We start from the raw sequence: 113758 nt of genomic DNA, 5'->3' as shown, positions 1-113758 counted from the left end.
AAGCAGCTGGACGGTAAAGAAACCCGCATCAACAAAGATCAGGTTCGTACCGTTAAAGAACTGTGATCCCGGCTTGATCGCGAGGGGTTGATAGCCCGTCGCTGAATGCAAAAGACCCGCCAATCGAGCGGGTCTTTTTTTGTCTGGCGTATAGCGGTGGGACGGCGAAAAATCCGTGCCTCACCAGTCCAGGGTGATCCGGCTTTCGAACACCCGCTCCTGCCCGGTCACCGGGTCAACAAAGCGCAAGCCCTGGGCGAGCAGCTTCAGCGGGTGGGCGTAGTCGTCCACGGCATCCTTGAGCACGTCGGGATAGAACGGGTCGTTGCAGATGCCGGCACCCAGGGCCGCCATGTGCACGCGCAGTTGATGTTTTTTGCCGGTCACCGGATACAGCGCGTAGCGCCAGAGCCCGCCATTTTTCTCGCTGACTTCCACGCGCGTCTCGGTGTTGCTCGGCCCGTCGCCCTCTTGCATGCGAAAGAACGGTTCGCCATCGACCAGACGGCTTTTGTGCACGCGAGGAAATGCCATGTCCGGGAGCGCAGGGGCAATCGCTTCGTAGCGCTTTTCAATCTGCCGGGTAGGAAACAGCGCCTGATACGCCGAGCGCGTCTGCTTGCTGGCCGAGAACAGCACCAACCCCGCCGTGTGCCGGTCAATGCGATGCAAAGGCACCAGATCAGGATTGTCGAGGGTACGGATCAGTCGCCGCAGCAGGGTCTGCTCGACGTACTCGCCGGCGGGGGTGACGGGCAGGAAATGTGGCTTGTCGGCGACCACCAGATGCTCGTCGGCGTACAGGATCGACTCGTGCACCGGGATCGGCGTCTCGTTGGGCACCTCGCGAAAGTAATGGATGCGCAGGCCTTCGCGGTACGCAAGGTCCACGGCGATCGGCCGGCCGTCAGCGTCCAGCACCTTGCCCCGCGCGATCCGGTCGAGCCACTGCTCGCGGCTGATGGCACTGAAGCGCTCGCACAGGCAGTCGAGCACCGTCAACCAGGGTCCGGGCGGCAGATACAACGTGCTGGCTTGACGGTGGGCGGCGGTGAACACAGGTGCGGACATAAATGACTCAGGCTGAAATAACGAAGGCGACAGGGTCGGCATTATCAATGCCGGCGACGCTTTACGCGACAGGGCAAATGACGGTTTCGCGGGAGGGCTCTATTCCGAGCCCCACAGCGGCGCGCGACGTTATGTCGCACGGAAAACCGGCGCCAGTTGTCTGACAACCACAGTGCGGTGCTGGATGCGCAAATTGATTTGTCCTAAAATGTTTCGAAATCGGCACGCAGGCGCGAATCCGAGCGGACACGAACACCCACGTGACTGAAATCGAAAACGCCTGCCAGACCTGAACCCATAAAAAGAAAGCCCGTCATCGACGGGCTTTTTTCGTTTTCAGCGTTTGTATCGCGCGTCGGGCGCCACTGCACGACGTGCTGCCACCACAGATTTCTTTTCGCAACTTTTGAGGTTACGCCCATGCTGGTTCAATTCTTCCAATGGATCAAACGTCTCTCCACCGGTACGTCATCGCAGAACGATGACAACTACTCCCAGTCCTTTTCCAACGAAGACCACGACGTGGGTCGCTGGACGTTCATGTCGGTGTTCATCGTGCTCACCCTGAGCCTGTACATCGTCGCCGGCCTTGGCTACTACGCCAAAGTCCACGTCTGGGACGGCATGACCGACGAGCAGAAAGCCGCTGTCGCTCAAGCCATGGTGGTCGACACGCAATACCTCTGATACGCGACATTTCTGAAGCCAGCGATAACGCGCAGTCCTGTGCCCTGATCGCGTGGGCGTCAGTCGCTCAGAAACAGCACGACCTGATCGGTGTCGAACGGCCAGTCCAGTTCGGCACCGGTGTCCGCCCGCCTCAGCACGGGAATTCGCAGGCTGTAGGTTTCGTGGTCCGCCTCGCTGTCGGCAATGTCGACCAGCTCCACCATCAAGCCGTGCTCAACCAGCGGCATCAGTTCCGCTTCGGCCACCTCGCACAGATGACACCCCAACGTTCCAAATAGCTGACATTCCGATGGCATGGCTCGGCCCCTCTGTGGCTGCGATTGCAAGGGTTTGGATGAGTCAGTCTAGAACTCCCCGGAAACACCGTCGAGCCTGCCCATGCGCCCAGACCTCCCTCCACGCGCCTGCCCACACTGGCGCGCAACCCTCGGCGGGCGCACCGGAACGGCGCAGAAAACGCCATGGCCGAAACGGCAGTGCTGTTCACGCGATTGGAATGAACCTTCAGGAATGCGCCATACTCGAAACCCCATATCGTCATCCCCTAAGGAGAAAACCATGGCTCGACCTACAGCAGAAAAAGCCCAGGACATATTGATGTCTGACTTCCAGACGCTGGTTGCCGATACGGAAAAACTGCTGGCGCACACGGCCTCCCTGGCCGGTGAACAGGCTGACGAACTGCGTGAGCAGATTCGCGAAAGCCTGCTCCGTGCACGCGAAACCCTCAAGCTGACCGAAGAAACCCTGCGCGCACGCGGCAAGGAAGCGGTCATCGTCACTGAGGACTATGTTCAGAACAATCCATGGCAATCGGTAGGCATCGCAGCTGGCGTCGGCTTTCTGCTGGGCCTGCTGGCCACCCGGCGCTAACGGCCATGACGCAGCCGACAGGTCCAACCGGGACCGATCAATCCTCTTCGCCACGACGGCTGGGTGCGGCCTTTCTAGGGCTGCTGCACACCCATGTCGAGCTCTTCGGCATTGAGCTTCAGGAACAGAAAGCCCGTACGGTCAGGCTGTTGCTGTTCGCAGGCCTGGCGCTGGTTTTCGCGTTGCTGCTGCTCATCGGCCTGTCCGCGCTGTTGCTGGTTCTCGTCTGGGACAGCTATCGCCTTTACGGGATCGTCGGCCTGTGCGGGCTATACACCCTGGCGGCATTGTTCTGCGCCATGCGGCTTAAGGCGGCTGTGTTCGATGAGTCTTCACCCTTCCATTCGACCCTGGAAGAACTGGCCAACGACCGCGAGCGACTGATGCCATGAGTGCACCTCAATTGCCCCAGACCCATAACCGTCGCGAGCTGCGCAAGGCGCTGATCCGCCTGCGCATGGAAATGCACCGTCAGGAGATCCGTCAGGAATCCTCGCGATTGATGCACCCTTTGCAACGCATGCGCGGCATGGCCTCCGACCTCCCCGGCTCCCTCGGCATTAAGCATGGGCCGCTGTGGGGCGTCGGTGCCGTCACCCTGCTCGGGTTCCTCACCGGCAAGGGCACGCGCAGCAAAAAGACCGGCAGTGTCACCCGCCTGATCAAGTTCAGCGCAACCGTGTTGCCATTGATCAAGATGGCACTGCAGAACTCGTCCCACCGTCGCTAAAAGCCTTCTGGCTGCATTCTTGCTAAGCAACCCCGCCTTGCCCGATACGCGTATCGGGTGAGGTGACGGTGCTTGTCAGACGAGAACACTCAGCCAATCCGTCGCCAACACCACTCCAATCAACCGCCGCTAAGGAGGCCCCGTGTTCGATGGGCAACCGCTCGCCTGTTTCCAGCCGTTCATCGACACCGCGACCGGGCGCATCGCCGGCGTAGAAGCCCTGGGCCGTCTGCGCCAGGCAGACGGCAGCCTGCAATCGGTCGGCGCGCTGTTCACGGACCCACGGCGCCCGGCGGTACAATTGCGTCGGCTGGACCGTCAGGTTCGCGACAATGCCTTGAGCCGCTTTCACGATGCGCCGAGCGACTGGTTCCTGAGCCTGAACATCTCCCCGCGCTGGATCAGCCGCCTGCGCGCCGACGAATCGCCGCCCAGCCTGAAGCAGCTGCAGACCTACGGCATTCCCGCGGAACGGATCGTTTTCGAAATCACCGAATTGAGCGGCGATGGCCAGCGCCTGAACGAGGTGGTCGCCCGCTACCGCGACGCCGGCGCGCGCATTGCCATCGATGATTTCGGCGCCGGCTATTCGCAGCTGGACCGGGTACTGGCGTTGCAGCCCGACATCCTCAAGCTCGACATGCGCCTGTTTCAGGCCGCAGCGCGGGGCGGCCCGAGCAGCGATGTGGTCAAGGCCCTCGCGCAGATGGCGGAGAAAACCGGGTGCTGGATCATCGCCGAAGGGGTCGAGACCGAAGCCGAGCTGGACTTCGCCCTCGAATGCGGCTCGCGCTACGTCCAGGGCTATCTGTTCGCCCCGGCGCAGCTGGATTTCTTTGACGCCGATGCTTTTGTCGACCGCTTCGCGGCCCTGCGTGATCGTTACGTGATGAAGAAAGTCGGTGAGCGCGAACGGCTGATGACCCTGCGCCGGCAACTCACGCAGTTGATGTCCCGCCTGCAGAGCTGGGCCGAGGGCAACGCGCCGCTGAGTGATTTGCCCCAGGTCACTGACTTTCCGTGGCTGCTGCGCTTTTACCAGTGCGACCGCCATGGCACGCAGCTCACGCCGAATCTGGAATGGCGCAACGGCGCGTGGGCCGCGGACGCCCGGTATCTGGGCCATAACTGGTCGTGGCGTCCCTATTTCTATCACCTGCTGGCCGAGGGCTGGCACGAGCGGCGCCTGACCCTGTCGAGTACCTACCGGGACGCCACCAGCAATCAGTATTGCCTGACGGCCGGACAATTCTTCGACAACGGCGAGCGGCTGTTGCTGATCGATGTCGACGCAGCAGGGTTTTGATGACGCTTTTTGACCCCGCATCGGCGATCTTGTGCTTGCAGCGTGCGGGGCGAACCGGGAAGCTAGCGCGGTAATCACCCGACGGAGTACCGGCCTTGGATTGGCAAACCCTGCTCACCCGCGAGCGCCTTGGCAAAACCCTGCACAGCCCTGAGGAACTGGGCCGCAGTCCGTTCCACAAGGATCACGACCGCATTATTTTCTCCGGTGCCTTTCGCCGTCTTGGCCGCAAGACCCAGGTCCACCCGGTCACCAGCAACGACCACATTCACACGCGCCTGACCCATTCGCTGGAGGTCAGCTGCGTCGGCCGCTCGCTGGGCATGCGCGTCGGCGAAACCCTGCGCAGCGCCCTGCCCGACTGGTGTGACCCCAGCGATCTGGGCATGGTCGTGCAATCGGCCTGTCTGGCCCACGACATCGGTAACCCGCCGTTCGGCCACTCCGGTGAAGACGCCATTCGCAACTGGTTCAAACAGGCCGCCGGCCGCGGCTGGCTCGACGCGATGAGCGAAGTCGAGCGCAATGACTTTCTCAATTTCGAAGGCAACGCCCAAGGCTTCCGCGTGTTGACTCAGCTGGAGTACCACCAGTTCGAAGGCGGCACGCGGCTGACCTACGCCACCCTCGGCACCTACCTGAAATACCCGTGGACGGCGCGTCATGCCGACTCGCTGGGCTACAAGAAACACAAATTCGGCTGCTACCAGAGCGAGCTGCCGATCCTCGAGCAAATCGCCGGCAAGCTCGGTCTGCCGCAGATCGAGGACCAACGCTGGGCCCGGCATCCGCTGGTGTACCTGATGGAGGCGGCCGACGACATCTGCTACGCGCTGATCGATCTCGAAGACGGCCTGGAAATGGAGTTGCTCACCTACGACGAAGTGGAGTCGCTGTTGCTGGGCCTGGTGGGCGATGACCTGCCCGAAACCTATCGTCAGTTGGGCCCCAATGACTCCCGTCGTCGCAAGCTGGCGATTCTGCGCGGCAAGGCCATCGAGCACCTGACCAACGCCGCCGCCCGCGCGTTCGTCGAACAGCAGGACGCACTGCTGGCCGGCACGCTGCAGGGTGATCTGGTCGAACACATGCACGGGCCGGCCAAGCGCTGCGTGCTCAACGCCAAGGACATGGCGCGCAAGAAGATCTTCCAGGACAAGCGCAAGACGCTGCACGAAATCGGCGCCTACACCACGCTTGAGATCCTGCTGAACGCCTTCTGCGGCGCGGCGCTGGAACAGTTCGGCGGGCATGAGCCGTCGTTCAAGAGCCGGCGCATTCTCGATCTGCTGGGCAATAACGCGCCCGACCCGAGCTGGCCGTTGCACACGTCCTTTCTCAGGGTCATCGACTTCATTGCCGGCATGACCGACAGCTACGCCAGCGAAATGGCCCGTGAGATGACCGGCCACTCCAACCCCTCCTAGGGCTGCCCGCCAGCCGTGGCGCCCTTCCGAGGACGCTTGCCAAAGCCCGAATACGAACCGGTATTCGGGCTTTTCTCGTTGGTGCTTCAGTCAATCCAACAGCAACTTCGGACATTTCCTACGCAACCGTCGGAATGCCCTTATCGCTGGTCATACATCGCTGCCGAATAATCCGCGCCATTCCGAGCCTTGGGACAACCCGACCCATTACCTCCCGAAGACACCGCCCGCCCTGCGAGCGCGCCGCCGGCCCGCCTTCAAACGGCGGCGCTCATTTCCCCTACGTCTGGAACCGCCGATGTTCACGAAAGATTTCCGAATCCTGTTGGTTGAGGATCATCCGTTTCAGTTGATTGCCTTGCAGATTCTGCTGAACAACCACGGCCTGTACCGTGTCACGCCAGCGCTCAATGCCAGCGAAGCACTCGGCGCCATGGAGCGCAGCGCCGAGCCCTATGACCTGCTGCTCTGTGACCAGCGTCTGCCAGGCATGTGTGGCCTGGAGCTGATTCAGACGGCGAACCAGCGCGGGTTGGTCCAGCGCGCCGTGCTGCTCAGCGGCCTGGACGCGGATCCGCTGGCGAACCTTGAGTCCGAGGCCAGGGCGCTGGGCCTGCCACTGCTGGGGTGCCTGAGTAAGCCGCTTAACACCCTCGAGCTGATCAGCCTGCTGTCCGCACCCGCTTAAGGTTGCCTGCATGGCAGCCTTTTTTGGATATATCGGGCAAGAATACAGACCGCTGCCCAGCGCCTATTGCCAAAGCGCCGTTGATATCGTTGAACCGACATCTTTAAGCAGGTAGGCAAAGTTTCGGGATTATGTAGGGTTATTCCGATTCGCAATAAACGCGCGCACTTAAATGCATATCGATTGATGGTAAATGCTGTTACGTATTAAACATTCATGACCGCTGCGTGTATCCACGTACGCACATACGCTTATTTCTGTAGGAACATTCCTATATAGCGCTTCGGGCATGATCTCTTCGTGTGCGCCTCTGAACATCTGGGATAAGGTGCGCGCTTTCTTGCCACCCGTTATGGATTGATCATGAACTCTATTTTTATTATCGACGACCACCCGGTCATACGAATGGCCATACGTATGCTTCTGGAAAACGAGAATTACGAGGTGGTCGGAGAGACCGACAACGGTGTCGACGCCATGCAGATGGTCCGTGAATGCATGCCCGATCTCATCATCCTGGACATCAGCATCCCCAAGCTGGACGGGCTCGAAGTCCTCGCCCGCTTCAACGCCATGAACCTGCCCTCGAAAATTCTCGTACTCACTGCTCAGGCGCCGAGCCTGTTCGCCATCCGGTGCATGCAGTCGGGCGCTTCGGGATATGTCTGCAAGCAGGAAGACCTCAGCGAACTTGTCAGCTCGGTCAAAGCGGTATTATCCGGCTACAATTACTTTCCCAGTCAGGCCCTTGCCGCATCAATCAAAAAAGAGGGTGACCCCAACGAGCTTGAGCGCTTCAAACTCGTCAATGACCGTGAACTGATGGTGTTGCAACTGTTTGCCCAAGGGCGGACAAACAAGGAAATCGCCAAAGGCATGTTCCTCAGCAACAAAACGGTCAGCACTTACAAAACCCGATTGATGCAAAAACTCAAGGCCAAGACTCTGGTAGAACTTATCGAGATGGCAAAACGTAATTCGCTAGTGTGAGAGACAGGATGCCAAAGGCGTTAAAGGACTATTGGATAGCAGCCGTGATTGTCTGCCTGAGCTTCGATAGCCAGGCAGATCCCCTGGCGCCGGAACGCTACACGCTGCTGAGCCGCTCCAACCCTGCGCACATGGACGTGACGCTGGAACGCGCCCAGTGGCAATGGGTGCGCAACAAGCGCGAGCTGGTGGTCGGCACCTCCGCGCCGGACTATCCGCCTTTCGACATGACCCTGACCGGGCACGACTACGAAGGCTTTACCGCCGACTACATCGGCATTCTCGGACGCGTGCTCGACCTGCCGGTCAAGGTCCTGCGTTTCGCCAGCCGCGACGAGGCGGTTCAAGCGCTGAGCAAGGGCGAAATCGATCTGCTGGGCAGCGCCAATGGCTACGAAGCGGCGTCGCGCGGGATCGTACTGTCTACGCCCTACGCCGTGGATCAGCCCGTCCTGGTGACCCGCGCCGGCGAGGCCCGGCCCCTGAGCGGCGACCTCAACGGTTTGCGCCTGAGCATGGTTTATCACTACCTGCCGCCCGACGAAATCGCCGCGCTGTATCCCAAGGCGCGCCTGCAGACCTTCCCCTCCTTCCAGAGCGCGATCAACGCCGTGGCCTTCAATCAGGCCGACGTGTTTCTGGGCGACACCATCTCCACCCACTACGTGATCAACAAGGGCTATCTGAACAACGTGCAGATGGCCAATTTCGGCAAGCACGAGGCAAACGGTTTCAGCTTCGCCGTGCAGGCTTCAAACCCGATACTGCTGGACATCGTCAATCGGATCATCAAAGGCATTCCGGTGGAAGAGCGCATCGCCATTTCCAAACGCTGGGGCGCCGGCAGCGATCTGATGCTCACCGACCAGAAGCTGCAGCTCAATCAACGGGAAGAACGCTGGATCGCTCAGCATCCGACCGTTCGCGTAGTGTTCAACGAGGCTTACGCGCCGCTGACGTTTTTTGATGCAGCCGGCAATTTCAGCGGCGTCACCGCCGACCTGCTCGAACTCATACGCCTGCGCACCGGGCTCACCTTCAAGGTCAGCCATGCCGCCAGCATGAACGACATGACCAACCAGTTGAGCCAGGGCCAGGCCGACCTGATTGGCGCGATGATTCCCAGCGAAGAGCGCCAGAACCGCTTCAATTTCAGCCGGCCGTACATGGATAACGTGTTCGTGCTGGTCACCCGCAAGGAAACCTCGGCGCCCTCCAATCTCGATCAACTGGACGGCAAGCGGGTGGCGCTGGCCCTCAGCAGCCCGATCCTGCCTTTCCTGGGCGACCAGCACCCGGGCATTTATCCGGTGGAGGTCGACAACCCGGCGCAAGCCCTGGACCTGCTCGCCCACGGCCGTACCGAGGGCGCCATCACGTCGCTGTTCAGCGCCAGCTATTTCCTCTCCTCCCGGGCGTTGAACGACACGTTGCAGATGCGCGTGACCGTCGGGCAGGAACCGGCGCGCATTGCCATGGCCACGTCACGCAATGCGACCGAACTGACCTCGATTCTCGACAAGGCGCTGTCGAGCATCGCCCCGGAAGACCTGGCCGCGATCAACAATCGCTGGCGCACCTATACGCCGCCGAGCAGCGGCGCGTGGCACGACTATGAGTTGTTGATCTATCAGATCATCGGCGGCGCCAGCCTGTTGCTGCTCGGCTCGCTGGCCTGGAATGCCTGGATGCGCCGGCAGATCAAACAGCGCGAACGCGCCGAGCGGGCGCTCAACGATCAGTTTGAATTCATGAGCGCGCTGCTCAACGGCACGCCTCATCCCATCTATGTCCGCGACCGCGACGGCCTGCTGAAAATGTGCAACGAAAGCTACCTCGCCGCCTTTGCCGAGCGGCGCGAGGACGTGATCGGCAAAAGCATTCTGGACGGCGTACTGAGCAACACCGAAGAGGCCCAGGGTTACGTCGAGGATTACAAGCGCGTCATGGCCGACAACGAGCCCTTGATTCTCGACCGCTCGCTGCACATCGGCGGCCGCGAGCTGACGATCTACCACTGGATCCTGCCGTTCCGCGACTCCCTCGGCAAAGTGCAAGGCATCATCGGCGGCTGGATCGACATCAGCGAACGGCGGCAACTGATCGAGCAACTGCAGACGGCCAAGGACCTGGCGGACGATGCCAACCGCGCCAAAAGCACCTTCCTGGCAACCATGAGCCATGAGATCCGCACGCCCATGAACGCAGAGATCGGTACGGTGTTATCATTCCGCCCTCAGTTTCACCAAAAGGGGGCGTGATGACACGACTGGCGTTTTCATATGTCCGGTTCTCGGCAAGATCACAGCGTCACGGGACGAGTCTCAAGCGGCAGAACGACATGGTCGCAGCATGGCTTGTGCAAAACCCAGACTATGGGCTGTCAAAGCTGAGCTTCGAAGACCTTGGACGGTCTGGCTATTCTGGGGCGCATTTAGAGAACGCATTTGGTCGGCTTCTGGCTGCTGTTGAGACTGGTGCAATTCCGAAGGGGTCAGCGATCCTGATCGAAGCCATAGACCGGGCTGGTCGTCTGGAACCGTTGGACATGCTTCAACTCGTGAAGCAGATAGTTAAGGCTGGCGTCGATTTGGTGACGCTTGATGACGGCGTTCGGTACGACAGGCAGTCAGCGAACAACAACCATCTTTTTCTGCTGGCCGCGAAGTTTCAGCAAGCGCACCAGTATTCAGAGAACCTGAGTCGTCGCGTACTGGCGGCGTACGAGAAGAAACGAGAGGTGGCCCGTGCAGGCGTTGCAGTAGGACGTAGAACGCCGTTGTGGCTGAACTCTGAATGGCCCAACGGGAGGACTTCGCCACCAGTGGTAAGGCTCCGCGAGGACATCGCGCCGTACGTAGCTCAGGCATTTGAGGACTACGCCGCTGGCTTGGGTGAACGTCGCATCCTAACGCGGCTTCGTGCCCAGCATGACGAGTTCAAGAAGGTGAGCTTCAGCACCATCAAGCGATGGTTAAAGAATCCTGTCGCCGTTGGTCGCTGGAACGATATTGAGGACGTCTACCCGCCAGTGGTGAGCAAGGAGCTTTGGTTTCGCGTGCAAAAGAGACTGAACGACGTGGGCAGGCCCAAATCGAGCAGCTCAAAACAGATCATGTCGGGATTGGTGAAGTGCGCAAGGTGCGGCAAAAACTACTGCACTACAGGTGAAAGCAACACCCGCGCACTCAGTATGAAGTGCATGACTCGCCACCATTTTGGTGATGGCCCTGACGGCTGTTCGAATAAGCGAAGTATCCCCTACGCCGTGTTTGATTACATCAGGTCTCAAACTGCCCACGCCGCTTTGGTTCGTGCCGCCCAGAGCAAGACGCTCAGTCAGTCAGAGAAGCGGTTGATTGAGATAGATGGACAGCTCAGCGACTTGCACAAACAGAGTGAGCGAGTTGCTGAGGGGCTATTGGAATACGGTATGTTGCCAGCGATCAAGGCCGTGTTGGACCGCATCAAGGCTGGGATATTGGCGCTGGAGCAAGAACGAGCTTTGCTGAAGGCAACGCCAGTCGAAGCAACCCTCGGCGACATGATCGACGAGGAAGACATGCTGCTGGATGACGACCCCGAGCGGCTCTCGGCGTTACTCAAAAGCGTGGGCTATGTTGTTCTTGTCGATGACCGTACGATCACTGTGAACGAGCCCAGTGTATTCAATGATTACGCTCAACAGACCTACCGCTTTCTTAGAACAGACCGGGTTAAGGGCGTGTACGAGGTTATCGAAAATGAAGTTATGCGGATTGAGATACCAAATCTCGACTCCAAAGTGCAAAAGGCTGAACTTGCTGCGTTCAACGAGCAGGAAGCTCGTTATGAGTCGGGTGAACTTGAACGCACTGTGATGCGTTGGAACCCGGAGACATCTCGGATCGATCATATTTCAGGCCCGCCGCCTAAAGAAGATGTTTAGCAGACCAACTTTTCGTGTTTTCGGCGATGATCCCCGGATATGTAGCAGGGCCGGGGTTAGCATTGGCTCACAGGAAAGAAATAGTTTGCTTTTTATGCAGAAAGTGTGCTTGACATATTGACAAAACGCACTTTCCGTGAGACAATAGTGTACAAAGTAGAGAATAAAAACAGCGATTTCTGCCTCCCGTTTCATTCCCCAGTTTCCCAAAATCATACGTCCGAACCAATCTCGTTCTCCTTCGAGTGACTGTGTTCGGACGTAAGTTAGGTCAGGGCGTTCCAAGCGCCCCCTCGTGGCTAAGCTGTGCCATTTGACCGATACAGTTAGAGAGTCGGAAGCTCTCGATAGCGTGACCCGCGCTATAAGCCTTGGTCAGCAGGGTACAAATTCATCGGCGTCTCCTTGCCAACTTTAGCCGAACTCTCTCGGGTTCGGCTTTTTGTTGAGCGCCGTTCACGCCGTAACGCTGTAACAACCAAAACAAACCCACTTAGCCATCCTACTCACGGAGAGGGATCACCCATGCCCATGATTTATAAATTCTGCGAAACATGCGGAGCAAGATACGGCACTTTCAACAGTCAACAAAAATACTGCTCGAATGCTTGCCGCCAACGTGCCTATCGCGAATCCCAAGCAACTGCTGTACACGATGAAACAACACTCACCCTGAAGTTCGGCAAGTTTACGGTGAAGATCGACCGGCTTGACCCAGCCAGCGACAAGGAGAGTTTACGCCGGGCAGTTATAGAAGCCCTTGGGCCAGAGCTGATTGCCCAAGCATTAGCATCGCCACCGCAATATGTTGGTGAAGCATGAAACTAAAATTTCCGTACGTAAAGTGTGAGGTGTGCAAGCGAAGCTATCCAAGTGATGGTGGTAGCAACACGACATGCTCCCTTGAATGCGCTCGCATTCTTCACCGCATCAAACACAACACTATCCCATTAGGAGAATCGAAATGAAATCGCCAACACCCGTAATGCAAAACGTTTTCAGCCAAGAAACCTTTGATCGCATGTGCGAACAAACCAGAATCTTTTACGAGGCTACCATCGAGAAGCCCCACCTTGTGAACGCCAAGGGCGCTATCATCGAGGTAACCGTCGAAGGCTTACAGAAAGCAGCGGATACCTATCACGAACTATTGTCAGCAGGGTACACGCCGCTTCCTTTTGAATCTCCGTTGCAGAGTTTTCACTTTGTGGGCGATGCACATGCAGTGGTTCTTGTTCAGATCACCGTTAGAAAGCCAATGGAACAGCAGGCAAAAGAACTTGCGGTTATGTTCGACGCTTTGAAGGTTCAATACATTGCCGATCTGGAAAAAGCTCAAGCGCAAGAAATTGAACGTCAGATTGATATTGCCCTGCAAGCTGCTGCCCGTAGAGAGGCCGCTAAAGTTGAAGCAGCGCGAAAAGCAATCGCGGATAAGGTGAGGGCTGAAATGGAAGCCAGCCGCGAAACTCTTCGAGCTGAATTGATCGCCAACGGGAAGTTGAACTCAGCGGGAGAAACCCAGTGATCGACGCCCTAACTCGTGCATTGCTACTGAAATACCAACCCGACAGCCCGTTACTTCTTGAGGCTCCACAAGCGCCTGTAGAGGCCGAAGTAACGAAGGCAGCATATGTGCTGCCTCTTGATACAAGAATCGCTCTTGCACGCCTACAGGGCATCCCGGAGTACGTTATTAAACTTATGGAAGCTACGCGCAAGGATACCGAATGAAAAGACATGTAGTACCGATTCAGTTGCTGGCTCGCATCAGCGATGTAACAAGTAAAGAGTTTCAACGTCACGCCGTCTTCACCATCGCGGCAGACAAGCTGGACCCTCAGAGAGTCTTTAATGCCCTTCGTACAGACATCAAAAAGCTGGGTGATGACGCCGCTTACAAGCTGGCATGGTTTCGTTGTGGCAACTTCATCAGTGTTCTGATATCTGGAACGCCCGCTGTAACAGCCTATGTCTTCGCGTTTATAGCCAAGGGCAAGCAACGCAAGTTGTTCCAATGCGGCGAGGTGGTATATGAAGGGGTTAGTACACTCAAGTTCAAGACTGAAGTGGACGAGCTTCTACATGAGTACGCAGCGCCATCTGTGAAGCATTCTTTTGGTGGTAGCTGCTGCTGATCAATCAAGAAACAATCGCCAAGCTTGTTGGTCAGCTTGCCTTTCACGTTGACCTAAGCGGCCTTGAACGCTTTCAGCGTGGGATTGAGCAGGCTCGCCAGCGCATGATGGCTATGAGTAAACAGGCCGACCAGCTATCTCAGAAGCTCGGGACGAAGATGGGCATCAAGGTTGACACCACGGCCCGCGACAAACTGGACAAGCAAGTTAGAACATCACTGGATCGTGAGCTACGTGGCGAGGTTCTACTACAGAAAGCACGTCGTGCCACATTCACAGCCGAACTTGCTGGGCAAAAGCTACAGTTTGCCGGGCAGCGCGAATCGGCCTTCTTGACCACGCAAACCTTGAAGGATCGCCAGCAAATGGCAGTCCTTGCAGCCAAGGAGCAGCGTGCAGAACAAGCACGGCTCAAGGTGCAAGGGCAGGCAATCAAGAACCAAGATGCTTTGACACAGGCGAAGGCCAGACAGGCCCGCATCGAGGCCATGCACGCGCAGCAAGTACAACGCACGCTAAATCTCCAAGCCCAGCAGCAACGAACGCTAACGACAACCCAGCGTATCGAGCAGGCCATGCAGCAGGCTCGTGAACGTGGCCAGCGTCAGGCTCAGAAGTTCGCCGATTCACAGCAGGCCGCGAAGGTACGTGCCCAGCGTCAGGACGTGGCTCACCAACAGCGTCAAGAACGCTTCCAATGGGCACAGACCCGTCAACAGCAGTGGGAAGCCAACCGTAACAAGCCGGAGCCGTCTGGCGGGTTCCTGGGACTCGGTACAGCGGGTCTGGCCTTAGGTGGTGCTGCCGCTGGCGCCGCTGCAATCGTCGCCGCTATCAACGCTCTCGGCGAACGCATGAGCGCTACACAAGAACGTGTCTCGGGTAGTCAGCAGTTTACAAACGTACTGGCCCAAGCCGGGGGCGATAATCCAGCTAATCAGAAGTTAGTTGCTGATGAGTTTGTTCGTATCGGTCAGAAGTTTGGGACGGCGCTGGATATTGACAGTGCAAAGATGTACCGAACATTCATCATGGCCGAAACCGCGAGGGGGAGTAGCCTAAGCAAAGCCATCGGAACGTTCGAAACCCGTCAGGCAGCGTTCCGTGGTGCTGGTATGACTCGTGAAGAACAAACACGGGCTAACCTTCAACTTCAACAAATCATGGGCAAGAGTCAGGGCGACCGTGAAGACTTGAACACCTTCACAGAAGCGGCACCGCTCCTGATAGAGCCGATTAGACGTGCATGGGCTGAACGTAATAAGCACAAACTCGATGGAAACCTTGAGAAAGACTTCCGTGCAAGTACAACGGCGGGCAATCTCAAGAGCGTAGACTTTACCCGAGGCATCGAGCTATTCGTTAAAGAAAACGCTGCCGCGATCCAACGTCAATCAGATTCCATCGACGCCAACGCTACACGACTAAGCAATCAGCAGTTCCTACAACAGCAAGGCGTAGACAAGAATCCTGAGCTAATCGGGGCAATTAACGAACGAATCCGTTCTGAGATGGAACTGAACGACGCTATGGCACCGCTCAAACAAACGTCCGCTAACTTGGATATTGCTTTGAACAAGTTGATGACTTCAGCCCTTGGCTGGGTATTCAACAAGGATGGGACATCACAAACCAACGCAGCAAAGATTGATGCACTAAGTCCAGACAAGTCCGCAATCGACCTACAAGCTCTCACCGGCGTTGATGTTGATCCAAGTAAGGCCAAGCAACAGGACCCAATAGATCGCCTCTACAACTTCCTTACAGGAGCTTCAGACTACACTGAAGGCCCTGCAACTAAGATGAGGGTAGCACAACTTGATCTTAGCGGTGCTCTGACGTTGCCAAAGCTTGATGTGTCAAAGTTTGAACAACCAGAAATTGACGGTAGGTTTCATCAGATCGTACGTAACATGCAGCCAATGTCAGCACCAGAGCTATCATTCAGGGCTGCACAGCGAATCTTCGGAGAATCTCCTTCACGTGCCCAGTCGTCAACGGTGAACAATAACAACACACCGATCAATGTTACGAATAACGTAACGGTGAATGCTCAAACTGGCGCTACCGCTGAAGAGATTAGTCGTCTTGTTGAGACTGGTGTAACTGACAAAACGAAAGAAGCGCTTAGAGACTTGCTGAACCAGTACGAACTACCGCAGGACACTGAATAGTGCTTAGGTGGTTAAAGGCATTAGTGCTCTGCATGGTGCTTCAGATTGTAGCCAGTCTCGGCGCAATCGCTTATCTGGAAGTTCACAGCAGCGACATGGCGCGGGAATACTCGTTACTTGCTGAACAGAACGCTCGCGCTTTCACCAGTGCGAGTGTTCAGGGCTTGTACAACCAAATTCAGCGTGAAATGCAGCACGACCGAATCCAAACAACCAACGAAATCAAACGTGCCATTGAACTCAACAATGCACGTCATGATTCGCCCATTCTACAGGAGAGGCAATGAACAAGAAGTATACGAATGCAGCGGATGCTATGCATGCCGCATATGAATTATCACAGAAGTTAGGGCGGCCTGTATGGCGTCATATAACGTTTAACGAGCATGGGGCTCCACGCTGGTATGTCTCATTAAGCCAAACGCCCCACAACGCACTACAGGAGCTTGCAGCATGACTCATAGACCACGCAACCAGAGAACTTGCCACTGCAAACAATGCGGCATCGGATTTCTAACATTCAAGGCAACCGCATTTTGCGGCTCTGGATGCAGACACGAGTTCATCGCCATCAACGGCACAACACAATTGATCCAAGGAGCGACCCAAGATGGCGCCAGCAACACCCGCAACAACCAAGGCTAAAAAGCCAGCTCGCAAAACCTGCTCAGTATGCAAAGCCATGTTCTATACGTCGCACCGTTCTACAATGACTTGTAGCGAAGATTGTAAGCGGGCTCGCCGTAACAAGGTTGATCGGAAAGTCACGAAGAAGGTACGCAAGCCAAAAGCGTTCCCCATGAGTAACCCGTTCGTGCAACTGTTGCTGCGCCATGCAAAGCAAGCGGAGAATGTGCAGATTGTTCAGTACATCACTGTTGACCAGTTGCACGAGCTACGGGCAATGCACAAGACTCAACAAGCGGCCAATCGGTGGCGTTCGTTTGGTGAATATCAGTTCAGCCACGTGTACCCAGTCAAAGGCCAGCATCATATCGGCAAGTTCGTTCCCGCCAATCTGGTGATCGGTAATGCCGACCTTAACCGTCAGCACGGCAATCAGTGGTTAGGAGGCGGCGAGTTCATTAGCCCTGCTCACAAGTCCCCACGCTGGGACATCCAGCCATGGATGACAGACGCCGATATCATGTCGCTGATGCTCGATTGCATCGGTCGGGGCGTGTGGGCTGAGTTTGACAAGGTTGCAAAGCTGGCGCCGAGTCAGCGGCATGTGTACGTAGAGAAACTGGCGCTGCTGCTGGACCGGACCAATCCTGATCACGCTGAATGGTTGAAGGTGTTCGACAACCGCAAGAGCAGCACGCGAGACCTGCGAAGGTTGCTCGAAGCGGTGACAGGGAAAGACATATTCGTTATGTCGAACGTTGGTGGTCTGGACGCAATGGGTGTACTGGTAACGGAAACCACTCGGCTCATGGCCTATCGGCCAGAGTTGGCGCCTGTGCTGAAGGCGCTTGAGCAGGTGAAGCAGACTTCATGGTACTTCCGGGAACCGCTGGACCTTGGCGAAGACGAGTATTTCTTCTTCAACATCCTGCACGGACGGAATATCAATCCAGCCGTGCTTGAGAGCATCACAGGCGATCTACTGGAGCGGATCACATGCAAGGTGAAAGACTTCGACAACAACGGTCTACGGTACGTGCTTCCCTCATGGATGCTGCCAATTGCCGCGTAACCAATGCCCTGCCAGTGATGGTGGGGCATCTTTTTGCGCACTGCGAAAGCTGAAACACACGCTCATTGCTCTTACGTTATCCGTTATCAAATTATCCGCCATCCCCGTCTGACCCCCGTAACTGCTGGGCGAAACCACCTTTTACCCTGCTAATAATCCGGGGGGAGATTCACAGTGCAGAGCGCCTGACACTGCGCCATAGCGAAGCTATGCACCTGACTTCTACTTGGGCGAACGCACTCGCCAAGCTGTGCTACAACTCCACTACCAGCAGAGGAGAGGCACCATGGCGAAGAAAAACAAAGGCGAACAAGAATTGCCACGTCAGGAGGGCACCTACGGGCACAGTGCCGATAAGGTCTCAAGCCTCACTGTGACGGTTAATCCGTCAGGCAGCTTCGATATCCACGAGGTTGACCCCTCCACAATTCGTCACCAGATAACAACCGCCAAGCAAAATGGCCCCGGAGATAGGGTCAGGTTTTCCGCACCCGCTGATCATTTTGCCGTTGAGCTGGATTACATCGAACACCTGAAGACCAAGTTCGACTACTTGCTTGCAGCAGACACGAACACCATAGCCGACCGCAACGGTCCCATCCGACACGACGGCTACATCGTCAGTGCGTGCACAGTGGTCTTCATTGCCGAGCCTTTACAGGATTGGACTGTCGAAGCGTTGATACAGCCGCTTACCTCTTACCTAATCCTTGATTCAGGGCCTGATACAAACCCAGAGTTGTTGGGCTGGCACCTGGCATTGACGAAGCATACGGATACCCCGTTCCTGCATACGCAGCGTTTGGGCTTGGTCGTAGACAGTGAGCTGGGCAAGCACATCGACATCAATGCTCGCAGGTTGCCGTATTACGCTGACCATTTGTTGCCGGGCAACACGTCGTTGATCTATGCCAAAAGCGATAGCCTCGACACAATCGCGAACCACATGCTGAGGTACTGCGACACGGTTTCAGATCAAATCCTTGAGCAGTTCAAGCAACACGGCGTAGCTCGCATGCTTGAGCAAAACCATTTTCAAGTCGGGACAGCTCTCTGTTTCGCAACCAATCATCCACAGCAAAGCCGCCCGAAATGATCCGATTTAACCGCGTGGAGTAGGCTGGAAACTGTTGATCAGCCTCTATACCTGTCCAAAATATTTTGGAGGTCTGCCCATGGCTGTTGGTCTTCACCAGTTGCAGCCTTGCATTCAGGCTCATGAGCAAACGGAGTCTCACAGTGTTCCAGCGCCTGACTTTGCATGCATGAAGTGCAAACCATTCTCCCGGCAACAATCGTCCACCGACCATTCCATGCCTCGATTTGCTGTTCAGCGTCCATACGTTGTCCCTCCTGAATTTAATCCAGCATAAACCGCCGAAAACCCTCTGAATACCATCGAAAACGTCTATCCAAACGAGGTTTCCACGATGGGGCAAAAGTTGTAGCACACCTGTAGCCCAGCAACAGCGTGGGTTGTGACGGAAAGTCGTTAAGCTGGAGCCTGTCAAAAGAGTTTATTAGCGAGCTAACGACACAAATCGACTCTGAGATTTCAAAAACGCAAGCTTCGCTCCAGACGCAAGCCAGCCCCGGCAAGCTGACCGCGAGGTCAGAATGTACCTTCAGAGCGGGCATAAAGGGATCGGCAATCCGACCAAACTTGTCCCAAAAACGATCCTCAAAAAACGCTGTACGATGAAATCTCCAACCAAAGAGGAAGACCGTATGAAATTGCTATCTGTCGAAATCAAGCTCTTGCACCTCCTCCATACAGGACAGTCTGTAGTCAGAGGCGAGGACGTGCATACCCTCCGACAATTGATCGCGAAGGGGTACGCAGTAGGTGTGGACGCCTCTGACGGAGACGGAGACGAGTACATAGAAGTGCGTCTGTCGCCATCAGGCCGGGAGATCGCAAGTGACCTTGAGAAGGACGAGTGATCAGAAAACTGTCTATCATTTAGGTCTACTCATATGGTAGTGCGATAACCGTCCGTCAGGCACTATCATAAAGGGCTTGGCGATACCTATATGATCGTATTATCATTAGCCTATCGAAACGGACGCCAAAGGATAGTCGCCATGAACGCTCACCTTTACCTGCGAGCCAGCACCAAAGACCAAGACGCGAACCGTGCCAAAGTGGCGCTGGAAGCGTTTGCGGTTGAGAAAGGCTTGGGTGTAGTTGGCGTGTATGCCGAGAACATCAGCGGCACCAAGCTTCAGCGTCCCGAGCTGATGCGTCTGCTGGATAACGCCAAGTCAGGCGAAATCCTTCTGTGCGAAAGCGTGGACCGGTTATCACGTCTGTCACAGGATGATTGGGAAGTGTTGAAGACCACAATCAAAGCCAAAGGCTTGCGTCTGGTTATCGCTGACCTGCCCACCAGTCATATGCTGGTGCAAGACAAAGGCATCACCGGGCAGATTCTGGAAGTGATCAACAACATGCTGTTGGACCTGATGGCCACCATGGCACGGCTGGACCAAGAAAAGCGTGTTGAGCGGATCAAGCAAGGCATCGAGAACAAGAAGGCTGCCGATCCCGAGTGGAAGCCGACAGGTAAGACGAAGAACATCGACCTCTGGAAGAAGGTGTTTGCGTTGGTAGCCAAGCACCCAGACATGAGCGCCGATGACGTGGCCAAGCTTGCTGAATGCGGCGTTGCTACGGTGTACAGGATCAAACGTGAAGCCAAGACCGCTCAGGATCAAGCCTGATCATCCCTGCTACAGACGACACCCAAGGAGGTGCAACGTATGAACGCTCACCATCTGGCCCTACAGGGCCTTCTGGCGGCATCGCTCTTTAACAACTGAGAAGCTTATTTGTGGTGCCCTTTGAAGCTTTGCCACGAGGCCGGGTCGGCTCGTGTTTGATACCTCTGGCAATGATCCAAGGACCCACGTTATTTTTCCAGCGCTGTGCAAAGCGACCCCCCCACCCTTTGCAAGGTCTGAAAACCGACGGGAGGTGTTTCTGGCTCAAGTTGGACCCGTCCAATAATCAGCCGGGAGTGTACGTAGTCAGCCGCGAGTCGGAGATGGTGCGGTCCCAACGCTCTACGAACACAAGGAATTTTTCATAATTGTCCGCGTACGTGCGTAACCACGTCCCGATTCCGGCAGTGACAGCGGCATAGAGGTCCACAAGGTTGAAGTAATGCGTGTTTTCATGTGGGCTACGTTTTTCAGGCGGGACGTGCCCGACTGAGATTGAAATCCGCCTGACGGTCTTCCTTTGCACTCGCTTGGAATGCAGGTTTGACATGTGCAAAAGACCATTGCGTAACTCCCACAATTCATCAGCGGTGACACCTACCGGGAGCAAATCGACGTAGGTATTCAGCCAGCGGCAGAACACGTTTGCCTCTTTGTCACCTGCCTTCGCCTCCCCAAATTCTACGTAGGCGAGGCTATCGATGCAGGACAGGAACAGCTTGGTGGCTGATGTGTAGTGATGATTGTTGAACAACAGTTTGTACGCTTTCAGGTAATCGTCATTGATCAGGCTGGTCAGGTCGATTGCACCGTTCCGGGTATATTCAACGAGCCAATCATCCATCACGCCCAGTGCTCCAAGCTTCTTATTGACATCAGCCATGTCTGTCGGAGCAAAGTTACCGTGATAGTTAATCGCCGGTTTGCCATTGATGATCAGCGTCACAATAGCGACTGGCGCCGCTGGCTCGTGTTCCTTGAAAGCGTACTCGAACAGGGAGAGAGCGGTCCCAAGACGCCCCATCGCGTTGTACGAGTCCAGAGTCATCCCCACTGGCGGTTTAGTGAGCTTCGCCGTCTTGAAATCCCTCTCTGCCGCGTCGCGAAGAAACGCAAATTTTTCATCGTCGCTTCCATCAGCCTCATAGAAGATGTGCCCCAACCACAAGACACGCTCTTGTTCGTCGATGATCAGGTAAAAGCTATAGACGGTTTCCTTCACGGCATGATCCTGAGGTAATAGAAGCCGACAACGTGGCTACTAACGAGTATATCGCCTCGACGCGTATCGTCGCTAAAAGATGGTCGCTTTTCAAAACAATAATAAATCCATGTAAATCAACGGTTTACGTTGTTGCTTCCCAAGAATGGACTTCTCTCACCAAATCATCATATCGCGTACTATTGCGCCGTTATCGGGATGCTCGAGCTGGCCCTGAAGCGTGCCGACCACGGCCATCTGGACCGCCCGGCCATCGAAGTGGCCTACAGCTCGGCGAAGGATTTGCTCGAACTGATCGGCGATATCCTCGACATCGCGCGCATCGAGTCGGGGCGACTGAGCCTGAGCCCCGAGCGCGCCAACCTGCGCCAGCTGGTCGAATCCGTGGTGCGGGTGTTCGACGGTCTGGCCCGGCAGAAAAGCCTCACCCTGGCCCTGGATCTGGACGCGCGGACCAACACCGATGTGCTGATCGACCCGCTGCGCTTCAAGCAGATCCTCTCCAATCTCATCAGCAACGCCATCAAGTTCACCGAAATGGGTCAGGTCAAGATCACCCTGCAGACCGAAGCCGGCCGCAGCCCCCAGCAAATGCGCGTGCAAGTGGTGATTCACGACAGCGGCATCGGCATCACCGAGCAGGACCAGCAGCGGCTGTTTGCGCCCTTCTCTCAGGTCGATCAATCCGGGCAACTGGCGCGCACCGGCGCCGGCCTGGGTCTGGTGATCTGTCGAAGCCTGTGCGAAATGATGGGCGGAAAGCTGACGCTGAGCAGCCGCCCCGGGGATGGCACGCGCATCGAAATGACCTTCGAGTTCACCACCCTGGAGCCGCTGGAGGCGAAAAGCATCGCCCGTGAAGCGGTCACCCATGCCTCGGGACAGCTGCATATTCTGATCGTCGACGACCACCCGGCGAACCGTCTGCTGCTGTTCGAGCAACTGTGCTTCCTCGGGCACCGCTGCGACATGGCGCTTCAGGGTGCCGAAGCGCTGGAACGCTGGCGTGCAGAGCGTTTCGATCTGGTGATCGCGGACTGCAACATGCCGGTAATGAACGGCTACGACCTCACCCGGGCCATCCGTCAGCTGGAGCAAACCGAGGCGCGTCCGCGCTGCACCGTACTGGGCTACACCGCCAATGCGCAGCCGGAGGAAAAGCAACGCTGCCGTGATGCCGGGATGGATGACTGCCTGTTCAAACCCATCAGCCTGACCGCGCTGAACGACCGCCTGCGCAAGGTCATGCCGCTGCGGCCTTCGTCTGCGCCGGGCACGCTCCCGTCCCTGTCCGCTCTGCCGCCCCAGGCTGTGTTCGACCCGCACACCATCGAAGCGTTGACCGGTGGCAGGGCCGACATGAATGAGCGACTACTGGATCAGCTGATCGCCAGCATGCATCAGGACCGCGCCGAGCTGAACGCGACCACGCTGCCGAGCCAGCTGAAAGACATCGGCCACAAGGTGCGCGGCGCCGCGAACATCATTTCGGCAACCGCGGTCATTCAAGGCTGCGAAGCGCTGGAAGCGGCCTGCGAGGCCGACGCGCCGGAGGCCATTGTCGGCGAGCGGCAGTCTGCACTCAATGCGGCGATGGGCGCGCTGGAGCAGGCGCTGGTGGCTTATCGCGGGAAAGCGCCCGCGTCACAGGCAGGGCCGCAGGTATGAAGCTGATCGCGATGAACGCGGCTGATTTTCAGGGGTTTGCTGCCCGTTCGGTCGCCGGGTACGCCCGGGACATTGCGCGGACCTACGGGCTGCCTGATGCGCTGGCCTGCACAAGCGCAAACGCTGACTTCAATGAACTGTTGGAGGACGGTCTGGACACCGAGGGGCATTACTTCTACCGCGTGTGCAACGCCGATGGCACTGAGGTGGGCAGCCTCTGGATAGGGATTGTGGAGAACCCGCCGTTGCCCACCCGACTGTTCGTCTACGACCTGGAAATTGATCAGGCCTTCAGAGGTCAGGGTCTGGGCAGGCAGGCACTGAGCGCCGTCGAAGCGTGGGCCCTCGAGCGCGGCATTCGGCGTCTGGAGTTGAACGTGTTTTCGGACAACGTTGCCGCGCGGACGCTCTACGAGACCTCGGGGATGGCGGTCTGCGAGATGACCATGGGCAAGGATTTATAGCCCGCCACTGTGTGCGCCCGGATCAGGCCGGCCCGGCAGCAGAATCGACGCTGCCGTACGGCGCCAGATGCTCGCTGAGGTACTTGAGCAGAATGCTGACCTTCGGCAGCGCCTCTCGGGCTTTCAGCCAGACCAGGTTCATCGGCAGTCCATCGGTCGCAAGCTCCGGGAGCACTTCCACCAGCCGACCTTCGTTGAGGTGGGTCTGCACCAGCCAGGTCGGCAACTGAGCGATGCCATGGCCTTCCAGCGTGGCCGACACCTCCCCCTCCCCGTCGCCCACGGCAATGCGCGGATGAATGACCCGACGCTCCTGATCTCCCGGCACGCGCCCGCGAAAATACCAGGGTCCGACCTGCCCGTCGGACTGGCCGTAGGCGATGCAGTGATGATGCTCGAGATCGGCGTCGGTCTGCGGCCGACCGTGCTCGGCGATATAACTCGGCGCGGCACAGAAGACCAGTCGCTGGGCGCCGATGAACCGATGCCCCAGCCCCGCGGCCCAGGCGTCGCGCCCACCGATCCTGACCACAATATCGATGCCTTCATGCACCGGATCGACAAACCGGTCAGAGAACGAAATATGCGGTTGCAGCAGCGGGTACTCTTTGACGAAATTGAGAATCAGCGGCAACACATGGAGACGCCCGTAGGACGCGGGCAAATCAATCCGCACCCGGCCATGGGGTTCATGCCGCTCCGAGGCGAGGGCCAGCTCGGCTTCTTCGAGGTCTGCCAGCACGCCGCTGCAGGTGGCGTAGAACTTCACACCGGCTTCGGTGAGGGACAACCGCCGGGTGGTGCGGTTGAACAAACGCTGGCCCAACCGCTGTTCCAGGCGGGCGATGCCTTTGCTGACCGCCGAGGCTGTCAGGTTCAGCTTGAGTGCGGCATTGGCGAAGCTGCCGAAATCGGCCACTGCCACAAATACGTCAATGCCTTTGAGACGCTCGGAGGAGAACAACGCGAACACCATTACTGAATTGGATTCGCGATAGTAAGTCATTTATGTCACGGATGAGAATACAGATCTCCAATAGGCTATGGCATCGTCTTTTGGAGCTTCACCTATGCAACCCTCACACTCCGCACCGGCGTCAGCGCCGGATGCCACGTCTCGGTCAGGGATACAGATCCTGATCATGGCGATCGCCGCCTTCATCATCGTCACCACTGAGTTCCTGATCGTCGGACTGCTTCCGGCGATGGCACACGACCTCGGTGTCTCCATCGCCGTGGCCGGCCAAGTGGTGACGCTGTTCGCCTTTACCGTGATGCTGTTCGGGCCGTTCCTCACGGCAAAACTGGCCGGCGTGGAACGCAAAAAGCTGTTCACCATCATCCTGCTGGTGTTTGCCGCCTCCAACGTGCTGGCGGCGCTGTCCACCAACATTTGGGTCATGGCCCTCGCGCGCTTTATTCCGGCGCTGGGCCTGCCCGTGTTCTGGGGCACGGCCAGCGAAACCGCCGGACAACTGGCAGCACCCGGCAAGTCGGGTCAGGCGGTGTCGCGGGTTTACCTGGGCATTTCCGCCGCCCTGGTGTTCGGCGTACCGCTGGGCACCGTCGCCGCCGATACCCTCGGCTGGCGCGGCAGCTTCTGGGTGCTGGCCGTTATCTCCCTGGTCATCGCCATCCTGATGCAGCTGTGCATGCCGACCTTGCCCTCCTCGCCGGCCAAGCACGGCGAGAAGCAGACCGACATTCTGATACAGCCGCGCTTTCTCGCCCACGTGTTGCTGTCCGTGCTGGCGTTCACCGCGATGTTCACGGCCTACACCTACCTGGCCGATATCCTCCAGACCCTGGCCGGCGTGCCGACCAATCAAGTGGGCTGGTGGCTGATGGGCTTCGGCGCGGTCGGCATGATCGGCAACCAATGGGGCGGAAAGTTGGTCGACCGCAGCCCGCTGGGCGCGATGGTGCTGTTTCTGGTGATTCTGAGTGTCGGCATGGCCGCCGCCATTCCACTGGCCACTGATCATATCTGGCTGATCGCCGCGCTGGTGCTGTGGGGCGTTGCGTATACCGCACTGTTCCCGGTGTGCCAGGTGCGTGTGATGCAGGCCGGCTCCAAGGCTCAGGCGCTGGCGGCGACCATGAATATCTCGGCGGCTAACGCCGGTATCGGTTTGGGTGCGATCTTTGGTGGCCTGGGCATTGGCCACTTCGGACTTGGGTCGCTCGGCTGGATCGCGACCGGGATCGCCGCCCTGGCGATTGTGGTTGCGCTGTTGATGATGCGTAAGCGTTAAGCGTCTGGTCGGTCTGTAGACCGACTGCACGTTGGTTTGGCTGGCAGTGAAGCGAGGGTGGGCTGCTGCCTGGCCAGGCAGAACGCGCAGAGTCGGGATGCCGCTTTTTGAGCGCGGCATCCCGCCTCTGCAACGAGAAGCACCGCTCACTCCAGCGCCGGTGCTTTCCCTTCCCGCGCCGCCAGAATGCGCGACAGATTTTCCTCGATCCAGGACGTTAACCCGTCCATCTGCAAGGCGACCTCCTCGCCCATCGCGGTCAAACGGTATTCGACGTGGGGCGGCACCACCGGCAGCGCTTTGCGATCGACAAACCCATCTTGTTCCAGGCTCTGCAGCGTCTGCGACAGCATCTTTTCGCTGACCCCGCCGATCTTGCGCCGCAGCTCGCTGAACCGGTGCATGCCGTCCAGCAACACCACCAGCACCAACACCCCCCAGCGGCTGCACACATGATTGAGGATTTCCCGCGACGGGCAATCCCGGGCCAGCACCTCACCGGTACGGATTCGCTCGAGCAACGAGACGCTCCCGGCAGAGGGAGGGGACATATCGTTCATGACACTTACCTTTTCGTACGTACTTACGAAAGGTTAGCACGGTGACTATGCTGATCGCTCAATCACTTCTCTCGGGAATCATCATGATCGTCATCACCGGTGCCTCAGGCCAGCTTGGCCGCCTCGTCATCGCTCAACTGCTCGAAACCGTGCCTGCCTCGCAGATCGTCGCGGCCGTCCGTGACCCGGAAAAAGTGGCCGACCTTGCTGCCCAGGGCGTGCAGGTTCGCCAGGCCGATTATTCGCAGCCGGACACGCTCGACCGCGCCTTCGAAGGCGCCGAGAAGGTCCTGCTGATCTCGTCCAGTGAAGTAGGCCAGCGCGTGGCTCAGCATCGCGCGGTGATCGATGCCGCCCAACGCGCCGGTGTCAAACTGCTGGGCTACACCAGCGTGCTGCATGCCGACTCCTCGGCGCTGGGCCTGGCTGAAGAACATCAGCAGACCGAGGCGGCGCTGGCGCAGTCCGTCGTTCCGGCGGTGGTGTTGCGCAACGGCTGGTACCACGAAAATTACACGGCCGGCGTCGCCCACGCGGTGGCGAACGGCGCGCATTACGGCAGCGCGGGCGAAGGCCGGATCAGCTCCGCCGCGCGGTTGGACTATGCCGCGGCGGCGGCCATGGTGCTGACTTCGCCTGACGATCAGGCCGGCAAGGTGTATGAACTGGCCGGCGACGAGTCTTACACGCTGAAGGAATTCGCCGCTGAAATCGCGCAGCAATCCGGCAAGCCTGTCGTCTACACCGATCTTCCAGAGGCCGATTACAAGGCTGCGCTGCTGCACGCCGGGCTGCCGGCATTCGTCGCCGAGTTGCTCGCCAACTCCGATGCCGCCGCGGCCAAAGGTGCGCTGTTCGACAACGGTCGGCAGTTGAGCCGTCTGATTGGCCGGCCGACCATGCCGTTGTCGGCCAGCGTTGCCGATGCGCTGTCCCTTTGATATTCGTGACCGCCGCCCACCAGAACGGGCGGCACGCCAGCACCTGCACTGAATGATTTGCGCGGCCCACGGTCGGAACTAATGACAGCGCACCACGCGCTGGCCAAGGAGTTTCGAATGAACAGCAAATCGCTCATTGCCGGTCTGGCGATTCTGGGTAGCATTTCCGTTGCGAGTTTCACGGTGCAGGCCGCCAATGCAACGGAGCCGACCATTCAACCTTCCAGAGACAACATGCGGGAGCTCGAAGTCGGCAGCCGATCGCCGCAGGAATTTCAGCGCCCGGATGCAGCGCTGAAGGACTGGAAAGCCAAGGGCCTGGAAGAACCGGCCAAGATGAGTCAATGGGTGCGCATCAACAACAAATACGTTGAAGTGCAGACCACCAATGGCCAGATCACCAAGATTGTCCCGATCGAGAAATAAGTCGGGGCAGCGACCCAGCGCGCCGGGTTTGCGTGGCGCGCACCATCTCTTGAAGAACTTATAAGAACGACCAGAGGAATTCCCATGAACATGAAGAAACTGATGGCCTGCGCGGCCGTGTTTACTTGTTTGGGCGGGGCCAGCTTCGCCGCGGCGGCACAGACCCCTGCGACGAAAAGCGTGCAGGCAGAACACACCAATGAGCAGTACAAGGTGGGCGACACCACCCATGACCTGTACAAAGACGAGCGCGTCGGCGTCAAGGACTGGGAAGGCAAGGGCCTGCACGCACCAAAGGAAGGTACCCAATGGGTGTTGATCAGCGACAAATATGCGCTGATCAACATGGAAGACGGCAAGGTCCTCGACATCGCGCCGGGCAACCTCAAACCGCTGAAAAAGTAACGACCGCAACGCCCGTCACCGTGCCCGACACCCGTCGGGCATCGCTTTGCCAGCACCCTGTCCAAACGCCCGCCCCCGCTGCTTTTCGCTGACAAGAAAGGTTGCACCCTGGCGATGGCGCCCTCTACTCTGCGCCTCTCGTTTGTTGCGCCATAGGCCCGGGTTCGATGTCTTCCGTTTTGAATGTCTTGCTGCCGATCTTCGCGCTCATCTTGGTGGGCTACCTCTGTCGCCGCACCAACCGCCTCGGACCGACCGCCGCGTCTGAAATCAATCGAATGGTGGTCTGGCTGTGCTTGCCGGCGCTGCTGTTCACCGCCACAGCCCACGCCACCTGGGCACAGATCTGGCACCCGGGCTTCGTGCTGACCTTCACCCTGTCGACCCTCGCGATGTTCGTCATGACCTTACTGCTGCGGCGCCGCAAGGCCGGCCATTTCGCCGATGCCAGCATTGATGCCCTCAGCGCGTCCTATGCCAACACCGGCTACATCGGCATTCCGTTGTGCGTCATGGTGCTGGGGCAGGAAGGCCTGGAACCGGCCCTCATCGCCTCGTTGCTGGTGGTCTGCGTGGTATTCGGCATCGCCTTGGTGTGCATCGAAGTCGGCCTGCAAAGCGAGGCCCGGGTGCACCGCATCGTCCTCAAAGTGCTGTTGGCGCTGGCGAAAAACCCGCTGGTGGTGTCGCCCATCCTCGGCGCCTGCTGGGCATCGACCGGCGTGGCATTGCCCGGCGCGCTGGATACATTCCTCAGCCTGCTGGGGGCTGCGACGACACCCTGCGCGCTGATTTCCTTGGGACTGTTTCTCGCCCAAAAGCAGCAAGGCCCGCGCGAGGGCACGACGTTGCTGGTGCTGATCAAACTGATCGCTCACCCCCTGCTCACCTGGTTTCTGGCGTATCGGGTGTTCCACCTGCCGCCGCTGTGGGCCAACTCTGCCCTGCTGTTGAGCGCCCTGCCCACCGGCACCGGGCCGTTCATGCTGGCCGAGTACTACAAGCGCGAGGCGTCGGTGGTGTCGAGCACGATCCTGATCTCGACGCTGGGCTCGCTGGTCACGCTGTCGCTGTGCATTTATTACATCAACGGATGAGGTGCCCATGCCCGCCTCTTGGCAGGCAAACGCGCGCCTGCAGGTCAGGCGTGCGCGGTGGGGCCAGCGATGCATACAAGGTCACTTCAACGCCGTGACCACCGCATCGAAGAAGGCCATCGGGTCGATGGGCTCTTTGTCCACCGGCTTGGGCTGTGCGCCGAAGGTGACGATCACGACGTTATTGGCCGGGTTGACGTAGATGTTCTGGCCCTGGATGCCGACCGCCGAATAGGCGCCGTCTTTGACGGAGGGCGCGGTCCAGGCGGTCCACCACATGTAGCCGTAATCCAGGCTTTTGCCGCCCTTGAGGGTGGTCGGCAGCGTCGCTTCCCTGACCCAGCCGTCGGGCAGAATCGAGGTGCCGTTGATCTTGCCGTCGTTCATGAAGAACAGCCCGAAGCGCCCGTAATCCCGTAGCGTGGCGCTGATGCCGCTGCCGCCGATCTCCACGCCGTCAGGCGAGTCCAGCCACCAGGTGGCGTCGCTTTCCATGCCGAACGGCTGCCAGATCTTCTTCGACAGGTACTCGGCCAGCGGCATCTTCACCGCACCCCGCACAATCTCGCCGAGAACCTGGGTTTCACCGGTGCTGTAGTTGTTCACCGTGCCGGGCTCGGCAGCGCGCGGCAGGCTTGCCATCAGCGCCATGGCCGAGTGAGGCTGCTGGGAAATCTGCGCCTTGAGCAACGCCCGCCGGTCCGAAGCCGGATCGGTGTAGGTCTCGTTCCACTTCACCCCCGACGACATCATCAGCACGTTGCGCACGGTCACCCCGTCGTAGGCGCTGCCTTTGAGGGCCGGCACGTAGTCGACCACCTGGGCGTCAAGGCCCTTGATCAGGCCATCCCTGATCGCCGCCGCCGTCAGGGTCGAGGTGATGGACTTGGCCATCGACATCGACATCCAGCGGGTCTTTTCAGTGTTGCCGCGCTGGTAGGTTTCGAAGACGATCTTGCCGTCCTTGATCACCAGCATCGCGGTAATACTGTCCAGCGCCACGAAGTCATAGAGGTCGTACTTTTTGCCGTCGGTTTTCTAGACAGACATTCAACCCCACCTATTTTTCATATGTAGATCAGCGGCTTAGAAACAAGCTGACACCAGAGATTTGACACCACGCCATGCTGACCTACCCTCACCCACAATGGTAGAGGGGGAAGGCTTCATGGCTGATGTTGTCACTTGGGCAAACTGCATACGGGCGGAGCGCGGGCAAATACACATCGCGTACTACCACCCAACAAACAGCAAAAGACAGGTCTCCTCTGTGATTGAAATACCCATCAAGCTTCTCGACGCGGAAGTAACTATATTGTGTGAAGAGCTTGAGAATTTCATCATCGGAAAATCGCAATCCAGCGCTGGCACAGCGGTTTATATTTTTAATCGGATCGCTAACTTCCTTCGCACTGAAGGCGCACCAATACCCGCAGCGGGCAGTTCAGACTGGCAGATCTTTCTGTTCGACTTCTTCGATCACTTCATGCTTCGCTCGAAGTCATATGTGCTAAAGAAAGCGTCAAAGGTTCGCTTATGGGCAGTCGCAAGGCGCTACTTTAAGCAACTGCAAACCAACAACATCATACCTGAAAACACACTACTCCCCACGTCTCAACCACATAAAAATTCGCTGAATATGATAGGCGGAGTTTCACCAACTTTAAATAAAGAAAAGAAAGTAACACTCCCAAAGTCAGCCAGTGAGATATTCCCCAAGAAATTCTTAATCAGCAATGACGCACATCTAACGAGCGATGAATTTTTAGACACTTTAATGAGCCGTTTAACAGCAGCCAATACAGCACTGATAACTGGATGCTCGGAATACTGGATCAACTTAAAAAAATGCCACGCGCTCGGCGACGAGTTGATCTCAACCATCGACCCATCAGAGCTTAAAGACATTATTGAATCCAAGCTTACATACACTCTTAAACATCACCCGGCCAACCCGCAGAAACCACTAGGAATTAACTGGCTTTTGGCTGCCGCCAAATATTGTTTCTTGAATTATAATTTTACTGCAATGTCATTAACCGAGCTAAAAAGATTTCCATTTTTTAAGGGTATTGCAACAAATGTTGCTGTATGTGTTAATATTCAAAAGGCGCTCGACAACCTAGTCCAACCGTTTATGAACAGTACTGTGTCGGGAAACGAAGGCTTTTTGAGATTGATGGGGCTTTTGAACGCACGGGATTGCACTGCGGCCTGCGCAATACTGATCAAGGAAAATCCAAACTTTACGTCGGAGGGCTTGCAACAGTCTAATTTACTGAACGTGAACGACAAGCCATACATTTTCTCGGACGGCGATTTTAGCCTGCAGATTTTTGGTATAGAAAAACCGCGTGCATCGGCGAGAAAGGTATCAGTGCTGCCGCCTTTGAGCAGAATGATAATAGAAGATGTTATAAGCTGCACAGCAACGTTGCGTGCAAAGCTAAAAGAGGATGGGGACAGCAATTATCGAAAGTTATTCATAATCAGCAGCAATAAAGGTTTTACTAACTCGACGATTATGAGTGCCACCCTCGCATCCAAGAGGGGAAATACACTTTATAATGAGATAAAACGGCACCTTGAAAGTGCCGGCGTGGAGAAGTCCTTGTTCGCGCTGCAAAATATCAGAGCTAACCAAGGCATTCTGCGCTTTTTACAAACCGGCAGTTTCTACAGCGTCGCACTGACGCTAGGCAATACGCCGATTGTCGCCCAAAGGCATTATATTCCCTCATGGATTGCGGAACGCTGGGCTAGAAGAGTAGCCCGTGTATTTGCTCACAAACTGGTGATCGTCGCTACACATGGAAAGCCGTGGCAGATGGAGGCGAGTGACTGTGAGGATGCGCAAACCCTTCTATCCTTCGTGACCCGGATTATCACCGAGGCACAGACCAAGGACGACGCCCTATCCCACATGATCAGAAACATGGAATCAACTGGAACACCGCTAGCAAACGAAGTCTTTAAACCATTGATTCGCCACGGTTTGCAAATAAAGTTAGACCCAGAAAGCCTGGGAGCACTCTACACCTATGTGGAGATGCTAGACAGAAACAGTCAAGAGCTAAACACACCAGATCCGAGCACAGGGCTTACTCCACAAAGTCTAGTTGAACTTGCTAACCTTATGAAATATGCGGCACGTGATCCTGAGTTCGGAAATCATGCTGAATGGGCTGTTATGAGTCATTTGCAAGGAAAATCTCATTTGCAGCTCAAGCTTACACATGAACAAGCAATCATGCATATGGCAAAGCTGCGGTTGAAAATTGAAACCATGTCAGTCACCAGCGGCAGCATACGGTAACGTGTCAAATGAAAAAACCCACTAGCCTCAGCAGCCAAGAAGAATCAGATGATGATGAATACTTTCGTCATCTGTCGAGAATGCAACGAGATCGGGTGACGACGTTAGACTATTCGGTAAAACCAGTATGGATGATTGAGGGCTCTTTAGGGGACGCCAAGTGGATTGCGAAGGGGGCTACCGAAGACGACAGAAATCAGACGATTTATTTTGAGCACTCCCTGCCGGATGGCCGAAAATTAACAGACCCACTATACTCAAAGTTACTCATAAGCATTCAAAAAAACGCAATAGCACTGCGGTCAGGCCGGACAGGAGCGACAGTTGATCCTATCCGGTGGTGGGCGACTATAAATTGGCAAAAAAACCTTTCGAGCTGGTTAGTGCTGCACTCTGAAGATTACGATCCTCAACGCTTTGGCTTCAACAATTTCGACGACAACGCTGTAAAGATCCTGATGGCCGAGCTTGCAGACGGAAACTGGGCCACTGCTTTGCGATACACAGAACGATTCCTAGCCTTTATGCACATGGATATCTATGGCACTCTCGCTCCTGACCAGATTCTTATATCACCATTTGAGCTGCCTCCTCAATTCATACAAGACGTTTCAAACCACCTCGAACTTCAGGATCATCTTACCAAGAATTTAATTTCTAGAAATTACCTAGCGACTGTATTGACTGCAGATCGTAGAGCTTTCAAGAATGTCCGATTTAGAGCGTTCCTAAGCCAATTTGAAGATGACGTTGATGCTAACACCGTGCTTGTAGGACACTCGCACAGCAGAAGGAATGCAGGCCACAAGCATCTTTTGCATTCAGAAGCCATGCTTCGGCGAAGTACCCAGTCGGCCTTCGCTAACGAACTGGGCCATCTAACACTCTTCATCAAGTGTAACGCGTTGTTTCCAGACCTTATACCAAAACTCAACCTAGATAGAAATGAAATCTCTGCGGCTGTACACGAATCACTTGTAGCTACTCGGCACACTCGGAAGATACCATTGAGCATCGGCATTTCGTTGCTTGCCGGGGCTACGGAATGGATCATGCGCTTTGGCGGCGCGTTTGTCGATGCGATAGTATTCTATGCGAACCAGTGCAGAAATATCGATGAGGGAAGCACGTGGTGTACAAACGAAGCGATTAATAAACGTTTCCACTCCACCAAACTGAGGTTTAGAACACAGGGATACGATGGCTACCCGTGTGTTCCATTGGTGGAAGCGTTGAGCATTTCAACCCTTAACAGCTCTCCTTTACCGGGATTGGGGCTTAGCTTTGTTTCGGGCATGCAGGGTTTTATTGGGGCATGTTTGATTATCTTGGGCATGCTAAAGCCGTTGCGCATGGGTGAAATTTGTCAGCTACCCCGGGATTGCCTTGAATACGAAGATCTAGTCGGCGGCGCTTTAATAAACCACCTTAGCGAAAAGAGCGGCCATGCAGGTGCCAACGACACGATTGTCAGGCCCATCCCCTACATTGCAGCACGAGCAATCCAACTTTTACAATTACTTGGAACGCAACTCGAGCAAGTGTTTCAAACCTCTCCCAAGAAAAAACTGCTTTTTTACTTCCCTAAAGACAAGGGGCTTGGCAAGCCTGGCTCAAGATTGCATTCGGGCCGAATCGACACCTGCCTTAACGCTTTCTGCAACATCTTGGGTCTCCCCAAAGATGAATATGGCCGGAGTTGGCTGATTCGTATTCATGAAGCGCGAAAATTCTATCTCATGACCTTGATTCATCATGAAGGCGAGTCATCGCGCAGCACAGGAAGCTACATGGCCGGACATATGAACACTGGATCCGTAGACGAATACCTTAGTGGAGATATTCCTACTGATGAATTGTTAAACCTAAAAGCCGAATGCATCACCGAAAAACTCATAAAGCTTGAACAGGAAAATCTGCCCCCTGAAGAAAACCAAGGATTAGTAGCGCTTCATGCTGAGGTGAAGCGCAGATTTAACGTCGACTCTATCAGGGGGCGATCACCTAAGGACTACGATCAAATGGTGAGGCAGCTCTTAGCCAATAAAAGCGTTGAGTTACAAACCTATACGATAACCATAAAAAACACTGACGGCGTGATATGGGACAATGAATTCGCAGTTAAATATTTGGAGCACAAAGATGAAAGATTCAAAAGCTGATCATATAGTCAGTAGGTGTAGCTGGCTGACCGAAATAATCCAGGTTCGAAAACTCTCGAATGAGTCCCATCGCAGAGCTCTTGAAACGATGCGTGCTTTCGCTAGTCTCGCAGTGGATGATAGGTTTCATCGGGTTTCGTACAATACGCTAAAACAACACGCGAAATCCTCACATCCTCTCGACAACCCTGCCCATGCGAGTTATTGGAGTCTGATGCTCGCACTGCGTGAAGAGGCAAACGAGATAATAAATGCACCCCCTCCAAAAATACACAAGCTTACGGTCTCGAACGAATTACTGGTAAAACAATCACTATTGCACGCGCATTTATGCAGTACCGCTTATTTAGAAATCTTTAATCATCTTGAGCAATTAGTCGCGCACGACCCATCGCTGAGTGAGCAGACTCAATTCACGGTTACGAAATTTCTGAATCAAGCACGTATAAAATACTCTCAAATTATTAACTCAGAAATCCCTACGTCGGATTCTGAGCTTAAATTAATCGCCGGAGGTAAGCGTAAGTGAAACAGCTATACCGCCTTTTCGAAAACGTCGCACTTCCGTATGCAGCAGACTTAACAGCCCGGCCGAACAGGCAATTACGGACTCGGAAGTACTCTACGTACTGCCTCATGTTCTGGCCTAACGGCAAACCATGCACCCCGATAAATTCATGGCTCGCTAGTATTGCAGATTCCACGACTGGCAGGGAGTCAACTAAAACAGCGGCATCCGAAATCACGCCCCTTGTTAGGTATTGTCACGCCACTGCAGGCTCTTTTGACCAATTCAGCGATAATGACTTATACGCTCTGTACAATATTCTCCTGACAGACGTTAAGCTAAGCAAAGGCATTGCGACTAAAGCTCGTGAGACAAATCAGATCATTGCCATCATGCAAAGAGCGTTAAGCTTCTTAATTTGGTACCAGAATAATGTTCGACCCTCTAGCCTCCCCCCCATCATAGGTGAAGGCAGAGGTGCGCAACTCACAGTTGAGAAAAAAATAAATCGTCGCAATAACTCACTTTATTACTCGCACGCCGCGATACCTGCTCATGCCGCCCCTTCTAATGACAAGCAACCGATCCCTGTAGAACACATAACGAGGATACAAGACGAAGTTTTTAGGATTAGCATTAACGAGGATTCGAAGGTTGGGAGGCGTTCCAATCCTGAACATGCGGCTTATCGGAAAGCCAACCACGCGTATTTATACAACCGCCGCATTTTTATGATGTGGCTAATGGAATTTTGTGGTCTGCGGCCTGAGGAGATGGTGGATATGTCTCTAGAAGCCAATAGAGACCCTTTCAATAAAGGAATCATCATTCTTCCCACCAAGAAGACACGTGAGCTTCCAACTCCAGTTAGACAGCTCCCTATCAATTCAGACGATGCAAATGAAATCGTCTCTTACTTAGAGGAACGTGACGCTTTTGTTCACTATCTGATCACTCAGGGTCGAATCAATACTGATTCGGGCTCAATGTTTCTTTCTGAAAAAGGGCTCCGAATCTCGAAACAATCCCTTGCTAGAGACTTCAAGCGTGTCGCTGAGCGCGCTGGCTTGACGGATGTTAAGATATGTCTTTCTATGTACCGGCACTTATTTATAACACGGCAGATGATCTATCACATTCAAAGTGAGATAAACTCGGCTACTAACAGCTCGAAGGATAAAGTGGCAACCGACAGGATGTTTTTCAGCTTGAGAGATAACCAAGCTTTCATGCTGAAAATCTGTCGTAAAATCACGCCGTTGACTGGGCATAAAAAACCAAGCTCTGTTGAAGCGTATTTCAACGACGCCGTCAAGATTCTTTCTCGTTTTGCGGAGAGCCATGGGGATGTTAAAAACATCAATGATATGCACTCGTCAATGAACTCTTTAGTCCGCATTCGCCATCAGGCTCTGCTAGCCAATAATCATGAAATTGTCCACGAGATCGATGCGATTAAGCATAAATGGAGTATGTTGCGCAGCGCCCATAATTAGCCGCATGGGCCGCCGAGATCTAAATGTTCGCCGCAAACAGATACGGCGCTCGACCCTGAATTCACAGAAGATGCGATGCGAAGCCCGCTTCCCAGCTATATAGCCCCACTCTTTATGTGACAACTGCCTCATATGGCTGATGGCTTTGCGACCAGCGGGCTAAGGAACGTTTGGCAACAAAGCTCAGGCCCCCTTTACAGCCCAAGATCCGCAGCGAACATCCAGTCCAGCGTAGGGCCGTGAGCATCTTTCTTTAGCTTTGAGAAAAGGGCCGACGTGACGTCATCCCAGCCTCCTCCGCTGCCAGATGGAGGCGCATCAGCTGATTGTGCGTCAGCTATCGAAATCCATGAAAAATCGCCAGTCACCAGCCGCCGTTTCACGACTTGGCGTAGGGCATTGCAGAGTGCTACGACCGATGGGAAGTCAATGTCAGGCTTGGGATCTCTGCGCCAGTCAATGGATGATTCAAGCTCATGTGCTAGCCTGGAAAACGAGCAATACCCAGATGGCATCAAGCTTGAAAAAAACTCGAAGAGCTGTTCAGGCGTATAGGCCTCGCAGCCCAGATCCCATATCTTAAGGGTTGCGTTAACCTCCCGCTCGCTGCGGCTAAAAAGAGCTCTCAAGGCGTATTCCACCTGCAGATGGCGCCGAAAATTCCACCAGCGGATATCTTCCCCCCAAGCAACTGGAGCCGGGATATCTTGCAGCACGGTTTCAATGTCAGATCCTACCAGGGCCATGTGATGTCTTTCCTTTTGCGGTGTGCTATCCCGCGATTGGCATAAGCGGCACTGGGCTAATCGCGTGCGGCTAAAACGGCTCCTCACAGGCCCTTATACCTTGGAACGACCACCCGCCGTCACGGTTAGACCGGCGAGACTTTCTACTTTTAGGTGAGGATGTGCATCAGGCAGCAGGACTCGCAGCCGGCTTGCTCGTGAGACCGCTTCAAGCCTCAGCATGGCGCTCATAGAAACGGAAGTACATATCCCACAAATCTCGACAGACCTGCCGTAGATGGAATTGAGCCCAAGCCTCATCAGTAGATAATCAGGATATCGGCATCGGACTGTCGAAGCCCTGCGCGATTACTGTCGTAGCCTTTCAGCAACCGCTGAGGCGGATCCCTCTGCATCATGCCCAACAGCCGCTCGACAGAAAGTCGACGAGCTCGGTTTGCGTACAAATCTGTGGTCTCTCAACAGAGCCATGACACGCGCCATTGTTGGCTATGAAAAAATTTCCCGAGCAGATTCCTCCCTGGCACAGCAGAGCTCGGCTGATCAGGAGCTTGAATTCCTTCAGCTCTTACTCAATGCGTGTATCGACGAAGTCAGTCTTACCCTTGACGCCTTTTTACCGTCAACTCTCCGCACCCGAGTATTTGAGGCATTCCAGAGCAACGAGCAGATTCTAGACGCGCAAAGTCCACAGGGCTGTTGCACCGGCGCTGCTCTGTTTGCTCGTCCAGGGTTCCTTGCCTCAAAGCGAGTTCGAGATGTTCGTTGGGCTTGACTCGGAATCTTCGAAAATCGAGGTGGCTAAGCTGAAGGCGCTCGGCATTTTAGCAGTATCGAAAGTTAGGCCGGGTTGGCTCGTAACGGGTCTACCGGGCTGGCTCGCGGCTTGCCTAATTCCCCATCTCCAGACGCCATATGACACTTTGAGGCAGTAAATCGAGGCTGACGTCGACTACTCCATCTTTAGCTTCATCAGCCAATTCCGGCTCATGTGCGGGATGCTGTGCAGCCGTGCTGCGATATAGATAGGCTGCCAAGCAACGACCAGTTCAAGTATCAGACACGATGGTGCTGCGATTTGATACGACACTGCAGTGGAGTTTAATCCCCAGCTATATCTAGCAATTCCAGCAACTCGTGCAGTGAAGAAATTGATACTCGTGCAGCGGGCATCTCAAGCGGCCAATCATGAAAACCCCTCAACCACACCGCATGCAGCCCTGCTTCAAGAGTAAGCGTATGGCGAACCCAACTTGAATAATCTGTCTAAAGGTTGCATACCGTCGTGCAGAAAATGTAATTTGCACCCGCAGGGCCTGCGTTCAAATAGTTACGTCGCTTAACTGGAGCTATATGGACGAGCTAAAAGTTTTTGGAAATGCCCACTGGATCGTGACTCATCGACGAGATGCACGTTACGACGGATATTTGATAATCTCATCTGAAGAGCCTGCTTCAGATCTCAGCGATTTGAGCGACGATGCCCTGTCATCTCTAGGTTTGGTGATGAAAACGCTGGAGCGTCTGCTCGCGAAGGTATACGCCCCCTACAAAGTAGTGTTCTACAAATTGGGGTTCTCTCGTGGTTTCAACGTACATTTTCATGTCGCTCCTATCTCGGAAGACTTGCTAATAGAGATATCAAAACACCCCGACTATTCCGACAACCCTGATGGTAACGACGCAATTATTTTTTTAAGTCGAGAATATTGCGAAAGACCCCTTTCCGATGACGAGTCAGGAAAACAGCTTTCGGCGGTTCGGCTGCTTAGGGCTTCGTTGACTAAGCCACAGCTCGTGTAGTTAGGCACACGCCCACCTATGCGGCAATAACTGATCGATCTCACTCGCCCGCTGCGTCGGCAGGCGAATGAGGACGTCTTTTAAGTAAGCATACGGATCATGACCATTGACCCGCGCAGACTGGATCAAGCTCATGATCGCAGCCGCCCGCTTGCCGCTGCGCAGCGACCCAGCAAACAACCAGTTCGACCTCCCAAGCGCCCACGGCCGGATCAAGTTCTCGATCTGGTTGTTGTCGATGGGCACAGCACCATCCTCCAGGTAGCGCGTCAGCGCTACCCAGCGTTTAAGGCTGTAATCCAGAGCCTTGGCCGTAGCAGAGCCCTCGGGCACAAGTTCGCGTTGGGCCAGCATCCACTCATGCAGTTTTTCAGCGATCGGCACCGCCGTTTCCTGGCGTAATCGCCAACGGTCTTCGTCGCTCATTTCCTTGGCGTGTCGCTCGACTTCGTACAGCCCGCCAATTGAGTGAAGCGCCTGCTCCGCCAACTGGCTTTTATTCGCCACGTGCAGGTCGAAGAACTTGCGGCGCGCGTGGGCCATGCAGCCGATTTCGGTGATGCCCAGCTCGAAGCTTGCCTTGTAGCCGGCGAAGTCGTCACAGACCAGCTTGCCGTTCCAGGTGCCCAGGAAGTTACGCGCATGTTCGCCGGCACGGCTGGGGCTGAAGTCGTAGACCACAGCTTTGAGTGCCGAAAACGGCGTAGAGCTGTAGGCCCAGACGTAAGCACGGTGGGTTTTCTTCTCGCCGGGCGCCAGCATTTGTACCGGCGTTTCATCGGCGTGAACCACGCGCTGGGCCAGCACCACTTCGCGCAGCGCATCGACCAGGGGCTGAAGCTGCACGCCGGTTTGACCCACCCATTGCGCCAGTGTCGAACGCGGGATGGCCAGGCCGGCACGGCCGAAGATCTTTTCCTGTCGATACAGCGGCAGGTGATCGGCGAACTTGGCCACCATCACGTGGGCAAGCAGGCCCGCCGTGGGGATGCCCTTGTCGATTACCTGAGGGGGCACCGGCGCCTGGATCAGTGTTTCGCACTGCCGGCAGGCCCATTTCCCACGCACGTGCTGTTCGACGGTGAACACGCCCGGCGTGTAGTCCAGCTTCTCGCTGACGTCTTCACCGATACGCTGAAGCTGGCAGCCGCAAGTACACCGAGTGTTGTCCGGCTCGTGATGGATCACAGTGCGCGGGAACTGCGACGGCAGCGGCACACGCTTGGGTTGCTGGCGTGGTTCTGCCTGCGCGGGCGCGGGATGAAGTGCTTTTAACTCGGCCTCGATGGCTTCGAGGTCGGTATTGAGTAGGTCATCCAGCAAGCTGCCTTGCGCCGGGCTGATCTGCTCGCTGCGTTTGGCGAACTTGTGCCGCTTGAGAATGGCTATTTCGTGAGTGAGCTGCTCGATGATCGTCTCATCACGATGGATCTTTCTACCCATGGTGTCGACCTTGGACATCAACTGCGCAGCCAGCGCGCGCAGTTGTTCAGGAGGCATTTGGTCGAGATCGGGCAAGGAAGTCATGCCGTGGATTTTACCAAAGCAGTCCTCTGGTCACAGCTAAAAGCCAGGTATTAGAGCAATGTAATTGCGCCGCCTGCACCTACTCCCTGCCAAGGCAATCCAAGTACCAGCGCTTGGAGTTGTTCGGGGTCGAGTTCGACCTCCGCGCCACGATGGATGCCCGGCCAATGAAACTTGCCCTGATTCAAGCGTCGCGCCGCTAGCCAAATACCAACGCCGTCATGCACCAGCACCTTCATGCGGTTGGCCCGGCGGTTGGTAAAGAGGTAGGCGCAGTGCGGCTTCGCCGCACCGAACACGGCAACCACCCGGGCCAGTGCAGTGTCAGTGCCGGCGCGCATGTCCATGGGCTCGGTGGCGAGCCAGATGGAGTCGATACGAATCATTGGGCCAGGCCACGAATAAAACACGCGCAGCCGTCCGGATCTGAGGCTGGCCATTTTACGGTGACGGATTTATCGCCCAGAGCCAGTGAGATGATCACCGTCTCTTCTGTTGCTCGCTTGGGTGCAGCCTGTACGGGGACGAAGGCCGGCAGAGTTGCGGGTGATTGATCCCGGTAAATCGGTAGCCACTTGCGAATCACGTTGGCGTTGATGCCGTGATGGATGGCTACGCTGGAAATCGTCGCTCCAGGTTGCAGGCATTCCTGGACGACCTGGGCTTTGAACGGTTTGGGGTAAGAGCTGCGTTGGCGCATGGAAATCCTGGCGATAAGGGTGATCGCGTCCGCTTAAAAATACGCGGACACCATCGCCCTAAATACTGGAGTTCGGTAGGTGTGTTCGCCATCCGCTTACCTTCAAGAGCGCCTTGGTAGTCGTTAAGCGGATGATCGCCCACAAACCAACATTCCTCGGGTCTGACCTGCAAATGCTCGGCCGCTGCTAAAAACATCGCTAACGCGGGCTTGGCATGGCCTACCCTCTCCGAACTGAAAACAGCCTCAATGCGCGAGGCGAACGGCAAAGAAGCAACGGTGCTCTGACGCGAGTACTCCGCACCGTTTGAGACAACGGCGACTTAATGTCCCGCCGTGCCAATTCCTCAACCAACCGCCTACTACCCGACATCGCAACAGCTGAAAGTGGAAAGTGGATCACCCAATGGTCGCTCAAAGTCTGCGGCGTGGGAGCTATGCTCCACGCTAGCTCATCGGCCAAAACGCTCCCAACTGCTTCTCGGATGGAGAAATACGCCGAGCCTGCCGACAACTAACCTCCATTGTCGACCTGGTTGATGAGCCTGCAGACCGTCTTGAAGTCGCCGTCGACTTGAGCACCAAACTCTCGCAAAAAACTTTCTGCATAACGCTCGATACTTAGCACCCGGTGAGTCAGGGTGTTATCTAGATCGAATAATACGGCTTTAGGGCGCATAGACTCTCCAGAAAAACCTGTGTCGCAATCGCCTCTCTGAACACAGCAATTTCTAGCATAGAAAACCTTAACCACCGGCGAACAGGGGCAGACTCCTGGCCGCCGCCAGGGCGTGAAGCTGCTCGCCGTGGAGTAATACATCCAGACCGCGCTGGACGCTAGACCGATAAAGCCGCCATGACTACCAGAGTGCATGGATCACGAGAACAGCGAATAGCGTGGTGCGCCTCTCTAGCTCCAGTAACGTCCACTACCGAGCCCTGCTGCTCGCTTTCAAGGTCGCGTTGAAACGGCTCAGAACGGCCGGATAAGCATCCCCCATGACGCTCTAGCCAACAGAAATAGCGGTTATCTGCTCACTGACCAGATGCGTCAATATTGCGTTCCTCTCGAAACCTGCTGCTTCAGTCCTGAAACGTCAACTGAAAGCCACCTTTGGCCTTTTCTAGAGAGCTATCCGGGCGATCAACCCATGGCTGATATGGACTTTGAGAGGGAATAATGTAGATGCTTGCTACTTTAGCCCTCTGCTTGTTTCAGCTCGCAAGGCCGGAGTCCATAGTATTGGGAGATTTAACTAAAAGCTCACTCTCAATACACATCGCCCAGAACGCTTCCGCCTCAGCTAAAACAACCCCCTCGTCCTCGCAAACGTTTGTGAAGTTTGCCAAAGTCACGAAATCCTCTTCTTTAAGTTTGGTGATAATTTCAAATCCGGAATGATTTAGTTTATACACTCTGAAATTAATGGGATCTAGGAAGCATCGGTCATTTTGGCGAGCAATAAGATCTGAATTTATGTTGTACATAGGATTAACTCCCTAAAAAAAATTGACGAGATCGCGAGCGAGGTTTTTGTCGATCAATCTGTAAAGAGCGGTTTCCGAGTCAAACAAAGCATTTTCATACTGATATAGTACTTCAGGGTGGATATTAGGCTTTATCTGCGAAAGAGCCCATTCATTTGCCAAAAACTCCATTTCCTGGTCGTACACAGAGCGAGGGTCGAACTTGAGTGTTTCCGTAGCAATATGGCCTATCTCATGGAGCGCAGTAAAGAACTGCGTTACCTCGGATAAACAGTCATCGATGATAATGTGAAATTTGCTTTCATGGCTGTAAACCAAAGCATTTGCGTGTAAACCTGATGAAGAGACTTCAATGGAGGAGATTGCGTAATCGCTCGATAACGCAGAAAGCTTCTGCTTGAAGAAATTTCGAATTAGATCATTGGCGTGGAGTGTATAAATTTCGGCTAGGCTTCCACTATAAACATTCCCGAACCGCGGAGCGCCCTCGTCTATTGATACCCCGCCATCGGCCGAGATCACGACGCTTGGGCTGGATATCACTGAATTCAATTGTGTGCCCGAACTGATATCATAGCCGGGGCATATTATCCAATCAGTCCTTTCGTGCTCGCGAGCAAAGTCGCGAGCTTGCTGCAGTACCCAACTAATCTCTTGAGGATTCAACTCGGCACAATTGGGAGTAGGCAAAAATTCAACATAGAAAGATAGCTTAACCGAAAATGCTTCAAGTCTTTGGCAAAGGAGGAATAGTCTAACAACCTCTCTGGCGTTGGCCTTATGAATGCAGAGTGCGATATTAAGGTTGAGGCCCGACGCAACGATGCGTTTAGCGGCCCCACATACCTCAATAAAATTACCTGAGCGCCGTATCGCATCGTGAGTATGGGGGGAAGCACCATCCAAGCTAAGCTGAAGAGTGGGAATGCCAGCACATTTGATGTCCTTAATCATTTCATCCTTTAAATTTATCCCCGTACTAGCGACCAATGGAACGATGTTTTTTGATTTTATGAGTTTGACGATCTTTAGGAAATCCGGATGTAATAGCGGGTCGCCACCAGCAATAATTACGGTGAACACTCCGTATGCCTCTGCCTCATTAATCAATTCGGAAACCGTATCGAATGGAAGCTCGTATCTATTGATCTCTCCCTTTTGCACCAAGAAACAATGTGGGCATTTAAGGAAGCAGTTATATGTTATATAAAGACTCAGTGAGTTGGGAAGATAGCGAGCTCTCATTCTCTTATCTCCTTGTTCGCGTACCTGAATGCTAGCAGCGACATGAGCGACAGCGCCGATACTATGCTGAGTATTGAAAATATTAAACTTGCGCCTAGCGTTTCAGAAAAAATCCCGGAGAGGTACGTGGTAGCACCCGTGATCGAGGCACGGAAGAATGAGGCTGTTGCGAGTGTTGTCGTTCTGTCAGCACGACCGTTCTCAATATTGGTATTAAAGATATAGGAAGTTAATGAAGGGTACATCCCCCTGACCATCTGATGGAGGCAAATTGCCGCAAAGATTGACAGCACATTTGAACTATCCAGTATCAGCACAGCTGAAGCCAAAAATAATGTAAAGAAGATCAGTTCTGGAAGACCAGTAGCCAATAATTTCTTTTTCATATGACTGAACAAATAAGCACTTGCCGCTGATAGTAAGAAGAACACTGAAAATATCGCGCCCAGTTGGTATAGCGGAACCTGCGCAGCTACCAGCAACGGCTGGTAAAAATTAAAAGCGACCCTGAGCGTTGCGAATACTACGGCGGCGCAAAGAATGAAATTAACCATGTACCATGAGGAAAAGGCATTTAGAAAACCGGATTTCATGATGGCAACGTAACCTAAACGACCAGCTGAACGTTCATCAGGGCCATCCGTCCGGGGAGGCTCGACAACCATGAGTGCTATTACCAAAGTTGCGGCGGTCAACAGCACAATGTCTACAATCATTGGGAGTGCTAGGTTGATATCAGCCAAAACGCCCCCAAGTATCGCTGCGGCGGCGGCTGCAAATAACGAAATGCTCGTCGACTTGGCAGTGGCTGCATGAAACTCTTCTTCGGCACTCTTGGATGAGTAAACATCGTACATCATGGACTGAAAGGAACTGCCGGTGATAGCTGTGCCTACAGAAAAAAGGAACGCCACTGCGATTATCGAGATTTGGTTCTTCCACAATAGGACTGAGAGCATTGCTAGTAAATAGATTATATTACCTATAACAAGAGCTGCTTTTCTTCCCATTTTATCGGCAAGGGCACCGGCAGGGATCTCGATGAGCCATAGAAAAAGGAAGCACAACGCAAGCATAGTGCTATATTCGGAAAACGTGTACCCCGCGTAGGTTAAATAAAAAATGGTTAGCACCGGTGCCAGAACAGACTCAACTCCAAATAGGGACTGTAGGTAGCTTAGTCGACGCCACTTGGTCAATACGAGATTAGTGTTCAAAGATATTTTCTCCGTAGACAGTGTACGCTAAGTGGCAACCATGCTGATGCACTTCACCGAAGTTTCTTTGATCCTTGCCGTCAGTTGAGGTAACCAGTTGGCCACGCCATTTGAGAAAAATCGGATCCTCACTCCATGCTTTTTGAATGCTTTCGATTGCTTTTATCGGCTGTGTTCTGTCCTGTTCAGTGAGCATGTCGCATGCTGACAAGGAGAAATCACTATTTATAACCAAAGAAGTGGTCGCCGCGCCGCAACCAAACGTCGATGTGGGCCCTTTTCCTTGGGGATGCCATTTTATTTCTTTGAAAAACGCGCCGGCGGCTATTTTTATCGACGGAAATTCCTTATTCAGGGCCCATAACTCTGAACTTATCTGCATACTAAGCTGGGGCGTTAGACTGTGGCTTAAATCTAACTGTGCACCAGTCCCGGTAGGCACGAAAGCGTTGAACCTGATCTCACCCACACCCACATCGTTTGCAAGCTCAAAAATATTTCTAATACTTCCATGATTTTGTTTGGTTAGGGTAATGGAAAGCGTTACATTTAGACCTGCATTTACAAGCAGCCTGACGCCTGACATGGTTTTACAGAAGTTTCCTTCACCTCTGACATTGTCATTTAGAGTGGCTGTATTTCCTTCGATACTGACCTGGTAATTAGTGGCGCCGGAAGCTTTCAACTTAGCTACCAGCTCAGGTGTTAGGAGAGTTCCATTTGTCACTATGAGCAATGCAATGCCCTTCTCCGTAATACGCCTCGCGATTACAGGAAGATCTTTACGGACTAACGGCTCGCCGCCAAGAAGAGTGATGCTGCGAACTGAGTTTTCGGCTAAGAAATCGATAGTGCTCAGTATTCGCGCCATATCGTTCTCTTGGTGAGTGTAATCTTCCAGGTAGCAATGCGTGCAACGTATGTTGCATTTACTGGTTATGTACCATTTTACGAATATTGGAAATCCTAATGAGCAGACTTGACGTGCCATTACTAGTCCCTGTCATGAGCTGTCGAATACGCGAAGTTTAGATGGGTGGCATCACATGTTGCCACCCATGAGCTGGTCTTACATCTTGAGTAGCAACTTGGAGGAGCTTAGGCAGCCTTCAATGTTGATGACTTCCAGCGTAGGTGCTGGGGCCTTTTTCTTCCGATGTTCACGCTGAGCATAATCAGCATTCTGCTCTTGGGTGATCTTTTCAGAACGAACTGAAGCTGCATGAGTTTCCATAGCTACATCATCTCCCAGTCTTTGAATGTAACGTGCCTCATGGCACGCCAAAACTGGAAAGCAATCACTATGCCAAACCAGCCAGACTTATAACTCGTTGAATTTCATATGAAAAAAATATCCAACTTCTGCTCATCACTAGCGTAGCGCGATAATTGCTCCAGATTGGATCCATCGTGAATCGAAGTGGTGCGGATCCGCCGAACGCTTGTTTGAGGCTTACGGAGCTGTGGATGTAATTAAAACAGCGTCCGAAGCCCGGCCAAGGCTTGAATGCAGTGATGCATGTGCTACTTCTCTCCCGGAAAAATAAAATCCTGGATTCTCAGGCATTTCTGCGTACGACTGACTTATCCGATGCCGGGTCGGTGGTTCAACAGTTGGCACATGCGGTAGCAAGCTACAGCTTGTTTTTAGTCTCATACCACAGTCCTATCTCAGCGACGGACACTGCGGCCTATTCTAACGAACGTAAAAGCCACAACATAAAATGAGCGCAGGATGCCTCTCATCAAAGGGCGCAGCCCTGGGCAGGTGGCCAACTTCGAGCAATTGTTGACTCACTCTTGGAGATGGCCGCCGAGCTAGAGCGCTCGAGCAAGTTCGATCAGGCTCGATTACATTTGATGCGGGCTAACCTGCTGAAGCCTGCTAGGCACTGCCCCTCGCAATGATCGCAAGTGCCACTGGGCGCCCCCTGCGACATCATTTGCTGCAAAGGAAGGATTCGATGGACAGACGCATGAAAGTGGCAGCTCTCAAAAATGTTAGCGCATCTTCTGCGGGCGCCCGATTGGTTACTATCGTCAGCCACGATTTTTTCAAGGTTTAGTTATCGACTCTTCGGCTCCACAAGCCAGACCCTCGCAGTTCGGAATACCCAGTCGTTATGCACCGGCGGAATTGAACATTAAGGGGCATCCAGCCGGTACCAGCTACCGGCCAAGCGATGCACCGATCGCTGTCTGGCATTACCCTTCCGGCCAGAGCACGGTCTGGCAATGCGCCTACTATGAGCGGGGCTAGCCTCGCTATAACTATGACGTTGCCTATCATGTGGCGTCCCGAGTTGGCTTGGTTATGACTGTACCAATCGCAGATGCCTGCACAAACCGCGCACGAATCGTAAGCGTTCGGCGAACACCCCTTGCGTAGTTCAACAGCCGCCCGCTTGCGCGGAAGCAGCTGCGTTATCTCACTCGTTAGCGGCGTTGGCAGACGAGCTGAAAAGTCTTTTAGATAATCTGCTTAAAACGTTGTGTGCTTGTTGGTGTTACATCTCTCAGCCATGCCGCCTGATTCGGCACGTATGTTGCTGACCATCCCATAAGGACTACGATCTCAACCTATTGCCAGTCCCGTTTGTACAAAAGGATTGCCGTGCCTCCTACTCAACGGAATGTGAACATGCATCACTGGTTTGACGCGCGCATAGCAAAAAGAATTCTCAGTGTTTCGTTTCCGTTGATGGGATCAATGATGGGTAACCTATTGATGATGCTCGTCGATAGGCTGTGCTTGGCCCATTACTCGCCGGATACCCTGGCAGCGTCTGGCCCTGCGGTATTTACGAGCATGGCAATCATCGCGTTCTTTTGTAGCACTGTAGGAATAGCGCGCTCTTTTATTGCCCAAGCCAAGGGCCGCATGCCCCGATGTGAGCCTTGGACTGAAGCTGCCGCAGGGCTTTTTCTCGGCCTGATCTGCAGTGTGTTGTTGTTCGCCGCCGCTCCGCTGATTGCCATTATCCCGCAGTTAAGTGCTCGTCCACCGCACATTGTGAGCCTCGAATCCGAGTACATGCTCTGGGCATCAATCTTCGGTGGCGTGATGACAATCAACACAGGTTTTTCGTCCTTTTTTAATGGTGTAGGCAGGACAAAAGAGACGTTTCTTGTTGGCATGGGGGGGCAGGTTGTCGATTCCATCTTCACCATTGGGCTGGTCTTTGGAAGGTTTGGATTGCCTGAACTGGGCATGGCTGGTGCTGCAATTGGCACCCTGATCGGCACACTAGCTATGCTGGTTTGTTACCTGATTATTTTGCCCCGACAGGTTTGGACAGAAGGCGCGAGCATACTTGCTGGACGCAAAATATCTCTTTTGACCCAGCTCATCTTCTGGCTGCGCAGAGGTGTTCCTGGTGGCTTGTCAGCAGGCGTGGATCAGTTGGGAAACACGGCCTTCATCTGGATTGTCGCGATGCTGGGCTCAAGTGCGCTGGCGGCTAACAATATCAATCTGACAGTTAATTATCTGGGCATCATTCCAATCATTGGATTGGGGGTAGGCTGCAGTATTCTTTGCGCGACGGTGGCCGGTAACAAACAGTATGCCGAGCTGGCGAAGATACTGCGGGTAACGGTGCTGCTTGAGCTGTTCTACGTGCTGCCGGTTTCCATTCTCCAAATAACGATGCCACATCTGTTGCTCAGTGCGTTTGGAGACCTGGGGAGTAATCCAGAAACTGTTTCCCTTGCTGTCGACACACAGCGAATACTGTGGACGTTCTCTGTAGCCTTCGTCTTTTCCATGACAGGTGCTGCAGTGCTGGAAAGCCTGGGTATGACCCGATTTTCGCTCTTCACACGCTTGGGGCTCATGTGGCTAGTGAGCATTCCGCTGATCTACTACGTCGCCAGAAGCAATATCCAAACCCCGTCGTCGCTTATTTGGTGCTGGATTGTTGGATCGATGTTCGAACTCCTGATCGGTGTGCTCTATTTCTGGCGAATCGCCAAAGCTATTCGAGGCGCTGAAAACCGGCTTTGCGGAGTCATTACGAACCAAGAAAGTCATGGGTGAAATGGTGAAGATGGTTAACCTTGCCCGCACTTTCTCCCCATCCGGTAGGTTGATTCGTAAGTGTCCGTCGAGTCACCTTGCATAACTCAGGCAGATACCCACTGGTGCGGCAGCAGTTGCTCAATTGCACTCGCCCGCTGCGTCGGCAGGCGCGTCAGCACATCTTTTAAATAGGCATACGGATCGTGCCCATTCATGCGTGCTGACTGGATCAGACTCATGATCTCCGCAGCCCGTTTGCCGCTGCGAAGCGACCCGGCAAACAACCAGTTTGAACGCCCGAGCGCCCACGGCCGGATCTGATTCTCGACTGGGTTGTTGTCGATGGGCACGGCCCCATCTTCCAGGTAGCGCATCAGCGCAACCCAGCGTTTAAGGCTGTAATCCAAGGCTTTGGCCGTCGCTGATCCGTCAGGTACAAGATCGCGCTGGGCCAACATCCAGTCGTGCAGCGCTTTCGCTAACGGCGCAGCTTTTTCTTGCCGTATCCGCCAGCGATCCTCATCACTCATCTCGCACGCTTGGCGTTCAACTTCGTACAAGCCGCCAATCGAGTGCAGTGCCTGTGCTGCCAACTGACTTTTATTCGCCACGTGCAGATCGAAAAACTTGCGGCGTGCGTGGGCCATGCAACCAATTTCGGTCATGCCCTTCTCGAAACCGGCTTTGTAGCCAGCAAAATCGTCGCACACCAGCTTGCCGTCCCACGAGCCGAGGAAGTTACGTGCATGCTCGCCGGCGCGGCTCGGGCTGAAGTCATAAACTACAGCCTTAAGCGCCGAGAACGGCGTGGCGCAGTAAGCCCAGACATAAGCGCGGTGAGTTTTCTTCTCTCCGGGCGCAAGCATCTGCACCGGAGTTTCGTCAGCATGGACAACTCGTTGGGCCAGAACAGCTTCACGCAAGGCATCAACCAATGGCTGAAGCTGTACACCGGTCTGCCCAACCCATTGCGCGAGAGTTGAACGCGCGATGGCTAAGCCGGCGCGGCCAAAGATTTTCTCCTGCCGGTACAGCGGCAAGTGGTCGGCAAATTTCGCCACCATTACGTGAGCGAGCAGACCTGCGGTAGGTATACCCTTATCAATTACCTGGGCCGGGACCGGTGCCTGGATCAATGTTTCGCACTGACGGCAGGCCCATTTTCCACGCACATGCTGTTCGACGGTGAACACGCCCGGCGTGTAATCCAGCTTCTCGCTGATGGCCTCGCCGATGCGCTGAAGTTGGCAGCCGCACGCGCACTGGGTGTTTTCCGGTTCGTGATGAATTACGGTGCGTGGAAACTGCGGTGGCAGCGGCGCGCGCTTGGGTTGCTGACGCTTCTCTTCTGGAGCGGGAGCCGGTCGGAGGGCCTTCAACTCGGCGTCGATAGCCTCAAGATCGGTGTTGAGCAGGTCGTCGAGCAAGTTGCCTTGCTCAGGGCTGATCTGTTCGCTGCGCTTGGCAAACCTGTGCCGCTTGAGGATGGCGATTTCGTGGGTCAGCTGTTCGATGATGGTTTGATCGCGGTGGATCTTTCTGCCCATGGTGTCGACCTTCGACATCAACTGCGCAGCGAATGCACGCAGTTGGTCGGGGGTCATCTGATCGATATTGGGCGAAGAAGTCATGCCTTGAATTTTACCAAAGCAGATCGCTTGCGGCAGTAGGCCAAGAGTCTAATTACAACTTTAAAGCAGTGTGATTGTGCCGGCAGCGCCAACACGCTGCCAAGGCAGACCTAATACCAAGGCCTCAAGTTGCTCGGTATCCAGCTCCATCTCGCAGCCTTGCCGAATGCCTGGCCAGTGGAATTTGCCTTGGTTCAACCGCCGTGCAGCCAGCCAAACACCAATCCCGTCATGAACCAGGACTTTCATTCGGTTAGCACGTCGATTGGCAAAGAGATAAGCACAGTGCGGCTTCGCCGCACCGAATATTGCAATCACTTTGGCCAACGCGGTCTCGGTACCGGCACGCATATCCATGGGCTCGGTCGCGAGCCAGATGGCATCAATGCGGATCACTTGGCAAGCTCGCGGACAAAACGAGCACACCCTTCAGGATCTGAAGATGGCCACGTCACAGTGAGTTTTTGCCGCCCGAAAGGAACCTCGATGTTGACCGACATCTGCTGATCGGGCTGGGTTGCGGGCGCAAGCTTCATCGGAACAAAAGCAGGCAAAGCCGGCGCCTGATGATCGCGATGAGTAGGTATCCACTTTCGAACCAGGTTGGCATTAATGCCGTGACGCAGGGCCACGCTGGCCATCGACACGCCAGGTTGCAGGCATTCTTGGACGATCTGGGCCTTAAAGGGTTTGGGATAAGAGGTTCTTTGGCGCATGGCAATCCTGATGATAGGGGCGATAGTGTCCACGTATTTTTAAGTGGACAACATCGCCCTTATCGCCGGTATCGGGTAGGTGACTTCGCCGGACGCTTACCACGAATCTGCAACCGGGTAATTAAAAATGCAACGAACGCCAAGCTTTCGAGCGCATCACACCCGAACTGCTCCAGCCATGGCAACTGGCCTGAGCTGATCCAGCTACGCGACTCTAGCAATGTTGTCCGAACCCTCGAACGCCCAGGCGCCCCTTTGTGGACAAACACATGCAAACCAATTCCCCGACTGCAGACCTCGTGAAAAGCATGACCGAGGTTGCCGAGACGCTGCATGACGCCTTCACCTCTCTGTTGAGCGCCTCAGTACGGCTAGCGGAGGTCGGGCAGGAGGAAGAAGCTCGGCGCCTAGTGGAGCTAGCCATGAACATCCAAAGCGCTGAAGACAAAATCCGTACTCACACGAAGGACGCGCGAGTGGGAAAGATCGTGAAGATCAATGTGCATTGACGCCCAATCCGAGCGGGCGAATGCCAGACCGTCAAATCTTCTACCGATTAGGAGTTGTACCCCTCGTTCGAGGGCACCTGTTCGAGCATCGACAGCGCACGCAGCTTAGGTGAGCATGAGGCTTATCACTGGCATAAGGGACGCCGAATATGGATAGCAATCAACGCATGATCGCATGGTCATCCGCTTGGGCATTGGTCGGTGGGCTGGTGGTGTGCACTGGGTGCATGCGGGGGCAATCTGTCTCGCTCTGTGAGGACGTATTCCCACACGAGCCAGGTTGCAAAGCTAAGGGCGAAGTTGCGGAGATGCCCTGGGCTGAGCTGCATCAGATCCTGGATTATGAGCGCGGCTGACCAATATAGCACTGGCGGACAAAAGCACCTTGTAGCAGCCGCTTGCTATTGAGGTTAAGCGCACGGGCGCTAGTTAGGGGGAGACCAACTCAGACAGAGATCGCGGGAGACTGGCCTTTTTTCGCTACCCATGCTCCCTCGCCCCACTGCGCTGAGAATGCGCTGAACTAAGCCGTTGTCCACGATCCGCTTATTTGGTCATGCTACAACAGGGCATTCAGGTGAGCTTGGCCCGCAATCAGAGACAGAAAAAAGCCGTCACTAGGACGGCTGATTTAAAACCACTGGCTTATTTAACCAGCCAAGTCTCGACTTCATCGCCAAACTGGCTCTTCCAGGCTTTGAGCAGTTTATGGTTGCCTCCCTTGGTTTCAACGACCTCGCCAGTCAAAGGATTTTTGTAAACTTTCAAATCGCGGGCCTTACGGGTCTTTTTCTCGGCAGCTGCTGGAGGAGACTTGCGACCACTGGCGGCCTGTGGATCGAGAATGCCAACAATTTCTCTCAAGCTGAAGCCGTATTCACCCAGCAGGCCACGCAGTTTGGTTTCAAACTCGATTTCTTTCTTCAAACCGCTGTCGTTTTTCAGCGTTTCTAGCTCGGCGAGCTGGGCTGCGAGCTGTTGTTCAAGTTTGCGAAATTCGGCGAGACGCGACATGTATAGCTCCAAGGATGTTAGGACTCACCGATGTTAGCCGTTCGCGTGTGAGCAGTCACTTGCTTAGTTTTGCAACGGTCGCGAGGCTAGCGCACTTGGTTGACCTCGATCACGCAGGGTTCCCAAGGTACGGATCGAAACTAGATTCTCAGCGCCAGGTGAGCAAATGCTCTTGAAGCCAGCCCAGTAACGCGTCCACTTCAATACGCTCATCTGCACCGCTTTCTTTATAAACAGAAATTGCATGCGGGAGATGAACGCTTTCTCCGCAAGGTCGCATCAAAGCCCCCTCTTGAATAAGCTTCCCGGCAGTTCGACGCCATCCTAATGCAATCCCATGCCCTGCGGCTGCCGCCTGAAGCATCAGCGGGTAGCTGTCAAACACAGTGCCTGTATGAGCTTCTATCGTAGTCCCAAACACCTGCAACCAGTCTTCCCAGGTCATGAAATCCGGGGAGGTGGGAGCGTAGTGTAAAAGAGTGTGCGAGCGGAGTTCTTCAAGGCTTAGTGTCTTGCTAGGCGCAAAGTAGCTCGGGCTACACACCGGGAAGACTTCGTCGGCAGCCGTAGAGACCAGAGTATGCGGGCCGTTCGCACGCCCAGTGCTTTGCAGGGCTATATCGAAGCGGTCATTGAACTCGGCAATAGGCCGCGTTGAGGTCACTACCTGCACTTCGATTTCCGGATATCGATCCTGGAACGCGGCAAGACGGGGCATCAGCCAATAAAAGGCTTCACATAACTGGCAAAGCAGGACAACACGATTTTTGCGATGTGATTTGCGAAGCGATACAGCACCGTCGCTGATACTTGCCAATGCCGCACTCACCACTCCCGCTAACTGTCTCCCCTCCTCTGTTAGAAAGACAGCTCGATTACGGCGGATAAACAGTTTTGCCCCAAGATCGCTTTCCAGCCCCCGAATCTGCCTGCTGATGGCCGCTTGAGTGATGTGCAATTCATCAGCGGCCTTCGAAAAGCTCTCCAGTCGAGCAGCCGCCTCGAACGGCAGCAAACTGGTCAACGGAGGCAATGTTTTCCTGAGCTTATTCATAATCAGCCGTTATGCATTCAGACCTGAAAGCTCGTTTTTAACACATTGCAGCAGAGGGCAAGATGCGCTGAACATATATCGGATCTCAGCTCATGGTCACCGACCGTTCAAATATCATCGCCGGAGTGACACTCGCCGTTTTCGCAACGCTGGCGTGGGCTCTTAACTTCATCGCTCCCTACGTCACTGGCGCCTACAGCATTTACGACCTTACGGTTTTACGATTTCTCATAGCGGGTGCAATTGGGGCAGTGGGGGTAACACTGTGTCGTGCCCAGCGGCGATCCTTACGACGCTCCCAGCAGGCAATCGCCGCAGCCCTGGGCGCAACGGGGTACTTGGGGTACAGCAGCTGCATAGCAGCAGGCGTTATCTACGGCGGCCCGGTACTGACGGCAGCGTTTGTAGGTTTCGTACCTGTTTTACTTGCCTTGTTCGCCAATGCAAAAGAGAAGACAGTGCGGTGGCGCCGTCTTGCCTTACCGCTCTCATTCATGCTGATTGGGCTCCTCTTTTCAACGATCAGCAGCATGAACCTGCCGAAGACAGGCGCGACCTCTTGGCAGGCGGGCTTTTTCTTCTCTGCCTTGGCAGTAACACTGTGGTTGGGCTTCAGTCTGCTGAATCAAAGCGCCGTGCGGAAGATTCCCCCTGCCGCGACGGGCATCTGGACGGGGCTAATGATGGTGGGTGCTGGCATGGGCGCCTTGTGCCTGATTCCGGTCATTCAAACGCTAGGCCTGTTTAAGCTCCCGAGTATCGGATTCAGTGTTCCCTTAGCGGGACATCTGTATGCCTGGGGCTTAGTCATTGCGCTAATGTCTTCGGTGATCGGCGCGTGGGCATGGAACGCTGCGACACGACGGCTCCCGATGGTGCTTTCGGGTCAGTTGATTTCGTTGGAATCTTTTTTTGCAGGTGTCCTCAGCTCGCTCTTTAACGGCAGGCTTCCAACGTCCGTAGAGACATCAGGGCTTATTGCGGTGCTCATAGGCGCAGGAATGGCGGTTCATAGCATCTTCAATGCAAATGATGTACGGGCTTCGTAGATGACTCCTCGCACTCTCAACAAAATGCGGCCGGAGAATGGTTACGTGTACCCTCTTCTCGGCGGTGTAAGGCGCAAGGGCGCGGTGTCGCTCCCAAGCTCAATCAGGAGCTGATTCTACCGAGCGCACTGCTTGCTCTATACAAGGGAGAGAGGGCAAGTTTGTTCGATATCTGCCAGCATCTTTCTCGCTATTAGTTTATGCGCTCAGTCACCTGCCACAGCATGTCGTGGAGAGGTTTTCCTAGCGTGAGCGCGGGGTGCAGCGTCTGGAGCATGCGCATGCGCAATTAAATCGACTCAGCCTTGACTCGGATCACTGAACGTAATCCCCTGCCACGCTGCATACCCGCTGCCGCGATCAAGATCGCACTTACACCAATCCATTGCATCATTCCCAGCCGGTGGCCGAACGCAATCCAGTCCACCAGGATGGCCGCCACCGGGTAGATGAAAGACAGTGCTCCCGTCAGCGTCGTCGGCAACTTTTGAATGGCCCCGTACAGCAATATGTACATCAAACCGGTGTGCACCACATCCAGAATCCCCAGCGCTGCCCAAGACGCTGGTGCTGCAGGCAGACTCTGCCAACTAATTGTGGGAGCCAGTAGTACGGCGCCGGTGATAACTTGAATGAGCGCAATCAAATGCGGTGGCACACCCTTTAAGCCCTTGATGATCAAGGCAGCTACGGCGTAAAGAAGTGCGGCGCCTGCCGCCAGCGCCACGCCACTGAGGTAATCGCCGGCACTGGTTTGCAGGTCACCGTGTGCACTGACAATGGCCAGCATTCCCAGGAATGCGACCGACAGCCAGGCAAGCTTCTGCAATGTCACCTTTTCCCCGAGGAACATAGCGGCCAGCACGACCAGAATAAAGGGTTGGATGTTATAGACCGCTGTCCCGATGGCGATCGAAGCTTTGCTGTACGACCTAAACAGCCGGAGCCAGTTACCGACGATAGCCACGCCACTGAGCACTGCCAATCCGAGCGTCTGCAGTGTAAAAATGCGAATGCTCAAGTAACCCATCGTCTTGCAGATGGCGGCTAAGGTCACTCCTCCAATGACACAGCGCCAAAAGACGACCTCGAAAAGCGGTACTTGGGATGCAAGCACAAACCAGCCGATCGTCCCGGAAATCAACATCGCGAAGACCATTTCCCATGTGCCGCGACGTACAGAATTGTCCATGATGTGCTCCTCAAGTAAGGACAAATTATGGCAAGCTGGATGTGACCGCTTCCATGCAAAAGAAAAGGCCAAAAGTCGTTTTGGCCTTTCTTTTCTAGGACAAATATCATTAAAACCTTAGAGCGAATAATGACTGACGCTATAGATCATTTACTCATCGCTGCCCTGATGAAAGACTCGCGCTTGTCTCTGAAGGCTCTCGCCAACGTCAGCGGCCTTTCTTCCCCAAGCGTTGCCGAGCGGCTGCGTCGCCTTGAAGAGCGCGGAGTCCTCAACGCTTACACCGTAGAAATTGACCCGAGGCAATTTGGTTACATGCTTCAGGCCATTGTGCGCATACGTCCGCTTCCCGGGCAGTTGCAGGAGGTCGAGCGGCAGATTCAATCTATTCCGGAGTTTACGGAATGCGACAAAGTTACCGGCGAGGACTGCTTCATCGCCAAGCTGCATGTACGCACGATGGATCAGCTAGACGCATTGCTTGATCGCCTGAACGCATATGCCGAGACCAACACAGCGATCGTCAAGAAGACGCCCGTAAAGCGCAGGTTGCCGCCTTTGAATGAATGAGTCGATTTTATCGAGTGGGTTCGCAGGGATTTTCCAGCGCAAGTGAACGCAGAGACGCTTGACGCAGATCAGTCGAGTGTCTACTGATGCGAAAGTGACCCACGCGCGATGCGTCGGTACCCGCGTCGACATGGGGTTAGGTAAAAGGACTTGGGCGGACGGCTTCAGAGCTTGACCACGCCTGATTGAGTTCAAGATTACGGGTAGGAGGTTAATGCAATCGGCTCGATCACAGCTGTCACGTATTCCAACCTCAGCGTCCAAAAACACCCCTGGATACTTTTGGTTTCAAACGGGCCCATGTCCACGACAGTTTGATCAAGCTCAAATACTGCTGACCACGAATGCTGCATCCGCTGCTGAAGCTGCACCGCAGCATCGGATCCCTCTCCTGCATTTTCCTTAGCCCGATCAAAATCTTGCTCATCAAGCTCCGATGACCAGACATACCACTTGTTAAGTACAAAATGCCAAAGGTCGAAGCACGACAGGACAACCTGTTCGGAGGGAACGGCGAGTTGAAGCACAACAGGATCTCTTAGGCCTTCCACGTCTTCAATGAAGGGCTCAGGATGGTTTTGACCACGGGTTATCCAACACCACCAAGGAGATAAGCCATGCGTCGGTGCAACTATCCCAGCGCTGGCCATCGAGTTCTTCATCCAGGCATATGCGTCCTGAAAGATTGGGTCATCGCAGGCGTCGCCGATGGGGCACGTGAGCTTTCCCTCAGCCTTCAACAGTTGCCAAGTCGAGCGCTCCATGACCGTCCAGCACATCACGCGACCGTTTTTGGAAAACTCCATCTGCCATTTTTGAATTGCGGATGTCAGCGACAAATGCATTTGGTTTAGCTCAAGAACCAATGAGGAGCTATTGCAGTGCACGGTGTCTTTGTCATAAGCCTCATAAATCCTCAAAACAGCGGCTATCCAAAATTTTAACTCGACCTCTAGACTGTACACCGGAACCTAAATCACAACGATCCGCGTATCTTGCCACAGCAGCGAAAACGAACAGCGAAAGAGAAACCACTTTGATGTGTGGATGCTCTACTCTCCATCCCCTAGCGAACCCGATGAGCCCCCCTCAACGGAGAGGCGGAACTCTCTATCTCGGGCCAAGGCTAGGAAGGATCTTTTACCGCTACGTGCCAGGGGCTGGTTACGAGTGATGCGCTAAGCAAGCATCAGCGCACACGCGGAGCAGGCTTTAAGCACCCACAAAAATACCGTCAAAGCGACTGGCCCTAAGATATTGAAGTGCTATCGTTCAGGCTCCCACCCGCTGCCTTGCTAGGAGCATGGGCAAGGCCCGGTGTCCGTGCAACATCCCTGATATGTTAAACATGTCGCGGCTGGTATTGGATGGGGGGTCTACAGTGCGCTGCGTGCCCAGCAGTGCTGGTTTAGTTGTCCATTACACATCATGCAGGGAGTGCAATATGCAGTACGTGGCTTGTTTACGCGTTGGTCAGAATGACGTTAAAGCTCTAATAAATCTAGAAGCCTCAAGGCGGGACGTCGTAGCGCCTTTATTAGACATGCGATGTGATGACGATAGGCACCTACAAACTTTCTTGGCAAATTGGACTGAACACCCCTTTTTCCTAGACGTTTCACGGGTAGCTAAGGATGTTGCTGAGCTCTTCATAACGAATAATGATTTGCATAATTCCAATGGCGCGTTTCAAAACAAACGGCAGTTTTTTGCAGATGTGGCAGCCATCAACCAGAAGCTGATACCGGTCGTATCCTGGGTTGATGATGACCCGCAGCGAGCGGTGATTCAAAGCGCGCTTGCTCTCCAAGGCAACTTTCAAAATATTGCCATTAGAGTTACTTGCCCAGGAGAACCCACCGCTACATCCTGGAACAGACTGTTGTCCATATTGGACGCACTTGAAAGTCCAGAGACCGCGACGGTTATTCTAGACTTCGGCGCAACCAGTCCGGCCAATACTGCATCGGGATCGGATTTCAATTTATCGCTAAGACATTTAAACAGCTACCGGGTCAGAAACTTGGTTCTCGCGAGCACTTCGTTCCCTATCGATAAACCGGCATCAAACAGCTCTCGTTCCTCAGCTTGTTACGATGTAGCGTGGCAATCAAGGGTTGATACAAGCGGCATAGAGTCGAACATAATCTATGGCGATTATGCGGCAACGAACCCTACCGCCCCGATGGAATATATTCGGGGCATGCCCGTGCTTCCTTTTGCCTGCTATTACACGCCAACGGAATGGTGGCAACGGCGCAAAGGCTCTGACAAAGAATTTGTGAGATACGTGGAAATTGCTCAGGAAATCAGAACTCTACCGGGTTATCACGGTGACGATTTCTGCTGGGCGACTCGTGAGTATTCCAGAATTGTCGCTACTTCCACCGGCTACGGAAACAACGGTACATGGAACGGGTACAGGATCAATCAACATATCTGCGCGATGATTCAGTCCATGCAATATGCTGATAATGATTTCGATGACCTTGATCCAGATGACTTGATCTAGCGGTATCGTAGCTTCAGGCACGCCAGCACGTGTGATCTGATGTCGCCTATAGGAAGTGCGTCGCTAAGCTGGCGGCGGACTTCCTTTATAAGGTCTCGACTCTTCGTTGGCACGCCATGCTTGTTGGCAAGCGCATCCAATTCATTGCGCCACAGAAAGCCCGTAAGGTGAAACTTGTCTTGATACTTGTTGGGCTTGGCTTTTCGAATCATCGCCATACCTGAATAATCATCAACGACGAGAACTCCAACGTGAGGAAGGCAAGATTCAAGTGCCTTCACCAAGTGTTTTGAGTGGCAGCATAGCCAGACCTCGTCAAAGCACGCCATGTAAGCCTCTTGCTGACCTTCCCATCGTGCAAGGGTGTCTGCGTGGGATTTGATCTCAAAGGCGGTGAGCTTTCCATTTGCATGAACGAGATCGGCGCGTCTTGCCTTATCGATGAAGCATAGCTCCTCGATGAAGACGTCACTTTCCTCGTGAGGCATCGCTTTCGCGACCCATTGCTTGAGAATTGGGCGGATTTCGGTCGGATTCAACATGCGCGGATTATAGACAGACAACAGAGGGTTCTCACGCTAAAAAAGCAGATAATTGTCGATCGCAAGCGAGCGGTCAAACACAGGCAGACTTGCTTTCAATCCATGCTTGGCAAGCGCGTACGCTGCACGACGTATGCAGCCAGTGAGTGGTAATGCAGTGCCCTCGGTGCTCGTAGATATGCGCAACGGCAACGTCGCAGCGTGACCGCATGGGTGCCCATTCAACGTCCATCGCCTTCATCTAAAAGCCGGAAACCAATTGAAGGCTTGCTGGCCGTAGGCTTCGATATTACGAACGGTATGACACGACCGATAGAGGGCGGTGCTGCGACAGCTGCAGCCAACCCTACTGCGACCGCAAGAAGTAATTTTGGGCAAGGTGATCAGGCTAATCCCGATAGAGCAATCCGAGTATTAGTGTTGGATGCTGCAAACTTCCCGTTTGATGCCTTTAAGTACACGCCTCCGAATCAGCCCACTTACGGGGCGGATCAGGTACCAGTACGGGCGAAATTGGCGCAAGGCGCCAGCATCAAGGCACTGCACACGTGTTTCCGTGACAAGTCGGGTGAGCCCGTCCCCAAGTTCAGTGGCGCTAAATCCGAGTACCAGACGTGCCGCGCCGGGCTGTTCGAAACGCATAAAAGTTTCTGCGTCAGGCACGGTTTCTTGCCCGTAGTCTAGCTTCCAGAAGCGACCCGCCAGACCTAATGCGAGAGCTTTATCAGGAATGGTTCCAAGGTCGGTAAAGTTTCCAAGGCTGAATGGCGGACGATTGCGAGCTGGCGCATCACCTAGCATCCAAATTAACCGCTGCGGCATCTCGCGCAGCAGGGTCATCGCCCGAACAAAGCGATCCTGGGTACTATCGTATCTTTCGACAGCAGCCATAATCTCGGCAGCCGTAGCGCGAATATCGAGGGTGTGACGCTCACGAAAATGGTAGTGAGGGAGGTAAATATCGAGCAGTTCCATTGCGCTTACCTGCGGTGTTCAACGATTTCAACTCTAGCCATCACGGCAATCGACACGCAAGGACTATTTCGACACTGGTATACCTGCGCTCTTTGCTTCCTTAACGGGCGGCACGACCCGGCCTGCAAATACACCTCTTGACCTTCTCATATGTAAACCGAGACATGCGAGGGTCGAGCGGTAAGCGGGCGGTGAACACATCTTGCTTTTTATCGTCGTGAGTTGCGGCTCCGGGGTAGGCAAGCAGACCACTCTTCAGGCACGAGAAAATGGCTTAAGATCATCGAAGACTGTAATGGAACATCTCGACTAAAAGGACGCGACATTTTATGGAAATCCCCCTTGCTCAAATCAGGGAGCGTTTGAACAATCGCCGATTTTCGGTAGCGGGTAACGCCCACGGGCTATCCGGTGCCGGCACAGTATTTCACTACCATGTCGAAGAAGATTCCATTTGGGGTACTTACCAAGGTGGCCGGATCCGCATGGGTCATCAAGTCGGACGCGTGACTAGCCCCGATACCATTGAGCTTCTTTATCATTGCTTAACTACGGATGGTGAAATTCTTGCTGGCTGGTCTCGTGGCACGGTAGGCGTTGATCACGCAGGACGTACCACTCTGTTGTTCGTATGGGGTTGGTTGTCGGGCGCGACTGGAGGTGGGGAGTCTAGCTACGTTGAGCTTGCCGCGTAGCGGTTAAGCTTTTCGATTACGCTCGCGTCCATCTGTGCGGTAGCAACTCGGAAATCTCACTGGCCTGCTGCGTCGGCAGGCGCGTGAGGACGTCCTTCAAATAGGCATACGGATCATGCCCGTTGAGCCGCGCCGACTGGATCAAGCTCATGATCGCCGCCGCCCGTTTTCCGCTGCGTAGCGATCCGGCGAAGAGCCAGTTCTTGCGGCCAAGAGCCCATGGTCGGATGTGATTCTCTGCCCAATTATTATCAATGGGTACGGCCCCGTCATTGAGGTAGCGTGAAAGCGCTGCCCAGCGTTTCAGGCTGTAATCGAGTGCTCTGCTGATAGCCGAGCCTTCGGGCACAAGATCACGCTGGGCGATCATCCAAGCATGCAGCCTATCCATCACGGGTACGGCTTTTTCTTGCCGTATTCGGCATCGTAAATCCGGCTCCAGGTCGCGCACTTCGCTCTCGATTTCATACAGCAACTGGATGTAACGCAGAGCCTGCTCGGCGAGCTGGCTTTTGTTCGTGGCGTGCAGGTCGAAGAACTTGCGCCGCGCATGGGCCATGCAGCCGATTTCGGTAACACCAAGTTCGAAGCTGGCTTTGTAGCCGCCAGAATCATCGCAGACCAACTTACCTTTCCAGCCTTGCAGGAAGTTGCGAGCATGCTCACCGGCGCGGCTGGCGCTGAAGTCGTAGACGACAGCGGCTGTTTCGCAGAATTGGCTCGTGGCGTAAGCCCAAACATAAGAACGGTGGGTTTTCTTCGAGCCCGGAGCAAGCATTTGCACGGGTGTTTCATCCGCGTGCACGACCTGCTGCCCGATCACGACGTCACGCAGGGCATCGATCAGGGGCTGCAACTGCACGCCCGTAACGCCCACCCATTGAGCTAAAGTCGAGCGTGGAATCGCCAAGCCGGCGCGACCAAAAATCGATTCCTGACGGTAAAGCGGAAGATGATCAGCGAACTTCGCGATCATGAGGTGGGCAAGTAATCCGGCAGTCGGGATGCCCTTGTCGATGACCTGCGCCGGTACGGGTGCCTGGATCAGCGTTTCGCAATCATCGCAAACCCACTTGCCACGAATATGGCGTTCAACGGTAAACACGCCCGGCATGTAGTCCAGCTTTTCGCTGACATCTTCACCGATGCGCTTGAGTGCGCAGCCGCATAGGCAGTGGGTGTTGTCCGGTTCGTGGTGGATCAACGTTCGTGGGAACTCTGACGGCAATGCCGTGCGCTTGGGCTTTTGTTTTTTCTCGGTCGCCGCTGGCGCTATTTGCAAGGCTTGAAGCTCGGCCTCAATCGCCGCGATATCGGTATCGATCAGGTCATCAAGCAGGCTGGCCTGCTCAGGATTCATCTGCTCGCTGCGCTTGGCAAACTTCAAGCGCTTGAGTTGTGCGATCTCGTGGGTCAGCTTCTCGATCACCGTTTGATCGCGGTTGATCTTCTTGCCCAGCGCTTCGACCGTCTTGCCCATGGTCTCGACCTGCGACAGCAACTGCGCAGCGAATGCACGCAGTTGATCGGGGGTCATTTGATCGAGATTAGGCGAGGAAGTCATGCCGTGGATTTTACCAAAGCAGATCGCCTGCGGCAGTAGGACAAGGCGCTAATTACAGCTTCTTAAAGCAGTGTGATTGCACCGCCTGCACCAACGCGTTGCCAAGGTAGACCGAGCACCAAGGCCTGAAGTTGCTCGTTATCCAGCTCCATTTCGCAGCCTTGTCGAATGCCAGGCCAATGAAACCCGCCTTGGTTCAATCGACGTGCAGCCAGCCAAACGCCAATGCCGTCATGTACCAGCACTTTCATGCGAGTAGCGCGGCGATTGGCAAACAGATAAGCGCAGTGCGGCTTCGCCGCACCGAACACCCCAATCACTCTGGCCAGCGCAGTTTCAGTGCCTGCACGCATGTCCATGGGCTCAGTGGCGAGCCAGATGGCGTCGATGCGAATCATTGCGTGAGCCCACGGACAAAGCGGGCGCATCCTTCAGGATCAGAAGTTGGCCATGACTGATGGCGACACCGGAGATGGTCGCGCCTGGTTGCAGACATTCCTGAACAACCTGGGCTTTGAACGATTTGGGATAAGAGCTTCGTTGGCGCATGGAATTCCTGACGTTAAGGGCGATAGCGTCCGCTTAAAATACGCGGAAACCATCGTCCTTAATGCTGGAGTTCGGAAGGCGTGTTCGCCGGCCCCTTACAGTCAACCTATCTCCCAAAGTGAACAAGCGTTTATTCATGAGCCAGGATGCAAGGCTAAAGACGCTGTAGAACCGCTACCTTGGGCCGGGCTGCACCAGATCCTAGATTGTGAGCGTGGCTGATCGAGATGGGTGCCTGTAGCCGAAAAAAGTCCGTCAATCAGCCAAAGCTCATACCCGAATGGCTGCGATATATCTAACCCGATCTCATTCTTGACACTTGCGAGGTATCTTGTTGAAGATGCGTCCGGCAAGCCGAACCCTCACCGTTAAAAAACCTGCGACATCCCACCCTCTACTTTTCCGGGCACGGATTGAAAACCTCTGTAGCAGCAATGGTGGTTACGATAGTAATTTTGGTGCCTGGAATGGTCGAGACGAGAGAATTAATCTTTCCATTTTCGCGAACGTAGTCTCTGTCTGAGTTTATGCGGCTCATCTGGCTCTGACCGGCGAGGTAATCCAAAAAACGGATCTTGGTGGAGGTGTCAAACTGCCCGTTGTCAGTTAGTGGAATGATCTGCGTAGCTAATTCACGGGTAAAGACAAAAAAGCTGGCTGGAGCGTCGCGGTCGCGAAAGACTTTGATGCACTGCACGTCAGTTGTTTTCAACGTCATGAACCGCTCGTAGATGCCCTCGGAATACGTGCTCAGTATCAAGCCATCCCCTGAAAGAACCCCCAGACCTTGAACCGCGTGACACTGCCCATCGCCTCCACTTCCAGAGCCATATGGTAAATAGCACCAATTAGTCCGAGCCAGGGCCTGAACTGATCCGTGCACCAACTGCAGATCACGCTCAATTTGACGGAGAGCCTCAGGCGTCTGGTAGGGAATGCTGCATCCTGCAAGGGCCCAGAAGAGTGGTAGGTAGAACAGACGGACTAGAGGCATCAGTTTTTCATTTTAACGAAATCATTCGCCATTTTAATCACAACAGGGTCAGGACAACGAACGCATGCATGACCTGGCGTCTTGAACCAGCAAGGTGCTGGTTGGTGCAACGGAAGCAGAAACAACTCGTTCAGATCTACACTGAGGCTCCAAATCCTCGGGGCAAACTTATGTACAAGGTGGTCAGTTTCACTACCCTAGAGCTGTTCGACAAGGTGTGGGAAACGCCTGTGTTGAAGCTTGCCCAAGAGATCGGCGTATCAGACGTAGGCCTATCGAAAGCTTGTCGTAAGGCGGGTATTCCCCTCCCGTCTCGGGGGTACTGGGCCAAACAGCTTGCGAAACGCCCACCCAAGCCCAAGCCTCCAGTAGACGCCGGGGTGATTAGCTTCAAAGTGCTGGATAGGACGTCCCTTCCCGCTCAAAAAACAGTGGCTAAACAAATTGGCCCGCCCGCCGTTCTACCAGCCTTCCCTCGAACGTTGAAAGATCCTCATCCACTGGTCGAGAAATGGCTGAAGCACGTTCAGTCCGCTAAAACCCATGAGGGCCATTTAGCTATTGAGAAAATGCACGTGCTGGACACCCGAATCTCAGCAGCGCAGGTTGATCGCTCAGCGCTTATCCTCGATACGCTCATCAAAGCAAGCGAAGCACTGGGGCATAGATGGACGATTGGAACTCATGACAAGACCACAGTCCAAATTGGAACGGAGAAACTCACACTTCAGCTCAGAGAGCGGCTGACCAAACTTGCCCTCCCTCCCCCACCTCCGATCCCGCGCAGACGAGGCGCCCCTTGGACACCCAACTTCTCATCGTGGCGAGCTCCTCAGTTTGAATGGATGCCGACAGGCGACCTGAGCCTGCAAGTAGAAGCGGATACCTTGTCCGGTACGCGCAAGAACTGGGCTGACACCAAGACGAAAACGCTTGAGGAAAGGCTCGGCAGCATCGTCGAGGGACTCCCCATAATCGCCGAATCGATCAAAGCCGCGCGGATCAGGCGTGAGGAACAACAACGTGCACGTCGTATCGAGGAAGAATTGCGCCTGCAGCGGGTGAGAGACGACGAAAGTCAGCGGCGGTTACGCCTAGAGCTGGTAAGCAACTTGGAGCGCTGGCAGCGCTCAGTTCAGCTTCGAGCGTTCATCGAAGCCACCTGTAAGGCGAATGCTGTCAGCCCAGCGCATGTCCAAGAGCAAACGGCCTTGTGGGCAGCGTGGGCCACGGCGCAGGCAGACCAGCTTGATCCCATCCAGGCCGACACCGGATCAGTGATAAACCTGACTGCTACGGTCGAGGACTGGTTTACCGGCCACAGCATCATGCGTGGAGAGAAAGATTGGTGGGCTGAATAACCCTAGGAAAAAAACCCCTATCGAAGCAGTCTATCCGACGCTGGAAATACGTCACTGCTGACAGATCGCAACTTCCGGGAAGCTCCTACTGCTCAAGGTATTCATTCACCGCGCTCTCCAGCAAATCCACTAGCTCGGGATCCATGTACTGAAAATCGTCCGGGATCTCAAGAACGTGCACGAGCTTGTGTTCAAGGAGGCGAGGCGTATTCTGCTCGAAGCCGCTGCAGGTGCTTAGGTTCCATGACGAAAACCACGTCCGCCCAACGAATGTCTGCAGGCCCAACTGATTTTCGTGCACTGGGACTGGTACCGGCCGAACGCACGTTAAAGCCAGGTCGACGGCGCCACATCGCTTCCGCTGTAGGGCTTCGCCACTGGTTCCGACTGCAAATGAACAGCAGGTTGGTCATCGATGATCCTGAACGTTGAGAGTGGTAGCGGGGTTGTAAATCATGCACCGAGCCAGAGTAGCGGCTCTTGTGGCTCACCTGCGCGGCTGCCAATCGACCTAGCTTGTGGATGAGGCTAACTAGATACCCTACAGCTTGCCCGTAGGTCGCAAAAAAACTGTGTCAGATCGTTGGCCGTCTCTCTACTCTTTGCAGTGGCCGCGCTTTTTTTGATGCTTGGTGCAGTAATTTTTGTCTTCCCCATGCAGCCATTTGTCTTGCTGCTCTTTTTCCCAAGGCGACAGACAGGAGTTGAAACCGCGTCCCCACCTTTGCCAGTACCGCCCTTGAAGAAGAGCCCGGTCGTCAGCATCCCGCGCCTCATATCCGGAACCCTGCTCACGAGCTCCGCACCCGCTTCGAAAGCCCTCCCCATAAGCCCCGGTCAGAGGAACTGTCTGAAACCAAGCGCACCCAGTCAGACACAACATCACAGACATGACAATCCTGATACCGAGGAACCGTTTAGTCACAAAGCACTTCCCGGGGAGCGAGAGACGTAAACGTTGAGATTTACGAATGAGATCAAAATGATAGCAATTTTTTCGCCGAGAGCTCTGCGCTATCGGATATTTGATGTCGGATAAGGAGAAGGTAAAGAGCTGTCGCCGCAGCGGCCTTGTGCCCCATCTCTCATCGTTGAACTTGCACCGAGGGACGAGAGCTGAATCGCTGGCCGTATCGGCCAAGGCTCAGCTCGCATAGTATTGCAGACCATGCTAACAGCAGGTAAATGCCATCAGACCATTTGGCGCGCGCGGTCGTTGTCGTATGCCTGCTGCGCCAGTTGCTCAAGATGTGTATTCAAGCGCGTCTCCATCTTCTTATAGCATTTGAAATCTACTGTGTACCGGTAGACCAAATATCCCAGACCTTCCCTGCCTACGTAGCCACCGCCACCAGATGAAGACAGATACGTTTCACTCCGTTTTTCACTGCCGATTACCTCCCCCACCAACGAAGTAAATTCAACAGTTTTCTCGCCATGCGTGAAGTTTTGCATTTTCATTCCTTGGGAGTTACACGCCTGTGGCGTAACTGAACACATGCTACTAATAGGCCACTATCCACATCAAGCGTTTTTAGCTGCAGAGCTGCTCCATCAAGCGGTAGGTAACGATCAAGAATTGTCTGATACATGTCTTGGCTGATGCCCCAGTGGAAACGATGCTGAGCGTCAAATACTTTCCACCAGTCCGATGCAAGCCCAAGTCCAACGGAAGTTGCCTTCTTGATTACCTTGCTGCTTAGAGAGGGTGCATCCACTGTGCGGGCCAAGTGATCGGCGTCGACGGCGGAGGACGTCTAGGAGGCAGATAACGACTCAAGCAATCAGTCCTGGCGACATGGGCTAGATGGCGTATACCAAGGGACTGCTGATTCGACATGAACGTGCTTCTGCTGTTGAATCAGGAAAGGCGTATTAAGCGTGCCCAGCGCTATTGAGACCCAATCGGCAAACTCGCCTTGTGATCGTGACCAGAACAAGAACCACACTGCGAATGGGGATTTGAAAGCAGGGCTGGCCGGATGCGGTTTTATGCAGTACTTCGTAGTTCGGAAGGAACTCCTACGCGATGAAAATCTACATCCGACGCAACAGCATCGAAGGCGTGTTAGACAGACGTTTATCTTGGAAAAGCCGTGCTTCGACGCTTTACCACCAAGGCAGCGTCGCAACGAGGAAGGAAACACGGTCTCGCCCACGGTTAGCGGTTATAGGAAGGCGTATTTAACGGCATTGGCTGCGGGTTGGCGATGACCCACCATACGGCCAGTTCACAGAGGCGATCGCTGTACCCTGCGGGATCGGTACCGTTTTTTAGTGCAGCAGCGAGCGTGCGGGCGTCGGCCAGTTCCAGGTCACTTAAGGGCACGGCACTGCCTAAATGCTCCAAAAGCGCTTTTAGCATTTTTTTGAAATCCGCGTCCCAGTTGGCCGAGCCATTGTCGTTGATCTCTATCGAGATACGGCCACTGATGCGGATCACTTCACCTTGCACCGTTGTCGCTGCTCCAGAGGATGGCAGCAGCAGTTTCCACAATTGCTGATGCTGGGCAGGCCAGTCAGCTGGTGTCACGACTATCGTAGCCTGACCGTCATGGATGTTGCGCGCGGCAACTGGAGTTACATTGAAAAGGCGATAGAGAGTGGTAAGGGCTGCATCGGTTGCCACTAGGTAATCTGGGTTGAAGCCGGCTCGGTGAAATTCGAATCCACGGCCGATACGCTCCACCTCCGACCGCATAGCGGCTTCGACTTGCGAACCTGCCTCCAACAATATCTGAGCGATTTCCGCAGTGGCATTAATGTCGGCGTTGGACGTGGTCAGCAGTGCAAGGTGCAACAGGCTGTATCCCTGGCGATTTCTAACCTCTCTATTGGCGCCTCGGCGGATCAGGGCAGCGATTGCGTCGGCCTTGTGACTTTTGATCGCCGCTTGCAGCGGTGTGTCGCTCTGATATCCTGAGCCTCGATATCGGCCCCTAGATCCAGCAGCAGATCGACACCTCCTTTCCAACTCGAACTACGATGGTGCAAGGCTGTTCGCTGATCCTGGTCGCGGGCATCAACGTCTGCGCCCTGCTCCACCAGCCAGCGAACCAGATCATCGGGGCAATTATAAAAACCAAGCGCGGTGCTTTTGCTGTAGCCACCGGTGGCTTCGAGGTCGCACACATCGAACACTGCGATCAACTCGGCAAACCGAGCGTGCTCCAACAGTTGATCGAAATCCTTCGGAAGTGTCTTTCTTTTACGCTTGCTCATTAAAGCAGTCATCATCCTGATAAAAAGGTTTTTCATTATAGACCTACTGGGTTTTTGGTCACAGCTAGGTGAGTTCAGCGGACGTTTACGGCACGCTCAACTAAGGTATTAGTCATGCAGCCCTGAGCCCCGCGAGGTTCCCGGATGTTTGCTTAAAATACAGCCCCGACCAGGCATCAGTGACCAGCCGCATCTGCTTGTTGATAGGCTAGGCTTGTTGAACAAATAACCAGTGATATCACCCGTCTGGCTAGCACGACTTTTTGTAAGCTCGGCATCGCTAAACCGCTGAGCGATGGCTTGAATTGCAATAATTACGTTGCGTTAGCCGTGGATACCGACGCAGCACGCGAGTGTGCATCAGACGCTACAAACCTGCTCGTTTCAAGGATCAATAATATGCTCAGGACGGTCTTGCTTCACGATCACATGGACTATAGCGACACATTTGCAGCGTGGCTGCATGAACAGTTCGCGTATGAATTCGCTACCCAGGGGCTCCATGATTGGCAAAGAGAATTCAAAGATGGCCAGAACGACGGCAACTGGCAAACCGTGATCGCTCTGGAAAATGGTCAGCTCCTCGGAGGGGGCGCCCTGGCCAACCACGACTCGCCCGATTACCCAGAACTCGGGCCGTGGCTTGCGTGTGTCCTTGTTGCACCGTCGGCAAGGCAGCGTGGCTTGGCCGAACAACTCATCACAGAGGTCTGCGCTACAGCAGTAGAAATCGGACATCAGAAACTGTATTTGCACACACATGACCGACGTGACTATTACGCAAAGCGAGGATGGGAGTATCTAGAGTCATTTCGTGCTTGGGGCAAAGAGCATTCGCTAATGCAGCGCCGGCTTTAGGCCTGCCCTGTAGGTAAGCGTCCCGCTCATACACGTTGATTTTAGATATGGCACGCGAAGCAGTGCCCGCTTCTTGATAGATGCTTAGCTGAAGGGATTAGTAATTATCGTGCCGGCAAAGCCGGCTCGGCGGGACGTGTCGCATTCCGCACTACTGATCTCTCCATCTCTTTGTTTTCCAGCATGATCCTGAATCGGCCAGACAGCTCCTTTCGTCCCTTGGATGTCAATGCGAGTGCACGACTATCAAGGTCTTGGATAACCCACTTGCGGCTTATGACCGTCTGTAGAAAAGCCGCTCCGAGTGCTCCGGCAAGATGAGGGCGCCGCATGCTCCAGTCCAGGCAGGAGCACGCGAAACGACGCCGTTGTGCCCTTACTTCTTCTATGTCGATACCGAGATCGGTCATGGCTTTTTCGCCGCTCATCGTGAGCTGATACATACGCTCCCCAGAAACCGGCACGGTTAACCAGCCTGACTCCATGAAATGGTCATGCAGTTGTACAGCCAGTGTTCCTGCCATGTGGTCATAACAGGTACGCGCGAACTGCAATCGGGTTGGGGTCGTGGACACATATCGTGTATCTGCGTTTTGGCTGATCACCATGAGGGCCTCAATAGCCTGGGCCACTTGCGCGTCAGCCAGACTGTAGTAGCGATGCCTGCCCTGCGTGTGCAACCTTACCAATCCGTCCTCTTTTAGTCTTGTCAAATGAGCGCTCGCCGTGGATGCACTCACGTCGGCGATGACGGCCATTTCGGTACTGGTACGGGCGTGGCCGTCCATCAGCGAACAAAGCATTTTCGTCCTCGCTGGTTCGGCAATAGCGCCGGCTATCCGAGAAATCGCGGTGTCATTGCTTCGAGCATCCATATTTCGTTCCTGAGCGAATCGTCACCATGGAGGATGTTCGATAGTAGCCGTTCTTTGTGAACAGGACTTCCGGAATGACGCCTTTTGAAGCAGCTACCCATACTGATCCTTACGTTTATTACTCAGGTCTCAGGCGACAAAACGGCCTGCTATTCGATGCAGACCTTCGTTTATGGATTGCAAGTAGTGCCAAAGCCGTCGAAGCCATTCTGGGGCATCCCGACTGTAGGGTGCGTCCGCTAAACGAGCCGATTCCTCCCGCGATTGCGCAAGGCGTGGCAGGAATGATTTTCGGTCGTTTGATGCGCATGAACGAGGGCCCGCATCACCTGTACCCCAGGATGGCTGTCGAACCTGCCTTGGCCTCTGTCGAGACAGATTGCATCGCAGACATCGTGTCACGTGTGGTCGAGACCCTCGATAACCCGGTCGAAAATCTAGATGAGTTGATGTTCACGTTACCGGTTTCCGTTATTGCCGCCTTGATAGGCCTTCCATCCAGCCGGCTACAGGAAGTAGCGAGGCTGACACGGGATTTTGTCGCCTGCCTGTCGCCGTTAAGCAACGAAATTCAACTCGGTGAAGCTAATTCCGGGGCCACTCGACTTAGTCAATTATTCAGCGCGCTGCTGAGTAATGACGATGAAAGTAGCCGCTTCTTGAGCCATATCTGGAGCGGATGCGAAGCCACCGCCTGGAGAGATCATGATGCATTGATCGCTAACCTGATCGGCCTGTTGTCACAGACCTGCGAAGCCACCGCAGGCCTGATCGGCAATACCCTTGTATCGCTCCATCGTAACCCTGATCTGATTAAAGACATGCAACCTACGCAGATGCTCGTTGCAGACTTGGTGGAAGAGGTAGCGCGCTACGACTCGCCCGTGCAAAACACCCGGCGATTCGTTGCGAAGCGATGCACTATCGGGGGCAGCGTCTTGGAGGCGGGTGATACCGTTCTAGTGTTGCTCGCTTCAGCCAATAGGGATCCCTACGCGAACCCAGACCCCGATAGACTCTTGGTCAAACGAACGCAACGACGAACCTTCAGCTTCGGCTCAGGAAGACATCACTGTCCAGGCCAGCAACTTGCGTTGACTATCGCCTCTGAGGCGATTTTGGCATGGCTGCATCGACAACCAGCCTCATCTGCTCGTCCTTACCGGTGGAGTTATTTGCCCTCCCTTAATGGTCGCATCCCTCATTTTTATAGTGATCGCGAAATTCAGCAATGATCGCAGTTATCTTTGAAGCATGGCCTCATGAGGAGCAATACCAGCGGTATCTTGACCTTGCCGTTTAACTGAAACCATTGCTAGCAGAGCTGGATGGTTTCATCTCAGTTGAGCGTTTCCAAAGCCTAAGTGAGCCAGGAAAGGTTCTCTCACTGTCATTTTGGCGTGACGAGGAAGCTATTAAGCGGTGGCGCGGCCTTGAGCTACATCGTTCGGCCCAATTAGCAGGCCGTAGGCAGGTTTTCGATGACTATCACCTGCGCATCGCCCAAGTAGTTCGAGATTATAGTCTTGAGGATCGTGATCAAGCGCCGAGCGATAGCAAACAAGCTCATCAATGAAAGAACTGCTTTGTGATCTTTTCCATTTCAACGGCTCCGTGGCGGAAGCCAGTTATGTGGCAGTAAATCTGCAATCTCACTTGCGCGCTGAGTTGGCAGACGCGTGAGTACATCCTTCAAATAGGCTTACGGCTCATGCCTGTTGAGCCGTGCAGACTGGATTAAACTCATGATCGCTACCGCCCGTTTGCCGCTGCGTAGCGATCCTGCAAATAGCCAGTTGTTGCGTCCAAGAGCCCACGGTCGGATTTGGTTCTCGGCCCAATTGTTGTCAATGGGTACGGCCCCGTCATCAAGGTAGCGCAATAGCGCTGCCCATCGTTTCAAGCTGTAATCCAGGGCTCTGCTGATGGCCGAACCTTCAGGCACGAGATCGCGCTGGCCGATCATCCAGGCATGCAGCCTTTCCATCACCGGTACGGCTTTTTCTGGCCGTATTCGTTGCCGTGAATCTGGCTCCAGGTCGCGGACTTCACTCTCTATTTCGTAAAGCAATTGGATATAGCGAAGAGCTTGTTCGGCGAGCGTGCTTTTGTTCGTGGCATGCAGTTCGAAGAACTTGCGCCGCGCATGGGCCATGCAGCCGATCTCCGTCACCCCGAGTTCGAAGCTAGCCTTGTAGCCACCAAAATCATCGCAGACCAAATTGCCCTTCCAGCCTCGCAGGAAGTTGCGAGCATGCTCACCGGCACGGCTGGGGCTGATGTCGTAAACCACAGGCAATACCGATGGGATCCTGCGCGCGGTCGAGGAGAACCGACTCGATCTGGCGTTAGTCACCATGCCCGCCGGCGGGCGCAGTCTATCGATCACCCCGTTGCTGGAAGAAGCGTTCGTGGCGATCTTCAGCTCCGACCAGTCTGATACCCCGCATCAGACCACACCGCAGTCATTAGCCAGCCTTCCGCTGGTGGTCTTTGAAGCTGGCAGCAGCACAAGGTTATTGATCGATAAGTGGTATTTTCAGGCCGGCGTTCGGGTCAAACCAGTGATGGAGCTGGGCAGCATCGAAGCCATCAAGGAAATGGTCGCTGCCGGTCTGGGCTACAGCATCGTGCCAGCCATGTCAGTGAGAGCTACCCACCATCGGCGGGGCCTGCGGATCGAGCCTTTGGAACCGCCGATGAGCCGCACGCTTGGCATCGTGCTACGTCAGGATAAGCCTTTGGGCAAGGCCCTACGGCAAGTACTCGATGCCTTAGAGACGTTGGCGCCCTGAGCAAGGTTTAGGAGGCCTTTGATACCAGTGTGCCCCTTTCCATGGTCGCGGTTAGCGCATGCGCAGCAAGTCGTAAGGCAACGGATCACTCATGCCCCGCCGCACTTTCAAGGTACGCGGCGATCTAGGTGGCTCACCCACCCCGCCCCCGGCACACTTTGAGCTTGATCACTGATGGATGGGTAAATGGACATACAGCGATTCAAATGCTTTGGCACCGACCCGAATAGCGGAAATGAAGCACTGGTCATTTTGGATTACGCTACCAGCAAGCGGTCGGCAGCAGAGCGACAGCGTTTCGCAACCGAACAAAAAGCAAACGCATGCGTGTTTATCACTCAAAACGAAGATGGAATGGGGCCCTTTACCTTGGATTTTTACTACCCGCACACTAGAAGCCCACTGTGTCTGCACGCGTCGTTGGCGGCCGCGCGTTATCTTCAGAGCCGTGATATCGGGTGGTACCGAGGGTCTGCATTGACGGCCGTCAACCGGCAGCTACTGGAGTTGGGGGGTTCAAGGGATGAACTGAATATCACTGTCCTGCCTTCGATCGTGCAAACGCCCGTACCAAACGTCACAGTAATTGCTGGTTGGTTGGGCTGCGCGCCTTCATCGATCAAAACGCCGCCCTCGATAGCATCGGTCGGCAGTCCAAAACTGCTGGTTGAGATGCCCAGTCGACAAGCGTTGTATGCGTTGCGTCCCAATCTGAATCGAATTTGCGAATGGGGGAAAGCCGCAGGAGTGAGTGGCTTGTATGCATACACCCACCAGGAGCTGAATCGGTACGAAGGTCGTAATTTCAATCACCTTGATGAAGCGCTAGAGGATGCGGCTACGGGTGTTGCGGCCGGAGCACTCAGCGTCCATCTGGGAAAGAACATCACTCTGTCTCAAGGAGCGATGTTTGGTAACAGCTGTGAAATCAATGCCCGTTTCCGGGCCGGATCGATCATTATCGGCGGCCGAGTTTTTGAAGCCTAGGGAGGCCCTCCAGCATTTCTCCCCCGCACAGAAATAGGCAGTGCGTGAGCGTCGCTGGCTGTGTGAAGCGGCAGATGATTGAGACGGCAAACTCACTTTCATCGTCTCTCAAAAAAGCAGAAGGTTGAACGGTGTTGGAAACGCCAGCATGATTAGTCAGGGTTACCACGCACGCCCATCTCGCCCCATAATCAATGCCGCTCTCTCTCCTCTAGGAAGCTGTTATGCAAGTGTGTGACGTCGCAGTAATCGGGCTAGGGGCGGTCGGAGCTGCAGCCTTGTACCATCTGTCGAAACGCGGAACTAGCGTGATCGGAGTGGATCGTTTTCATCCACCCCACACCCAAGGGTCAAGCCACGGTGATACCCGAATAACCCGCTTATCTGTCGGTGAAGGGGAGCAATACTTACCCATCGTCCGACGCTCCCACGAGCTGTGGCGGGAACTGGAGAGTATTTCGGGCGAGTCACTTTTTGAGCAGTGTGGAGTGCTGGTTTTAAGCTCTACTCCCCACTATGCCCCTGAAGACGCGGCTGATTTCACGAACCGTACCGTAAGACTCGCTCAAACTCATGGCATCGCGCATGAAATGTTGGATGCAGAGCAGATTCGCCAGCGGTTTGCGCAATTCGCCACGGTACTGGACACCGCTGTGGGGTACTTCGAGCCCAGCGGTGGTTATCTGCGCCCCGAGCGCTGCATTGCGGTACAGCTGAGCCTGGCTGAACAGCAGGGGGCCACCCTCTTTAAGGGTGAAACGGTCTCCAACGTGACCTCCGATGTGTGCGGCGTCACGGTGATTACCGACCGCCGGACTATCAAAGCCAACAAAGTGGTGATCAGCGCAGGTATGTGGTCGCGCGAGCTACTGGCGCCCCACTTTGACCATTTACTGCGAGTTTGCAGACAAAAGCTGTTCTGGTTTCAACTGGAAAAGGGCGCTAGGTTTGCAGAGACGTCACCGGTGTTCATCATGCGGCACGGGCGCACCGACGATGACATGAGCTATGGCTTTCCACCGCTGGCTGGGGAAGGCAGCGTCAAGATTGCAACCGAACAATATGAGCAGGAATCCACGCCTGAAGCCTTGGCGAGAACGATTTCCAAGGACGAGAAGCGCGAGATGTTCGAAACCCAAGTAGACGGAAAATTAGCTGGCCTTTCATCACGGGTACTCAAGTCGGCAGTCTGCGCTTATACCGTGACTCCAGACAGTCACTTCATCGTCGACAAGCATCCTACGCTGCAGAATATCCTCGTAGTGTCTGCCTGTTCGGGCCACGGTTTCAAACACTCAGCCGCCCTAGGCGAGGCGCTGGCGCAGTTGTCTATCACTGGTGCAAGCGATCTTGACCTGTCCGCATTTTTATTGAAAAGATTTGAAAAAGAATCCGCTTCGTGAATCGGCAACAACCAATCTAAGCGCAAATCAGTGTACGGATGTCCCTGGATTACCCCGATTGATATGACCAGTGATTGAGCCCGTGCACCCTTGCTCAACCCGCATCTGCGACGTCTTGACGGCGTCCACGCCAAGCTTCCAACTGCGAGGACGTAGGTCATAAGCCGATACTCTGGCTAGCTGATCGTCGGCGATTAGATCCGTAGGCGCGCCCAGGTGCATAATCTCCAATTGCAGGGCGTAGTAGATATGGGCCCTAAAAGCGGCTCTCACCGCGACGTAAGAAGGCAGTGGATCAGTGTCAAATGAGTGCCCAGCCTGTCTCTGGGTGTTACGCAGTGCAAGCAGCCCGAGCTCTCCGACACTCGTGACGTGGATGCGCTCCAGAGGGGAATGACCTGGTCGACGCCGATAGCTGTCTACGGCACGCTCGATTACCTGTGTAAATCCATGTTCGCCTAACTGAATTTGAGCCTCTTTCCATATTTCAGCTTCCAGACTGTAATCCATTTTTGCCACCTCGAATTTCAGACGTAGTTACCCCATCTAGGGCCGGCTGTGCCAGGCGACGGATTTTTGAAAATTTAGGAGCTGTCTGTTTGTAGCCAAAGAGGTGAAGCAGCGACCTTCGGTCGAAACGGCGACTCTCCCGCCCCCTGCTGGGGCTTAAAACAAGAAAAGCGCGGCGTGAAGCTGAAGCTAAACTGCCTTTAATGACCCCAGTAAATTGGGCCAGAAGCTCGGACTTATGTTGACCCTACCCGCTCTGCTTTTTCTTTGCTCTCAAATATAACAACTCCGTCGTTTTAAAAAAATTTACAGGGGGTAAATCGTAAGTCGTCGCATACCGAACCGAGAATGTCTCAGTATTTTAAGTTTGGCTGAAATCGGCCGGCGATTCCGCTTATGGCGTCTCAATTCTCCCCGCCCTCAAATCCTGCCAACCCCGATCAACTCCAGACCTGACCTCCAGCAGATTCGTGATGGATTGGCCGTTCATCTCCGCCGAAATATTGTATAGATACATATAGGGAACGGCACTTGCATGTGATGCTGGTACACTTGGCATAGGGAGGCTGACATGAAGGATTGGCAAACATCCGACGGCATTTACGAACAGCATCTGCAAGCCGTCTCTGATGGCGTCATAAAACACGGCCAGAACTTGTCCCGTGAGCAAGGCGGCGTGGCGAACCCTATCGCTTGCACAGTGCTGGAAGATGGAGTCTTGATAGGCGGCGTCACCGGCCGTACCGAATTCGGCCGCCTATTCATCAATTACCTGTGGGTAGACGCAGCTTGGCGGGGGCAGAAACTCGGCACTAAGCTTTTGCACCGCCTTGAGGCGCTGGCTCTGGCGCGTGGTTGCCGGGAAGCACTTATTGAGACCCTCGATGACGGCGCGGCTGACTTATATAAACGCTGCGGTTACAGGATCGTTGCGCATCTTCCGGGATACTGCGGGCCATGGGGTCGCCACACACTTTTGAAAATATTGAGCCCGGAAAGTGATGTTTGAGCGGGCGATCTGCCTAAGTCATCTTACCCAGATCAGGCTAATTATTCTCAACGTCCCGGCGCACAAAGGCTGCACTCCTGCACAGGTGAGTGATCCAAAACCTGGCAAAGGTAAACGCGCGTTCGCCCATCGATCATTTGCAAAGGAAGGCCAATGCGACGTGCTTATTCAGTTCACGTATTTCTGACCCGCTCTGTGGGAGGCGAACGCCAGTATCTGATCTTCCAGCGAGCCCCACGAGATGATCTAGGCTTGCCGGCGTTTTTTCAGGGCATTTCGGGCGCACTTGAAGATCAGGAGAGCTTCCAGGACGCGGCAGTTCGCGAAGTATTCGAAGAAACTGCACTGCGCATCAGTCCGCCTATCTACTCTGGATTCAGTCACCAATATCCGATCAAGGAGCAATGGCGAAAGCACTATGGTGCGGAGCCTCAGCAAGTAGAAGAGCGCGTCTTTACTGCGGATATTTCGGGTATGGAAGATCCTGTCCTGTCAGCGGAGCACACATCATTTCGCTGGCTTCGGCTTGCCGAAGCGCTGCCACTGCTGACTTACGGCGCAAATGCGGAATGTCTTCAACGTGTTGATCTACTATGGTCGCGAGCCATTGGCGAAGCCGTTCTCAACTAAGTGAGGGCAGCATCCAATGTTTCTTTGAGCTCAAACCTGTTGCCTTCTGGGTCTGAGTAATAGACCCAACGACTGTTGCCGTATGTACCCACTTCGGAGTCTGGCTGAAGCCCCCGGTTGCTCAAGTCCTCCATAGCAGACTCCAATGAAAGTACCGCGAATGCGATGATCACTGACTGCTCTGCCGGCGTCTTTCGATGACGAGCGCGCGCGCCATCGGCCCACAACTCAAAAATTGCGCCGCCGCCGACATCCAGCATGCAATAGCCATCGCCGTTTTCCACTATAGGAAGGCCTACCCTTTCGACATAGAAACCGACCAGCGCAGTCAGATCGGCTGCATAGAGCCCCGCCCACGCAATACCAAGAAAATTTCTGTTCATCCACGCCTCCTGAGCGTAAGGCCTTTTACTAAGCGTAAAGCTAAACCGCATTGATTGAGTTGGCTGACATACGCACCAGTACGGTAGCAGTGGGCCGAGGTCTCACGCACCTGTATGGAGATGCAGTTGAATAGCCGCTTTGAGTCGGTAGCAGCCCCTCCCCGGCGATCCCTAAAGCCCGTTGCAGACCATCTGATGTCGAAAGGGATCCCTTTCGGCACCAGGAGGCAGGCAATGGTTGGTAGGTTCGTCGGGGAAGGACTATCTGAAGGCTTCTGTCTATGAGCTTTGGAGAGGGATAGCAGAGGGCAAGGGTGTGCCGTCCTCGTAGCGAACCAATTCTTCTCGGGCGATCAGCACCAAATTTTCAACCTGTACGAATGGCAGATCCTCAGCGAATAGCGAAATTTTCAATGTGTTATCAGAATCACACCTGAAGACCTCGGCGCATACTTGATTGGTGGCGTTAATAAGCTCTAGTCCCAGGCCATCACGGATCACGTCCGAAGCAATCTGAATCCGATATTCCATGTCTCATTCCTCGTGTTTGAACGTAACCGGTCAGCTAAAGCCCGATACCGGGTTATCGTGCATCGTCTTGCATCGTCGCAATGAAGGCTTCTACCCAATACCCGCTCCTGCTCAATACGCCGTGTGTGGAGTGTCCGGAAGGATCGTTTTCGTACAATTAGGAGACGACGTGGTGAGCAGCGGCCGATATCGACCCATTGCAGACGCTCAGCGATGGTTAGGCCGGGGGGGCGGTTCAGTTTTACAGGCGAGATGCAAAGTCTTGGAATCGGTCGAACAGCCTGAACCCGACATAGTCAGGTTTCCGCTTGTATAGCCTCCGATAGTAGCAATCCCAGTAGCTGATCATTCGGTCGCGTGTGGCCTGAAAATACTTCGGGTTGTCTCTGATGAAGGAGCCATAAAGCAAAGGGTCAAGCAGGGAAAAGTGGGATTCGCACGTGTCGAGTATCTCGATCACATACTCGCCAGTGAGCTGAACAACGAATGGAACAACCCAAGGTTCGTAGACCGGGAGGATGCGTTCAAGTTGGCGCTGGCGCACATAGCCATTGTGATGCCTGGTCAATAGGCACGAGTACATGATGCTTTGCGTCCGGCTCAGAGACTTACCATCCTGCTCGCTGCCCTCATGGTGGATTCGGTATGGAACGACCACCCGGTTTTTGTCTGTTGTGACCTCTACGCCTCGATGATCAGCACATTTGGTATCGCCTATGACCAAGCTCAGACAATCTGCCTCCATTTTCAGGTAGGGCGGAAAGGCGTTAGCGATTGTTTTACCGCGGTGGGAGTCTGTGGCGTTATCGCTTTCCATGGCTAACCTTTTTCTAATCATTTAGTTTTTACGAAAAGGCTTTCACTTAGAATATCGACCTCGATCGCACCCGGCCGATATTGGCCGAGAGCTGCCTCAGGACTGGGTATTCGCCTCGCGAATCGTTCTGACTATCGCCCCGTTAACCAATCCGATGCTCAAGGAATCACCCAAACCGACGTTTATTGCTGCGACGACATCCGGTGGGAGATCGATGATGACGTCTCCGCCACCATCACCTGGATCCTAGCACTTCATGACTGTCCGCACGGATTGAGTCATTAGGGAAAAGGCTTCGATGTCTGGGAGAGCCCTCATCCTACGCTCGCATGGCCCCTACTGACAGCTATCGGCCAGAAGCCGCCTTTCACCTACCCGTAGAAGCACACTCGACGTATCCTGCAGAATGGCTGATTGAGAGGAGCGCAAATGAGTACTGATTGGCAACAAATTCGAGAAATGATGAGCACTGTCATCGATAGCTGCGAGCAGATCGAAAGAGCAGGGCTCAGTGAAGAACATCGCTCCGCGACCGTGGAAATCAATGGCGTCCACTACTCCGTTCAGGAGTTTTTGATCAGTGCGTGGACGCTGCCGGAAAACATTCGCTACCAGATCATTCGTGAGCGTCATGAAGCTGGAAATAACCTTCCCTACATTCCCGAAGCAGCCCGCCTTCTTGTCTCAATGGCTCAGGCTTGTGCGGAATTGGTTGGAGCAGCCGACACGGCGCCAGCTAAGAAAGCTATTGAAGGGATGCATTATTGGTACAAGGCCTACGCTGTACCGCATATGACTACAGCGATCAGGCTGGCAAAAAAAGAATCTGACGCTTAGATGCAAGGATTCAACCGGCGGAGGCTGCTCTGCTTTTGGCATAACCCTCTCCTATTGGTCGATACCTGCCTTAGGGCTGTGTATCCACATCACGAATAGGACTGAGCAAAATCGTCCTGCTCGCCAGCTCCATGCTCAATGAATCACCAAGATTTAGATTCATGCTTTAAAGAAGGTCTGAAGGGAAGTCGATTAGTTTGCTGGGTCGCTGCGCAGGGGCAAACGCGCGGCGGCCATCATGAGCTTGACCCAGTGTGCGCGGCTCAATGGTCGTGACCCGAATGCCTACTTATAAGACGTCCTCATTCGTCTACCGACGCAGCGGGCGAGTGGGATCGATCAGTCACTGCCGCATGAGTGCGCGTTCCTGACTACACGGGCTGTGGCTTAGTCAACGAAGCCCTCAGCAGCCGAACCGCAGAAAGCTGCTTTTCAGACTCGTCAGCGGAGAGGGGGGGTCTCTCGCAATATTCACGACTTAAAAAAATAATCGCGTCGTTACCATCAGGGTTGTCGGAATAGTCGGGATGTTTTGATATCTCTATTAGCAAATTTTCCGAGATAGGGGCGACATGAAAATGTACGTTGAAACCACGAGAGAACCCTAATTTATAAAACACCACTGTGTAGGGCTCGTACACCTTCGTAAGCAGACGATCCAGTGCTCTCATTATCAAACCTAGAGATGACAGGGCATCGTCGCTTAAATCGCTGAGTTCTGAAGCCGGCTCTTCGGATGATATTATCAAGTATCCGTCGTAACGTGCATCTCGTCGATGAGTCACTATCCAGTGGGCATTTCCTAAAACCTTTAGCTCGTCCATATAGCTCCAGTTAAGCGATGTACCTATTTGAAAGTAACCCCTGCAGGTGCAAATTACATTGTCTGCACGATGGCATGCAATCCTTTGACAGATCACTCAAGGTGGGTTCGCCCTACGCCTACGCTCAAAGGCCATAATCCGCATGCCTAATTGAAGGACGTACTGGCGGGCTAGCGAGATCGCCGAGCTGTTGTCGTACACCTCGAAGTCAATTCAGTCTTTAGAAGCATGAGCATTCGCGCTAGCCTGTGCATCTACGACTAGGATTTCGGTGAAACCCTCGCTCAAGCGTGGAGGCTGAAGTGCTTTAAAAACGTTTCTAATGGCATTCTCAGGAACGATCTCATCATCAGGACGCAATTGATTACGGGCCAAACAGTCTCCCAGCGAAGTCGTGAACCAAATAGCTACCACATCAACCCCATGCTTCTTGGCGGCCTGTATGAGCGATTCACGCTCGCAGCGCTGAACCAGGATGGCATCGAAGATTACAGCGCCAGGCTCAACTAAAAGCGTCGATTTGGCCCAAGTGCTTTTTCCTGCACCCTGAGCGCCTATCAACAAATACAAACGACAAGGCTTTGGAGTCACTAGCAAAGCCTCTGATAGGGCAATGTGAGCTCTTTGCCAAGCCAGTCTATTTAGCTCAGCATTAATAATGCGGCCCCTGTCCGTCTGTAGGAAGTCATCAGGATTGATGTGCATGAAAACGGCCTGCCAAGAAAAGCGTGAATGTAGCAGTTGAAAGCAGCGCTGCCCGGAAGCTGTTTTTAGGCAGATCTTCGGAAAGGTCACTCCTAAGCCCTGGAAATCGTGAGCGTCTGGTGAACACGCCTGCCCCAAACCCCGGTCTTGGTGAGTTCAACGGCGACGGAAAGGTACAATCTATCCTTTTTTTCGCTGAGACGGATTTCATGCATTTATACATCGTGCGACATGGTGAAACCTGGGCTAATGCCGAACATCGATACCTTGGATCTCTTGATCCAGAGCTTACAGCGCTGGGCCGCCTGCAAGCTCATAGGCTTTGCGAGCAGTTGCCCGCAAGCCTTGATGTGCTCGTGGTTTCTCCGCGCCTCAGGGCGGTACAAACCGCGAGTGTTCTGAACGAACGCCTGAAGCTCTCTCCTGAAATAATAGACTGCTTCAGAGAGCGGGATGTCGGCGTTTTCGAGGGCCTGACCCAAGGAGAGGCCGAGAAGCGCTATCCGCAACTCTGGTCGCAGAACATCACTCGACTCTGGGATGCTGGGCCCACCGGTGGTGAGACGATCTCTGACGTTGTGAAACGAGTGCGAGACGGCTTGGCTGAGCTGGAATCAGAATACCCCTCGAAAACTGTTCTGCTTGTAGCGCACGGCTTCGTCACAAAAGTAGTCAGAGCACTGGCCAAAGGGGACTTTTCTGACTTTTACGAATGGCAGATCTCAAACGGTAACATGTTGATTTTGCCTAGCTTCAAGACTGCTATACAAGATCTGGAAACTCTGAGGCGCTCTCTACCCATAGCATAATGTGGGATGCTGCCAACCTTGAAGCAGCAACTCCGCAATCTCATTTGCCCGCTGCATCGGCCTTTGCGTCAGTATATCTTTCAGATATCCCGGAATAATGCTGACTTCACCGACCGCTCAGTGGATAGATGAGTCATGGCTGAATGGAGGAGTGGCAATCCGCAAAGGCCAAGCAGCCGAGTCATTTTGAAATGGTAGAATCTCGCCAGAAACATATCGCCTACGAGAAAGCTGATGAATACAGATTTGACCGAAGAAGAGATGCGTAGAGCGCTCTTCGGCAGCCCCGCTCCGGCTCCAAAAGTAACTGCGCTAGCTTCATCGACGTCGATCCCAGACGTCGCGCGCGCGCAAGCGGTGAAGCCCCAGCCCAAAAAGAAGTCCACAAAGGCGTACACCCCGCGGCTGCGTGTGACGATGCAGGTCACCAACGAGTTTGAGGGCAAAACCTACGAGCTGATCCACGAGGCCGACACCTTGAGCTCCCTGCTGGCTGAGCAGGAAGCGGTCAAGGTGGCCAAGAAGAAATATCGCTACGTGGAAGTGATTTCTGTGAAGTCAATGTAGTCTTCCGCATCGACCCCGACTGCCTCTGGCTCTACAGGTGCTCGAAGATCCAGCAGGAGCGTTACGAGTTTGCTTGAGGGGACGAAGCAGAGGTCATCTCCAGGAGAGGATGGCCGAATTAGTAAAGCATTCAATAGGACAAGTAATGGATCCGCAACTTTTTGACCCTATATCAGTCTCTATAGACAAGCTGCAAAAAATCGCCCCATTCTTTGTCGCTGCCATGTCAGCGTTGTACATTGTGTACTTGTGCGTGATTACGGAATCACTGTTTATAATTAAAAGCCGGCTATCCGACTTGATTAGCAGCAAGCACACTTTCAATCACGAAAAACTAAAAAAACACCAACAGCAAGAACTTGACCTTCACTACTTCAACTTCAGGTTCAAGCTGAACGTTAAAACACCCTATGCGATGGACAAGCTGATCGCATGGGCAGAGCGTTCTGCGATTCGCCTGGATGAGCTTAGGAAAGCGCGCCCCTACCTGAATCCTACCGAGCAAAGTTTCAACATTCCAAGACCTAGATTTCTTAAAACTATCTCAGGACTGTCGGCATTTGTTGCAATTGGAATTTTCTTCGTTATCCACACGCCTAACGCAGCATTATTCAAAGTAAACCAAACCGGGCAATGGTTCTGGATAACTGAAAGTGAAGCATTCTCGTTTACATCATACCTTCCGAATTATTTTCATGCAGCAAATGCCTGGAAGTTGAACCCTGGAAACTGCATGCTGGAAATAAGAGCTACACAAGGGATGGACGAGTGGGATAAGAAAGTAATCTGCTACGTCATGTTAGATAACAAAGAAGGATATGTGAAAAATACTATCCAAGAGCAAAAGATCTTGGCATGGGTTCTGTCACTTCCTTGGCTGCTAGTGCCTTTGGCCGTGCTCCAAGGAAGCAGAAGGCGACGATACGCTACAGCGCTGTTGAAGCGCAGCCAAAAAAAGCTCCGTTTTGGTGATAGCCCATTGCCGGAGTACGCGAGGTACTACCACGATTAACTCTCTAGCAGGGCCGGGGCCTGCGCCCCCCATATTAGCCCGGCGGCGTCCATAGCTCTGGCTCATCAGAGCAATCCGCTACTGGCGACGATTCCACATGGTTAGGGCAACGCACGCTAACCCACCATTTTAAGATACGATCGCCACCGCTGCCGCAGACCTCGCAAATCTTCAGCGATGCCGCTACCGCCCTATCTGTCATCTATCGGCAGTAGCTGTCGCCGCCGTTGAAATCGAACCGAAGCTCACCCCATTTCTCCTCCACTCGCGTTACTGATATTCTCGGCACCTGAGGGTGATTATCTGAGTACTTTTGGAGCGAATCGCACAGGGCATCCAGTAGATGGCAGTCACTCAATTTCACGGAACGCTAGGCTCGAAAAAAGGCTGGGGATACCCCTCACGCAAGATTGTAGTACATCAGTTCGCATCCTTGTTCAGAGCTCCGAACCGCAGAGATCCGCCAATGCGGAGACAGTTGGTTTGCTTGCAAACGTTCGGCTTCCTCGTCCCGCAAGGATGTACAGCATGTCTTGGGTCTCAAAAAAGCAGTCTTCGAATGTGAAACCTGAAAGAGCCCCGTGCGATTGGCAATTATCCAGATCGCCTGTCGATACAGGCAGGGTGTGTAAAAGGCTGCACTGATAGCCAGACCGAACCCAAAGCCTGTTCTGGCGGACTTGCTGCCGGAAAAGAAAAATCGAGATGGAGATGGATCGGGAACACTATTATGCGGCAGAGCTGCAAAAGCTCGGGCCTATCACTCACGTTCAGCTGCATATTTTCCCGAGGGCGGCGTGAGCCGCCTTCGGCCATGGCGCAGGCCATCCGTTGCCGAACGCACTAGGTAGCCCCCCAATCAAATTCCCAAATCGCCGGCGAGACGATTGTCGACAACCGCGTCCGATGCCAAGCAATGCGCAATGACGTGACGCTGCAGAACTCGGTAAAGAAGTGCTCTTAGCGGCGCCCGTAGCGAGACGTAACCATCCGTAGCTATTCCGGCTGGGGTCTCGCTACTACCGAAGGCGATGCTAAGCGCCTCTACGCCTCCTTCGTCGACATCTCCAGCATGAAGCCGATCAAGCGGGAAGTGTCCTGGAGGCCGCCTATAGGTGCGAATAGCCTGAGAAAGCAGCATGACAAATCCATCCTTGGTCAGGCTTCGTTGCACCCTTCTCCAAATCTCCAACTCCAAACGATAATTCAATTTCCATCTCCTCAAATTTTAGGCGCACTGACCCGATTCAGTGCTTTGCCAGGCGATGGAAATTTTTTGTTTTTTGAGATTGTTGTTTGAAGTCAAGGAGCAAGCGTCGGCTTCGCCGCCGAACGCCGATCCCCCTGCCCTGCACTGCTATGCCGCTGCGGCAGGCGTTCAATCCAGCACAGGAGAAGCAAGATCACAAGCAAGGCAAAAGCCTAAAAAGCATAAGCCAAACCGCCGGCATCCTGCTGTATGGAGGTGTCAGGACTACCACTGCTTTTCTTTTGCTCTCAAATATAAGAACTCCGTCTCGTTTAAAAATTTTCAAGTGGGGGGGGTGGAAAAAAATATGATATTGCCGACGAACGGTAGTATCACAATCTCCCGTTTGGGCCTTGCAGAAAGGATCTACAAGCTATATGTTGTGCCTAGGCGGATCCTTTACCACTACATGGTGTGCTAATACCTTCGCCCGCGGTCGTGGATATCTAAGCAAGCTATGTGGCGGATTGACGTATGCCTGACCAACGAGCTAGCTGTAAGAATGCAGTTATCCAAAGCCGTCTCATGCCTGTTGGAAGATCCAGCTGAAGCAACAAATCGTCTGCTTCATCCCCCCTCAATTTTCCACATCAAGGAATATCCCCATGCCACTGAAACCAGGCCCAAAGCCCATCGCCGAATCGACCGGCAAAGTCGATCAACGGCGCCGCGACAACAAAGATACGCCGCGTAATAACCCCGACCTAAAGCCAAGCAAACCGCCAAAAAAATAGCTTGCCGCTGGCAAAAGCTGCCCTGGGGGCAGCTTTTGCCATTGGCAATTTAGCCAATGAATAAAGGGCCTAAGAATTCATACCGTCGAGACTGGTGGCCACAGAGTTCCGAGGCTGCCCCACCCTCACTGCCTACAGCTTTCGACTACGCAGGGAGGACAACCAGACTGGCCAGAAGCTTCACCGGTTAAAGCTATCGGGTGGTCTGTTCCGCTATGTCTTAGGACAGTTTATGGACGTAATGGTTGAGCTACCTTCATGCACTGGCACTGGGGGTTAGGATGGTTAGTCACCAACTTACACATGTTTTGTCGTGTGACAGCCATTACTTCAGCTACATCCGTGACCCTCACGAGATCCGGTGTCGCTTCAATCAAGAAATGTCGCCCACGACGTCACTAACGGTTTCAATCTCGACGTGCCTGATATTCTTCAATGCGTTGTCCATCAACGACCCGACTCGAATTGGCGATTCTTGTCTATGACCAGCTCGGCGAATTGCTGAAGGTCATTGATCGGCCCCCGACCGCTACGATCTAGATGAAGCCCCATTACCCCGATCAACCTCGGGCCATACTGGTCGCATTTTTCAGAGTCACCGATCATCAATACGCGTCCGTGTTCACTACTGAAATGGTGCCCGGGTTCGACCTCCATTTGGCTACAAATTGAGTGGTAGATTGCCGGCGCAGGCTTCATGACCCCTAGCTCAAAGCTGAAAGCGTAACCGTTGAGTTGCGGAAAAATTTCTCGGACGACAGGGCCATAGGGGGAAGCCAGGTTAGAACAAATCCCGACCTTTACGCCTGCCTGTTGCAGAAGCGCGATAGCGGTTATGGCATCTGGGAATGCCTGAATGGACGAGAGCTCGCGCTCCAACACACTGCTCAGTTCTTCGCGTTTGACCCGCGTGAGGTGGATGCCCAGATGCGAAGCAATCTCGTAGATAGAATGGTTCGTTGTCATCGCAATCCGGATGCTGTCAGGCGCGAGCGCCAAGCCTTGCCGGCGTCCTTCTCGTAGAAGATTCCGGTACGGGTTTGTCCGCTGGCCAATGCGCAGAACTGTCCCGAATGCGTCGAAAATAACTCCATCAACCGCTGAGCTGGTCATGGGCAAAGCCTCGATTTCATCTGGCGTCTCAGCCTCAGGTCTCCCAGCCCCCCATCGTTAGCCAGGACGCAGCTCGCAGACGTCAGCGAATTGCACATTCAAAACACCCTTACCAAGGTCGAGAGGGGCATCAATGTCTTTCGGCCATTGCCTAGGAGCACGTACAGTTTGCCCTCAGTCTGGAAGAACATACCGTCCGAGAACTTGATCAGCGGCGTCGACCGAAACCAGTGAGAAGTGTTATGGGCTGTGCTATCGAATAGCACCCGAAAAGCGAGCAGCATTGCTGGCTTCTTACCCTGTGTAGACAGCTCATCGATTACGAGATCAGGTGCATCGAAATCGACCCATGCCCACTCTCCTAAAATGCAAAAGCTGATACCGGGAAAGCGTTCTTCAGTGATCGCAATCGCCTCCTGCAACCCCATCTGAGCACCGCACATTACTTCGCTAAGCCCAATCATCTGCGTGAAGTCAAAGTCTTGCATGAAACAATACCTCCCAGGTCGTTCAGGATGGTTTCTATGTGCTCAGATCGTAAGTCCACCTCTCTGCTGAAGGGTGCCGCCATGCGCCCCGCCCGCGCTCCCCTGGATGCAATGGGGTGAATCCAACGTCCAAACGCTTTAGAACTTGGCTCAACACCACTGAGCTACTCGTCTCTTTCAATGACTGGAAAGCTCAAAGAGGCTACCTCCTAGAAGCGTCTGAACCTCAGCGCCTTTAGACGATACGAGTGCGTAACGGCTTCCCGAAAAGGTCGAAGCGATGGTGTAACCCGAACATTCAGAAAACTCGACGACCGTTGATGTGCGAATGAGTCGCCAATCCGCGAACTGTCCGCGCGAGTCATTGAAAATGTTTCCAACCAAGCTGAATCCCTCAATCTCTGGCAGGTACAGAATCGCAGTGATCGGTAGATCAAACTCGATCTGGGCGGCTTCGATCACCGGGCTCGGCACCTCATCTCGATAGCTCACAGTTCAGTCCCGTCCGACCTACTCGCGGCGATAACGTAGTAATCGCTTCCGCATGAAGTCTGGAGCAATACAAAGCTCTCTCGACGATCAACGACTCTTACAGGAGGCGTGGCGACTGTTGACCCATCCTCAATGGTGCCTGAGCGGTCAAAGTACGCGGTGGCTGCAAAGCGGTTTTCCACAGGGACGGAATCAAATAGGTAGGCGTCAATCAATACACCCCATTGCTCGTTGCTTGCAGCAAGAACAGCTGGAGGTATCGAAGCAGCTTTTTGCATGATCTTCTTTCCAGGTTTCGACACATCAAACCTCCAGGATTTTTGCGGGCTCGAACCCGGTTTCTTCAAGCGGGTAGCCCCTAGGGTTGGAGATCACTCGACAATTTCCAAAGACGGTATCGATCGCTTTGTGGGTGTGTCCAAAAATCCAAACATCAGCTTTATCCACCAGCCCGTACCAATTGTTGTAATAAGCCGCACTGATGTGCCCATCGTGCTCGTCCCCTGCTGCCTCACGCAGCGGACAGTGATGGCTGACGACTACGGTTTTGCCGTTAAATGGCTTTTCGAGTTCTTGGGTGAGAAACTCTTTCGTGGCGTGATTCCTCTCAATAACGTCTACCGGTCTCAGGCGTCGATATCCGCTACCTGCGCGTATCAGCCGAAAGTCGTTCATATCACGGGCGCAAATGCTGGATGCCGCGACGACATCTCCGGTGCTCGTGAAGTCAGTCCACCCAGTCGCCACGAGGAAACGGACATCGCCAACCGTCCGGACTTCGTTCTCAAGGACGTGCACATGGCCGGCGGCGGCTGCTTTCATCTTTTCGCGCGTGCGGTCGATGTGGCCCTTGTAAAATTCGTGGTTGCCCGCGCAATAGATCACCTCAGATTTGAACGTTTCGTTCGCCCAGCCGACACCTCGGGCCAGCAAATCAATATCGCCAGCGAGCACTACCAGATCGACTTCCACTGGTGGTGGAGAAAAACGGTCAAATTCGTTATGCAAATCTGAGTAGATCAATACTTTCATCAACGTCTCCGCAGCACAGGCATTGTGCTGGGCTCACTTGTTTAGGAGTCACGGGCGCTCTTGGTGCCCAGGTCATGTCGCGCGATCAATTTGGGGGCGGCCACCCCGACCGCAATCTAGACAAGCGCCCTTCCCGAGCACGCTTGCCGTGACTGAGGCGGCCAACCCCTCCTCTCGCCAGACTGCGTGATGACGCCTCCAGGTTACTCAGGGTTTAGGGCTATATTGATTCCGTGGGCTGGTTCTTATGAGTCTACCCATCACCACGCAGGCCTCATCGCAGCGTGTGCAGAATTGTGTTCGCCACAAAAACAACCAAATGCGCCAGCTAAAATGAATATATAGGTTTGAATGGCGTTAGGCAAACGCGGCATACCCTTCCGTTTTGAACGGATGGGGAAAATGTCTTTACGCACAGCTCTCGCGTCAGCGCTGCAGCTAATCCGTCGCGCTCGCGGAATGTCTCAATCAGACTTCGAAGGCAGCGTCACCCAGTCCCACATCAGCTTGCTCGAATCTGCAGGCACATCGGTCAGCACCGACACCTTGCACGACCTCTGCAAATCACTCGAAATGCATCCCGTAGCTTTCATGACGCTTGTGTATTCGGCTCATTCGCAATTGACTCCCGCTGAAGTGTTAATCCTTGCTAAAGAAGAGCTCGTCCAGCAAGGATTGATCGACAAGGTCGTAGAGAGCGCACCTAAAAAGCGCTCTCACCCACGCGTGTCGAACGCCGCCAAGGCGCGGGAGGCCGTGCTTGAGTTGAAAGAGGCCGGCCACACCCAAGCTGAGATCGCGCGGCGGCTGAACATGGCTGAATCCACTGTTCGGCGGCACTGGCACCGGGTTGAAGATTAATCGATGAGGTCTTAGGGTACAGGGCGTAGCTCATTATCGAACTCGCGCTATGCTCGAACCGAAACTCACTATGTCAGAGCTTCACCCGAGCCGCTGAAGACAATATTGCGGCCACTACCCTTTGAGTTCCGGATACACCCCTAGACGACGGGGAGGAAAGTTTCACCAGATGGCGACGACCACCTCCCTGGGACTAGCAACATTTAGCTTTTGGTCTTCTTCCGACGCTGGGTATACCGGCCCTAAGCGCCTCGACGCCTTGGTGTAATCCCCCCAGGCGGCACCTTCAGTCAACATCACCTGTGCTTTCACGGCTTTGACTTTCTGGTATTGGCCGTCGTATTCAACGACCACATCCGCAGTCACGTCGAATGCGGATAACAGCCAGCAATTGGGTGCATGTGCTGGCCACTCGCCCCTTATCTGCAGAGGTGTAATATCGGGCGTACTACCAAGCTCGGCTGCGGCTGAGCAATGGATTGCTTGGAAGGAACTGAGATGACTACCCCGTCACGTGATGAGATCGTTGTAGCCGCCAAAGAAGGCACACTGCTTGATTTGATTTTCAAGGACAGCTGGCGGCACGACAGCGCGCCGTTTTCCCAGGCCTTGATCGACGCACATCAAGCGACTGATATCGATCTGCACTCCCTGCTCCCCCTGCCGGAACCGTCTCGTTTTTCCCACGACGAGATTTATCTGGGTATCGAGATATTCCTGCCGGCGCTGGGCTCCATCTCGACCAACTGCGATGAGTTGCTTGAACTGATGGCAGGGGTGGTTCCTCACGATGACCCTATGCTCAGCTACTCATCGTACGGCGAGATAATGAAATGGTGCCAGGCTTCACCAGATCGCCTCCTCGACCTGCTGCAGCTGATCAAGTCGGACGCCCCACTTTCTCAACGATTCCACTGCGTCCAGGCATGTATCAGTGCCGGACTGCAGGCAGATCCAGATTTCTATCTGGCGCAGGCTTTGGAGTTTCTCGAACAGGGGAACGCCCTTCAGCGCGCCCAAGCAGCCAGGGCACTCTGTAATTTGTCTGCAGAGGTGCGCAGCAGCTGCGTTGATCTAGTCGAAACCATCTTGGCTTTGATCAACCGTGAGGCTGAACCGTCCGTGCGAGACGCTCTCCTCGCCCTGGCATTGGCCTGGCAACAAGATACTCCTGCTGAACTCGAACGATCGACATATAGACTCATCGAGCAAGCCGCCTGCCCAATCACTTTGGCGGCAAAAAAAGCGATAGGCCTTGCGTTGATGGGTACCGCCAACGTTTACAGCCCCCAAGTCCGTCAGGATCTCCTTGCGCTCGTGTCATCAGGTCAGCCTGAGGATGAAGTCGTTAAGCTACTGGATATCGTCTTGGCTGGGATGATTCGCAGAGGCGACGTTTCGGAGGCTCAGGAGTTGATTGAAAAGCTCATCCTCGGTGACTCCACCGTACCATTTACTGGCTTCACCTCAGTTCTGCATGAGCTTGAGAGCAGGGATGCTATTGTCTTGGACAGATGGGTGGTTCGCTGGCTGCAATTTGACTCACTGAGACTAGCCCTGGCACTCAGGCGTGGCCTGTTTGCAGCCAGTGAAGGTCGAGTATTCACATTTGATTTCAGTCAGGCACTGGATATACCTGAAAGCGATTACCTGTTCATCGCACGCAAAGCGCTCGGCACCTTTTTCTCAAAGCCCCTCTTTATTGCGTCCCTGATTGTCAGTCTCATGCGTAACGCATCCGGCGCCACCTTGGGTGAGCTGGAGAGGCTGTTGTTCGATCCAGTGCTGATTAACTATTCAGGGCTGAAGTCAGACTATCTGGACGAGATCGCGGAAAGCACCACCGATTCGGCATCACCGGCTGTCCAGCGTGCACTGCAGGAGCTGCATAAGTATCTGCGAGGCCTAGGGGATGCGCACATCCGCGAATTGCAACCTTCGGAGCGCCAGCGTCAGTTGGAGCACCATCGACGCAATGAGCAGATGCAAAATGACATGGTGGAAGCTCGCGCGTCCTCAATCATGGCTGACCTGGTCAGCGAGCAAGTCTTACTGTACGGCACCAGAATGGCCAGCTGGGTGCCGGCGTTCCCACCTCCGCAAAACATGGCGGACGGTGATACGGGGCCAATGCGTCGTATCGAGCAATCCCTCGCCACTGTTCAACACATCTTCCAGATTCCACGGCAGTCTGTTCTGGAACCCTCCACCCTAGAGATCCAGAACCTCAATTTCTTGTATGTGGAGCGCACGCGATGAAACTGGTCTTCCGCGAGTACCTCGCCTCGCTTCGTGAACGCAATGAATTGGATGTCGTTCTGCCTGATCTTTTGAGTGAGATGGGCTTCAACGTGATCTCCCGTCCTTCAACAGGCCCACGCCAGTACGGCGTCGACGTTGCCGCCGTAAGCCCCGAGAAAGACGGCGAGCAGAAACTCTACTTGTTCACCATCAAGCAGGGTGATCTCACACGTGGCGAGTGGGAAGCCATCCCTCAAGGTGTCCGCAGTTCAATCAACGAAATCCTTGACGTCTATATCACCAAGCGGATTCCCACGCAGTACGAGTCAATGAAAGTCGTCATCTGCCTGTGCTTCGGAGGCAGTGTGAAAGAGGCGGTGAGAGACAACCTGACAGGAATGATCGAAAAAGAAACCACTGACAGGATCTCATTCCAGGTATGGAACGGCGACTACCTGGCGGGCTTGCTCGCCGACGGTTTGCTGCAGCATCAGCACGTGAGCAAGAGCCTTCAGTCGAGGTTCCAAAAGTCCATTGCGATGCTCGACGAGCCTGATGTCTCCGTTCAGCATTTCACCGCACTCATTGAAGGGCTCGTGGAGGCTGGCAACCAAGACCCCGTGCAACGACTCGCCACGCTGCGACAAATGTACATCTGCCTCTCGGTGCTGTTCGTCTGGGCTCGTACGCAAGACAATCTCGAGGCCCCCTACAGAGCCAGTGAGCTGGTCATTCTGCGAGCTTGGGAGCTAGTCAAAGATGATATCGAGGCTGCTTCGATCGGGCACACCCACATCGGCCTGACCTTCAACGAGCTGCTGGATCTGCACACAAAGATTTGGGCCGAGCTGATGGAGGAGAAAATCCTCCCGCTCGCAGCAAGACGAGATGCACTGGCCTGCTCTGTCAACTCCCACAGCCTTATCGACATCAACCTGAAGCTGTTTGAGATTCTAGGTCGCATCGCCGTGAGGGGGCTTTGGATTCTGTGGCATCACCTGGACGGCAATGGGCTGCGAGTCCTTGGCGCATCCGAGGTGCCAGAAGAGGCCACCAAGCTCGCTTTCCACATCGCTGCGCTCATCAAGAACAATCGAGCTTTGCTCTCCCCTGTAGCCGACGAGCAAGTTATCGAGATTACTTGCGCTTTGATGTTTCTATCGACGATGAGGGAGTGGCGCAGCTATGCGCGGGATTACAGCGATGAGCTTCTGACCTACTACCACTTCAATTTCACCAGGCATCATCAGTACCCCACCATCCACGGCAACTACCAGGAGCTGATACGGCACCCCCATGCCAGGACTGATGAGTATCGGACGCAGCACACCAAGGGCAGCGTTCTCATACCGATCATGTTGCTCTGGGCCACTTTGGATGGCGAAACAGCGTCTAGCGGCCGATTTGCTCAATTCGTACGAAACGAAATGAAGCATTGCAATCAGCAACTGTGGATGTCCGGGCCTGATACTGAAGCTCTCTTGTATCTCAGCAGACCGCCGCATGGGTTGGCGCTTTGTGACATACCCATCACGGGTGACGGCGAGGCAGCGAGAAAGATCCTGGAGAAAGAATGCTCTGCAGAGAGTGACTATACGCGCCTCTCTGCTATTCGCTTAGGGCATTGGCCGCTATTGGTTATGGCTTGCCGCCATAGCCGACTTCCGATTCCACCTCAGCTCTGGTTCCCAATCGTGATCAAGGACGCGCCGCCTCCAAGGACTAATGCAGACGCCCCGCAGCTTACTGCCAAAGCCGCCCGAGCACATTCGGTGTTCTGGCGATCGCGTCGGGTGGGCGCGAACCTTATGTTTTAAAATTCTAAGTTCTACAACGCGCGCGCCTGCCGCCCTTTGTCAGCGATATCGAAATAACGGAGACGCTCAAACGGTGGGCGCTCATAAGGTCGTTTGTAACTCGCCACAGTATGCGCAGCCGCGATGGGATAGGCATCAACTACGACCGTTATGGAACAGGTTTTCAGTACATGAAAGTGGGCCGACTCGGCTGGTCATCAGCAGCCCTGTCGGGAAACCGAAAGCATCTACCATCGGTGATTGCGCCGAACTAATATCGTGAAAGTCTTAAGAAGAAATAGCGTTTGCAGCGGCGAGAAAATCACACGCTGCAAAGACTTCTAATACTAAAGCGACTCTGAATCCTTGGTGAACAGAGTGTGTATTCCCTCTAGCCGCGATGCCATGTGAGTGCAGATAAAGTCGTTGACGTTACCTGCGACTGCCGAATGGAGGGTGATCTTCCCAATGCACAATGCAATAATGAATTCAAGCGCTGCCTCCCCGCGCGGATACCCGTAGCCCCGGACGATGCGACGAATGATGTCAGCCATCGCCAAGCTGTAGCCTTCGTGCTCTCGGTAATCCAGCTCTGCCGGATGAGCCGCCCGGAGAAAAGCAGTTTGAATGATTCCGTCGTCGTAGCGTGAGAAGACTTCCGGGGAAAGCAAGACCTGCTGAAGCTCGATTGAGGCCAGCTTTTTACCCTCCCCGAGCTTAGCGGACTGTCTGGCATTCTGCAGTACCCAGTTGATCGTCAAAAATACCTCAACACTGGAACTAGATTTCACATCAGTTGTACCGTCTACAAAGGCAAAACCTTTGGTGATCGCCATCGGCTTGCCCGTTTGGCTGGAGGGCCAAAATGCAGACTGAGTGAGACCAGCGTCGCCCGTGACCTTTAGCTGCTTGGCCCGCTCGACCACAAAGACGGGCGGCCGCGAAGTTTGGCTAATAATCCTCGACAGTAGGAGATCTTCGTCCTCCCAGTGCCGGTTACAAAGCGGGTTGGAGACTGGAAACTCGAAATAGCTCTTAACCGTGTAACGCTTAGCGCCGCTGGATGGCTGGGTCAAGTTGGAATACAGCTCTGCCATCTGGTCATATGATCGGCCCAAGAGTGCCCCGACCAAATACACTCGTGTTCCACTTTCTTGATTGCTCCTTAATCGACGGCTTACGCTCAGGAGCCGAGATCCTCTCTCCGCGGCAGCGGTTAAGATCAGTGCTCCGCCAACGAACGTATCTAAATCTTCCAGCTCTTCAAAGCTGAGAAAACGTACGATCGTGAGCCCATATGCCTCCAGCAATGATTTAGCAAGCGCTGCCATTGCCGAACTGGCGGGATCATCGTCATAGATAATTGTGTTGGTCGATAACGAAACCTCCTCAATGACGCAGTCGCTTAGCCACTCCTTAAACTGGGCGTCCGCAGCCAGCTTCGATCGGTCTATCCAAACCGTTCTCCGGTTGCCAGTTAGCCCCTGGCCATAGCATCCAAAGAATCCTTTGCCGACGTACCTTGAAAACCGATCTTGCAAAGTATCATGGGCATGCTTGACGGAAATGTTGAGGAGTTGTGTCTCGGAATGCTGAGCGACAAAGCGCTCACCCTGTATTCGTATTAATGGACGGGCGTCGGAGCCGTCACTTGTACTGAAATCGTGGGGTATTTCCAACGGCATCACGATCGAGCAATACGGCGATGTTTTCAGAAACGACAGGACGGTAATTATTTTTGAAGCATCAAATCCATTGTCCTCATACCATTTCTCGGCTAGACCGCAGTTGGTCGATGCCGAGATTAGACACAGCGCGACGCTGCCCGATGGGGCGCAGCCAGCTAAACCTTCATAGGACTTGAATGATCGAATGGAAAGAGGGCTAGTTTTGCCGAAGGTGTACAGAAATAACTTTATCGACAAGGCGACAGGAAGAAACGAAATTGTGTCTAGATATATTACTTTAGGTGCAGCGGAAAGCTCTGCCGGCGCCACATACTTCAGACACGCAAGTGCGATGAAATGCGAGTTGGTTGCTTCTGCTAATAAAGATTCCGCCCTTATAAAATAGTTGGCAGCGCGAGACGATGGCTTCGAAAATAAGAAACCGGATGGTGCTCTTTCCAACACCTTGCATTTAGTTGCCAAGCTTTTGAGACCGACGCTCAGTATTGCATCGAATGAATTAACTATAAGCTTACTTAGGTCTTTATCAATGCCATCATAAATCTCATGACTTGAGAGCTTTCCATCATAACTGAAAAATCCAAAACCATATTTGATATTGGAGGATCGGCCTTTCCGCTGCAAGGCGATCGAGATATCCGATTTGTCTTTCTTGAGGTCTTCTTTGATCTGCGCCCGGAAAACATCAGGAGTCAAAAACAGAACATGGTCGGGAAGCACGTACTGCTGCAGCCGCACCTGTAGCGCGTGAGTGATTTGTTCAGCTGTGACTTGGTCTGGCCCACTGAAAAAGACTACGATATTGGCAGCGGACGGCAAACCATCATTTAGGCAAATTTCAAAGTCGAGAAGGTCTGTCATTTAGTTCACCGGGATGCATATAGTGAAGACAGTTCCTTCCACCGCCGACAGTGTTCCATCCGCTTTCCATGGCTTAGGGGCAAATTTTGCAGTTTGAGGCTTCCCGCTGAAGGTCTGTTGAAGAGACAGCCTTCCTGTACGGAGTCGTACAAATGCTCGGAGGTCATTCATGGCTTTGGTGGCTCGGTGAAGTCCCATACCAGAGACCTCATCATCTTTTGATGTCACATGTTTCTCAAAACATTCCATGGTTGCTGCTAGCTCTTCCTCAATGGTTATGGCTGATAAATCGTCAATGATTCTTCCGTATTTATGCGATAACCACCTGCGCGCCATACCAGGGCCGCTATCTATAACAGAAACTTCCAATAGATCGAGGGTATCACCACCAGTCATATTGTTTGCGATAAACCGCTCAAAGATGGAAGCCCTGCCGGAAAACTTATCTTTAAGTTGGCTTCGCTGTACCTTGACCGATTTTATAGTCAGGCCGCGCAATCCTTTTTTATATTTAGTCCCTATGAGATCGGTTGTTGCATGCTGGTCAGCATTCGATATGAGCTCATAGATCACACTCCCCAATGAGGCCAGACCATGCTTCATCAAAGCACGCCTGTCCGCTCGGGTTTGCATCAAATCGGACGCCTTGTCGATTATCCCCTCGAATGTGTCACTAGGATGTACTTTGGGCTCCACACCACCAGCGTAAAACGGTTTGATATACTCACGGCGTGCATTATTGATGCTAAAAAGATTGATGACAGTGGGGCGTGCGCCCCTAACGTTACTAGTTTCCTTCAAAGCGCCATCGTACATTGCCTGAATCATTGGTAGCAGTGTCAGCAAAGCATCGCTTTTCTCGATTTCGGCATGAGCAGTTGTAGCGACTTTACTGCACATTACCAAGGCTGCGAGGCCGGCGCTAGATCGACCCAACGTCGCAACATGTGATGCCCAATCATTTTCATCACAATGCAGGTGTAGGAGCTTTTCATCGCCTCTTTTCGCCCAAGTAATTATTAGCTGCGCCAAGGCAGCTTCGATACCAAATATTCCACCGTAGCTGGTATTAAGCGGAATACGTACAGAATCATGCATCGACTCTGTGGTTAACAGGTCTTCAATGCTGTCTATGGTTACGGATTTTTGAATGATCACTTTGCGTCCTTGTGCAAAGACTCGACACGGCGACTCTGCTGCTAGTTTTTACCAATGCCTAGGCACTGGATCTTCATGCCCTGTAGTGGCTCCAGCGATTTACTTCAGGAGACACGCCCTCCTCAGCTAGAGAGCTGCTCCCGTCTAACGGTATCTCATGCGAAGCCTCTACGGTAGCGCAGCTGCCAGCCTTAGAATATAACTGTTGAGGACGAGCATTACCTGGAAGCATCCATCAGCACGTACGTTGATAGCTTTATCGGCTGGCCCGATCGTGTGCTGCAATCCAGTTCCCTTAGGGCAAGCCATGATCAGCGGTTCTCGAAGCTTGCCTCCGTAACTCTGATAGGATTGCCCGGCGGTCAAAGCAACTGGTGGCCACCAAGACGTGAGGTTACTCCCCTGTGCCTCGGCTTCTAAAATCATAACATGACAGGTTCGATGCCAAGGCAGAGAACGACATCACAGAATCTAGGCTTTGGGCCAACGAGGCTCGGATTGCCGACGCGTTCATGTCAAGGCCGAGCAAGCTACCGTGCTCGGCTCCCGTTTCGATACTTTCAATATTACGATTGCGCACCGTCAACAGCAATCAGCAGGTGCATCTTCACACCGCTTCTGCCCCATCAAAATGAAGCGCGAAGACATCACGTGCGACGCCTCCGACATAGCGAGTAAGGGCGTAGTTGGCGGTGCTCCCGATCACCACTCCAATTCCGAAAGGGATAGCCTTAGAGAAAGCGGTCTTGGTGAAATTTATGCCGACCTGTTTGAACAGCTGCTTGATTGTCTCCAAGGTCGCGCCTTTAAGATGCTCATTAATCATTTTAAGGGCGGCTTTGGAGGCGGCATTAGTCGCGTTCTTGGTCGCCATTTGCTCCAGTGAGCCGCTCAGCGCGATAACAAACGACATGTGCTTTGCGTCTTCGTTAGTCATCTTGTTGTTGATAGCGATGCCGAGGCACATGGTCATGTCAATCTGGAATTTCATACACAATGAAACGTCTGCAAGTCCACCACCAACTGCTGCTATGGCCGTACCCACTCCAGGAATAACGCCTGCCAACGAGGTTGCGCCACCAGATGTAGCCGCCATCTTAGCGTATCGGGAAATTATCTTGTCAGTCAGCAATGCTCGCAGCTCAGCGTCAGCCACGTTAGCTTTCGCCTGTCGAACCTGAGCTTCATATTGAGCGACAAGCTCACGAGCGTCAGCGGGAGTGATCGCAATCGCTTCCACCATCTTCATGAGAGCCGAGCTGTTATCGTCCTTAGTATCAGTCACTTTAAGTCCTTGACCCCGGAGGGGCTTCTTAGTCCATAAAAATTCGATGATGTTGTTCCACGCGTTCCAGATTGTATCGGCAACACCTCCCGTCCCTTTAACGCAGCTGCAGAGACTGGGAACACTGTGCGGTATGCCTGCTGGGCGTACATAGCTAATTGACACGTAACCTGCGATCCTGAATAAGGTAAACCGAGCGACTTTCAGGTGCGATTTTGGCCCGGGCCGTGATTTGTAGGCTGGTATGAGATTCAGATGAAGCGCTTTGTTTGAGTAAACAACTCAAATCCTCGACACCCTTTCTGCTCCGTCCTACCGTTGGACAACCAGTTCAGCTATGCCCCGCCCAGGCAACCAAGCTTACAGCTCGAAGCCCCTAATAATGCGCGCTGATCACCGCCAAATTACTTTTAATATTAACCATATGACTATTTTCATAACTCCATTTAGAGAAATGTCAATGGCGTAAGGTCTTGCGGCATTCATGGCTCCTCGGCAATATGAAGGTACAAGTATAACAATCCGAGCGAAATCTATGACGACCCTACGTATAACGGTCGCCGTGAGCGCATGTCACGAAAGCGATTTTATGATCCGGAGCAATATCAAGAAGCAGGAATCAATATGGGTGTCAAAACTTCAATTGATAGGCTTGGCATACCGAGAGTTCGACGCTATTGCAAAACGAATTACAGAGAACCCCTATGCCGCAAAGGCTTGCTTTGTTAGAGCCGTGATCGGCTGCGGGGTGAGTCTAGTAGATGCTGAAACTCTTTTGGCTGCAAAAGGATGGGAGCGCCGGATGAGGCTAACTTGGGGGCTGTTGAATGAGCATCAGCGGACTGAGGCCCGGAGCCTTGACTATACCATTTATGAAAACTACTGGCCGAATCTTGCCTTTATGGATGCAAACTAACCTCCCCTCATCTAAACCTATTTCCATTAACGATTCAGAAAGAAGCGTCTACATGCTCGACTGGAAGAGCAGGCTCTGAGGCGGGATCGTTAGATCACTTATATCGCAGGCATACCCAACCGTTAAGTTTAGGTTAAGGTCTTATTTGAAGTCGGCAGGTAACGGCTTCATCCTCCGCCTCCCGCGATGGCCATAAGCTGTGGTGTGTCAGATAGATTCAGCCTAGAGCACTCCCAATCAAAAACACCGCTTAAGCTTTTCCAGCAAGAGCAAGAGCAGGAGCAGGAGCAGGAGCAGGAGCAGGAGCAGGAGCAGGAGCACCAAAGCCTTGTGGGCTTTGGAATCAAAAGCAACGCCAAAGCAAGAGCAAGAGCAGTCAAAGCCTTGTGGGCTTTGACACCAAAGCAGGGTCTGTCTAGAAAACCTCGACGGTGAAGCGCACGTTGGGCAGTTGCCGATCCGACTTCGGCAGCGCATAAGGGTGATCGCCGGCCTTGATCGTGTGGGTGGGGAACAGTCGGCCGATATTGCGATAGGTGCTGACCGCCAGGTCCGGGAGCATGGCGCCGTCGTAGATCTGCTCGACCGTGCCAATGGGTTCCTGGGCGTGGGGATAGTCGTCTGCCCATGCACTGGACACCAGGGTGGCGGCCAGCAGACCGAGGGACAGGGTCAGCGGCCGGTTAGAGGCGGCGGGACGGGAAAAGACGGGTGAGTGCATGAGGTATCCTTTTTTGTCGGGTGCGCGCTTGAACCATAGCCCACCCACCGGCATTGCACCGGGGGATCAGTTCAGTGGTTTCATACCCTGACGTCTGCGATGACGTACCTGACCAAATCGAAGGCAAAAAAAAACCACCGCGCAAGGCGGTGGTTTTCGGACGTGCAAGACGCGTCGGATCAGACTTTGACGATCCAGCCCGCCGGGCCTTCGATGTCCCCGGACTGAATGCCGGTCAGCTCTTTGTACAGGCGCTGGGTTACGGGACCAACCTCGGTTTCGCTGTGGAACACGTGCAGTTTGTCTTTGTAGCTGATGCCGCCGATCGGGGTGATCACCGCCGCGGTGCCGCACGCGCCGGCTTCCTTGAACAGGTCGAGCTTGTCGATGAACACCTCGCCCTCGGTGACCTTCAGTCCCAGACGGCTCTGCGCCAGTTCGATCAACGACAGACGAGTGATGCCTGGCAGCACGGACGGCGATTTCGGGGTGATGAACTGGTCGTCGTGGGTGATCCCGAAGAAGTTGGCCGAGCCGACTTCTTCGATCTTGGTGTGGGTCAACGGATCGAGGTAGATGGCGTCGGCGAAGTTGGCTTTCTTGGCCTCGGCGCCGGGCATCATGCTCGCGGCATAGTTACCGCCGACTTTCGCCGCGCCGGTGCCTTGTGGTGCGGCGCGGTCGTAGCTGGAGATGACGAAGTTGTGGGGCTTCATGCCGCCCTTGAAGTACGGGCCCACCGGGATGCAAAACACCGAGAAGATGAACTCGGGCGCAGCGCGCACGCCAATGTTGTCACCGACGCCGATCACGAACGGGCGCAGGTACAACGCGCCGCCGGTGCCGTACGGCGGGATGAAACGCTCGTTGGCGCGGACCACTTGCTTGCACGCTTCGATGAACTGCTCGGTCGGCACATGGGGCATCAACAGGCGGCTGCAACTGCGCTGCATGCGCGCGGCGTTCTGGTCGGGGCGGAAGAGGTTGATCGAGCCGTCTTTGGCGCGATAGGCCTTGAGGCCTTCGAAGCATTGCTGACCGTAATGCAGCGCGGTCGAGCCTTCGCTGATGTGCAGCACGTTGTCTTCGGTCAGGGTGCCTTGGTCCCACTCGCCATCGCGCCAGTGAGCCAGGTAGCGTTTGTCGGTCTTGATGTAGTCGAAGCCGAGCTTGTCCCAGTTAATGCTGTCGTTACCCATGACACCCTCTATGTCCAGGCCAGCGCGGCCGGGAGTGTCCGGCGTCTGGCGTTTCATCGATAAGGCCCGGAGCAGGACGCGACCCGTTCCGGTGTGCCGCCATATTACTGATTTTTCTCCCCGCAAACCGCCTCCGCGGCAGATGAGCTGAAAAAGATCCTGGGCGGCCCGACTCAAGCATCGGGGTTTGTGCCGTCTGTAGCAAAACCGCCGGCCGACCCGTGCAGTTTCGCCAATGTTGCCTATGGTGTGTAAATCGTCCGAGACAGGAGCAGCACCCATGGGTATCGATCAATTGTTCGCCGATTTGAGCAGTCTTCCCAGCATTCCCAAGGTGGCGCAGGACCTGATCAAACAGTTCGACAGCCCGTCGTCGGACCTGGGCAGCATTGCCGGCAACATCGAAAAGGACCCGGTGATCGCGGCGAAGATTCTGCGGCTGGCCAACTCCGCGCGCTTTCGCGGGGCCCGGGAGTCGTCGAGCATCGAGGACGCGGCCATGCGCCTGGGCTTCAACACTCTGCGCACGCTGGTGCTGGCGTCGGCGGTGACCGGCGCGTTCAAGGCAGGCCCGAGTTTTGATCTGAAGGGCTTCTGGCTGAAGAGTTTTCAGGTGGCGGGGATCTGCCGTTTGCTGGCGAAACAGTCCGGCGCCGATGCGGAAATCGCCTTCACCTGCGGGGTCATGCACGACATCGGCGAACTGCTGATCCAGACCGGCGCGCCCGCCGTTGCCGAGCGCATCAACAGCGTGACCAAGACCGGGACGACCGGCCGCGCGGCCATCGAAACGCTGCAGCTGGGCTTTGGCTACCCGGAAGTCGGCGCCGAACTGGCCCGGCGCTGGGGATTGCCGGAGGTCATCCATAACGCCATCGCCTATCAGGCGCGACCCATGCAGGCGCCGGGGAACGCGATCCAGCCCCGGATCGTGGCTCAGGCATTGACCATTTCTGCCGCGCTGGAGAATCACGGCGGCGCCACCGCGCAGGCCAGGCAGGAAGTCGACGGGCCGTTGCTGGACGGGATTGACCTGGATGCCCTGTTCGCCGCCCTGCCGAAGGTGCTGGAGGATGACAAGGCGTTTGCGGAGTTGTTGAGCTAGGTACGGTCAGGGCCGGGTTCGAGATTGATAGTGCTCGCACCGGCCCCTTCCCGGCTGAAGCCTGTCCTACAAATTGACCGCGGCGCCACCGGAGATTTGCAGTGGTCCGACCGACACAACGCGGTCAACCTGTAGGACTGGCTTCAGCCGGGAAGACGTCAGGCGTCACGCTGCAAAATTGAGGGTGCCCACTGGTGGCCCCTTCCCGCACGGAGCCGGTCCTACTAGTATCAGCGCACAGCCGATCATGAGGACCTGTGCATGCCTGATGGACCTGACACCCACGTCGATACCCTGCTGCACTGGATGCACGACCGCTCGTTCGTCGTCCTGACCGGCGCCGGGATCAGCACCTCCTCCGGAATCCCGGATTACCGCGACAGCGAAGGCGTGCGCCGGGGTCGGCAGCCGATGATGTTTCAGGAATTCCTCAATGCACCCGAGGCCCGGCGCCGTTACTGGGCCCGGGCGATGCTCGGCTGGCCCCGCGTCCGCGTCGCGCAACCCAACGCCGCCCACGAAGCGATTGCGCGCTTGCAGCAGCACGACCTCATCAGCGGCGTGATCACTCAGAACGTCGACACCTTGCACGATCAGGCCGGCAGCCATGATGGGGTGGAGTTGCACGGCAGCCTGCATTGGGTGCTGTGCCTGGACTGCCGCCAGCGCACCGAGCGCGACATCATTCAGTTGACCCTCGTTGAACAAAATCCCTACCTGGCCGGCGTCGATGCGGTGCAGGCGCCCGATGGCGATACCCTGCTCGACCCGGCGTTCGAAGAGCGCTTCCAGGTGCCCCACTGCCCCCATTGCGGCGGCGAGCGAATGAAACCTGACGTGGTGTTTTTCGGTGAAAACGTCGCGCCGCCTACTGCAGCCAAGGCCATGCAGCGGGTGGAAGAAGCCCAGGGACTGCTGGTCGTGGGCTCATCGTTGATGGCGTTTTCGGCGTTTCGCCTGTGCCGCGCCGTCAGCGATCAGGGCAAACCGCTGATCGCCATCAACCTGGGCAAAACCCGGGCGGATGATCTGCTGGATCTCAAGATAGAAGCGTCGTGCGAGGTGCTGTTGCCAGCGCTGGCGCAGCGGCTGCTGGTGGGTTAACGGACACTGTTCGCTGCGAGATAGCGCGTTGTCTGGAGGACCGGAGTCCTCCCCCCGCGCTCGATCCATTAGCTGGTTGCACGAATCCCCGGCAACGCCGCCAACGCCCGGTCCCATACCTGCCGCGTCCTGACCCACGACACTTCCTGCCAGTCCGGGTCCACCGGATAGAACTGCTCCAGCAGCCCTTCCTTGATCCGCCGCCCGGTTTCGTCCAGCGGGTCGCCGTGCAGGTGCAGCCAGTGATCGTCACGCAAATGCCCATGCACCGCTGCTCCCGGGTACGTGCCGCATTCAATGACAAACGGCATCAGGTGCACCCCCGGCAACGCGTCGAGGAGCATTTGCGAGGTGTAGCCGGTGGAGGTCGCCGCGACACCGGTGTCGCTGACCCGATGAGCGCCGGTGATCAGGGTGAACAGCCACGGCCCGAACAACGCTTTCGCGTCCTCCAGCGCCGGGTAGGCTGATTCAACGATACTCATCAGCATCGGATGACCGTAAGCACCGGCGCCGGTGTGCAGGTCAAAACAGGTCACCACCTCGGCGTCCTGCAAATACTGCCCGACGATGCTGCGCAGCGTGCGATTGGACCAGCTCGGCTCGCGGCCGCCGAAGAACAGGCCATCGGGGAATGCGTATTGCCCCGCCTCCACCACCGACATCAGCCCTGCCCAACCCCGCGCGTCGATCGCTGCCTGAAACAACGCGTCAGCCTGATCCCGCCGGGGCCCGCGCAACTGATCGCAGGCATAGATGGCGTGGACATCGGCGTAGTCGCGGTTGTCCGGCAGTGGCCGACTGAAGTCGAGGTAGTTGCGGTTCTGATCGAGGTTGTCCTCATTGACCCGGCGCATCCACGCCGTGCCCCAGGGGTTGATCAGGAGAATCATCAGGATCGCCACGCCCTCGGGCAACGAGCGTGGGTCAAAACCCTTGAGCCAGCGGCTCTGGCAATCGGAACCGTAATAGCCCTCGACGCCATGGGTGCCGCTCAACGCCACCAACACCCGCTGCGCACCCGGGTCGCCGAGCCAGGCGACATCCGTGGCCAGCGTCTCGCCAAACGGCCCCGTCAGCGGGTGGACGTATTCGCTCAATCGTGCGCCAGCGGCTGTGGCTGCCGCGATGAAGCGTTCGCGAAGCAGGCGATAACCCGGACGATCAGGAAAAAGGTGGCTCATTGATGCGCTCCTAAGGTAGTGGCACCGGGGGACAGGCGCTTACGAGACAGGCCGAACGCCACGGAAAAGGGACACTGCGTCAAAAATGTTACAACCGGACACGTTTTGGCACACTTCTTTCTAGTGTTTCTCTTGTGGAACGTCAGTACCACGAAACGCTTCGCGTCCAGCCCCGGCTGACGCGAGTCTACGCTGCCAAACGGTGCGCACCCCGCACCCACGGGCAGAAACCGGACATTACCCCGTCCGAAACAGTGCAGGACGCCGACCAGAAGTCTGGCGTCCGTCGATAAGGAATTCGATTCGTGCCAGACACGCGCCCCTCACACCCGACCCGCCCAAACCGCGCCTTGCCTTATCCGCTGCACGCCTTCGTCAGCGAGCCTGCCGTTCGCCCCATCTCCCTTCAGCGCTCCGGCTGAAACCCAGCGCCAGTGCGCTGCAGTGCCTCACCTTTATTTCGTTTCAATGGCTGCCGCTCTTATAGCGATTCAGTAGCCACTTTTTATTGTTCCAATTTCGGGACAGGTGCGCTTGTTCCCATAACGTTTTGAATTACCCGCTCGATTGCTCGCTGTTGATCTGCACACACTAAAAGGCATCACTGATCATTTTTAGTCAGTGCACGACAACGATAACGACTCTCCACCCCCTGACCGATAAGTCACACTTTCAGGAAACACCCAATGATCACTTGAACACTCACGCACCAACTTGCACCTACTTAATCACGTTTGGTGCATTGCACTTCTGATTCAACCGGAACAGGTCAACGCGCAACCACGCGGTGAACCTGAATGAATAGGTTCGCCCCCTGTTCAGGTAACTGTCCCTGCCTCCATAACGTGAACGGAGCCCGATCAAATGAAATTCGCTAAAAAGTTACAGGAATGCGACATCGCCCCGCCCCAGGCCATAAATGCCGCGCTAGAGCCCTGCGCTGGCATAGCGGTTGCAATAGCGATGATCGTTAAGTAGTCATTCTGAAATAAAGACGTACGTCTTCGTACTCAACAAGAAATCAGGGAAACTCAATGTCTTCTCCATAGCCCACGCTGCAACAGCACTTATAAAGGCAGTTCTCTTAAAGACCTGCTTCCCCAGGCCTCGTGCATCCGACAGCACGGACGTCAACTTCAAACACGGCAACTTGTTTGAACGGACCCTTATTGCCCTTCAACAACCCGAGGGAGCTTTAATGAATGACGCGGTAAAAACGAAAGCCATACCTGACCCGGCACCGGACGAACTGTCCATGGCCTGGCCGCGTATTCCTTTCAAGGAAAACACATCGCGCCCGGGTGAACTAAGCCGCACGCACGTGTTGATATTGATTGCCGCCTCGGTCCTTATTCACGGCGCCCTCTGGTGGTATATGCAGACCGCTAAAGCGGACGTCCCGGAAGTTGCGCCGCAAGTGCCCGAGATGACCGTCGAATTGACCAGCCCGACACCGCCAACGCCCCAAACGCCACCTGAGCCACCCCCGCCGCCTCCGCCCGAGCCGCCACCGCCTCCGCCGCCTCCCGAACCGGAGCAACCGGTCGAGGACCCCGACGCGGTCAAGCCGCCGCCGAAACCGGTGGAGAAGCCCGTCGAGAAACCGAAGGTCGAGAAGCCCAAGCCGGTGAAGAAACCCGAACCGGTGAAAAAGCCAACGCCGCCCGCACCGCCAGCACCCGCTGCGCCGAGCCCGCCTGCGCCGGCCGCCCCGTCACCTTCGCCTGCCCCCCCTGCCCCGGCGCCTGCACCGGCGGCACCGGTCAAGGAATCGGCCGCGATTTCCGGGCTCGCCAGCCTGGGCAACCCGCCACCGGAATATCCCGGCGCGGCGCTGCGCAAAGGCATGGAAGGCCGCGTGATCCTGCGCATCAAGGTGCTGCCCAACGGCCGCGCCGGCACGGTGGAGGTGACCAAATCCAGCGGCAAGCAGGTGCTGGACGATGCGGCGGTGGAAACGGTGCGCAACTGGAAATTTATTCCGGCCAAGCGCGGCGACACCCCGATCGAAGGCTTCGCGACGCAAACCATCGACTTCAAGCTGCCCGAATGAACCCGGTCAGCCCATCAACAACAACTCTTTATATAGCGGGTGAGGTGTAACCATGAACGAATCGATCTCTTCGATGATTGTCCCCGGCGTGCTCTGGGCGCTGGTGGTGTTTTCGGTGCTGAGCTGGGGACTGTTGCTGATCAAATCCGCACAGTACGTACGCTTGAAGACCCAAAACAAACAGTTCGCCAAAGCGTTCTGGGCAGCGCCGGATCTGCTCACCGCCGCCGAGCACTCCAGTCAATACCCGGGCTCACTGGCGCGGATCGCCAACAGCGGTTTCGAAGCCATGGCGGTGGACGACACGCCGCGCAACACCCAGCAGCTCGCCCACACCATCAACCGCTCCGACCGGCTGGAGCGCAACCTGCGCCAGCAGATCCAGAAAGAACGCCGGGCCCTGGAAGCCGGCCAGGCCATCCTCGCCAGTATCGGCAGCACGGCGCCGTTCATCGGCCTGTTCGGTACGGTCTGGGGCATCATGGAAGCGCTGCAAAGCATCGGCGCCAGCGGTTCGGCGAGCCTGGAAACCGTGGCCGGCCCCATCGGTCACGCCCTGATTGCCACCGGTGTCGGCATCGCCGTCGCGGTCCCGGCAGTGCTGATCTACAACTTCTTCCTGCGCCGTCTCAAGCTCGCCGTCGCCGACATGGATGACTTCGCCCACGACTTCGACGCCCTCGCCCAGCGCAGCGCCTTCGCCATCAACCGTCAGGCCATCGCCAGCAAGCACAGCCAGACTGTGCGGGAGGCGAGCTGATGTCGTTCTCCACCCAAGACAGCGATGAAGTGCTCAGCGAAATGAACGTCACGCCCCTGGTGGACGTGATGCTCGTGCTGCTGGTGGTGTTCATCGTCACCGCGCCGCTGATGACCAACGCGATCAAGGTCAACCTGCCGAAAACCGACGCAGTCGCCGCCGACAAGAAAGACCCGGTGGTGGTCAGCGTCGATCAGGACGGCAAGTTCTACCTGGCCAAATCCGAAGTCGCGCCGGAATCCCTGGAGCTCAGCCTCAAGGACGTCAAGGCCAAGGACCCGGAGGTGCGCGTGCAATTGCAGGCCGACACCAACGTCAACTACGGCCAGGTGGCCAAGGCGATGGCGTCGATCGAGCGCTCGGGCATCACCAAAATCTCAGTGATGACGTCCAAATGATCGACACATGACCCGCACCTGATCTGCACCTGAAGCAGGCGCCGCACCCCGCCGCGGCCCTGCGCACCCTCCTCCCGATTCACCGCCGTCCGGGTTTTTGCCCCGGAGGGGAGCGGCTTGTTTGAAATAAGGAAATTCCCGACCGCCATCACCGTGTCGGAGCAACGAGGGCTCACAAGGCCATTTCAATAACATCTGGAATAAGTCGGAAACTACCATGCTGATGAGCTTTCCCGGTTTTACCCTCAAGCCCCTTGTTGTTGCCGTACAACGCCACCGCCGTGCGCTGATCTGCGCACTGGCGGTCGGCATGAGCCCGGCCTATGGCGCAGAAAACACCGATGGCGCCAGCGAAGCTGCCGCACCAGGCTCCGCTGCAGCGCCTGCGACCACGCAACTGCAACGGGTAGAGGTAACGGGCTCGGCGATTCGCCGGGTCGATGCCGAAACGGCGGTGCCTATTACCATCCTGCGCGCCGATGATCTCAGGAAACAGGGCGTCACCACGACCGCCGAACTGGTTCAGCGCATCACTGGCAGTCAGTCCATCAACAACAGCGCAGGCTCCGTGGGCTCAGCGACTGGCGGCGCTTCGTTCGCCGATATGCGCGGCATTGGCGCGAACAAAACCCTGGTGCTGCTCAACGGTCGTCGCCTTGCCAACAACGCGCTGTCGGGCACCAACTCGGCAGGTGGAGCGGTCGATCTGAACATGATCCCGTTCGCCGCCATCGAACGCGTGGAAGTGCTGCGTGACGGAGCATCGGCGTTGTACGGCACCGACGCCATTGGTGGCGTGATCAACTTCATCACAAAAAAAGCGCTGACCGACGGCTCGCTTAGTCTCGGTGGCTCGTCCCCTACCGCTGCCGGCGGCGGTGACACCAAAGACATGAGCGCCAGTTGGGGCTACGGCGATCTGGAGGAACAGCGTTTCAATGTCATGGGCGTGTTCAACTACAACACCCAAGGCAACCTCGCTGCCCGTGACCGCTCGTTTGCCAATAGCTACCAACCTGGCCGCGGCCTTGACCAGACCTCGGGGACCTCGTTCCCGGCCAACTACAACCAGGGCGACAATGCCAGCAACCCGTTGCTGGGGAGCAATTGCAGTGGCCCAGGCCAAGTACTGAGCCGTGCCCTTTGCCGCTTCGACACCAAGCAATACATTGATCTGGTGCCGCAGACTGAAAAAACGTCGTTCTTCGGTAAAGCCACTGGCAAGCTGGCCGACGATCATAACGTCAGCCTGGAGTACTTCTGGGCGCGCAACAACAACGCCACCGCCATTGCTCCGGCACCACTGACCGGCCAAAGCCTGGGCCCGTCCTCCCCTTATTACCCTGGGAACGGCATCACACCGCTACCCAGCAATTTCGCGCTCGACCCGACCCAACCTGTAGATCTCAACTGGCGTGAAACCGCTGCAGGCGGCCGCGAATCCAAAGACCAAAACACCAGCCAGCGTATTTTGCTGACCTTTGACGGCTTGGTTGGCGGCTGGGACTACAACGTCGGCGCCTCGTATAACCAGAACAAAATTCTCTCATCCGTTACCAATGGTTACGTCAGCGACAGCGCCATGGTGGCCGGTCTGGCCAACGGCACTATCAACCCGTTCGGCGCCCAGTCCGCAGCGGGCCAGCAGTACATCGACGACGCGGCGTATCACGGCCAGTATTCCTCGGCAGTCGGTCGTGTAATGGCCTTAGACGGTCGAGTCAGCCGTGAAATCGGTGATTGGTTTGGCGCGGGCCCTTCCGGCCTGGCCTTGGGCGGTGAGTACCGCAAAGAGAAATTCCACCAGGACTTCAACCCATTCGTCGATGACATCAGCAGCCTGGGCCTGGACTCAAACGGCAGCGTGACCGGTGACCGTACTGTAAAAGCTGAGTACGCCGAACTGAACGTGCCCGTGCTCGACAGCCTGGAGCTGAGCGCCGCTATTCGTCACGATGCCTACAGTGACTTCGGCAGCACCACCAACCCTAAGTATTCGTTCCGCTACCAGCCGTTCAAGCAGTTAGTGGTTCGCGGTGCGTACAGCGAAGGGTTCCGCGCGCCATCGTTGTATGAGCTTTATGCTCCGCAAAGCATTACCTTCACCCAAGCGTCCTACAACGACCCTCGCCTGTGTACCGGTGGCGTGGTGCAGCCTGGCGGCAACGCCGGTCGCGACTGCGGCCAGCAATTTCTCAGTCAGATCGGCGGCAATCCGGACCTGGCGCCTGAAAAAGCCCGTAATGTCACCTTCGGCTTTGTTTATCAGCCTGTCCGCGATTTGTCGGTGGGTCTGGACTTCTGGTGGGTTCACATCTCAAACCAGATCCAGGCGTTTCCGGAGTCCACAGTGTTCTCTGACTCAGCGGCCTATGCCGACCGTTACGTGCGCAATGCCGACGGCACGCTGGCCAACATCATCGCGACCAACTCCAACCTGGGTAACGTCGATACCAACGGCGTGGACGTCTCGCTGGACTACCGCTTCCCGAACACGCCATACGGCCAGTTCGGCCTCGGCCTGCAAGGCACTTACGTCGACGCTTATGATTTCCAGAGCACGATCAAAGGGCCTTATACCGACAAAGTCGGCGACTTCCAGGGTGATGGCGTGATTGCGCGCTGGAAACACAACCTGACCGCCAGCTGGAACCTGGGCCCGGCCCGTGCCACGCTGACCAACCGCTTCACCACTGGCTACAACGATTACGACCGCGACACGAACGCGCGCGTTGCGTCCTACTCGGTATGGGACGTGGCGACGGGTTACACCTTCGAAAAAGTACTGGACGTCGATGTCGGCATAAGAAACATGTTTGACCGCAACCCTCCATTCACCAACCAGGCTTACAACTTCCAATCCGGCTACGACCCGCGCTACACCGACCCACTGGGCCGCACGCTGTTCGCCCGCGCCACGTACCACTTCTAAGCGCTGACGCCCGACGCGCTGGTGCTCCGGCGCGTCGTGCTGCACCCAAGGATGTCCGCATGTCCGCCACCCCCTTTTCATTGCCGCGCCGCCTACCGGGCGTGGCATGGCTGTACACGGTGCTGTTGTGTGGCTCGCTGCTGCTGGGTATCTCCCAAGTGTCTGCCGCGCCGGTGCATGCGCTGACCGTCTATGGCGAAGCGCCGAAATACGCCGCTGATTTCCAGCACTTCGATTACGTCGACCCTGATGCGCCCAAAGGCGGTTCCATGAGCCGCGCGTCCGAGGAGATCGGCCAGTTCAACTACCTCACGCCCTATGTCGATCAGGGCATTTCCGTGAGCCAGATCGACACGTGGGTGTACGCGCCGCTGGCCTATCGCTCACTGGACGAGCCCTACACGGTGTACGGATTGGTCGCCGAGAAAATGGAGCGCGACCCCGATAACCTCTGGGTGCGTTTCTACCTCAACCCCAAGGCGCGTTTCGATGACGGCACGCCGGTTACCGCCGAAGACGTGCGCTACACCTGGCAGACGCTAATTACCCAGGGCAGCTTCAGCTATCGCCCGCTGTACGCTGACGTCAAGGACGCGGTCATCGAAGCGCCGGGGCAGATCCGTTTCGATTTCAAAACCGGCACCAATCGCACCCTCGCCCTGGACCTCGCCAGCCTGCGCATCCTGCCCGAGCACTGGTGGAAAACCCGCGACTTCACCAAGGGCGGCGGCTTCGAACCGCCACTGGGCAGTGGGCCGTATCGGGTCTCGCGGGTCGACGCCGGGCGCAGTGTCAGCTTCGAGCGGGTCAAGAACTGGTGGGGCAAAGACCTGCCGGTCAGCCGTGGGCTCTACAACTTCGACGCGCTGACGGTGAACTTCTACGGCGATGTCGACGTGGCCCGCCAACTGGTCCAGGCCGGCAACTTCGATTACAACCGCGAGTTCTCCTCGGCTGGCTATGTCGTCGGCTACACCGCGCC

109 protein-coding genes and 8 pseudogenes (2 of these 117 only partly in view) are annotated in these 113758 nt (G+C 54.9%); 64 read left to right on the top strand and 53 right to left on the bottom strand.

What is annotated here, in order from left to right:
* On the top strand, positions 1-66 hold the 3' end of the coding sequence (locus tag SLW74_RS13350; protein WP_065991497.1) for a YgdI/YgdR family lipoprotein. It extends 159 nt beyond the left edge of the window; the window shows 66 of its 225 coding nt (coding positions 160-225); its start codon lies beyond the left edge, outside the window; it ends in the stop codon at positions 64-66.
* A 114-nt stretch (positions 67-180) separates the two neighbouring features.
* Here the strand turns inward: SLW74_RS13350 and SLW74_RS13345 are convergent, their stop codons facing one another.
* Both SLW74_RS13345 and SLW74_RS13340 read right to left on the bottom strand, forming a co-directional pair.
* A complete protein-coding gene (locus tag SLW74_RS13345) occupies positions 181-1071 on the bottom strand; it encodes an RluA family pseudouridine synthase (RefSeq protein ID WP_410929170.1) in 891 nt (296 codons plus the stop codon).
* A gap of 203 nt (positions 1072-1274) precedes the next feature.
* On the bottom strand, positions 1275-1493 hold the full coding sequence (locus SLW74_RS13340; protein ID WP_065991495.1) for a hypothetical protein: 219 nt from the start codon (positions 1491-1493) through the stop codon (positions 1275-1277).
* Between SLW74_RS13340 and SLW74_RS13335 the strand changes: the two genes are divergently transcribed.
* A complete protein-coding gene (locus tag SLW74_RS13335) occupies positions 1492-1758 on the top strand; it encodes a hypothetical protein (protein WP_065991494.1) in 267 nt (88 codons plus the stop codon). The genes SLW74_RS13340 and SLW74_RS13335 overlap by 2 nt on opposite strands.
* 59 nt (positions 1759-1817) lie before the next feature.
* On the opposite strand, the gene SLW74_RS13330 is transcribed toward SLW74_RS13335, so the two are convergent.
* Positions 1818-2057: a glutaredoxin family protein gene (locus SLW74_RS13330; RefSeq protein ID WP_065991493.1), complete on the bottom strand. Its 240-nt coding sequence runs from the start codon at positions 2055-2057 to the stop codon at positions 1818-1820.
* A 262-nt stretch (positions 2058-2319) separates the two neighbouring features.
* On the opposite strand from SLW74_RS13330, the gene SLW74_RS13325 reads away from it, so the two are divergent.
* The 19 genes and pseudogenes from SLW74_RS13325 to SLW74_RS13235 all read left to right on the top strand — a co-directional run bounded on the left by SLW74_RS13325 (position 2320) and on the right by SLW74_RS13235 (position 20438).
* Positions 2320-2634, top strand: a complete 315-nt coding sequence (locus SLW74_RS13325) for a YqjD family protein (RefSeq protein ID WP_065991492.1) — start codon at positions 2320-2322, stop codon at positions 2632-2634.
* Positions 2635-2639: 5 nt separating this feature from the next.
* Positions 2640-3026 (top strand): phage holin family protein, encoded by a 387-nt coding sequence (locus SLW74_RS13320; protein ID WP_065991491.1) that lies wholly within the window; start codon positions 2640-2642, stop codon positions 3024-3026.
* A complete protein-coding gene (locus SLW74_RS13315) occupies positions 3023-3364 on the top strand; it encodes a hypothetical protein (RefSeq protein ID WP_410929169.1) in 342 nt (113 codons plus the stop codon). Before SLW74_RS13320 ends, SLW74_RS13315 begins: the two co-directional genes overlap by 4 nt.
* Before the next feature lie 142 nt (positions 3365-3506).
* Positions 3507-4670 carry an EAL domain-containing protein gene (locus tag SLW74_RS13310; RefSeq protein WP_410929168.1) on the top strand — a complete coding sequence of 388 codons (1164 nt, stop codon included), beginning with the start codon at positions 3507-3509 and terminating at the stop codon, positions 4668-4670.
* 95 nt (positions 4671-4765) lie between these two features.
* Entirely contained in the window at positions 4766-6097 is a 1332-nt protein-coding gene (locus SLW74_RS13305; RefSeq protein ID WP_410929167.1) for a deoxyguanosinetriphosphate triphosphohydrolase, read from the top strand.
* A 298-nt stretch (positions 6098-6395) separates the two neighbouring features.
* Entirely contained in the window at positions 6396-6785 is a 390-nt protein-coding gene (locus tag SLW74_RS13300; RefSeq protein ID WP_065991487.1) for a response regulator, read from the top strand.
* A 363-nt stretch (positions 6786-7148) separates the two neighbouring features.
* Positions 7149-7775: a response regulator transcription factor gene (locus SLW74_RS13295; RefSeq protein ID WP_065991486.1), complete on the top strand. Its 627-nt coding sequence runs from the start codon at positions 7149-7151 to the stop codon at positions 7773-7775.
* Between the two features lie 8 nt (positions 7776-7783).
* A pseudogene (locus tag SLW74_RS13290) lies at positions 7784-9991 on the top strand (transporter substrate-binding domain-containing protein); the annotation flags it as partial.
* A gap of 44 nt (positions 9992-10035) precedes the next feature.
* Complete coding sequence (locus SLW74_RS13285) at positions 10036-11703, top strand: recombinase family protein (RefSeq protein ID WP_410929166.1); 1668 nt, start codon at positions 10036-10038, stop codon at positions 11701-11703.
* A gap of 525 nt (positions 11704-12228) precedes the next feature.
* Positions 12229-12525: a hypothetical protein gene (locus SLW74_RS13280; RefSeq protein WP_410929165.1), complete on the top strand. Its 297-nt coding sequence runs from the start codon at positions 12229-12231 to the stop codon at positions 12523-12525.
* A 142-nt stretch (positions 12526-12667) separates the two neighbouring features.
* Positions 12668-13231 (top strand): hypothetical protein, encoded by a 564-nt coding sequence (locus SLW74_RS13275; protein ID WP_410929164.1) that lies wholly within the window; start codon positions 12668-12670, stop codon positions 13229-13231.
* Positions 13228-13437 carry a hypothetical protein gene (locus SLW74_RS13270; protein ID WP_410929163.1) on the top strand — a complete coding sequence of 70 codons (210 nt, stop codon included), beginning with the start codon at positions 13228-13230 and terminating at the stop codon, positions 13435-13437. Before SLW74_RS13275 ends, SLW74_RS13270 begins: the two co-directional genes overlap by 4 nt.
* A complete protein-coding gene (locus SLW74_RS13265; protein ID WP_410929162.1) occupies positions 13434-13841 on the top strand; it encodes a hypothetical protein in 408 nt (135 codons plus the stop codon). Before SLW74_RS13270 ends, SLW74_RS13265 begins: the two co-directional genes overlap by 4 nt.
* 113 nt (positions 13842-13954) lie before the next feature.
* Positions 13955-16015: a tape measure protein gene (locus SLW74_RS13260; protein ID WP_410929161.1), complete on the top strand. Its 2061-nt coding sequence runs from the start codon at positions 13955-13957 to the stop codon at positions 16013-16015.
* Positions 16016-16047: 32 nt separating this feature from the next.
* A complete protein-coding gene (locus tag SLW74_RS13255; protein WP_410929160.1) occupies positions 16048-16302 on the top strand; it encodes a hypothetical protein in 255 nt (84 codons plus the stop codon).
* Between the two features lie 512 nt (positions 16303-16814).
* Positions 16815-17714 carry a hypothetical protein gene (locus tag SLW74_RS13250; protein WP_410929159.1) on the top strand — a complete coding sequence of 300 codons (900 nt, stop codon included), beginning with the start codon at positions 16815-16817 and terminating at the stop codon, positions 17712-17714.
* Positions 17715-18000: 286 nt separating this feature from the next.
* Entirely contained in the window at positions 18001-18810 is an 810-nt protein-coding gene (locus SLW74_RS13245) for a hypothetical protein (protein ID WP_410929158.1), read from the top strand.
* Positions 18811-19331: 521 nt separating this feature from the next.
* Complete coding sequence (locus SLW74_RS13240; protein WP_410929157.1) at positions 19332-19658, top strand: hypothetical protein; 327 nt, start codon at positions 19332-19334, stop codon at positions 19656-19658.
* Between the two features lie 141 nt (positions 19659-19799).
* On the top strand, positions 19800-20438 hold the full coding sequence (locus SLW74_RS13235; protein WP_410929156.1) for a recombinase family protein: 639 nt from the start codon (positions 19800-19802) through the stop codon (positions 20436-20438).
* 286 nt (positions 20439-20724) lie between these two features.
* Here the strand turns inward: SLW74_RS13235 and SLW74_RS13230 are convergent, their stop codons facing one another.
* The gene (locus tag SLW74_RS13230) at positions 20725-21660 is read right to left on the bottom strand and encodes a hypothetical protein (RefSeq protein ID WP_410929155.1); all 936 of its coding nucleotides are present in this window, start codon (positions 21658-21660) and stop codon (positions 20725-20727) included.
* A 186-nt stretch (positions 21661-21846) separates the two neighbouring features.
* Here SLW74_RS13230 and SLW74_RS13225 point away from each other — a divergent pair.
* Positions 21847-23328, top strand: a pseudogene (locus SLW74_RS13225) (ATP-binding protein); the annotation flags it as partial.
* On the top strand, positions 23325-23792 hold the full coding sequence (locus SLW74_RS13220; RefSeq protein ID WP_369318112.1) for a GNAT family N-acetyltransferase: 468 nt from the start codon (positions 23325-23327) through the stop codon (positions 23790-23792). The pseudogene SLW74_RS13225 and the gene SLW74_RS13220, both read left to right, overlap by 4 nt.
* A 22-nt stretch (positions 23793-23814) precedes the next feature.
* Here the strand turns inward: SLW74_RS13220 and SLW74_RS13215 are convergent, their stop codons facing one another.
* Positions 23815-24756, bottom strand: a complete 942-nt coding sequence (locus SLW74_RS13215) for a LysR family transcriptional regulator (RefSeq protein ID WP_065991736.1) — start codon at positions 24754-24756, stop codon at positions 23815-23817.
* A 106-nt stretch (positions 24757-24862) separates the two neighbouring features.
* Between SLW74_RS13215 and SLW74_RS13210 the strand changes: the two genes are divergently transcribed.
* A complete protein-coding gene (locus tag SLW74_RS13210) occupies positions 24863-26047 on the top strand; it encodes an MFS transporter (RefSeq protein ID WP_410929154.1) in 1185 nt (394 codons plus the stop codon).
* 146 nt (positions 26048-26193) lie between these two features.
* Here SLW74_RS13210 and SLW74_RS13205 read toward each other — a convergent pair whose 3' ends face one another.
* Entirely contained in the window at positions 26194-26607 is a 414-nt protein-coding gene (locus SLW74_RS13205; RefSeq protein ID WP_296306249.1) for a winged helix-turn-helix transcriptional regulator, read from the bottom strand.
* 83 nt (positions 26608-26690) lie between these two features.
* Here SLW74_RS13205 and SLW74_RS13200 point away from each other — a divergent pair, with 83 nt between their 5' ends.
* From SLW74_RS13200 to SLW74_RS13185, 4 genes are all read left to right on the top strand, one after another.
* Entirely contained in the window at positions 26691-27548 is an 858-nt protein-coding gene (locus SLW74_RS13200; RefSeq protein WP_410929153.1) for an SDR family oxidoreductase, read from the top strand.
* Between the two features lie 117 nt (positions 27549-27665).
* Positions 27666-27974: an RcnB family protein gene (locus tag SLW74_RS13195; RefSeq protein WP_065991480.1), complete on the top strand. Its 309-nt coding sequence runs from the start codon at positions 27666-27668 to the stop codon at positions 27972-27974.
* A gap of 84 nt (positions 27975-28058) precedes the next feature.
* Entirely contained in the window at positions 28059-28379 is a 321-nt protein-coding gene (locus tag SLW74_RS13190; protein WP_065991479.1) for an RcnB family protein, read from the top strand.
* Positions 28380-28546: 167 nt separating this feature from the next.
* Positions 28547-29476 carry an AEC family transporter gene (locus tag SLW74_RS13185; protein WP_192131106.1) on the top strand — a complete coding sequence of 310 codons (930 nt, stop codon included), beginning with the start codon at positions 28547-28549 and terminating at the stop codon, positions 29474-29476.
* 81 nt (positions 29477-29557) lie between these two features.
* Here the strand turns inward: SLW74_RS13185 and SLW74_RS13180 are convergent, their stop codons facing one another.
* Entirely contained in the window at positions 29558-30478 is a 921-nt protein-coding gene (locus tag SLW74_RS13180; protein ID WP_410929152.1) for a serine hydrolase domain-containing protein, read from the bottom strand.
* A gap of 166 nt (positions 30479-30644) precedes the next feature.
* Between SLW74_RS13180 and SLW74_RS13175 the strand changes: the two genes are divergently transcribed.
* The 4 genes from SLW74_RS13175 (at position 30645) to SLW74_RS13160 (ending at position 36958) form a co-directional block, all read left to right on the top strand.
* Positions 30645-32792: a hypothetical protein gene (locus SLW74_RS13175; protein ID WP_410929151.1), complete on the top strand. Its 2148-nt coding sequence runs from the start codon at positions 30645-30647 to the stop codon at positions 32790-32792.
* An 8-nt stretch (positions 32793-32800) separates the two neighbouring features.
* Positions 32801-34954, top strand: a complete 2154-nt coding sequence (locus SLW74_RS13170; RefSeq protein ID WP_410929150.1) for a hypothetical protein — start codon at positions 32801-32803, stop codon at positions 34952-34954.
* Complete coding sequence (locus tag SLW74_RS13165; protein WP_410929149.1) at positions 34935-35483, top strand: hypothetical protein; 549 nt, start codon at positions 34935-34937, stop codon at positions 35481-35483. The genes SLW74_RS13170 and SLW74_RS13165 overlap by 20 nt, the downstream gene beginning before the upstream one ends.
* A 107-nt stretch (positions 35484-35590) precedes the next feature.
* Positions 35591-36958: a tyrosine-type recombinase/integrase gene (locus SLW74_RS13160; RefSeq protein WP_410929148.1), complete on the top strand. Its 1368-nt coding sequence runs from the start codon at positions 35591-35593 to the stop codon at positions 36956-36958.
* A gap of 194 nt (positions 36959-37152) precedes the next feature.
* On the opposite strand, the gene SLW74_RS13155 is transcribed toward SLW74_RS13160, so the two are convergent.
* Entirely contained in the window at positions 37153-37704 is a 552-nt protein-coding gene (locus tag SLW74_RS13155) for a hypothetical protein (RefSeq protein WP_410929147.1), read from the bottom strand.
* Positions 37705-39057: 1353 nt separating this feature from the next.
* Between SLW74_RS13155 and SLW74_RS13150 the strand changes: the two genes are divergently transcribed.
* Positions 39058-39507, top strand: a complete 450-nt coding sequence (locus SLW74_RS13150) for a hypothetical protein (protein WP_410929146.1) — start codon at positions 39058-39060, stop codon at positions 39505-39507.
* Here SLW74_RS13150 and tnpC (SLW74_RS13145) read toward each other — a convergent pair whose 3' ends face one another.
* The 9 genes from tnpC (SLW74_RS13145) to SLW74_RS13105 all read right to left on the bottom strand — a co-directional run bounded on the left by tnpC (SLW74_RS13145) (position 39508) and on the right by SLW74_RS13105 (position 46918).
* Positions 39508-41034 carry an IS66 family transposase gene (tnpC, locus tag SLW74_RS13145; RefSeq protein WP_410929145.1) on the bottom strand — a complete coding sequence of 509 codons (1527 nt, stop codon included), beginning with the start codon at positions 41032-41034 and terminating at the stop codon, positions 39508-39510.
* Positions 41035-41084: 50 nt separating this feature from the next.
* Entirely contained in the window at positions 41085-41420 is a 336-nt protein-coding gene (tnpB, locus tag SLW74_RS13140) for an IS66 family insertion sequence element accessory protein TnpB (RefSeq protein ID WP_410929144.1), read from the bottom strand.
* Complete coding sequence (gene tnpA / locus SLW74_RS13135; RefSeq protein ID WP_024671612.1) at positions 41417-41734, bottom strand: IS66-like element accessory protein TnpA; 318 nt, start codon at positions 41732-41734, stop codon at positions 41417-41419. Before tnpA (SLW74_RS13135) ends, tnpB (SLW74_RS13140) begins: the two co-directional genes overlap by 4 nt.
* The gene (locus SLW74_RS13130) at positions 41647-42003 is read right to left on the bottom strand and encodes an HAD family hydrolase (RefSeq protein WP_410929143.1); all 357 of its coding nucleotides are present in this window, start codon (positions 42001-42003) and stop codon (positions 41647-41649) included. The genes tnpA (SLW74_RS13135) and SLW74_RS13130 overlap by 88 nt, the downstream gene beginning before the upstream one ends.
* Positions 42004-42949: 946 nt before the next feature.
* Positions 42950-43222 carry a hypothetical protein gene (locus SLW74_RS13125; RefSeq protein WP_410929142.1) on the bottom strand — a complete coding sequence of 91 codons (273 nt, stop codon included), beginning with the start codon at positions 43220-43222 and terminating at the stop codon, positions 42950-42952.
* Between the two features lie 12 nt (positions 43223-43234).
* Positions 43235-44467 (bottom strand): radical SAM protein, encoded by a 1233-nt coding sequence (locus SLW74_RS13120; protein WP_410929141.1) that lies wholly within the window; start codon positions 44465-44467, stop codon positions 43235-43237.
* A complete protein-coding gene (locus SLW74_RS13115; RefSeq protein ID WP_410929140.1) occupies positions 44464-45684 on the bottom strand; it encodes an MFS transporter in 1221 nt (406 codons plus the stop codon). The genes SLW74_RS13120 and SLW74_RS13115 overlap by 4 nt, the downstream gene beginning before the upstream one ends.
* A complete protein-coding gene (locus SLW74_RS13110; protein WP_410929139.1) occupies positions 45674-46675 on the bottom strand; it encodes a radical SAM protein in 1002 nt (333 codons plus the stop codon). Before SLW74_RS13110 ends, SLW74_RS13115 begins: the two co-directional genes overlap by 11 nt.
* A gap of 78 nt (positions 46676-46753) precedes the next feature.
* Positions 46754-46918, bottom strand: coding sequence for a hypothetical protein (locus SLW74_RS13105; RefSeq protein WP_410929138.1), 165 nt, complete (start codon positions 46916-46918; stop codon positions 46754-46756).
* A gap of 1407 nt (positions 46919-48325) precedes the next feature.
* Here SLW74_RS13105 and SLW74_RS13100 point away from each other — a divergent pair.
* A complete protein-coding gene (locus SLW74_RS13100) occupies positions 48326-49723 on the top strand; it encodes an MATE family efflux transporter (protein ID WP_410929137.1) in 1398 nt (465 codons plus the stop codon).
* Positions 49724-49809: 86 nt separating this feature from the next.
* Here SLW74_RS13100 and tnpC (SLW74_RS13095) read toward each other — a convergent pair whose 3' ends face one another.
* From tnpC (SLW74_RS13095) to tnpA (SLW74_RS13085), 3 genes are read right to left on the bottom strand one after another with little or no spacing between them, the layout of a single operon-like run.
* Positions 49810-51336: an IS66 family transposase gene (gene tnpC / locus SLW74_RS13095; RefSeq protein WP_410929136.1), complete on the bottom strand. Its 1527-nt coding sequence runs from the start codon at positions 51334-51336 to the stop codon at positions 49810-49812.
* A 60-nt stretch (positions 51337-51396) separates the two neighbouring features.
* Positions 51397-51732: an IS66 family insertion sequence element accessory protein TnpB gene (tnpB, locus tag SLW74_RS13090; RefSeq protein WP_410929135.1), complete on the bottom strand. Its 336-nt coding sequence runs from the start codon at positions 51730-51732 to the stop codon at positions 51397-51399.
* Positions 51729-52052: an IS66-like element accessory protein TnpA gene (tnpA, locus tag SLW74_RS13085; protein WP_410929134.1), complete on the bottom strand. Its 324-nt coding sequence runs from the start codon at positions 52050-52052 to the stop codon at positions 51729-51731. Before tnpA (SLW74_RS13085) ends, tnpB (SLW74_RS13090) begins: the two co-directional genes overlap by 4 nt.
* Positions 52053-52321: 269 nt before the next feature.
* Between tnpA (SLW74_RS13085) and SLW74_RS13080 the strand changes: the two genes are divergently transcribed.
* Positions 52322-52561 carry a hypothetical protein gene (locus tag SLW74_RS13080; RefSeq protein WP_410929133.1) on the top strand — a complete coding sequence of 80 codons (240 nt, stop codon included), beginning with the start codon at positions 52322-52324 and terminating at the stop codon, positions 52559-52561.
* Positions 52562-53206: 645 nt separating this feature from the next.
* Here SLW74_RS13080 and SLW74_RS13075 read toward each other — a convergent pair.
* On the bottom strand, positions 53207-53575 hold the full coding sequence (locus SLW74_RS13075) for a histone-like nucleoid-structuring protein, MvaT/MvaU family (protein ID WP_410929132.1): 369 nt from the start codon (positions 53573-53575) through the stop codon (positions 53207-53209).
* Positions 53576-53723: 148 nt separating this feature from the next.
* Positions 53724-54629, bottom strand: coding sequence for a LysR substrate-binding domain-containing protein (locus SLW74_RS13070; RefSeq protein WP_410929131.1), 906 nt, complete (start codon positions 54627-54629; stop codon positions 53724-53726).
* 92 nt (positions 54630-54721) lie between these two features.
* On the opposite strand from SLW74_RS13070, the gene SLW74_RS13065 reads away from it, so the two are divergent.
* Positions 54722-55678 carry a DMT family transporter gene (locus tag SLW74_RS13065; protein ID WP_410929130.1) on the top strand — a complete coding sequence of 319 codons (957 nt, stop codon included), beginning with the start codon at positions 54722-54724 and terminating at the stop codon, positions 55676-55678.
* 289 nt (positions 55679-55967) lie between these two features.
* Here SLW74_RS13065 and SLW74_RS13060 read toward each other — a convergent pair whose 3' ends face one another.
* Positions 55968-56870 carry a DMT family transporter gene (locus tag SLW74_RS13060; protein ID WP_410929129.1) on the bottom strand — a complete coding sequence of 301 codons (903 nt, stop codon included), beginning with the start codon at positions 56868-56870 and terminating at the stop codon, positions 55968-55970.
* Positions 56871-56999: 129 nt separating this feature from the next.
* On the opposite strand from SLW74_RS13060, the gene SLW74_RS13055 reads away from it, so the two are divergent.
* Complete coding sequence (locus tag SLW74_RS13055; RefSeq protein ID WP_410929128.1) at positions 57000-57440, top strand: Lrp/AsnC family transcriptional regulator; 441 nt, start codon at positions 57000-57002, stop codon at positions 57438-57440.
* A gap of 197 nt (positions 57441-57637) precedes the next feature.
* Here the strand turns inward: SLW74_RS13055 and SLW74_RS13050 are convergent, their stop codons facing one another.
* Positions 57638-58285 (bottom strand): DUF3841 domain-containing protein, encoded by a 648-nt coding sequence (locus SLW74_RS13050; protein ID WP_410929127.1) that lies wholly within the window; start codon positions 58283-58285, stop codon positions 57638-57640.
* Positions 58286-58884: 599 nt separating this feature from the next.
* Here SLW74_RS13050 and SLW74_RS13045 point away from each other — a divergent pair.
* Positions 58885-59952, top strand: a complete 1068-nt coding sequence (locus SLW74_RS13045) for a beta family protein (protein WP_410929126.1) — start codon at positions 58885-58887, stop codon at positions 59950-59952.
* On the opposite strand, the gene SLW74_RS13040 is transcribed toward SLW74_RS13045, so the two are convergent.
* Positions 59949-60515, bottom strand: a complete 567-nt coding sequence (locus SLW74_RS13040; RefSeq protein ID WP_410929125.1) for a sce7726 family protein — start codon at positions 60513-60515, stop codon at positions 59949-59951. The genes SLW74_RS13045 and SLW74_RS13040 overlap by 4 nt on opposite strands.
* Before the next feature lie 393 nt (positions 60516-60908).
* Positions 60909-61469 (bottom strand): hypothetical protein, encoded by a 561-nt coding sequence (locus SLW74_RS13035; RefSeq protein ID WP_410929124.1) that lies wholly within the window; start codon positions 61467-61469, stop codon positions 60909-60911.
* 329 nt (positions 61470-61798) lie between these two features.
* On the opposite strand from SLW74_RS13035, the gene SLW74_RS13030 reads away from it, so the two are divergent.
* Complete coding sequence (locus tag SLW74_RS13030; RefSeq protein ID WP_410929123.1) at positions 61799-62164, top strand: hypothetical protein; 366 nt, start codon at positions 61799-61801, stop codon at positions 62162-62164.
* Positions 62165-62180: 16 nt separating this feature from the next.
* Here SLW74_RS13030 and tnpC (SLW74_RS13025) read toward each other — a convergent pair whose 3' ends face one another.
* The 4 genes from tnpC (SLW74_RS13025) to SLW74_RS13010 all read right to left on the bottom strand — a co-directional run bounded on the left by tnpC (SLW74_RS13025) (position 62181) and on the right by SLW74_RS13010 (position 65271).
* Positions 62181-63728, bottom strand: coding sequence for an IS66 family transposase (gene tnpC, locus SLW74_RS13025; RefSeq protein WP_410929122.1), 1548 nt, complete (start codon positions 63726-63728; stop codon positions 62181-62183).
* A gap of 62 nt (positions 63729-63790) precedes the next feature.
* Complete coding sequence (gene tnpB / locus SLW74_RS13020; RefSeq protein WP_019578429.1) at positions 63791-64126, bottom strand: IS66 family insertion sequence element accessory protein TnpB; 336 nt, start codon at positions 64124-64126, stop codon at positions 63791-63793.
* Positions 64092-64277 (bottom strand): transposase, encoded by a 186-nt coding sequence (locus SLW74_RS13015; protein WP_410929121.1) that lies wholly within the window; start codon positions 64275-64277, stop codon positions 64092-64094. The genes tnpB (SLW74_RS13020) and SLW74_RS13015 overlap by 35 nt, the downstream gene beginning before the upstream one ends.
* A gap of 394 nt (positions 64278-64671) precedes the next feature.
* A complete protein-coding gene (locus SLW74_RS13010; RefSeq protein ID WP_410929120.1) occupies positions 64672-65271 on the bottom strand; it encodes a hypothetical protein in 600 nt (199 codons plus the stop codon).
* A gap of 68 nt (positions 65272-65339) precedes the next feature.
* Between SLW74_RS13010 and SLW74_RS13005 the strand changes: the two genes are divergently transcribed.
* Positions 65340-66632: a hypothetical protein gene (locus SLW74_RS13005; protein ID WP_410929119.1), complete on the top strand. Its 1293-nt coding sequence runs from the start codon at positions 65340-65342 to the stop codon at positions 66630-66632.
* Positions 66633-66717: 85 nt separating this feature from the next.
* Here SLW74_RS13005 and SLW74_RS13000 read toward each other — a convergent pair.
* The 5 genes and pseudogenes from SLW74_RS13000 to SLW74_RS12980 all read right to left on the bottom strand — a co-directional run bounded on the left by SLW74_RS13000 (position 66718) and on the right by SLW74_RS12980 (position 69890).
* Positions 66718-67045: pseudogene (locus SLW74_RS13000) on the bottom strand (low molecular weight protein tyrosine phosphatase family protein).
* 778 nt (positions 67046-67823) lie between these two features.
* Complete coding sequence (locus tag SLW74_RS12995; RefSeq protein WP_410929118.1) at positions 67824-68087, bottom strand: hypothetical protein; 264 nt, start codon at positions 68085-68087, stop codon at positions 67824-67826.
* A 329-nt stretch (positions 68088-68416) separates the two neighbouring features.
* Positions 68417-68572, bottom strand: a pseudogene (locus tag SLW74_RS12990) (GFA family protein); the annotation flags it as partial.
* A gap of 221 nt (positions 68573-68793) precedes the next feature.
* Complete coding sequence (locus tag SLW74_RS12985; protein WP_410929117.1) at positions 68794-69432, bottom strand: hypothetical protein; 639 nt, start codon at positions 69430-69432, stop codon at positions 68794-68796.
* 50 nt (positions 69433-69482) lie between these two features.
* Entirely contained in the window at positions 69483-69890 is a 408-nt protein-coding gene (locus SLW74_RS12980) for an ankyrin repeat domain-containing protein (protein ID WP_410929116.1), read from the bottom strand.
* A 363-nt stretch (positions 69891-70253) separates the two neighbouring features.
* Here SLW74_RS12980 and SLW74_RS12975 point away from each other — a divergent pair, with 363 nt between their 5' ends.
* On the top strand, positions 70254-70712 hold the full coding sequence (locus SLW74_RS12975) for a GNAT family N-acetyltransferase (RefSeq protein ID WP_410929115.1): 459 nt from the start codon (positions 70254-70256) through the stop codon (positions 70710-70712).
* Positions 70713-70816: 104 nt separating this feature from the next.
* Here SLW74_RS12975 and SLW74_RS12970 read toward each other — a convergent pair whose 3' ends face one another.
* Positions 70817-71587, bottom strand: a complete 771-nt coding sequence (locus SLW74_RS12970) for an ArsR/SmtB family transcription factor (RefSeq protein ID WP_410929114.1) — start codon at positions 71585-71587, stop codon at positions 70817-70819.
* A 74-nt stretch (positions 71588-71661) separates the two neighbouring features.
* Between SLW74_RS12970 and SLW74_RS12965 the strand changes: the two genes are divergently transcribed.
* Both SLW74_RS12965 and SLW74_RS12960 read left to right on the top strand, forming a co-directional pair.
* The gene (locus SLW74_RS12965) at positions 71662-72822 is read left to right on the top strand and encodes a cytochrome P450 (RefSeq protein WP_410929113.1); all 1161 of its coding nucleotides are present in this window, start codon (positions 71662-71664) and stop codon (positions 72820-72822) included.
* Positions 72819-73163, top strand: a pseudogene (locus SLW74_RS12960) (antibiotic biosynthesis monooxygenase family protein). Before SLW74_RS12965 ends, SLW74_RS12960 begins: the two are co-directional and overlap by 4 nt.
* Positions 73164-73190: 27 nt before the next feature.
* On the opposite strand, the pseudogene tnpC (SLW74_RS12955) reads toward SLW74_RS12960, so the two are convergent.
* Positions 73191-73880: pseudogene (gene tnpC, locus SLW74_RS12955) on the bottom strand (IS66 family transposase); the annotation flags it as partial.
* Between tnpC (SLW74_RS12955) and SLW74_RS12950 the strand changes: the two are divergent.
* The 5 genes and pseudogenes from SLW74_RS12950 to SLW74_RS12930 all read left to right on the top strand — a co-directional run.
* A pseudogene (locus SLW74_RS12950) lies at positions 73876-74382 on the top strand (LysR family transcriptional regulator substrate-binding protein); the annotation flags it as partial. The pseudogenes tnpC (SLW74_RS12955) and SLW74_RS12950 overlap by 5 nt on opposite strands.
* A 186-nt stretch (positions 74383-74568) precedes the next feature.
* Positions 74569-75369, top strand: a complete 801-nt coding sequence (locus SLW74_RS12945; protein ID WP_410929112.1) for a PhzF family phenazine biosynthesis protein — start codon at positions 74569-74571, stop codon at positions 75367-75369.
* 224 nt (positions 75370-75593) lie between these two features.
* Positions 75594-76772: an N-methyl-L-tryptophan oxidase gene (gene solA, locus SLW74_RS12940; protein WP_410929111.1), complete on the top strand. Its 1179-nt coding sequence runs from the start codon at positions 75594-75596 to the stop codon at positions 76770-76772.
* A gap of 1081 nt (positions 76773-77853) precedes the next feature.
* Positions 77854-78291 (top strand): GNAT family N-acetyltransferase, encoded by a 438-nt coding sequence (locus SLW74_RS12935; protein WP_410929110.1) that lies wholly within the window; start codon positions 77854-77856, stop codon positions 78289-78291.
* Between the two features lie 153 nt (positions 78292-78444).
* On the top strand, positions 78445-78921 hold the full coding sequence (locus SLW74_RS12930; RefSeq protein WP_265385572.1) for an NUDIX hydrolase: 477 nt from the start codon (positions 78445-78447) through the stop codon (positions 78919-78921).
* Here the strand turns inward: SLW74_RS12930 and SLW74_RS12925 are convergent.
* The 3 genes from SLW74_RS12925 to SLW74_RS12915 form a co-directional block, all read right to left on the bottom strand.
* Positions 78918-79304 carry a VOC family protein gene (locus tag SLW74_RS12925; RefSeq protein WP_410929109.1) on the bottom strand — a complete coding sequence of 129 codons (387 nt, stop codon included), beginning with the start codon at positions 79302-79304 and terminating at the stop codon, positions 78918-78920. The genes SLW74_RS12930 and SLW74_RS12925 overlap by 4 nt on opposite strands.
* Positions 79305-79583: 279 nt before the next feature.
* Positions 79584-79835, bottom strand: a complete 252-nt coding sequence (locus tag SLW74_RS12920) for a hypothetical protein (protein ID WP_265385574.1) — start codon at positions 79833-79835, stop codon at positions 79584-79586.
* A 241-nt stretch (positions 79836-80076) separates the two neighbouring features.
* A complete protein-coding gene (locus SLW74_RS12915) occupies positions 80077-80652 on the bottom strand; it encodes a hypothetical protein (RefSeq protein ID WP_410929108.1) in 576 nt (191 codons plus the stop codon).
* A gap of 429 nt (positions 80653-81081) precedes the next feature.
* Here SLW74_RS12915 and SLW74_RS12910 point away from each other — a divergent pair, with 429 nt between their 5' ends.
* Entirely contained in the window at positions 81082-81489 is a 408-nt protein-coding gene (locus SLW74_RS12910; RefSeq protein ID WP_410929107.1) for a hypothetical protein, read from the top strand.
* Positions 81490-81685: 196 nt separating this feature from the next.
* Positions 81686-81880: pseudogene (locus SLW74_RS12905) on the top strand (transposase domain-containing protein); the annotation flags it as partial.
* Here the strand turns inward: SLW74_RS12905 and SLW74_RS12900 are convergent.
* Together SLW74_RS12900 and SLW74_RS12895 are read right to left on the bottom strand one after the other, a co-directional pair.
* Entirely contained in the window at positions 81861-82313 is a 453-nt protein-coding gene (locus SLW74_RS12900) for a hypothetical protein (RefSeq protein ID WP_410929106.1), read from the bottom strand. The pseudogene SLW74_RS12905 and the gene SLW74_RS12900 sit on opposite strands and share 20 nt — an antisense overlap.
* A gap of 213 nt (positions 82314-82526) precedes the next feature.
* The gene (locus SLW74_RS12895; protein ID WP_410929105.1) at positions 82527-83018 is read right to left on the bottom strand and encodes an AAA family ATPase; all 492 of its coding nucleotides are present in this window, start codon (positions 83016-83018) and stop codon (positions 82527-82529) included.
* 119 nt (positions 83019-83137) lie between these two features.
* Here SLW74_RS12895 and SLW74_RS12890 point away from each other — a divergent pair, with 119 nt between their 5' ends.
* The 3 genes from SLW74_RS12890 (at position 83138) to SLW74_RS12880 (ending at position 85406) form a co-directional block, all read left to right on the top strand.
* On the top strand, positions 83138-83827 hold the full coding sequence (locus SLW74_RS12890) for a histidine phosphatase family protein (protein ID WP_410929104.1): 690 nt from the start codon (positions 83138-83140) through the stop codon (positions 83825-83827).
* A 234-nt stretch (positions 83828-84061) separates the two neighbouring features.
* The gene (locus tag SLW74_RS12885) at positions 84062-84394 is read left to right on the top strand and encodes a hypothetical protein (RefSeq protein ID WP_410929103.1); all 333 of its coding nucleotides are present in this window, start codon (positions 84062-84064) and stop codon (positions 84392-84394) included.
* A 109-nt stretch (positions 84395-84503) separates the two neighbouring features.
* The gene (locus tag SLW74_RS12880; protein ID WP_410929102.1) at positions 84504-85406 is read left to right on the top strand and encodes a DUF6216 family protein; all 903 of its coding nucleotides are present in this window, start codon (positions 84504-84506) and stop codon (positions 85404-85406) included.
* Positions 85407-87836: 2430 nt separating this feature from the next.
* Here the strand turns inward: SLW74_RS12880 and SLW74_RS12875 are convergent.
* The 5 genes from SLW74_RS12875 to SLW74_RS12855 all read right to left on the bottom strand — a co-directional run bounded on the left by SLW74_RS12875 (position 87837) and on the right by SLW74_RS12855 (position 90514).
* A complete protein-coding gene (locus SLW74_RS12875; RefSeq protein WP_410929101.1) occupies positions 87837-88502 on the bottom strand; it encodes an HAD family hydrolase in 666 nt (221 codons plus the stop codon).
* Positions 88503-88600: 98 nt separating this feature from the next.
* Positions 88601-88990: a DUF6957 family protein gene (locus tag SLW74_RS12870; RefSeq protein ID WP_410929100.1), complete on the bottom strand. Its 390-nt coding sequence runs from the start codon at positions 88988-88990 to the stop codon at positions 88601-88603.
* A 177-nt stretch (positions 88991-89167) separates the two neighbouring features.
* A complete protein-coding gene (locus SLW74_RS12865) occupies positions 89168-89482 on the bottom strand; it encodes a hypothetical protein (protein ID WP_410929099.1) in 315 nt (104 codons plus the stop codon).
* A complete protein-coding gene (locus tag SLW74_RS12860) occupies positions 89479-89760 on the bottom strand; it encodes a hypothetical protein (protein ID WP_410929098.1) in 282 nt (93 codons plus the stop codon). The genes SLW74_RS12865 and SLW74_RS12860 overlap by 4 nt, the downstream gene beginning before the upstream one ends.
* Positions 89761-89785: 25 nt before the next feature.
* Complete coding sequence (locus SLW74_RS12855; protein ID WP_410929097.1) at positions 89786-90514, bottom strand: metallophosphoesterase; 729 nt, start codon at positions 90512-90514, stop codon at positions 89786-89788.
* A 402-nt stretch (positions 90515-90916) separates the two neighbouring features.
* Between SLW74_RS12855 and SLW74_RS12850 the strand changes: the two genes are divergently transcribed.
* From SLW74_RS12850 to SLW74_RS12840, 3 genes are all read left to right on the top strand, one after another.
* Positions 90917-91375, top strand: a complete 459-nt coding sequence (locus SLW74_RS12850) for a sigma factor-like helix-turn-helix DNA-binding protein (RefSeq protein WP_410929096.1) — start codon at positions 90917-90919, stop codon at positions 91373-91375.
* Positions 91376-91873: 498 nt separating this feature from the next.
* Entirely contained in the window at positions 91874-93634 is a 1761-nt protein-coding gene (locus tag SLW74_RS12845) for a hypothetical protein (protein ID WP_410929095.1), read from the top strand.
* Complete coding sequence (locus SLW74_RS12840) at positions 93631-95433, top strand: chemotaxis protein (protein WP_410929094.1); 1803 nt, start codon at positions 93631-93633, stop codon at positions 95431-95433. The genes SLW74_RS12845 and SLW74_RS12840 overlap by 4 nt, the downstream gene beginning before the upstream one ends.
* A gap of 326 nt (positions 95434-95759) precedes the next feature.
* Here SLW74_RS12840 and SLW74_RS12835 read toward each other — a convergent pair whose 3' ends face one another.
* From SLW74_RS12835 to SLW74_RS12825, 3 genes are all read right to left on the bottom strand, one after another.
* Positions 95760-97961, bottom strand: a complete 2202-nt coding sequence (locus SLW74_RS12835; RefSeq protein WP_410929093.1) for a hypothetical protein — start codon at positions 97959-97961, stop codon at positions 95760-95762.
* Complete coding sequence (locus SLW74_RS12830) at positions 97962-99119, bottom strand: ATP-binding protein (RefSeq protein ID WP_410929092.1); 1158 nt, start codon at positions 99117-99119, stop codon at positions 97962-97964.
* Positions 99120-99726: 607 nt separating this feature from the next.
* A complete protein-coding gene (locus tag SLW74_RS12825) occupies positions 99727-100404 on the bottom strand; it encodes an EcsC family protein (RefSeq protein WP_410929091.1) in 678 nt (225 codons plus the stop codon).
* A gap of 535 nt (positions 100405-100939) precedes the next feature.
* Between SLW74_RS12825 and SLW74_RS12820 the strand changes: the two genes are divergently transcribed.
* On the top strand, positions 100940-101320 hold the full coding sequence (locus SLW74_RS12820) for a hypothetical protein (RefSeq protein WP_410929090.1): 381 nt from the start codon (positions 100940-100942) through the stop codon (positions 101318-101320).
* Positions 101321-101735: 415 nt separating this feature from the next.
* Here SLW74_RS12820 and SLW74_RS12815 read toward each other — a convergent pair whose 3' ends face one another.
* Positions 101736-102041: a hypothetical protein gene (locus SLW74_RS12815; protein WP_410929089.1), complete on the bottom strand. Its 306-nt coding sequence runs from the start codon at positions 102039-102041 to the stop codon at positions 101736-101738.
* A gap of 179 nt (positions 102042-102220) precedes the next feature.
* On the bottom strand, positions 102221-103240 hold the full coding sequence (locus SLW74_RS12810; protein WP_065991476.1) for a branched-chain amino acid aminotransferase: 1020 nt from the start codon (positions 103238-103240) through the stop codon (positions 102221-102223).
* 280 nt (positions 103241-103520) lie between these two features.
* On the opposite strand from SLW74_RS12810, the gene SLW74_RS12805 reads away from it, so the two are divergent.
* The gene (locus SLW74_RS12805; protein ID WP_410929088.1) at positions 103521-104345 is read left to right on the top strand and encodes an HDOD domain-containing protein; all 825 of its coding nucleotides are present in this window, start codon (positions 103521-103523) and stop codon (positions 104343-104345) included.
* Between the two features lie 261 nt (positions 104346-104606).
* Positions 104607-105449, top strand: a complete 843-nt coding sequence (locus tag SLW74_RS12800; RefSeq protein WP_410929087.1) for an NAD-dependent protein deacetylase — start codon at positions 104607-104609, stop codon at positions 105447-105449.
* 68 nt (positions 105450-105517) lie between these two features.
* Here SLW74_RS12800 and SLW74_RS12795 read toward each other — a convergent pair whose 3' ends face one another.
* Entirely contained in the window at positions 105518-106633 is a 1116-nt protein-coding gene (locus SLW74_RS12795) for a DUF2817 domain-containing protein (RefSeq protein WP_410929086.1), read from the bottom strand.
* Between the two features lie 1198 nt (positions 106634-107831).
* On the opposite strand from SLW74_RS12795, the gene SLW74_RS12790 reads away from it, so the two are divergent.
* The 5 genes from SLW74_RS12790 to SLW74_RS12770 all read left to right on the top strand — a co-directional run.
* On the top strand, positions 107832-108686 hold the full coding sequence (locus SLW74_RS12790; RefSeq protein ID WP_065991472.1) for an energy transducer TonB: 855 nt from the start codon (positions 107832-107834) through the stop codon (positions 108684-108686).
* Positions 108687-108738: 52 nt separating this feature from the next.
* Positions 108739-109446, top strand: coding sequence for a MotA/TolQ/ExbB proton channel family protein (locus SLW74_RS12785; RefSeq protein ID WP_141695229.1), 708 nt, complete (start codon positions 108739-108741; stop codon positions 109444-109446).
* Positions 109446-109844 carry an ExbD/TolR family protein gene (locus tag SLW74_RS12780; protein ID WP_410929085.1) on the top strand — a complete coding sequence of 133 codons (399 nt, stop codon included), beginning with the start codon at positions 109446-109448 and terminating at the stop codon, positions 109842-109844. Before SLW74_RS12785 ends, SLW74_RS12780 begins: the two co-directional genes overlap by 1 nt.
* Before the next feature lie 217 nt (positions 109845-110061).
* Entirely contained in the window at positions 110062-112776 is a 2715-nt protein-coding gene (locus tag SLW74_RS12775) for a TonB-dependent receptor (protein WP_410929084.1), read from the top strand.
* A gap of 59 nt (positions 112777-112835) precedes the next feature.
* On the top strand, positions 112836-113758 hold the 5' portion of the coding sequence (locus tag SLW74_RS12770; RefSeq protein WP_410929083.1) for an extracellular solute-binding protein. Its footprint extends 1018 nt past the window's final position; 923 of the gene's 1941 nt are visible here — the first part of the coding sequence; the start codon lies at positions 112836-112838; the stop codon falls past the right edge of the window.

Source organism: Pseudomonas sp. W5-36 (assembly GCF_046540455.1).
Taxonomy (GTDB): Bacteria; Pseudomonadota; Gammaproteobacteria; order Pseudomonadales; family Pseudomonadaceae; genus Aquipseudomonas; species Aquipseudomonas graminis_B.
Note: the sequence above shows the minus strand (reverse complement) of the source record. Positions and strands in the feature narration are given on the sequence as shown.

Bases quoted from the DNA above. Each gene is read 5' to 3' on its own strand.
- SLW74_RS13345 (WP_410929170.1), bottom strand. From the start codon at position 1,071: ATGTCCGCACCTGTGTTCACCGCCGCCCACCGTCAAGCCAGCACGTTG.
- SLW74_RS13335 (WP_065991494.1), top strand. From the start codon at position 1,492: ATGCTGGTTCAATTCTTCCAATGGATCAAACGTCTCTCCACCGGTACG.
- SLW74_RS13340 (WP_065991495.1), bottom strand. From the start codon at position 1,493: ATGGGCGTAACCTCAAAAGTTGCGAAAAGAAATCTGTGGTGGCAGCAC.
- SLW74_RS13330 (WP_065991493.1), bottom strand. From the start codon at position 2,057: ATGCCATCGGAATGTCAGCTATTTGGAACGTTGGGGTGTCATCTGTGC.
- SLW74_RS13325 (WP_065991492.1), top strand. From the start codon at position 2,320: ATGGCTCGACCTACAGCAGAAAAAGCCCAGGACATATTGATGTCTGAC.
- SLW74_RS13320 (WP_065991491.1), top strand. From the start codon at position 2,640: ATGACGCAGCCGACAGGTCCAACCGGGACCGATCAATCCTCTTCGCCA.
- SLW74_RS13315 (WP_410929169.1), top strand. From the start codon at position 3,023: ATGAGTGCACCTCAATTGCCCCAGACCCATAACCGTCGCGAGCTGCGC.
- SLW74_RS13300 (WP_065991487.1), top strand. From the start codon at position 6,396: ATGTTCACGAAAGATTTCCGAATCCTGTTGGTTGAGGATCATCCGTTT.
- SLW74_RS13295 (WP_065991486.1), top strand. From the start codon at position 7,149: ATGAACTCTATTTTTATTATCGACGACCACCCGGTCATACGAATGGCC.
- SLW74_RS13285 (WP_410929166.1), top strand. From the start codon at position 10,036: ATGACACGACTGGCGTTTTCATATGTCCGGTTCTCGGCAAGATCACAG.
- SLW74_RS13280 (WP_410929165.1), top strand. From the start codon at position 12,229: ATGCCCATGATTTATAAATTCTGCGAAACATGCGGAGCAAGATACGGC.
- SLW74_RS13275 (WP_410929164.1), top strand. From the start codon at position 12,668: ATGAAATCGCCAACACCCGTAATGCAAAACGTTTTCAGCCAAGAAACC.
- SLW74_RS13265 (WP_410929162.1), top strand. From the start codon at position 13,434: ATGAAAAGACATGTAGTACCGATTCAGTTGCTGGCTCGCATCAGCGAT.
- SLW74_RS13260 (WP_410929161.1), top strand. From the start codon at position 13,955: ATGAGTAAACAGGCCGACCAGCTATCTCAGAAGCTCGGGACGAAGATG.
- SLW74_RS13255 (WP_410929160.1), top strand. From the start codon at position 16,048: ATGGTGCTTCAGATTGTAGCCAGTCTCGGCGCAATCGCTTATCTGGAA.
- SLW74_RS13250 (WP_410929159.1), top strand. From the start codon at position 16,815: ATGAGTAACCCGTTCGTGCAACTGTTGCTGCGCCATGCAAAGCAAGCG.
- SLW74_RS13245 (WP_410929158.1), top strand. From the start codon at position 18,001: ATGGCGAAGAAAAACAAAGGCGAACAAGAATTGCCACGTCAGGAGGGC.
- SLW74_RS13240 (WP_410929157.1), top strand. From the start codon at position 19,332: ATGTACCTTCAGAGCGGGCATAAAGGGATCGGCAATCCGACCAAACTT.
- SLW74_RS13235 (WP_410929156.1), top strand. From the start codon at position 19,800: ATGAACGCTCACCTTTACCTGCGAGCCAGCACCAAAGACCAAGACGCG.
- SLW74_RS13220 (WP_369318112.1), top strand. From the start codon at position 23,325: ATGAAGCTGATCGCGATGAACGCGGCTGATTTTCAGGGGTTTGCTGCC.
- SLW74_RS13210 (WP_410929154.1), top strand. From the start codon at position 24,863: ATGCAACCCTCACACTCCGCACCGGCGTCAGCGCCGGATGCCACGTCT.
- SLW74_RS13205 (WP_296306249.1), bottom strand. From the start codon at position 26,607: ATGAACGATATGTCCCCTCCCTCTGCCGGGAGCGTCTCGTTGCTCGAG.
- SLW74_RS13200 (WP_410929153.1), top strand. From the start codon at position 26,691: ATGATCGTCATCACCGGTGCCTCAGGCCAGCTTGGCCGCCTCGTCATC.
- SLW74_RS13195 (WP_065991480.1), top strand. From the start codon at position 27,666: ATGAACAGCAAATCGCTCATTGCCGGTCTGGCGATTCTGGGTAGCATT.
- SLW74_RS13190 (WP_065991479.1), top strand. From the start codon at position 28,059: ATGAACATGAAGAAACTGATGGCCTGCGCGGCCGTGTTTACTTGTTTG.
- SLW74_RS13185 (WP_192131106.1), top strand. From the start codon at position 28,547: ATGTCTTCCGTTTTGAATGTCTTGCTGCCGATCTTCGCGCTCATCTTG.
- SLW74_RS13175 (WP_410929151.1), top strand. From the start codon at position 30,645: ATGGCTGATGTTGTCACTTGGGCAAACTGCATACGGGCGGAGCGCGGG.
- SLW74_RS13170 (WP_410929150.1), top strand. From the start codon at position 32,801: ATGAAAAAACCCACTAGCCTCAGCAGCCAAGAAGAATCAGATGATGAT.
- SLW74_RS13165 (WP_410929149.1), top strand. From the start codon at position 34,935: ATGAAAGATTCAAAAGCTGATCATATAGTCAGTAGGTGTAGCTGGCTG.
- SLW74_RS13160 (WP_410929148.1), top strand. From the start codon at position 35,591: ATGTTCTGGCCTAACGGCAAACCATGCACCCCGATAAATTCATGGCTC.
- SLW74_RS13155 (WP_410929147.1), bottom strand. From the start codon at position 37,704: ATGGCCCTGGTAGGATCTGACATTGAAACCGTGCTGCAAGATATCCCG.
- SLW74_RS13150 (WP_410929146.1), top strand. From the start codon at position 39,058: ATGGACGAGCTAAAAGTTTTTGGAAATGCCCACTGGATCGTGACTCAT.
- tnpC (WP_410929145.1), bottom strand. From the start codon at position 41,034: ATGACTTCCTTGCCCGATCTCGACCAAATGCCTCCTGAACAACTGCGC.
- tnpB (WP_410929144.1), bottom strand. From the start codon at position 41,420: ATGATTCGTATCGACTCCATCTGGCTCGCCACCGAGCCCATGGACATG.
- tnpA (WP_024671612.1), bottom strand. From the start codon at position 41,734: ATGCGCCAACGCAGCTCTTACCCCAAACCGTTCAAAGCCCAGGTCGTC.
- SLW74_RS13125 (WP_410929142.1), bottom strand. From the start codon at position 43,222: ATGTACAACATAAATTCAGATCTTATTGCTCGCCAAAATGACCGATGC.
- SLW74_RS13120 (WP_410929141.1), bottom strand. From the start codon at position 44,467: ATGAGAGCTCGCTATCTTCCCAACTCACTGAGTCTTTATATAACATAT.
- SLW74_RS13110 (WP_410929139.1), bottom strand. From the start codon at position 46,675: ATGGCACGTCAAGTCTGCTCATTAGGATTTCCAATATTCGTAAAATGG.
- SLW74_RS13105 (WP_410929138.1), bottom strand. From the start codon at position 46,918: ATGGAAACTCATGCAGCTTCAGTTCGTTCTGAAAAGATCACCCAAGAG.
- SLW74_RS13100 (WP_410929137.1), top strand. From the start codon at position 48,326: ATGCATCACTGGTTTGACGCGCGCATAGCAAAAAGAATTCTCAGTGTT.
- tnpC (WP_410929136.1), bottom strand. From the start codon at position 51,336: ATGACTTCTTCGCCCAATATCGATCAGATGACCCCCGACCAACTGCGT.
- tnpA (WP_410929134.1), bottom strand. From the start codon at position 52,052: ATGCGCCAAAGAACCTCTTATCCCAAACCCTTTAAGGCCCAGATCGTC.
- SLW74_RS13080 (WP_410929133.1), top strand. From the start codon at position 52,322: ATGCAAACCAATTCCCCGACTGCAGACCTCGTGAAAAGCATGACCGAG.
- SLW74_RS13075 (WP_410929132.1), bottom strand. From the start codon at position 53,575: ATGTCGCGTCTCGCCGAATTTCGCAAACTTGAACAACAGCTCGCAGCC.
- SLW74_RS13070 (WP_410929131.1), bottom strand. From the start codon at position 54,629: ATGAATAAGCTCAGGAAAACATTGCCTCCGTTGACCAGTTTGCTGCCG.
- SLW74_RS13065 (WP_410929130.1), top strand. From the start codon at position 54,722: ATGGTCACCGACCGTTCAAATATCATCGCCGGAGTGACACTCGCCGTT.
- SLW74_RS13060 (WP_410929129.1), bottom strand. From the start codon at position 56,870: ATGGACAATTCTGTACGTCGCGGCACATGGGAAATGGTCTTCGCGATG.
- SLW74_RS13055 (WP_410929128.1), top strand. From the start codon at position 57,000: ATGACTGACGCTATAGATCATTTACTCATCGCTGCCCTGATGAAAGAC.
- SLW74_RS13050 (WP_410929127.1), bottom strand. From the start codon at position 58,285: ATGCATTTGTCGCTGACATCCGCAATTCAAAAATGGCAGATGGAGTTT.
- SLW74_RS13045 (WP_410929126.1), top strand. From the start codon at position 58,885: ATGCAGTACGTGGCTTGTTTACGCGTTGGTCAGAATGACGTTAAAGCT.
- SLW74_RS13035 (WP_410929124.1), bottom strand. From the start codon at position 61,469: ATGGAACTGCTCGATATTTACCTCCCTCACTACCATTTTCGTGAGCGT.
- SLW74_RS13030 (WP_410929123.1), top strand. From the start codon at position 61,799: ATGGAAATCCCCCTTGCTCAAATCAGGGAGCGTTTGAACAATCGCCGA.
- tnpC (WP_410929122.1), bottom strand. From the start codon at position 63,728: ATGACTTCCTCGCCTAATCTCGATCAAATGACCCCCGATCAACTGCGT.
- tnpB (WP_019578429.1), bottom strand. From the start codon at position 64,126: ATGATTCGCATCGACGCCATCTGGCTCGCCACTGAGCCCATGGACATG.
- SLW74_RS13015 (WP_410929121.1), bottom strand. From the start codon at position 64,277: ATGCGCCAACGAAGCTCTTATCCCAAATCGTTCAAAGCCCAGGTTGTT.
- SLW74_RS13010 (WP_410929120.1), bottom strand. From the start codon at position 65,271: ATGCCTCTAGTCCGTCTGTTCTACCTACCACTCTTCTGGGCCCTTGCA.
- SLW74_RS13005 (WP_410929119.1), top strand. From the start codon at position 65,340: ATGACCTGGCGTCTTGAACCAGCAAGGTGCTGGTTGGTGCAACGGAAG.
- SLW74_RS12995 (WP_410929118.1), bottom strand. From the start codon at position 68,087: ATGCAAAACTTCACGCATGGCGAGAAAACTGTTGAATTTACTTCGTTG.
- SLW74_RS12980 (WP_410929116.1), bottom strand. From the start codon at position 69,890: ATGAAAAACCTTTTTATCAGGATGATGACTGCTTTAATGAGCAAGCGT.
- SLW74_RS12975 (WP_410929115.1), top strand. From the start codon at position 70,254: ATGCTCAGGACGGTCTTGCTTCACGATCACATGGACTATAGCGACACA.
- SLW74_RS12970 (WP_410929114.1), bottom strand. From the start codon at position 71,587: ATGGATGCTCGAAGCAATGACACCGCGATTTCTCGGATAGCCGGCGCT.
- SLW74_RS12965 (WP_410929113.1), top strand. From the start codon at position 71,662: ATGACGCCTTTTGAAGCAGCTACCCATACTGATCCTTACGTTTATTAC.
- SLW74_RS12945 (WP_410929112.1), top strand. From the start codon at position 74,569: ATGGACATACAGCGATTCAAATGCTTTGGCACCGACCCGAATAGCGGA.
- solA (WP_410929111.1), top strand. From the start codon at position 75,594: ATGCAAGTGTGTGACGTCGCAGTAATCGGGCTAGGGGCGGTCGGAGCT.
- SLW74_RS12935 (WP_410929110.1), top strand. From the start codon at position 77,854: ATGAAGGATTGGCAAACATCCGACGGCATTTACGAACAGCATCTGCAA.
- SLW74_RS12930 (WP_265385572.1), top strand. From the start codon at position 78,445: ATGCGACGTGCTTATTCAGTTCACGTATTTCTGACCCGCTCTGTGGGA.
- SLW74_RS12925 (WP_410929109.1), bottom strand. From the start codon at position 79,304: ATGAACAGAAATTTTCTTGGTATTGCGTGGGCGGGGCTCTATGCAGCC.
- SLW74_RS12920 (WP_265385574.1), bottom strand. From the start codon at position 79,835: ATGGAATATCGGATTCAGATTGCTTCGGACGTGATCCGTGATGGCCTG.
- SLW74_RS12915 (WP_410929108.1), bottom strand. From the start codon at position 80,652: ATGGAAAGCGATAACGCCACAGACTCCCACCGCGGTAAAACAATCGCT.
- SLW74_RS12910 (WP_410929107.1), top strand. From the start codon at position 81,082: ATGAGTACTGATTGGCAACAAATTCGAGAAATGATGAGCACTGTCATC.
- SLW74_RS12900 (WP_410929106.1), bottom strand. From the start codon at position 82,313: ATGGACGAGCTAAAGGTTTTAGGAAATGCCCACTGGATAGTGACTCAT.
- SLW74_RS12895 (WP_410929105.1), bottom strand. From the start codon at position 83,018: ATGCACATCAATCCTGATGACTTCCTACAGACGGACAGGGGCCGCATT.
- SLW74_RS12885 (WP_410929103.1), top strand. From the start codon at position 84,062: ATGAATACAGATTTGACCGAAGAAGAGATGCGTAGAGCGCTCTTCGGC.
- SLW74_RS12880 (WP_410929102.1), top strand. From the start codon at position 84,504: ATGGCCGAATTAGTAAAGCATTCAATAGGACAAGTAATGGATCCGCAA.
- SLW74_RS12875 (WP_410929101.1), bottom strand. From the start codon at position 88,502: ATGACCAGCTCAGCGGTTGATGGAGTTATTTTCGACGCATTCGGGACA.
- SLW74_RS12870 (WP_410929100.1), bottom strand. From the start codon at position 88,990: ATGCAAGACTTTGACTTCACGCAGATGATTGGGCTTAGCGAAGTAATG.
- SLW74_RS12860 (WP_410929098.1), bottom strand. From the start codon at position 89,760: ATGCAAAAAGCTGCTTCGATACCTCCAGCTGTTCTTGCTGCAAGCAAC.
- SLW74_RS12855 (WP_410929097.1), bottom strand. From the start codon at position 90,514: ATGAAAGTATTGATCTACTCAGATTTGCATAACGAATTTGACCGTTTT.
- SLW74_RS12850 (WP_410929096.1), top strand. From the start codon at position 90,917: ATGTCTTTACGCACAGCTCTCGCGTCAGCGCTGCAGCTAATCCGTCGC.
- SLW74_RS12845 (WP_410929095.1), top strand. From the start codon at position 91,874: ATGACTACCCCGTCACGTGATGAGATCGTTGTAGCCGCCAAAGAAGGC.
- SLW74_RS12840 (WP_410929094.1), top strand. From the start codon at position 93,631: ATGAAACTGGTCTTCCGCGAGTACCTCGCCTCGCTTCGTGAACGCAAT.
- SLW74_RS12835 (WP_410929093.1), bottom strand. From the start codon at position 97,961: ATGACAGACCTTCTCGACTTTGAAATTTGCCTAAATGATGGTTTGCCG.
- SLW74_RS12820 (WP_410929090.1), top strand. From the start codon at position 100,940: ATGACGACCCTACGTATAACGGTCGCCGTGAGCGCATGTCACGAAAGC.
- SLW74_RS12815 (WP_410929089.1), bottom strand. From the start codon at position 102,041: ATGCACTCACCCGTCTTTTCCCGTCCCGCCGCCTCTAACCGGCCGCTG.
- SLW74_RS12810 (WP_065991476.1), bottom strand. From the start codon at position 103,240: ATGGGTAACGACAGCATTAACTGGGACAAGCTCGGCTTCGACTACATC.
- SLW74_RS12805 (WP_410929088.1), top strand. From the start codon at position 103,521: ATGGGTATCGATCAATTGTTCGCCGATTTGAGCAGTCTTCCCAGCATT.
- SLW74_RS12800 (WP_410929087.1), top strand. From the start codon at position 104,607: ATGCCTGATGGACCTGACACCCACGTCGATACCCTGCTGCACTGGATG.
- SLW74_RS12795 (WP_410929086.1), bottom strand. From the start codon at position 106,633: ATGAGCCACCTTTTTCCTGATCGTCCGGGTTATCGCCTGCTTCGCGAA.
- SLW74_RS12790 (WP_065991472.1), top strand. From the start codon at position 107,832: ATGAATGACGCGGTAAAAACGAAAGCCATACCTGACCCGGCACCGGAC.
- SLW74_RS12785 (WP_141695229.1), top strand. From the start codon at position 108,739: ATGAACGAATCGATCTCTTCGATGATTGTCCCCGGCGTGCTCTGGGCG.
- SLW74_RS12780 (WP_410929085.1), top strand. From the start codon at position 109,446: ATGTCGTTCTCCACCCAAGACAGCGATGAAGTGCTCAGCGAAATGAAC.
- SLW74_RS12775 (WP_410929084.1), top strand. From the start codon at position 110,062: ATGCTGATGAGCTTTCCCGGTTTTACCCTCAAGCCCCTTGTTGTTGCC.